The 112933-nt window shown below is 55.8% G+C and carries 113 protein-coding genes and 3 pseudogenes (2 of these 116 only partly in view); 64 read left to right on the top strand and 52 right to left on the bottom strand.

What is annotated here, in order from left to right:
• Positions 1-525, bottom strand: the 5' portion of a protein-coding gene (locus tag N5098_RS13165) for a DUF7093 family protein (protein ID WP_267638338.1). The gene continues 300 nt to the left of window position 1, outside the view; the window shows 525 of its 825 coding nt (coding positions 1-525); the start codon lies at positions 523-525; its stop codon lies beyond the left edge, outside the window.
• Positions 526-613: 88 nt separating this feature from the next.
• Here N5098_RS13165 and N5098_RS13160 point away from each other — a divergent pair, with 88 nt between their 5' ends.
• From N5098_RS13160 to N5098_RS13150, 3 genes are all read left to right on the top strand, one after another.
• Positions 614-910 (top strand): DUF6432 family protein, encoded by a 297-nt coding sequence (locus N5098_RS13160; protein WP_267638337.1) that lies wholly within the window; start codon positions 614-616, stop codon positions 908-910.
• Positions 911-981: 71 nt separating this feature from the next.
• Positions 982-1359, top strand: a complete 378-nt coding sequence (locus N5098_RS13155; protein ID WP_267638336.1) for a nascent polypeptide-associated complex protein — start codon at positions 982-984, stop codon at positions 1357-1359.
• Positions 1356-2111 carry a methyltransferase domain-containing protein gene (locus N5098_RS13150; protein WP_267638335.1) on the top strand — a complete coding sequence of 252 codons (756 nt, stop codon included), beginning with the start codon at positions 1356-1358 and terminating at the stop codon, positions 2109-2111. The genes N5098_RS13155 and N5098_RS13150 overlap by 4 nt, the downstream gene beginning before the upstream one ends.
• Before the next feature lie 14 nt (positions 2112-2125).
• Here the strand turns inward: N5098_RS13150 and N5098_RS13145 are convergent, their stop codons facing one another.
• The 4 genes and pseudogenes from N5098_RS13145 to N5098_RS13130 form a co-directional block, all read right to left on the bottom strand.
• Entirely contained in the window at positions 2126-3499 is a 1374-nt protein-coding gene (locus tag N5098_RS13145) for a bifunctional metallophosphatase/5'-nucleotidase (RefSeq protein ID WP_267638334.1), read from the bottom strand.
• 60 nt (positions 3500-3559) lie between these two features.
• Positions 3560-4180, bottom strand: a complete 621-nt coding sequence (locus N5098_RS13140) for a DUF6517 family protein (RefSeq protein WP_267638333.1) — start codon at positions 4178-4180, stop codon at positions 3560-3562.
• Between the two features lie 3 nt (positions 4181-4183).
• Positions 4184-4504 (bottom strand): transcription factor S, encoded by a 321-nt coding sequence (locus tag N5098_RS13135; RefSeq protein WP_267638332.1) that lies wholly within the window; start codon positions 4502-4504, stop codon positions 4184-4186.
• 57 nt (positions 4505-4561) lie between these two features.
• Positions 4562-5248, bottom strand: a pseudogene (locus tag N5098_RS13130) (IS6 family transposase).
• A 103-nt stretch (positions 5249-5351) separates the two neighbouring features.
• Here N5098_RS13130 and N5098_RS13125 point away from each other — a divergent pair.
• Entirely contained in the window at positions 5352-7181 is a 1830-nt protein-coding gene (locus tag N5098_RS13125; protein ID WP_267638331.1) for a S9 family peptidase, read from the top strand.
• A 13-nt stretch (positions 7182-7194) separates the two neighbouring features.
• On the opposite strand, the gene N5098_RS13120 is transcribed toward N5098_RS13125, so the two are convergent.
• Entirely contained in the window at positions 7195-7650 is a 456-nt protein-coding gene (locus N5098_RS13120; protein WP_267638330.1) for a DUF7992 family protein, read from the bottom strand.
• A 218-nt stretch (positions 7651-7868) separates the two neighbouring features.
• On the opposite strand from N5098_RS13120, the gene N5098_RS13115 reads away from it, so the two are divergent.
• On the top strand, positions 7869-9068 hold the full coding sequence (locus N5098_RS13115) for a halocyanin domain-containing protein (protein ID WP_267638329.1): 1200 nt from the start codon (positions 7869-7871) through the stop codon (positions 9066-9068).
• 26 nt (positions 9069-9094) lie between these two features.
• On the opposite strand, the gene ligA is transcribed toward N5098_RS13115, so the two are convergent.
• Complete coding sequence (ligA, locus tag N5098_RS13110; protein WP_267638328.1) at positions 9095-10753, bottom strand: ATP-dependent DNA ligase LigA; 1659 nt, start codon at positions 10751-10753, stop codon at positions 9095-9097.
• 119 nt (positions 10754-10872) lie between these two features.
• On the opposite strand from ligA, the gene N5098_RS13105 reads away from it, so the two are divergent.
• A complete protein-coding gene (locus tag N5098_RS13105) occupies positions 10873-11280 on the top strand; it encodes a universal stress protein (RefSeq protein WP_267638327.1) in 408 nt (135 codons plus the stop codon).
• 68 nt (positions 11281-11348) lie between these two features.
• On the opposite strand, the gene N5098_RS13100 is transcribed toward N5098_RS13105, so the two are convergent.
• Entirely contained in the window at positions 11349-12443 is a 1095-nt protein-coding gene (locus tag N5098_RS13100) for a mechanosensitive ion channel family protein (RefSeq protein ID WP_382231090.1), read from the bottom strand.
• Between the two features lie 57 nt (positions 12444-12500).
• Between N5098_RS13100 and N5098_RS13095 the strand changes: the two genes are divergently transcribed.
• Positions 12501-12752, top strand: coding sequence for a DUF8149 family protein (locus N5098_RS13095; protein ID WP_267638326.1), 252 nt, complete (start codon positions 12501-12503; stop codon positions 12750-12752).
• A gap of 3 nt (positions 12753-12755) precedes the next feature.
• Here N5098_RS13095 and rtcA read toward each other — a convergent pair whose 3' ends face one another.
• Positions 12756-13769 (bottom strand): RNA 3'-terminal phosphate cyclase, encoded by a 1014-nt coding sequence (gene rtcA, locus N5098_RS13090; protein WP_267638325.1) that lies wholly within the window; start codon positions 13767-13769, stop codon positions 12756-12758.
• A gap of 334 nt (positions 13770-14103) precedes the next feature.
• Here rtcA and purE point away from each other — a divergent pair, with 334 nt between their 5' ends.
• From purE to N5098_RS13060, 6 genes are all read left to right on the top strand, one after another.
• Positions 14104-14748, top strand: a complete 645-nt coding sequence (gene purE, locus N5098_RS13085) for a 5-(carboxyamino)imidazole ribonucleotide mutase (RefSeq protein WP_267638324.1) — start codon at positions 14104-14106, stop codon at positions 14746-14748.
• A 130-nt stretch (positions 14749-14878) separates the two neighbouring features.
• Entirely contained in the window at positions 14879-15283 is a 405-nt protein-coding gene (locus N5098_RS13080; RefSeq protein WP_267638323.1) for an NADH-quinone oxidoreductase subunit A, read from the top strand.
• A 2-nt stretch (positions 15284-15285) separates the two neighbouring features.
• On the top strand, positions 15286-15984 hold the full coding sequence (locus N5098_RS13075) for an NADH-quinone oxidoreductase subunit B (protein ID WP_267638322.1): 699 nt from the start codon (positions 15286-15288) through the stop codon (positions 15982-15984).
• A complete protein-coding gene (locus N5098_RS13070) occupies positions 15981-17657 on the top strand; it encodes an NADH-quinone oxidoreductase subunit D (protein WP_267638321.1) in 1677 nt (558 codons plus the stop codon). The genes N5098_RS13075 and N5098_RS13070 overlap by 4 nt, the downstream gene beginning before the upstream one ends.
• The gene (locus N5098_RS13065; protein ID WP_267638320.1) at positions 17657-18712 is read left to right on the top strand and encodes a complex I subunit 1/NuoH family protein; all 1056 of its coding nucleotides are present in this window, start codon (positions 17657-17659) and stop codon (positions 18710-18712) included. The genes N5098_RS13070 and N5098_RS13065 overlap by 1 nt, the downstream gene beginning before the upstream one ends.
• A 40-nt stretch (positions 18713-18752) precedes the next feature.
• Complete coding sequence (locus tag N5098_RS13060; RefSeq protein ID WP_267638319.1) at positions 18753-19214, top strand: NuoI/complex I 23 kDa subunit family protein; 462 nt, start codon at positions 18753-18755, stop codon at positions 19212-19214.
• A gap of 43 nt (positions 19215-19257) precedes the next feature.
• Here N5098_RS13060 and N5098_RS13055 read toward each other — a convergent pair whose 3' ends face one another.
• Together N5098_RS13055 and N5098_RS13050 are read right to left on the bottom strand one after the other, a co-directional pair.
• The gene (locus tag N5098_RS13055) at positions 19258-19812 is read right to left on the bottom strand and encodes a class I SAM-dependent methyltransferase (protein WP_267638318.1); all 555 of its coding nucleotides are present in this window, start codon (positions 19810-19812) and stop codon (positions 19258-19260) included.
• Between the two features lie 91 nt (positions 19813-19903).
• Positions 19904-20296: a CopG family ribbon-helix-helix protein gene (locus tag N5098_RS13050; RefSeq protein ID WP_267638317.1), complete on the bottom strand. Its 393-nt coding sequence runs from the start codon at positions 20294-20296 to the stop codon at positions 19904-19906.
• Between the two features lie 101 nt (positions 20297-20397).
• Between N5098_RS13050 and N5098_RS13045 the strand changes: the two genes are divergently transcribed.
• Entirely contained in the window at positions 20398-21621 is a 1224-nt protein-coding gene (locus tag N5098_RS13045) for an MFS transporter (protein ID WP_267638316.1), read from the top strand.
• A 132-nt stretch (positions 21622-21753) separates the two neighbouring features.
• Here the strand turns inward: N5098_RS13045 and N5098_RS13040 are convergent, their stop codons facing one another.
• Positions 21754-22080: an antibiotic biosynthesis monooxygenase family protein gene (locus N5098_RS13040; protein ID WP_267638315.1), complete on the bottom strand. Its 327-nt coding sequence runs from the start codon at positions 22078-22080 to the stop codon at positions 21754-21756.
• 95 nt (positions 22081-22175) lie between these two features.
• Between N5098_RS13040 and N5098_RS13035 the strand changes: the two genes are divergently transcribed.
• Positions 22176-23423 (top strand): plastocyanin/azurin family copper-binding protein, encoded by a 1248-nt coding sequence (locus tag N5098_RS13035; RefSeq protein ID WP_267638314.1) that lies wholly within the window; start codon positions 22176-22178, stop codon positions 23421-23423.
• Positions 23424-23736: 313 nt separating this feature from the next.
• On the opposite strand, the gene N5098_RS13030 is transcribed toward N5098_RS13035, so the two are convergent.
• The 3 genes from N5098_RS13030 to N5098_RS13020 all read right to left on the bottom strand — a co-directional run bounded on the left by N5098_RS13030 (position 23737) and on the right by N5098_RS13020 (position 27518).
• The gene (locus N5098_RS13030; RefSeq protein ID WP_267638313.1) at positions 23737-24648 is read right to left on the bottom strand and encodes a serine/threonine-protein kinase RIO2; all 912 of its coding nucleotides are present in this window, start codon (positions 24646-24648) and stop codon (positions 23737-23739) included.
• Positions 24649-24942: 294 nt separating this feature from the next.
• Positions 24943-26325, bottom strand: coding sequence for an alkaline phosphatase family protein (locus N5098_RS13025; RefSeq protein WP_267638312.1), 1383 nt, complete (start codon positions 26323-26325; stop codon positions 24943-24945).
• The gene (locus N5098_RS13020; protein WP_267638311.1) at positions 26322-27518 is read right to left on the bottom strand and encodes an inositol-3-phosphate synthase; all 1197 of its coding nucleotides are present in this window, start codon (positions 27516-27518) and stop codon (positions 26322-26324) included. Before N5098_RS13020 ends, N5098_RS13025 begins: the two co-directional genes overlap by 4 nt.
• 538 nt (positions 27519-28056) lie before the next feature.
• Between N5098_RS13020 and N5098_RS13015 the strand changes: the two genes are divergently transcribed.
• The 5 genes from N5098_RS13015 to N5098_RS12995 all read left to right on the top strand — a co-directional run bounded on the left by N5098_RS13015 (position 28057) and on the right by N5098_RS12995 (position 32039).
• Entirely contained in the window at positions 28057-28836 is a 780-nt protein-coding gene (locus N5098_RS13015; protein ID WP_368408022.1) for a TatD family hydrolase, read from the top strand.
• A gap of 3 nt (positions 28837-28839) precedes the next feature.
• Entirely contained in the window at positions 28840-29673 is an 834-nt protein-coding gene (locus tag N5098_RS13010) for a sugar phosphate isomerase/epimerase family protein (RefSeq protein ID WP_267638309.1), read from the top strand.
• On the top strand, positions 29670-30575 hold the full coding sequence (locus N5098_RS13005; protein ID WP_267638308.1) for a UbiA family prenyltransferase: 906 nt from the start codon (positions 29670-29672) through the stop codon (positions 30573-30575). Before N5098_RS13010 ends, N5098_RS13005 begins: the two co-directional genes overlap by 4 nt.
• 47 nt (positions 30576-30622) lie before the next feature.
• The gene (locus N5098_RS13000; RefSeq protein WP_267638307.1) at positions 30623-31471 is read left to right on the top strand and encodes a sugar phosphate isomerase/epimerase family protein; all 849 of its coding nucleotides are present in this window, start codon (positions 30623-30625) and stop codon (positions 31469-31471) included.
• Positions 31472-31565: 94 nt separating this feature from the next.
• On the top strand, positions 31566-32039 hold the full coding sequence (locus N5098_RS12995) for an Lrp/AsnC family transcriptional regulator (RefSeq protein WP_267638306.1): 474 nt from the start codon (positions 31566-31568) through the stop codon (positions 32037-32039).
• Here the strand turns inward: N5098_RS12995 and N5098_RS12990 are convergent.
• On the bottom strand, positions 32036-33052 hold the full coding sequence (locus N5098_RS12990) for an amidohydrolase family protein (RefSeq protein ID WP_267638305.1): 1017 nt from the start codon (positions 33050-33052) through the stop codon (positions 32036-32038). The two genes, N5098_RS12995 and N5098_RS12990, sit on opposite strands and share 4 nt — an antisense overlap.
• A gap of 256 nt (positions 33053-33308) precedes the next feature.
• Between N5098_RS12990 and N5098_RS12985 the strand changes: the two genes are divergently transcribed.
• From N5098_RS12985 to trmY, 3 genes are all read left to right on the top strand, one after another.
• On the top strand, positions 33309-34796 hold the full coding sequence (locus N5098_RS12985) for a proton-conducting transporter transmembrane domain-containing protein (RefSeq protein WP_267638304.1): 1488 nt from the start codon (positions 33309-33311) through the stop codon (positions 34794-34796).
• Positions 34786-37206 (top strand): DUF2309 domain-containing protein, encoded by a 2421-nt coding sequence (locus tag N5098_RS12980; RefSeq protein WP_267638303.1) that lies wholly within the window; start codon positions 34786-34788, stop codon positions 37204-37206. Before N5098_RS12985 ends, N5098_RS12980 begins: the two co-directional genes overlap by 11 nt.
• A 356-nt stretch (positions 37207-37562) precedes the next feature.
• Positions 37563-38153 carry a tRNA (pseudouridine(54)-N(1))-methyltransferase TrmY gene (trmY, locus tag N5098_RS12975; protein WP_267638302.1) on the top strand — a complete coding sequence of 197 codons (591 nt, stop codon included), beginning with the start codon at positions 37563-37565 and terminating at the stop codon, positions 38151-38153.
• Between the two features lie 16 nt (positions 38154-38169).
• On the opposite strand, the gene N5098_RS12970 is transcribed toward trmY, so the two are convergent.
• Both N5098_RS12970 and thsA read right to left on the bottom strand, forming a co-directional pair.
• On the bottom strand, positions 38170-38811 hold the full coding sequence (locus tag N5098_RS12970) for a uracil-DNA glycosylase family protein (protein ID WP_267638301.1): 642 nt from the start codon (positions 38809-38811) through the stop codon (positions 38170-38172).
• A gap of 185 nt (positions 38812-38996) precedes the next feature.
• Positions 38997-40556 (bottom strand): thermosome subunit alpha, encoded by a 1560-nt coding sequence (gene thsA / locus N5098_RS12965; protein WP_267638509.1) that lies wholly within the window; start codon positions 40554-40556, stop codon positions 38997-38999.
• Between the two features lie 155 nt (positions 40557-40711).
• Between thsA and N5098_RS12960 the strand changes: the two genes are divergently transcribed.
• Positions 40712-41518, top strand: a complete 807-nt coding sequence (locus N5098_RS12960; RefSeq protein ID WP_267638300.1) for an amidohydrolase family protein — start codon at positions 40712-40714, stop codon at positions 41516-41518.
• Between the two features lie 4 nt (positions 41519-41522).
• Here N5098_RS12960 and N5098_RS12955 read toward each other — a convergent pair whose 3' ends face one another.
• On the bottom strand, positions 41523-42425 hold the full coding sequence (locus N5098_RS12955) for a glycosyltransferase family 2 protein (RefSeq protein WP_267638299.1): 903 nt from the start codon (positions 42423-42425) through the stop codon (positions 41523-41525).
• Between the two features lie 177 nt (positions 42426-42602).
• Between N5098_RS12955 and N5098_RS12950 the strand changes: the two genes are divergently transcribed.
• Positions 42603-44060, top strand: a complete 1458-nt coding sequence (locus N5098_RS12950) for a methyl-accepting chemotaxis protein (RefSeq protein ID WP_267638298.1) — start codon at positions 42603-42605, stop codon at positions 44058-44060.
• A gap of 11 nt (positions 44061-44071) precedes the next feature.
• On the opposite strand, the gene hisS is transcribed toward N5098_RS12950, so the two are convergent.
• Positions 44072-45382 (bottom strand): histidine--tRNA ligase, encoded by a 1311-nt coding sequence (gene hisS / locus N5098_RS12945; protein ID WP_267638297.1) that lies wholly within the window; start codon positions 45380-45382, stop codon positions 44072-44074.
• A 113-nt stretch (positions 45383-45495) separates the two neighbouring features.
• Here hisS and N5098_RS12940 point away from each other — a divergent pair, with 113 nt between their 5' ends.
• A complete protein-coding gene (locus N5098_RS12940) occupies positions 45496-45930 on the top strand; it encodes a cytidine/deoxycytidylate deaminase family protein (protein ID WP_267638296.1) in 435 nt (144 codons plus the stop codon).
• Between the two features lie 45 nt (positions 45931-45975).
• Here N5098_RS12940 and N5098_RS12935 read toward each other — a convergent pair whose 3' ends face one another.
• Positions 45976-46569: a DUF7411 family protein gene (locus N5098_RS12935; RefSeq protein ID WP_267638295.1), complete on the bottom strand. Its 594-nt coding sequence runs from the start codon at positions 46567-46569 to the stop codon at positions 45976-45978.
• A 1-nt stretch (position 46570) separates the two neighbouring features.
• Positions 46571-46918, bottom strand: coding sequence for a DNA-binding protein (locus N5098_RS12930; protein ID WP_267638294.1), 348 nt, complete (start codon positions 46916-46918; stop codon positions 46571-46573).
• A gap of 117 nt (positions 46919-47035) precedes the next feature.
• On the opposite strand from N5098_RS12930, the gene N5098_RS12925 reads away from it, so the two are divergent.
• Positions 47036-47518 (top strand): DUF8526 domain-containing protein, encoded by a 483-nt coding sequence (locus N5098_RS12925; RefSeq protein ID WP_267638293.1) that lies wholly within the window; start codon positions 47036-47038, stop codon positions 47516-47518.
• A gap of 1 nt (position 47519) precedes the next feature.
• Here N5098_RS12925 and N5098_RS17705 read toward each other — a convergent pair whose 3' ends face one another.
• Together N5098_RS17705 and N5098_RS12920 are read right to left on the bottom strand one after the other, a co-directional pair.
• Positions 47520-48089, bottom strand: coding sequence for a hypothetical protein (locus tag N5098_RS17705; protein ID WP_438267333.1), 570 nt, complete (start codon positions 48087-48089; stop codon positions 47520-47522).
• A pseudogene (locus N5098_RS12920) lies at positions 48078-48407 on the bottom strand (ArsR/SmtB family transcription factor); the annotation flags it as partial. The gene N5098_RS17705 and the pseudogene N5098_RS12920, both read right to left, overlap by 12 nt.
• Positions 48408-48533: 126 nt before the next feature.
• Between N5098_RS12920 and N5098_RS12915 the strand changes: the two are divergent.
• The 3 genes from N5098_RS12915 to N5098_RS12905 all read left to right on the top strand — a co-directional run bounded on the left by N5098_RS12915 (position 48534) and on the right by N5098_RS12905 (position 50216).
• Positions 48534-48749, top strand: a complete 216-nt coding sequence (locus N5098_RS12915) for a YgaP family membrane protein (protein WP_267638292.1) — start codon at positions 48534-48536, stop codon at positions 48747-48749.
• Positions 48750-48893: 144 nt separating this feature from the next.
• Positions 48894-49268, top strand: a complete 375-nt coding sequence (locus N5098_RS12910) for a DUF5802 family protein (protein WP_267638291.1) — start codon at positions 48894-48896, stop codon at positions 49266-49268.
• A gap of 54 nt (positions 49269-49322) precedes the next feature.
• A complete protein-coding gene (locus N5098_RS12905; RefSeq protein ID WP_267638508.1) occupies positions 49323-50216 on the top strand; it encodes a Vms1/Ankzf1 family peptidyl-tRNA hydrolase in 894 nt (297 codons plus the stop codon).
• Positions 50217-50238: 22 nt separating this feature from the next.
• Here N5098_RS12905 and N5098_RS12900 read toward each other — a convergent pair whose 3' ends face one another.
• Positions 50239-50772 carry an Rrf2 family transcriptional regulator gene (locus tag N5098_RS12900; protein WP_267638290.1) on the bottom strand — a complete coding sequence of 178 codons (534 nt, stop codon included), beginning with the start codon at positions 50770-50772 and terminating at the stop codon, positions 50239-50241.
• A gap of 130 nt (positions 50773-50902) precedes the next feature.
• Here N5098_RS12900 and rocF point away from each other — a divergent pair, with 130 nt between their 5' ends.
• Entirely contained in the window at positions 50903-51817 is a 915-nt protein-coding gene (rocF, locus tag N5098_RS12895) for an arginase (protein WP_267638289.1), read from the top strand.
• Positions 51818-51819: 2 nt separating this feature from the next.
• Here the strand turns inward: rocF and N5098_RS12890 are convergent, their stop codons facing one another.
• Complete coding sequence (locus tag N5098_RS12890) at positions 51820-52125, bottom strand: DUF7312 domain-containing protein (protein WP_267638288.1); 306 nt, start codon at positions 52123-52125, stop codon at positions 51820-51822.
• A 38-nt stretch (positions 52126-52163) separates the two neighbouring features.
• Positions 52164-54278, bottom strand: coding sequence for a methionine--tRNA ligase (gene metG / locus N5098_RS12885; RefSeq protein ID WP_267638287.1), 2115 nt, complete (start codon positions 54276-54278; stop codon positions 52164-52166).
• Positions 54279-54392: 114 nt separating this feature from the next.
• On the opposite strand from metG, the gene N5098_RS12880 reads away from it, so the two are divergent.
• Together N5098_RS12880 and N5098_RS12875 are read left to right on the top strand one after the other, a co-directional pair.
• The gene (locus N5098_RS12880) at positions 54393-54929 is read left to right on the top strand and encodes a hypothetical protein (protein WP_267638286.1); all 537 of its coding nucleotides are present in this window, start codon (positions 54393-54395) and stop codon (positions 54927-54929) included.
• A gap of 137 nt (positions 54930-55066) precedes the next feature.
• Positions 55067-55771, top strand: a complete 705-nt coding sequence (locus N5098_RS12875; RefSeq protein ID WP_267638285.1) for an HAD family hydrolase — start codon at positions 55067-55069, stop codon at positions 55769-55771.
• Between the two features lie 6 nt (positions 55772-55777).
• On the opposite strand, the gene N5098_RS12870 is transcribed toward N5098_RS12875, so the two are convergent.
• From N5098_RS12870 to N5098_RS12800, 15 genes are all read right to left on the bottom strand, one after another.
• Positions 55778-56524 (bottom strand): metallophosphoesterase family protein, encoded by a 747-nt coding sequence (locus N5098_RS12870; protein WP_267638284.1) that lies wholly within the window; start codon positions 56522-56524, stop codon positions 55778-55780.
• A gap of 52 nt (positions 56525-56576) precedes the next feature.
• The gene (gene mfnA, locus N5098_RS12865; RefSeq protein WP_267638283.1) at positions 56577-57650 is read right to left on the bottom strand and encodes a tyrosine decarboxylase MfnA; all 1074 of its coding nucleotides are present in this window, start codon (positions 57648-57650) and stop codon (positions 56577-56579) included.
• 66 nt (positions 57651-57716) lie between these two features.
• Entirely contained in the window at positions 57717-60005 is a 2289-nt protein-coding gene (gene ppsA / locus N5098_RS12860; protein ID WP_267638282.1) for a phosphoenolpyruvate synthase, read from the bottom strand.
• Positions 60006-60099: 94 nt separating this feature from the next.
• Entirely contained in the window at positions 60100-60990 is an 891-nt protein-coding gene (locus N5098_RS12855; RefSeq protein WP_267638281.1) for a PhzF family phenazine biosynthesis protein, read from the bottom strand.
• Between the two features lie 112 nt (positions 60991-61102).
• Positions 61103-62194 (bottom strand): class III poly(R)-hydroxyalkanoic acid synthase subunit PhaC, encoded by a 1092-nt coding sequence (gene phaC / locus N5098_RS12850; protein ID WP_267638280.1) that lies wholly within the window; start codon positions 62192-62194, stop codon positions 61103-61105.
• Positions 62195-62370: 176 nt separating this feature from the next.
• Positions 62371-63075: an adenosylcobinamide amidohydrolase gene (locus tag N5098_RS12845; RefSeq protein ID WP_267638279.1), complete on the bottom strand. Its 705-nt coding sequence runs from the start codon at positions 63073-63075 to the stop codon at positions 62371-62373.
• Positions 63068-64075 carry an aminotransferase class I/II-fold pyridoxal phosphate-dependent enzyme gene (locus N5098_RS12840; RefSeq protein ID WP_267638278.1) on the bottom strand — a complete coding sequence of 336 codons (1008 nt, stop codon included), beginning with the start codon at positions 64073-64075 and terminating at the stop codon, positions 63068-63070. Before N5098_RS12840 ends, N5098_RS12845 begins: the two co-directional genes overlap by 8 nt.
• On the bottom strand, positions 64065-65054 hold the full coding sequence (cobT, locus tag N5098_RS12835) for a nicotinate mononucleotide-dependent phosphoribosyltransferase CobT (RefSeq protein WP_267638277.1): 990 nt from the start codon (positions 65052-65054) through the stop codon (positions 64065-64067). Before cobT ends, N5098_RS12840 begins: the two co-directional genes overlap by 11 nt.
• Positions 65051-65593: an NTP transferase domain-containing protein gene (locus N5098_RS12830; protein ID WP_267638276.1), complete on the bottom strand. Its 543-nt coding sequence runs from the start codon at positions 65591-65593 to the stop codon at positions 65051-65053. Before N5098_RS12830 ends, cobT begins: the two co-directional genes overlap by 4 nt.
• Positions 65593-66336: an adenosylcobinamide-GDP ribazoletransferase gene (gene cobS, locus N5098_RS12825; protein ID WP_267638275.1), complete on the bottom strand. Its 744-nt coding sequence runs from the start codon at positions 66334-66336 to the stop codon at positions 65593-65595. The genes N5098_RS12830 and cobS overlap by 1 nt, the downstream gene beginning before the upstream one ends.
• The gene (gene cbiB / locus N5098_RS12820; RefSeq protein WP_267638274.1) at positions 66330-67259 is read right to left on the bottom strand and encodes an adenosylcobinamide-phosphate synthase CbiB; all 930 of its coding nucleotides are present in this window, start codon (positions 67257-67259) and stop codon (positions 66330-66332) included. Before cbiB ends, cobS begins: the two co-directional genes overlap by 7 nt.
• Before the next feature lie 5 nt (positions 67260-67264).
• Positions 67265-67927 carry an HAD family hydrolase gene (locus tag N5098_RS12815; RefSeq protein WP_267638273.1) on the bottom strand — a complete coding sequence of 221 codons (663 nt, stop codon included), beginning with the start codon at positions 67925-67927 and terminating at the stop codon, positions 67265-67267.
• A complete protein-coding gene (locus tag N5098_RS12810) occupies positions 67924-69432 on the bottom strand; it encodes a cobyric acid synthase (protein ID WP_267638272.1) in 1509 nt (502 codons plus the stop codon). Before N5098_RS12810 ends, N5098_RS12815 begins: the two co-directional genes overlap by 4 nt.
• 4 nt (positions 69433-69436) lie before the next feature.
• Positions 69437-70111 carry a cob(I)yrinic acid a,c-diamide adenosyltransferase gene (locus N5098_RS12805; protein WP_267638271.1) on the bottom strand — a complete coding sequence of 225 codons (675 nt, stop codon included), beginning with the start codon at positions 70109-70111 and terminating at the stop codon, positions 69437-69439.
• Positions 70095-70856, bottom strand: a complete 762-nt coding sequence (locus N5098_RS12800; protein ID WP_267638270.1) for a cobalt-precorrin-7 (C(5))-methyltransferase — start codon at positions 70854-70856, stop codon at positions 70095-70097. The genes N5098_RS12805 and N5098_RS12800 overlap by 17 nt, the downstream gene beginning before the upstream one ends.
• A 97-nt stretch (positions 70857-70953) precedes the next feature.
• Here N5098_RS12800 and N5098_RS12795 point away from each other — a divergent pair, with 97 nt between their 5' ends.
• Both N5098_RS12795 and N5098_RS12790 read left to right on the top strand, forming a co-directional pair.
• Positions 70954-72150 (top strand): PGF-CTERM-anchored ABC transporter substrate-binding protein, encoded by a 1197-nt coding sequence (locus N5098_RS12795; protein WP_267638269.1) that lies wholly within the window; start codon positions 70954-70956, stop codon positions 72148-72150.
• A 4-nt stretch (positions 72151-72154) separates the two neighbouring features.
• Positions 72155-73063: an ABC transporter substrate-binding protein gene (locus N5098_RS12790; RefSeq protein ID WP_267638268.1), complete on the top strand. Its 909-nt coding sequence runs from the start codon at positions 72155-72157 to the stop codon at positions 73061-73063.
• 12 nt (positions 73064-73075) lie between these two features.
• On the opposite strand, the gene hisH is transcribed toward N5098_RS12790, so the two are convergent.
• Positions 73076-73720 (bottom strand): imidazole glycerol phosphate synthase subunit HisH, encoded by a 645-nt coding sequence (gene hisH, locus N5098_RS12785; protein ID WP_267638267.1) that lies wholly within the window; start codon positions 73718-73720, stop codon positions 73076-73078.
• A gap of 103 nt (positions 73721-73823) precedes the next feature.
• Between hisH and N5098_RS12780 the strand changes: the two genes are divergently transcribed.
• Positions 73824-75149, top strand: a complete 1326-nt coding sequence (locus N5098_RS12780; RefSeq protein WP_267638266.1) for an ATP-binding protein — start codon at positions 73824-73826, stop codon at positions 75147-75149.
• 12 nt (positions 75150-75161) lie between these two features.
• Here the strand turns inward: N5098_RS12780 and N5098_RS12775 are convergent, their stop codons facing one another.
• Entirely contained in the window at positions 75162-75809 is a 648-nt protein-coding gene (locus tag N5098_RS12775; protein ID WP_267638265.1) for a DUF192 domain-containing protein, read from the bottom strand.
• Between the two features lie 208 nt (positions 75810-76017).
• Here N5098_RS12775 and N5098_RS12770 point away from each other — a divergent pair, with 208 nt between their 5' ends.
• The 14 genes from N5098_RS12770 to N5098_RS12705 all read left to right on the top strand — a co-directional run bounded on the left by N5098_RS12770 (position 76018) and on the right by N5098_RS12705 (position 93628).
• Entirely contained in the window at positions 76018-76305 is a 288-nt protein-coding gene (locus tag N5098_RS12770; RefSeq protein WP_267638264.1) for a DUF7518 family protein, read from the top strand.
• Between the two features lie 27 nt (positions 76306-76332).
• A complete protein-coding gene (smc, locus tag N5098_RS12765) occupies positions 76333-79905 on the top strand; it encodes a chromosome segregation protein SMC (protein WP_267638263.1) in 3573 nt (1190 codons plus the stop codon).
• A gap of 20 nt (positions 79906-79925) precedes the next feature.
• Complete coding sequence (locus tag N5098_RS12760; RefSeq protein WP_267638262.1) at positions 79926-80864, top strand: segregation/condensation protein A; 939 nt, start codon at positions 79926-79928, stop codon at positions 80862-80864.
• A gap of 73 nt (positions 80865-80937) precedes the next feature.
• Positions 80938-81732 carry a hypothetical protein gene (locus N5098_RS12755; RefSeq protein ID WP_267638261.1) on the top strand — a complete coding sequence of 265 codons (795 nt, stop codon included), beginning with the start codon at positions 80938-80940 and terminating at the stop codon, positions 81730-81732.
• 198 nt (positions 81733-81930) lie between these two features.
• Positions 81931-83871, top strand: coding sequence for a threonine--tRNA ligase (thrS, locus tag N5098_RS12750; RefSeq protein WP_267638260.1), 1941 nt, complete (start codon positions 81931-81933; stop codon positions 83869-83871).
• Between the two features lie 71 nt (positions 83872-83942).
• On the top strand, positions 83943-84674 hold the full coding sequence (locus tag N5098_RS12745) for an ABC transporter ATP-binding protein (protein ID WP_267638259.1): 732 nt from the start codon (positions 83943-83945) through the stop codon (positions 84672-84674).
• Positions 84671-86089, top strand: coding sequence for a hypothetical protein (locus N5098_RS12740; protein WP_267638258.1), 1419 nt, complete (start codon positions 84671-84673; stop codon positions 86087-86089). Before N5098_RS12745 ends, N5098_RS12740 begins: the two co-directional genes overlap by 4 nt.
• A gap of 48 nt (positions 86090-86137) precedes the next feature.
• Entirely contained in the window at positions 86138-86920 is a 783-nt protein-coding gene (locus N5098_RS12735; RefSeq protein WP_303651931.1) for an HAD-IIA family hydrolase, read from the top strand.
• A 68-nt stretch (positions 86921-86988) separates the two neighbouring features.
• A complete protein-coding gene (locus tag N5098_RS12730) occupies positions 86989-87402 on the top strand; it encodes an SHOCT domain-containing protein (RefSeq protein ID WP_267638257.1) in 414 nt (137 codons plus the stop codon).
• A gap of 84 nt (positions 87403-87486) precedes the next feature.
• Positions 87487-88656 (top strand): acyl-CoA dehydrogenase family protein, encoded by a 1170-nt coding sequence (locus N5098_RS12725; RefSeq protein ID WP_267638256.1) that lies wholly within the window; start codon positions 87487-87489, stop codon positions 88654-88656.
• A 237-nt stretch (positions 88657-88893) separates the two neighbouring features.
• Complete coding sequence (locus N5098_RS12720; RefSeq protein WP_267638255.1) at positions 88894-90099, top strand: CaiB/BaiF CoA transferase family protein; 1206 nt, start codon at positions 88894-88896, stop codon at positions 90097-90099.
• Between the two features lie 70 nt (positions 90100-90169).
• The gene (locus N5098_RS12715; RefSeq protein WP_267638254.1) at positions 90170-91108 is read left to right on the top strand and encodes a 1,4-dihydroxy-2-naphthoate polyprenyltransferase; all 939 of its coding nucleotides are present in this window, start codon (positions 90170-90172) and stop codon (positions 91106-91108) included.
• On the top strand, positions 91108-92130 hold the full coding sequence (gene menC, locus N5098_RS12710) for an o-succinylbenzoate synthase (protein ID WP_267638253.1): 1023 nt from the start codon (positions 91108-91110) through the stop codon (positions 92128-92130). Before N5098_RS12715 ends, menC begins: the two co-directional genes overlap by 1 nt.
• Before the next feature lies 1 nt (position 92131).
• Complete coding sequence (locus tag N5098_RS12705; protein WP_267638252.1) at positions 92132-93628, top strand: class I adenylate-forming enzyme family protein; 1497 nt, start codon at positions 92132-92134, stop codon at positions 93626-93628.
• Positions 93629-93637: 9 nt separating this feature from the next.
• On the opposite strand, the gene N5098_RS12700 is transcribed toward N5098_RS12705, so the two are convergent.
• Positions 93638-94339, bottom strand: a complete 702-nt coding sequence (locus tag N5098_RS12700; RefSeq protein WP_267638251.1) for a 6-hydroxymethylpterin diphosphokinase MptE-like protein — start codon at positions 94337-94339, stop codon at positions 93638-93640.
• Positions 94340-94628: 289 nt separating this feature from the next.
• Between N5098_RS12700 and N5098_RS12695 the strand changes: the two genes are divergently transcribed.
• Together N5098_RS12695 and N5098_RS12690 are read left to right on the top strand one after the other, a co-directional pair.
• Positions 94629-95393 (top strand): RNA methyltransferase, encoded by a 765-nt coding sequence (locus tag N5098_RS12695; RefSeq protein ID WP_267638250.1) that lies wholly within the window; start codon positions 94629-94631, stop codon positions 95391-95393.
• 95 nt (positions 95394-95488) lie between these two features.
• Positions 95489-95923 (top strand): hypothetical protein, encoded by a 435-nt coding sequence (locus N5098_RS12690; RefSeq protein WP_267638249.1) that lies wholly within the window; start codon positions 95489-95491, stop codon positions 95921-95923.
• Positions 95924-95927: 4 nt separating this feature from the next.
• Here the strand turns inward: N5098_RS12690 and gatE are convergent, their stop codons facing one another.
• Positions 95928-97796: a Glu-tRNA(Gln) amidotransferase subunit GatE gene (gene gatE, locus N5098_RS12685; RefSeq protein ID WP_267638248.1), complete on the bottom strand. Its 1869-nt coding sequence runs from the start codon at positions 97794-97796 to the stop codon at positions 95928-95930.
• Positions 97797-98037: 241 nt separating this feature from the next.
• Between gatE and N5098_RS12680 the strand changes: the two genes are divergently transcribed.
• Positions 98038-98514 (top strand): hypothetical protein, encoded by a 477-nt coding sequence (locus N5098_RS12680; protein ID WP_267638247.1) that lies wholly within the window; start codon positions 98038-98040, stop codon positions 98512-98514.
• Positions 98515-98519: 5 nt separating this feature from the next.
• Here N5098_RS12680 and N5098_RS12675 read toward each other — a convergent pair whose 3' ends face one another.
• Positions 98520-99578 (bottom strand): NAD(P)-dependent glycerol-1-phosphate dehydrogenase, encoded by a 1059-nt coding sequence (locus N5098_RS12675; protein WP_267638246.1) that lies wholly within the window; start codon positions 99576-99578, stop codon positions 98520-98522.
• A 108-nt stretch (positions 99579-99686) separates the two neighbouring features.
• Between N5098_RS12675 and N5098_RS12670 the strand changes: the two genes are divergently transcribed.
• The 5 genes from N5098_RS12670 (at position 99687) to N5098_RS12650 (ending at position 105245) form a co-directional block, all read left to right on the top strand.
• Positions 99687-100112: a universal stress protein gene (locus tag N5098_RS12670; protein ID WP_267638245.1), complete on the top strand. Its 426-nt coding sequence runs from the start codon at positions 99687-99689 to the stop codon at positions 100110-100112.
• 85 nt (positions 100113-100197) lie between these two features.
• Positions 100198-101802, top strand: coding sequence for a bifunctional N(6)-L-threonylcarbamoyladenine synthase/serine/threonine protein kinase (locus tag N5098_RS12665; protein WP_267638506.1), 1605 nt, complete (start codon positions 100198-100200; stop codon positions 101800-101802).
• A gap of 83 nt (positions 101803-101885) precedes the next feature.
• Positions 101886-104240, top strand: coding sequence for a DUF2298 domain-containing protein (locus N5098_RS12660; RefSeq protein WP_267638244.1), 2355 nt, complete (start codon positions 101886-101888; stop codon positions 104238-104240).
• A gap of 38 nt (positions 104241-104278) precedes the next feature.
• On the top strand, positions 104279-104560 hold the full coding sequence (locus N5098_RS12655) for a DUF5808 domain-containing protein (protein ID WP_267638243.1): 282 nt from the start codon (positions 104279-104281) through the stop codon (positions 104558-104560).
• Between the two features lie 37 nt (positions 104561-104597).
• Positions 104598-105245, top strand: a complete 648-nt coding sequence (locus N5098_RS12650; RefSeq protein WP_267638242.1) for a non-canonical purine NTP pyrophosphatase — start codon at positions 104598-104600, stop codon at positions 105243-105245.
• A gap of 1 nt (position 105246) precedes the next feature.
• On the opposite strand, the pseudogene N5098_RS12645 reads toward N5098_RS12650, so the two are convergent.
• A pseudogene (locus tag N5098_RS12645) lies at positions 105247-105714 on the bottom strand (DUF7384 family protein); the annotation flags it as partial.
• A 383-nt stretch (positions 105715-106097) separates the two neighbouring features.
• Positions 106098-106766: a potassium channel family protein gene (locus tag N5098_RS12640; RefSeq protein WP_267638240.1), complete on the bottom strand. Its 669-nt coding sequence runs from the start codon at positions 106764-106766 to the stop codon at positions 106098-106100.
• A gap of 137 nt (positions 106767-106903) precedes the next feature.
• On the opposite strand from N5098_RS12640, the gene N5098_RS12635 reads away from it, so the two are divergent.
• The 4 genes from N5098_RS12635 (at position 106904) to N5098_RS12620 (ending at position 108686) form a co-directional block, all read left to right on the top strand.
• The gene (locus N5098_RS12635) at positions 106904-107104 is read left to right on the top strand and encodes a hypothetical protein (RefSeq protein ID WP_267638239.1); all 201 of its coding nucleotides are present in this window, start codon (positions 106904-106906) and stop codon (positions 107102-107104) included.
• Positions 107105-107172: 68 nt separating this feature from the next.
• Entirely contained in the window at positions 107173-108021 is an 849-nt protein-coding gene (gene panB, locus N5098_RS12630; RefSeq protein ID WP_267638238.1) for a 3-methyl-2-oxobutanoate hydroxymethyltransferase, read from the top strand.
• 57 nt (positions 108022-108078) lie between these two features.
• Entirely contained in the window at positions 108079-108282 is a 204-nt protein-coding gene (gene samp2, locus N5098_RS12625; RefSeq protein ID WP_267638237.1) for a ubiquitin-like small modifier protein SAMP2, read from the top strand.
• A gap of 8 nt (positions 108283-108290) precedes the next feature.
• Positions 108291-108686 (top strand): GNAT family N-acetyltransferase, encoded by a 396-nt coding sequence (locus N5098_RS12620; protein ID WP_267638236.1) that lies wholly within the window; start codon positions 108291-108293, stop codon positions 108684-108686.
• A gap of 27 nt (positions 108687-108713) precedes the next feature.
• Here the strand turns inward: N5098_RS12620 and N5098_RS12615 are convergent, their stop codons facing one another.
• The 3 genes from N5098_RS12615 to N5098_RS12610 all read right to left on the bottom strand — a co-directional run bounded on the left by N5098_RS12615 (position 108714) and on the right by N5098_RS12610 (position 111416).
• Positions 108714-110135, bottom strand: a complete 1422-nt coding sequence (locus tag N5098_RS12615; RefSeq protein WP_267638235.1) for a phosphoglucomutase/phosphomannomutase family protein — start codon at positions 110133-110135, stop codon at positions 108714-108716.
• A gap of 85 nt (positions 110136-110220) precedes the next feature.
• Positions 110221-110370 carry a DUF7563 family protein gene (locus N5098_RS17700; RefSeq protein ID WP_438267331.1) on the bottom strand — a complete coding sequence of 50 codons (150 nt, stop codon included), beginning with the start codon at positions 110368-110370 and terminating at the stop codon, positions 110221-110223.
• Between the two features lie 230 nt (positions 110371-110600).
• Positions 110601-111416 carry a DUF8155 domain-containing protein gene (locus N5098_RS12610; protein WP_267638234.1) on the bottom strand — a complete coding sequence of 272 codons (816 nt, stop codon included), beginning with the start codon at positions 111414-111416 and terminating at the stop codon, positions 110601-110603.
• A gap of 427 nt (positions 111417-111843) precedes the next feature.
• On the opposite strand from N5098_RS12610, the gene N5098_RS12605 reads away from it, so the two are divergent.
• Together N5098_RS12605 and N5098_RS12600 are read left to right on the top strand one after the other, a co-directional pair.
• A complete protein-coding gene (locus N5098_RS12605; protein ID WP_267638233.1) occupies positions 111844-112830 on the top strand; it encodes a PLP-dependent cysteine synthase family protein in 987 nt (328 codons plus the stop codon).
• 32 nt (positions 112831-112862) lie between these two features.
• A protein-coding gene (locus tag N5098_RS12600) for a cystathionine gamma-synthase (RefSeq protein ID WP_267638232.1) crosses the window boundary here: on the top strand, positions 112863-112933 show its 5' end (the start). The gene runs 1129 nt beyond the window's last position; the window shows 71 of its 1200 coding nt (coding positions 1-71); its start codon is at positions 112863-112865; its stop codon lies off the right edge, out of view.

Below are 112933 nucleotides of genomic sequence, written 5' to 3'. Positions count from 1 at the left end.
ATCCTCGTCACTGTTGTGGTCTTCTGTCGATTCTTCGGGCCAATCTGTGTCATCCTCGTCACTGTTGTCGTCTCCTGTCGACTCTTCGGGCCATTCACCCGGCTCACGATCTTCGTCGTCCTCGTCATCACTCTCCTGTTCAAGAATTACTGCATCGTCCTCTTCGGGGTCAATCTCTTCTGAGACTGTCGCTCCCGTTCCCTGAGTGTGTTGAGTAGTATCACCCGTGTCGGTAACTGTCGATTCCTGTCCTGTCTCAGATGGAGACGATGGTGACGCGACATCACTGTTGGCAGTCGGCTCTGGCGATTCGTTATCGTCTTCGATATCGGTACCGACGATATCAGCAGCTGTCTCCAGTGTCGTCACTTCTTTGTTCTCCGAGACAACTCGTGTCTCTTCACACCGTTTGCAGCTTTCTGTCTCTCTGACAGTAATAATGACCTCGTTTCCGTCTTCCTGGCGCTCGCGCTCAACCTCGGAGTCGGCATACTTGTGACCGAAAATGGAGCACTTGTAACTCATTGCCATGAGTTCCCAGCTATGACACATAAGCGTACTGTTTGCCCCAACCGCTCAAAGTATAAGGGCTGTCCTTCCCTACAATAGACTAATGACAGTTAAGCCGGAGTATCGCGACCGCGATGACACTGATGTCGCAGTGTTGGGGACCCTGTCTGACCGGCCTGAGGAAGGGATGACGATATTCGAGCTCAGGGCTGAAGTCGATGCGAACATTGATACTATCGAGACATCACTCGCCCGTCTAAAGCGTGACAATCTCATCGAGGTGAACAAAGAACGTGGACAGACTGTTATTCTTCCACAGTCTCATGTAGTCACCAACGGCACCGACCCCACGGAAGACGATGATGTGGCCGACCGAATCCGCGACTGGTTCCCTTTCTGAGGTGACAAACGGGTGCTCTGGCAAAATCGTGCAACGTAGCGTTTTTGACTCCAAGGCGAGAAGTCCAGCGTATGTTTGGAGGCGGAGGCGGTCTCGACCCGAGTAAGATGCAACAGATGATGAAACAGATGGGTATCGACATCGATGAACTCGATGCTGAGGAGGTTATCATTCGAACCTCTGACGAAGAACTCGTGTTCAGCGATGCTGACGTCCAGCGTATGGATGCTCAGGGACAGGAAACGTACAATATCGTCGGCGAACCGGAGCGCCGTGACCCCGGCTCGACTACTGTGAGTGATGACGGTGCTGACGATAGTAATGATGGCATCCCACAGGACGACATCGAACTCGTTGCCGAGCGGGCTGGCGCGAGTGAGGATGCAGCTCGTGAGGCACTGGAAGCGACAGACGGCGACCTCGCTGCTGCTGTCACTCAGCTAAAGTGAGCGTAGCGTACCTGTTCGTCCGCGAGGACCGAGAGTATCTTCTCTCGCCCGGCGAACGTCTGGAGTCGGATCTGGGAATCCTCGAAGTGCCCGAGGATGTCTCGCCGGGTGATACTGTCGAGACACATCTAGGGACAGCCTTTAGAGTCCGCAAACTCCGTGGTCCGGACCTGTTCAACCACTTCGAACGTACTGGCGCGCCGATGATGCCCCGTGACCTGGGACTTATTATCGGGCACACCGGTATCGCCGGGGGCGACCACGTGCTCGATGCGGGAACTGGGACAGGTGTCCTCTCGGCGTCGATGGCGCGTGCTGGGGCGACAGTCACGACGTATGAAGTTAATTCTGAGTTTGCCGATGTCGCCCGGGAGAACATGGAACTGGCTGGTGTACGTGACAGCGTTGACGTACGGACCGGTGACGTTACCGAAGAGTTGACTGAGTTGCGTGCAAGTGAATCGACTGACGACACCGGAAAGTTCGATGTTGTAACATTAGATACGGCTGATGCACCGACTGTCGTTGCCAACGCTTCGGGCTTACTCGTTGACGGCGGATTTATTGCAGTGTACTCCCCGTTCATCGAAGACACACGCGAGACAGTCGAAGCCGCTCGTGAGGAAGAGCTCGAAGATATCCGAACGTTCGAGACAATACAGCGGCGGATGGATTTCGATGACCGTGGTTCCCGGCCGTCGACAGCCGGTGTCGGCCACACCGGCTATCTGACGTTCGCCCGGAAGCAGTAACTACTGTTTTGAGGTCACTCAGCCGCTGTTGTCAGTCGCGGACGCTCTACCCGTCGCTCGGAGCTCCCGTCGAATCCGACTTCTCGTGCAAACTCCACGATTGCGTCCCGTGCGACGCCCTGTCGCTTAACCACGTCACCCTCGTCAAACGCGTCGTTGACATGGTCCGTCTCAATGAGATAATCGTCCACTGCAAGAGTGTACGTCTGTTCTGAATCGAGCGGCTCACCGCCGACTGTGACCTGCCGTATCTCTCCGCTTTTGTCGTCCCAGATGAGTCGCGCGCCGCTGACGTGCGTGCAGTGGCTCTCCGGATACCCATCATCGTGATAGCCAAAGGGCACAGCAAAGAACGCATCTCGGAGCCGGTGCCCGGGGAGTTCGACTACTGCCAGGTCGTCGTCGTAGGGTGCGAGCCCAACGATATCAGCGACGGTTATCTCTCCTACAAGCGGGTCACCGGAACGGATGCCGCCAGGTGGACTGAGTGCCACGTCGGCACCAGCTTTCCACCGAAGTGCATCGGTGACAAGGTTTCCCAGCCGACTCCCGGCGGTCGTCGCGGCTTCCTCGGTTCGCGGGATTGGTGTCTCGACAGTCGTAACAACTTCGTCGAGTCCGTGCTCGGCACGTTTTGCTTGCAACGTCTCGACAATCTCTTGGTCGACATGGCCGTCGTCAACCTGATGGATAGCCGTCGAGGTGGTCTTATCAAGAACGACTTCAGCGATGTACCGTCCGGCACGACCCGGCCGGACGACGGCTGTCCCAGCAATAACCGACTCGTAAACATCGTGAACATGGCCGCCGAAGATGGCGTCGACATTGGTCTCTTTAGCGATTTGCTCGTCAATACGGCCACAGTGGGAGGTAACAACCACGAAATCAGCGCCGTTCTCTCGGAGTTGCTTGGCCTCTTTTTGGATATGTGAGACAGGATCCTCGAACTCAACGTCTGTTGCGGCTGGATTCATCACTGCTGTTTTGGGATGGGCGACGCCGACGATACCAATACGGTCAGAGCCGGCGTCGACAAGTGTTCTTGGTTGGGTCACGTCACTGGCGAAGCGGCCGCCGTTTTGCTTGGCGTTCGCACAGAGCCACTGCTGGGGCGCGGCCCCGGCTAGCTCACGGGCAGTCTCCGAGCCGAAATCGAAGTCGTGGTTTCCAAACGTGTCGACATCAGGCTGGATTGCCTCGAATACGGGCAGCGAGACTCGACCATTTGTCGCGAGCGAAAGTGCACCGGGTGCAGTGTTGTCACCGCTCCCGATGACAACGGTCTCCTCGTCTGAGAGGGCAGCGAGTGTCCCCACGAGTGCTCCACACTGCTGTGGCTCGTCAAGTGCAGTCTCCATATCCGAATAGTGTAGAAGACGAACAGTCATGTTCGAAACACAGTTGAGCAGCGTGAATCAAGCTAACGAAATTTACACAGCTGTGTCACACTAGTTGACAGCCCGAAGCAACCGGAAGAACTCATCACGGTACGACTCACTCGAACGAGTGAGCGTGTTGTCAGTAGTCTCAAGCGACAGCGATTTCGCCAGACTCGTTTGTGGGTGGCCGCCGGTAACAATTGTTGTTGCCGTTCTGGTTGTCCAGAACGCGACCCAGCAAGCAAGTGGAACTGTGTGGTTGAGGTCTGCCATCTCGATAGCTGCGTCGTATCTCGTTACAGTTGCGCGGTTACCGCCTCCGCCACGCATTCGCTGGCTCCCGTCGCGGCTGATGTCGACTACCCCTCGCTCCCGCAGCCGTTCTGTAAACGTTGACTGGGACTCTGTCCGGAGCATCGGCGCGACCATCGTTGGCGAGACGCCCGGCGGGAGCGGTGGCTGGAAGGTGAGCCGTGTCCCAGCGAAAAACCGGGGAGATATCTCGGTACTATGGCCCGTGACCTCGGCGAGCGCATCTCTAGTCGCTTCGTCCTCATACTGGGCTGTCGCAGTCCGAACCTCTATTGTCGGCAACGAAAACACGGTCTGGACAGTCGTTTCGGTCGCTACCCATCCCCCTGATTCGAGCATCTCTCTTGGCATCGATGGGGGAGATGGGTCAGTTGCCACAGCTTAGTGGTCGTCTTCCCGCCACTTGTGCTCACACTCGGTACAGACGAAAAACCGTGTTTCGCTCTCATCTGCGGCACGAATTTGTTGCATATACCAGTACGCTTTATCATTATCACACTTGGGGCACTGCGCGTTCGTTGTCGGGCGACCCTGGTCTTCGGCGTCACTAATGTCGACGATTTCGCTCTCTTGTTGTCCGGTCGTTGTTACCATTTGTTCTTCGGCTTCCTCGTCGCGACCTTTCTCGTAGCCACAGCTGCCACAGACCCATACACCGTCTTCAGTCTTCATCATCGAACCACATTCGTCACAGAATTCCATGTCAACGAGTATGTCCGTGCGCCAAGTTAAACTACTGGATTCGGCAGGCGGTAGTGTTTAGTTAGTAGCATTGTGCCAGCGGGCGAAGGTTTGTAACCACGTTTCAGCGGTCCCCAGCTCGACATGACCGAAACAGTTTGAAAATGACGGATTCGTCGTTTTACCTCTGTAAAAACACGTTCGACGCTCTTCCGATTTCAATGGCGTTCGTATCTGAAATCGAGCTCGTGTCGTTGCAGTGTTGTTTGGAGCCAGTCTGCATCATCGACGAGAAACACGGCGTTTGCAAGACGTGTCTTGCGAGCCCACGAGAACTGCGAGTAGTTCTCGGGACGTCGTCAACGTCGTGTTTTTCGCGGAGTTCTCGGAGAAAGGTTTCGGTTAATCCGGTTGTGTACGTAGAAAAGAGACGGATCTGGAGAAAGACGTTTGTCTCGGGATCGGCGGCAGCAGACAGCCAGTACTGCTGGTCATTGATGCGAATCACGCTCTCGTCGAGCGCAACCTAATTCGGAGATGGACCGGTGTCTGGCTGTAGATCGGCTTTTGAGCCCAATTGTGAACAGTCGTACGTGCTTGGTCGAGACCAATTATTTAAAGAATAAGAACAGTATTCGAAAGCGACAGTCCAGCAAGAGGCAACTAAATGCTGACCTTCATCAGCAATCGCGGTGTCGCTTCGGGTTCAATAACGGCTAACTCGATCTGGCCGAGAATACCGCTGAGGCTAGCGTTTTCGGGCATAGAAACTCAGAAAACGCGACGCCGTACTCTGTAATCCGGATCTGAACACCGCCAAGCAGGCCGACCCACAGATTCAACAGGCCTGCCCCCCCAGTCGGCGACCGTGACTGACGTACGACACTACCTGAGTGCGCGCCGGACAGTCTCTCCGACCTGCGGACCGGATGGCCGGCTGGCGTTTCTGTCTGATATCACGGGAACGACCCAGGTCTGGACGGTCGACGGCCCGCGCCAGTGGCCCGAGCAACGGACTTTCTACGACGAACGCGTCTCGTTCGTCTCGTGGTCCCCTGCGGGCGACAGAATTGCCTTCGGGAAGGACAGCGGTGCGGACGAACACGATCAGCTGTTCGCCCTCGACCCCAAGACCGGCGACATCGAACAGCTGACTGAGCGCCCCGACGCCATCCACGCCTGGGGCGGCTGGGGTCCCAATGGAGACCGCATCGCGTTCGCGGCCAACCGCCGTGAGCAATCGAACTTCGACGTCTACGTGATAGACCTCACCGACGGTGAGGTTTCGCTCGTCTCCGAGGGAGATGGCTGGCTCGATGTCACTGGCTGGAGCCCGTCCGGGGACCGCCTGCTCGTTCGCGATTCTCATTCGAGTTCCGACGAAGACCTCTCTGTCGTTGACGTAGAAACTGGCGAACAACGGCACGTCACGCCACATGATGGCGACGTGCGCTATCGAAATCCCACGTTCGGACCGGACGGTGAAGCAATCTACTGTGCCAGCGATGCCAACGCTGACACGAAAGAACTGTTGCGTATCGACCTCGGTACCCTCGACGAGGAGACTGTCGAATCCGGTGACGAGTGGAGCATCGAGCAGTTCGAACTCGACACAGACACCCGCCGCATCGCTCTGACACGAAACGTCGACGGCTACGCCGACTGTCACGTCGGTCGGCTCGCCGCGGCGACGGAAGTTGCGACAACGAGTGTTGATATTCCTCCCGGCGACTTCGACGATGGGGTCGTTCACGTGCTGACGTTTGGCCCCGACGGAACTCGACTCGCTCTCATCGTCTCGTCGACCGACCTGAATCATTCTCTCTTCGTCGTCGAACCAGGTAACGTCGACGACTACGGCGTTCCGAGGACGGAGCGGTGGACGACGCCATCGACCGGAGGGCTTCGGCTGTCCGAACTCGCCACGCCCGACCTCGTCCGCTACGAATCCTTCGACGGACAGGAGATACCCGCCTACGTCACCCTCCCCGAGCGTGCAGAACCGGGCAAGACTGCACCGGTCATCGTCGACATCCACGGCGGTCCCCACCATCAGCGCCGCCCGTGGTTTCGCCCGATTCGACAGTACTTCCTCGACCAGGGGTACGCGGTCTTCGAACCGAACGTCCGTGGGTCCTCTGGCTACGGTCGCGAGTACGCCGCGCTGGACGATGTGGAAAACCGGATGGACTCCGTGCGAGACATCCGTGCTGGGGTGGAGTGGCTCGCCGACCACCCTGCTATCGACGCCGACGCGGCTGTCGCCTACGGCCGCTCATACGGCGGGTTCATGGTACTGTCAGCAATCACTGAATACCCCGACCTCTGGACTGCCGCTGTCGATTTCGTCGGTATCGCAAACTGGGTAACGTTCCTCGAAAACACCGGCGACTGGCGGCGCTCACACCGAGAGGCCGAGTACGGCTCACTCACCGAGGACCGCGAGTTACTCGAAGAAATTAGCCCAATTCACTCTGTCGAGGAGATAGAGTGTCCACTGTTTATCCAGCACGGGGAAAACGACCCCCGCGTCCCGGTCGACGAAGCGCGACAGATTGCCTCGGCGCTGGAAGCTCGTGACGTTCCTGTAGAGACCTGTTTCTTCGAGGATGAAGGTCACCACACGACGAAACTCGAAAACCGAATCGAACAGTTCGAACGTATCGGTTCGTTCCTCGACGAACACGTAGACCCCTGACGCCCGGCGGAGGTCAGAAATCCGGCAGGTCATCAGGCGCGTCGTAGTCACCCTCCCAGTCGATATACTCGTCTTTGAGCACGTCACAAACAACCTGTCCGAGCTCTGTGATGCCGGCGTTAATACCTGAAACAGTCCCCCAGGAATCGATGTCTGGGTGGTACTCGCGTTCTTTCCAGTCTTCGGGAATTCCTGGCGCGTGGTAGCCGACGCGCTCAGCGAACGAATCCCAGAAGAAGTCGAACTGCTGTATCATCTCTAAATCCATGATAATCTGAAACCCCTTTTCGCTGAGGTCTGCGTCCTTAGACCATTGGGCGAATGCTTCTTCCCATGCGCCCTCCCTGAGAAACTCCTCTAACTCATTGCGTCGATAATCTGTCTCACCGACAATTTCGGCGTCCTCGTACTCGTTTGGATCGACTTCCTCTAGCTCGGGAGGGTCGGGGGTTTCGACGTGCAGTCCCATATTTGGTTGTTGACGGCCACGAGGATAAGTCTGTCAGATGGTAACTGCAATTAATTGGGGCTGGGAAAGCGAGTGATTCCGGCTACCGGTCAGGTGTCAACCGCCCCTCGACGTCGATGAAATATAGGTGGTCTGGGAGCCTCATGCTACTGTTCGACAGTAAAACGCTCGTTTATCTCTTCGATGATTTTATCATCTACTCTTGAATAGACAGAAATATGAAAAGACGCGACGTACTGCGCTGGACCGGCATGGCCAGTGCCCTGGCAGTTGCAGGATGTATCTCTGATGACGACGGGACTGACGACACGAGCGGAGAGGGCGATGGGTCCACACCGACAGCCGAACCGACTTCGACACCTGAACCGACTTCGACACCTGAACCGACTTCGACAACTGAATCGAGCGACGATGAGGGAACTGGTGAAGAAGAGTCTGGAGGGGAAAACGGCGCTTCCGGAGAGTTCGATTACACTGACCCAGTCGAGACTGTCAAGGCCTTCGTCACTGCCTGGCAGGACGGGAATATCGAGACGATGAATTTCCTCGCTGCCGAAGACGGCAACTTCGGACAGGTGCAGGAGGCTGATGTCGAGGAGGTTAGCTCACAGGCACCGACCATCGAGGAGGTGGAAACTGTCGACGAGGGAGAAGAATCCGCCTCGGTCGAGGCGCTGTTAGTGCTTCCGGACGCTGAGGTACCCCGTTCTGGTACGTTCGAACTTGTCGCTGTCGACGGCGAGTGGCGCATCCATGACCTCCTGCCGACCGGACAGAAAATCGCTCCGTCTGTCAACTTCGATCCAGACGTGGACGACGGAACCATGACCCTCACACACACCGATGGCGACGCCGTGCCCGCAGACGAACTGTTCGTCCGTGGTAAGGGACTCGACCGGACCGGTGTGTGGTACGAACTCTCCGACGAACTCGGAGAGAACGATGACGTGAAGGCTGGTCACAGCCTCACAATCGCTGTCGAAAACGAGTACACCGTCAGCGTCGTCTGGGATAACGGCGAGTACTCGGCCACACTCTCGTCTGCAGGCGGTGCCAGCGCCAGCGAGTCAGCGGGTGAGTCTCCTGTCGAAAACTATCTCGCAGACGCCAACAACTACGACGGGACAGTCGAGGATTTCACCGGTCAGGACTCCGTCACTATCGAGACCGGTGTCGACGAACCAGACTACGCGTACGACCCGCCAGCTATCCGTATCGACCAGGGCACCGAAGTGACCTGGCAGTGGGTCGGTGGCGGTGCACATTCCGTGACCCACGAGGACGGCGAGTTCGACAGCGAAATCCTCGACAGCGAGGGAGCTGAGTTCAGTCACACGTTCGACGAGAGCGGGACGTATCTCTACTACTGTAAGCCACACAAGGCCCTCGGCATGAAAGGCGCTGTCGTCGTCGAATAAAACTGTTTTCTCGACTTTTCAATGGGCTACGCTTCGGCCAGCCGTTCGAGCCGTTCGAGCGAATCGGCATCGGCCGGTGATTTGTCCTCACGGACTCCCAGAAAACGCGGAAACCGAAGCGCGTAGCCTGCGGAGTACGTCGGCGACTCCTGGATTTCCTCGTATCCAACCTCGAAGACGACAGCCGGCTCGATGTCCACGTCGGCACCGTCCTCGGTCAGGATGTACTCGGTCAGCCGCTCGGTCAAGGAATCGAGTTCCTCGTCAGTGATTCCGGTGGCGACCTTGCCCACGGTCGCGTACCCGTCGCCGTCCCGAACGGAGAGTTCGAAGCTCCCGAGCAGGTTCGCACGGCGGCCCTCGCCCCACTCGGCTCCGGTTACCACGCAGTCGATGGTCTCCACGTCGGGTTTCCGTTTCAACCAGTTCTGGCCACGGTTGCCTGGCGTGTACCCGGATTCGGGATTTTTGAGCATGATTCCTTCGTGGCCGGCTTCCAGCGACTCGGCCTCGATGTCGGCAATCTTGTCGGGGTCGTCGGTCGTCCAGAGCTGTGAGACTTCGATGTGGTCGCTTGGGTCAACGACCGCTGTCAGGCGGTCGTGGCGGTCCACAAGCGGCTCATCGAGCAGATCGTCCCCGTCAGCGTGGAAGCAATCGAAGGCGTGAAAGCGCACCTCGACGTTCTCACGTGCTCGGGCGACGTCGTGCTTCCGGCGAAACCGCCGCAACACCTCCTGGAACGGACGCGGGTCGCCGTCCTCGCCGATGGCGACGACCTCCCCGTCGAGAATCGCGGGTGCCTGGAGACTCGCGTCGATACCCGAAACGACCTCTGGGAGCGGGTTGGTTACGTCCTCCATGTTCCGGGAATAGAGTGAGACTGTGTCGCCGTCGTAGTGTGCCTGGACGCGTGCTCCGTCGTACTTCCGCTCGACGGCAACGGTATCCCAATCCTGAACGGCGTCGGTTACCGCCCCACTCTGGGCGAGCATCGCTTGTACTGGCCGCCCGATTTCTAACTGGATGGTTCCGAGTCCGTCTTCGCCGTCGCTGCGGGCGACTTCTGCGACCAGTCCGTAGTCATTCGATACTTGGAGTGCAGACTCGACAGCGTCAACCGGAACGTCGAACGCACTGGCGATAGCATCCCTGATGGCCCCCTCCCCGACGCCGATGCGCATCTCCGAGAGAACAAGCCTGACGAGATACCGGGCCTCCTCCGGTTCAGCGCGGTTGAACAGGTCGAAGAGAATGTCCCGTTTGGTTTCCTGGCTCCCCTCGCCTGTCGCGCCAGCCAGCGTTTCGAGACTGTCGCGTACCTCGTTTACCGTGAGCGTCTCAGGCCCACCCCCGCCGAACGCCCCCAGTCCCTGCTGACCTCCGAGGTCGTAGCTCTCTGCCACCTGCCCAATGTCTCCCTCGCTAGCGACACGCTCCTCGACGTCGCTCGCTGTGACGTTGTGGCCTGCGGCACGGGCGAGTGCCTCGTAGCACAGTCTGGGACCGACGTCAAGTTTGGTAGATTCGTGAGCCGGGAAAACCCGCCCCAGCAGAAACCGGACGACGACGGAGAGTTCATCCTCAGCCTCGGCGAGCAACTCGGCGACACGTTCACATCGTTCGATATCCGCGTCGATAGACTCGATAGTTCCGACGTGGTCAGCGAATACGACGAACTCCATGAATCGTGTTGGTGAGCGGGTCGAAAAAATACCGGTGGTCGCCCCTCGGGATGTGGGGATATCACAGGCCGAAAGCAGAGTGGAAACGCTCAGGTGTGCCCAAGACAAACGACTTCCAAATGAAACAGGTCGTGGTTCCAGTCAGATATCCCCTGACCGACCACTCTCGTGCGACGCTCGCCGAAGCAATTGAGGTTGCCAAGAGCGAGGATGCCTCCCTAACGGTTCTCCACGTTAACCTCTATCAGCAAAACCGACAGGTGACACGCCGAGACCTCAAAACAAGCGTCGAGGCCGAGTTTGGCGTGCTTCCAAACGTACGGTATACCATCCGAAGCGGACTGCTTGTCGAGGAATCAATTCTCGAAGAGATTGCAGCCGACGAGGCTGATATCGTCGTCATCGGCAAAAAACAGGCGAGCAGATGGCGCAAGATGATACGACGGCTCGCTGATGACCCTGATATCGAGCAGTTCCTCCGTGGCAAACTGGACTGTCAGCTTATTACTGTCACGCCAAACGCCTAATTGGTGCTTCTCTGCTGAGTTCTTGTCGGAGTATCCTCGACGGGGTACCCATCCGATATAGCCCTCTTTTAGTTATCCGAGAGTTCCTCGTTGGAATGAGAGGAATCGCCGCGGATGTCCCGTTTGGTCTCGCTTGCATTCATCCCGGCAGCGTTATCTACCGAAAACTGGACCTCGCCGCTGGTGTCGTCAAAGATAATCTGTGAGTGTGGGTAGGCGATTTCGATGTCTTCGCCGTCGAATGCCTCCCAGATATTTGTTCGCACCTCGGAGCTGAGTGCTTGGATTCGGTATGGCTCTTGTGTCCAATAGCGAAGACGGAGTTTGATACCACTATCGGCGAAGTCGTTGATAAGACAGTCTGGAGCCGCAGGATACCGTGCGCCGCCGATACGGATGCCCGGCCCACCTGAGATAACACCATCGACGGCTCTTGCACTCCGCTCAATTTTATCACGTGCTTTGGCGAGCTCACTCTCGTACGTTATTAGCACGTCGAGCCGGAGCCGAACGCGGGTATCCTCCGCTGAATAGTTAGTGACATCTCGTGAGCGCATTTCGCCGTTTGGCACGACCAGAAACGTGTTATCAAGGGTAAATATCTTGGTATATCTAAGCGTAATATCTTCGACGAAGCCGCGTCTATTCTCTGCATCGAACGCTATCATATCGCCAATTTCGTAGGGTTGGTCGGCAAGCAAAAAGACGCCGCTGACGATGCTGCCGACAATCGGAGCGAGAATCACACCGACGACTGCTGAGAAGACAGTGACCGACAGCGCGATGCTTCCAAGATCAAGTCCAAATATGCGGAGAATAGTCAGCAGCGCAAAAATATAGACACCACTCCGGATCGCCCCGAGTGCAACCCGAGTCAGGCTCGGGCGCTCAAAGTACTGCGCAATCCGGCGACCAATCAAGTTAACAATGACCTGGGCGACACCCCACGCGAGGACAAGGACAAGGATAGCGGAGACGACTTCGAGACTCCAGATTGGGACACCATCGGGGACAATACCTGGTGGGAACACACCTGCCATAGAACTCCGGTAGAATTCGGTCCAAGAATCGGGGACAATACCTAGTCGGAACACACCTGTCTTGTTACCGATTGCAGTGTCGTTTGCCTGCGTGAGCAGGCTAGTCCCCAGGACCGAGTACATGTTCACCACTCTCCCGGTCACGAAAAAAGCGTTGTGACCTGTCTGTTGTTAGATATCATGCAAGAAACGTGGCGTTCAAGGGGGATGGTGAGCTATCCACCGCACATGACCGAATCCGATAGCGAACTGACGGTGCCAATTCTCTGTGAGGACTGTGGAACCGAGACGCAACTTCGACTCTCCGAGGTGGCCGAAACAGTTGAAGGGCACAATAACAAACAACATGATGGCAAAGAGGTAGCACAGGTTGATCCCGCTATCGCCGACGAACTGGCCAACCTTGTTGCCGAGGACCTCGATTTGTTGTAACTGTCATTGGTCGTTCCTGATACGTACCCGTCCTGTTTCACTCGTTACTGACAGGTCGAACCCGAACGTCTCTAACAGTGCCAAACTTGTCTCGATGTGGGCTGTCTGCTCTGGCACTGTAAGTTCCCCACCACCAAGAGCAAGGAAGACCAGCAGTTGGTCGCCAAGGTAACGGTCGACAGCGGCCGACCCTTCGTTGAAAGCAACTGCGTTGGAGACAGCTTCGGTCGCTACTGACCCCGCAGACGTTTCTGGCTCGCCAAGCGCAGCAAAGCCTGCCCTGCTGTTTTCGTAGCGAAGCTCGATTGTCAGAGCTGAGCCGGTTGAATCGGCTGCAGTCGACAGTATTTCTTTGTCCAGAATGTCAATACCAGCAGCCTCAAGTTGCTTTGTTGTGGCTCCGGCTTGTCGTCGAGCAACGTCGTCCGCTTCGAGGTCCAGTGACGCTTGTGAGTAGAGGCGAGCACCCTGCAACGCTCCGCGCTCTCCAAGCGAGAGCGGCGATAACGACGAGGGATTAATCGTGAGTGTCGCCATGCCACCACCAGCTGGGTAGAAGCCGGTTCTGTGGCGCTCGACCGAAGCAGCAATGCCTGCCTCCCGACACAGTGGGAGCTTGACTCTCTGGTACGCAGACAACGGTGGCGACCACTTGACAGCAGTGCCACCGCTGACTGTTAGCGAGAGTGACTCTTCGAGTGCAATGGCAAGCGGAAGCACAGTGTCGAAAATTAGTGTAACACTCCCTGCTGTTCCCACAGCAGCCTCGAACTCACCGCCCTCTGGGGTTGCTGGTCGAAAGACAATCTCATCAGAGCCACGTTCCACACCGTCAACGGTTGCATCACAGATATCAGCCAACACCTCAATCGCAGTCAGATGCTGGGGCTTGAGGCCGGTTTCTGGGCGTGAGCCACGGATATTGGTTACTGTAACAGACCGGTCTGTAACCGCCGCAAGCGAGAGACTCGACCGAAGAAGTTGGCCACCGCCTGCATCGCCGTCGACTTCAAGCATAATGTACCGTCTGTGTGCCCCCATAAAATCAGTACCGAGTGACCGTAACCACAGTATCGATGCGCTACCTCCGTTCGTGGTATGGAACCTTTTGACGTAACGTTTCGCGAGGGAAAAACGAGCTGGACACTCCGGCACTGTCGAACAAAAGGCTTCAGTAGCAAACACTCTCTTTTCACCCGGTTTCTCCTCCGTTTAACTTGGATTCCCCATGTTTGTGCGAAACACAGCTATCTACGACGGAGGCTGTTGACATGGGTGTTCTGCCCACTCAACGTAGACTCTCTTGAGAGGGATGGCAACGCTTAGGGCGGGTGCGGACCCACTCCTCGATATGAACTCTGATCCGTTAGCGAACCTTCAGGACCGACTCCAGAAGGAAGCGTCTGCCGATAACTCACCCGCTGAAACCCCTGAAGTGGGGATAATTATGGGGTCAGATTCCGACCTCGACGTAATGATGGGCTCGGAAACGGGGCGGCCTGGGGCATACGACGCCCTGACTGACCTAGGATTTGCCGAACAGACCGACTACGACGACCCGCCGGAGGCCCGATTCACCTTCGAGACGTACGTCGTCTCGGCTCACCGGACGCCGGAGCTCATGTACACCTACGCCGAGACGGCCGAAGACCGCGGACTGGATGTCATTATTGCCGGGGCCGGTGGCAAGAGTGCAGACCTGCCAAACATGACCGCCTCGATTGCCTATCCCTTACCGGTTATTGGTGTTCCAGTTCAGGAGAAATCAGTCGCGTCGGTTATTGGGATGCCACAGGGCGCGCCACTCGTCGCTGTCGACGCCGGGAAGTCGTTTAATGCGGCACTTTCGGCCGTGCAGATGCTTTCGCGCCAGCACGAGGAACTCCGTAATGCTCTTGAAGAGTACCACGACGGGCTCCAGGAGTCAGTTGCACATGTTTCCGAGGACCTGCACTCGATGGGCGTAGAATCATTCAACGACCGACAAGACGAATAGCCCGGTATCTGTGCGCCACAGTCTCCCAGCGACACACATTGCTGAACCATGCCGAACAAGGCAGGATAGAGGCGTCACACGAACAATCAACCCTTATATGCTCAGGATTCGAACCAAACGATGACTAGCAATGAGTGACTGGATAGCCATCGGGGCACTCGCGTTTGTCGCGATACTCATCCCGCTGACGATGATGTTTGTATCGTGGCTGCTACGCCCGAGTGTTCCCGAACAGGGAAAGCGCGCTACCTACGAGAGTGGGGAGGTTCCCGTGGGAAGCAGCCGGGCCATTAAATTCAACATACAATACTATATGGTCGCACTGCTGTTCGTCGTCTTCGACGTCGAGACGGTGTTTATCATCCCGTGGACCGTCATCTACGAGGAGGCCGTTGGTGAACTTGGTTTCGTTGAGGCCTTTGCACCGATGGCACTGTTTATCGGGATTCTCCTTTTCGGTCTCGCGTGGGCGTGGCGAAACGGTGCAGTGAGCTGGGTCCGCAGTCCGCGGGCCAACAGCCAGCGGGTGGACTAACCATGAGCAAAGAACAGGAACTACACGACACGCTGGAACAGGCACAGACTACACAGGAAGCTCGTATGGGGTCAGCCACCGACGAGCGGTTTAATTCGCGGCTCCGGCAGGCGTTCGGGTCAAGCCCGTTTATTCTCACCAAACTCGATAAGTTCATGAACTGGGTGAGGGGCAATTCGATGTTCATTCTCCTCTTTGGAATCGCCTGCTGTAGCATCGAAATGATGCACACCTATGCCGCAAAGCACGACCTCGACCGCTTCGGTGCAGGTGTGCCCCGAGCATCACCCCGCCAAGCCGATGTTATTATCGTCCCCGGAACGATTGTTTCCAAGTTTGGACCGCGTCTCAAGCGGGTCTACGACCAGATGCCGGAACCCAAGTTCGTCGTCTCCATGGGGTCGTGTACCGTCTCCGGCGGACCGTTCCAAGAAGGGTACAACGTCATCAAAGGCGCAGAAGAGATTATTCCGTGTGATATCCACGTTCCGGGCTGTCCGCCTCGTCCCGAAGCACTTGTTTATGGTGTTCTCAAGCTCCAAGAGCAGATTCGGAACGGTGAGAGTGCGCCCGTAACGGTCAAACCCTACGAACTCGAACAGTTCGGTGACTTGGAACCCGACGAACTCGTCAAGGAGTTGGCCACCGAAATCAACGAGGATGACCTCGTCATGCGCTACAACTGGGTTGACTCGCCATGAGCCTAGAACAACCACAACGCCCCGACGTTGGCGTCACTCCCGATGGGGAACTCAACTACGACGAGTTGGCCGAGTTGCTCGATGGGCACGTTATCGACCGCGAGCAACACGAAAACGCCGAAGGGTTCGTCATCCGGCCTGACGAGGTGTCCACGGTTCTCCAGACGCTCAAACAGGAGGCTGGCTTTGACCATCTCTCGCTGGTTACGTCACAGGAGTATCAGGACCGATACGAGTCGATTTATCACCTCAAAAAGTACAAGGACCCGACACAAGAACTGTCACTTGTCGTCCCAACGACCCGTGACGACCCTGTTAGCCAAAGCGCTGCATCGGTGTTTGATACGGCAGACTGGCACGAACGGGAGGCCTACGACCTCGTTGGAATCGAGTACGAGGACCACCCGGACCTGCGTCGGATTCTCCTGCCAGAAACGTGGCAAGGTCATCCCCTCTCGAAGGATTATAACCAGGACCAGCCACAGATTGTTCCGCTCCGAGAACACGCCGACCCGATGGAACACCGGACAGAAGTGCCCGAGGAACAGGACACGATGTTCATTAACATTGGGCCACACCATCCGGCAACCCACGGTGTCTTGCACCTCAAGACCGTACTTGACGGTGAACAGGTCGTCGATGTGGACCCAGATGTCGGGTATCTACACCGCTGTGAGGAGCAGATGTGTCAGCAGTCGACCTACCGTCACCAGATTATGCCCTACCCAGACAGGTGGGACTACATCTCGGCAGGAATGCTCAACGAATGGTCGTACGCACGCGCTGCCGAGGACCTCGCAGATGTTGACGTTCCTGACTACGCCCAGATTATCCGGACGATGTCTGCGGAGATGAGCCGAATTGCCGCTCACCTACTTGCTGTGGGGACCTTCGCACTCGACATCTACGGCGACTTCACGGCGATTTTCATGTACGCCATCACCGACCGCGAGAAGGTCCAAAACCTGTTGGAAGACCTCTCGGGGCAGCGGTTGATGTTCAACTACTTCCGGCTTGGCGGGGTCGCCTGGGACCTGCCGGAACCGCGTGCAGAGTTCTTCGAGAACGTCCGGAGCTTCTGTGAGTACATCCCAGAACGCCTCGAAGAGTATCACAATCTGCTCACGAGCAACGAGCTGTTCCAGAGCCGAGTTATTGACACGGGAGTTCTCCCGACCGATGTGGCCAAGGATTACGGTGCAACAGGACCAGTCGCTCGTGGTTCAGGTGTCGATTATGACCTCCGACGCGACGACCCCTACGGCTACTACGATGAACTAGAGTTCGATGTCATCACTGATGATGGCTGTGATAACTTCTCACGTGCGTACGTCCGTCTTGAGGAGATGCGCCAGTCTGCGCGTATTATCGAGCAGTGTGTCGACTTGCTCGAAGACTGGCCCGAAGACGAACGTGATATTCAGGCGAATGTCCCACGAACCCTCAAACCAGAACCGGATACTGAAGTCTACCGTGCTGTCGAGGGGGCAAAAGGCGAGCTTGGTATCTACATTCGGTCCGACGGCACCGACAAGCCCGCTCGGTTCAAGATACGAAGCCCCTCGTACTGCAACCTTCAGACGCTCGAAGTGATGGCTGAGGGTGAATACGTGCCAGATATGGTCGCCGCACTTGGAAGCCTCGATATCGTACTTGGGGAGGTAGACCGGTAATGACACTGCTCCCTCAAAAGATTGCCGACGTGATTGGTATCGACAGCGTCTTTGTCGATATCTTCGCGGCTATCATTGGTGCTGGCCTCGTTGGGACGCTTATCCTTATTCAGTCTGCACTCGCTGGCCCATGGGCAAAACGAAAGATTACCGCGGCATTTACTGACCGGATTTCAGTCAACAAATTCGGCCCGCTTGGTGTTGGAATCATCATTCCTGACGCAGTCAGGCTTATCTCCAAAGAACTCATCGTCCCCGAAGGCGTCGACCGACCGGCGTGGGATATCGCTCCAATTATTCTCGCGTCATCTGCGTTGCTCGGGTTTGCTGTCATCCCGATGGGAAGCCTTGGGCCGGTCAACTTCCAGCTTGCTGACCCCGAAGTTGGACTTGTGTTCGTCTTTGCTGTTGCCTCCATTGCATCGATTGCACTCGTTATGGCGGGCTATGCGTCGAACAACAAGTATTCGTTCCTTGGTGGGCTTCGTGCGGTGGCACAGAACTTGGCGTACGAGATTCCGCTCATTGTTGTCGGTATCTCGGTAGTCCTCTTTTCTGGGTCCTTACGGACCAGTGAGATTGTCGCTGCACAGCAGGAGACGCTCTTTGAACTTGGACCGTTAGCGATTCCGTCATGGTTCGCTATCCTCAATCCGTTCGCGTTCTTCCTGTTTCTTGTCGCAAATATGGCCGAAGTCGGGCGAAATCCGTTCGACATTCCCGAAGCCCCGACGGAGATCGTCGCGGGCCACCAGACGGAGTATTCGTCGGTTTATTTCGTCTTGCTCTATCTCGGTGAGTTCGTTCACATCTTCCTTGGCGGTGCTATCGTAGCGACCGTCTTCCTTGGTGGGCCAGCTGGACCTGTCTTGCCGGGGCTGGTGTGGTTCCTCATCAAGATTTGGGCGATGTTCCTGTTGACCCAGTGGCTCCGTTCGGCGGTGCCCCGGGTCCGTATTGACCAACTTATTGAGATTGGTTGGAAAGGACTGCTCGTATTGGCGTTTTTCAACCTGTTCCTGACTGCCGGTCTTGTCGGGGTGTTTGCCGCATGAATCGTACCACAACCACAAGCAACAATCGAGGTGAGACACGATGCTAGGAATCCTCAAAGGCATGGCAACGACGATGAAACACGCGCTTGACGGCGAAACATTCACTGTGAAGTACCCAGAAGAGGAGCCAGAGGTTTCTCCCCGGTTCCGTGGCGTTCACAAGTTCAGTCAAGAACGTTGTATCTGGTGTCGTCAGTGCGAAAATGTGTGTCCAAACGACACGATACAGATTGTGATGGATGACAAGCGCAACGGCGAACAGTACAACCTCCATATCGGGCAGTGTATTTACTGCCGGCTGTGTGAGGAAGTCTGCCCGGTTGACGCTATTCTCTTGACCCAGAACTTCGAGTTTGTCGGCGACACCAAAGACGAACTCGCCTACAACAAAGAACAACTCAAGAACGTTCCGTGGTACAAGGATATTGACCCATTGGAATCACGTGAACCAGACCGGAGTGCATGGGTTGGTGAAGGCGACGGCGAAGTCGACTATCAGTAATTCGCGTCTGGTCACTCCTGTTTTCGTCGTTGTTAGCTGACAGTTACTTTCGCCCTCGGCAGACAAACGTCTCGCTCCGGCTCACAGCATGGTCAACGCTGAACCCTGCTTCAGTGAGTGCAGAGACAGCGTGACTGAGGCTGTGGCGTTCGCCACTCGGTGGACCAGCTTCACCCGGACCATTCACACTCCAATCAACAGTTACGAGCTGCCCGCCCGGCTTAAGTACACGAGCGAGTTCAGCCATACTCTCGGTACCGGAGAATTCGTGGTAGGTCATCGTCGAAAACGCTGCATCTAGTGTCTCGTCTTCCAGTGGAAGGTCTTCGATGGAGGCGTTTACCGGCTTTACGTTTGCTGGCCGCCCCTTCTGTTCGTAATACTCGTGCATCTCAGACTGGACATCGACTGCGTAGACCAGTTCTACGTGAGGAGCGACAATATCAGTATAGAATCCCGTTCCGCTGCCGAGGTCGGCGACTGTTGTTGCCTCGTGTGGAGCGACGAGCGTGAGTAGCTCTTCGCGTGAACACCACTGATATCGGTCTGTGTCTTCGAGGCGGTCGGCACTGTCCGCATCAAACGTGTGAAATCCCATATCCAGTTAACGTGGGGCTGGTGTAAAGTCTCTCCGGCAGTCTTGATAGTCGCTTGTGTTAAAACGTGATACCACACTGTCGGATTGTTGATCACGAGACGGGCAAGAGGAACATCACGTTTACCCGCCCGACAGCGTCGAAATCCCGCAGCTGGTACACCAGTTCTCGAATCCGTTTTGCGGGTCCTGTACAGAAGACTGTCTCCAGACACCAGTCTCCGTGATGCATGTGCTGTGTCGTCCCGATTACGTCCTCAAAGGTATGTTGGACCGTATGTAGCTCCTCAATAACAAGCGTATGCTCGTAATCGAAGGCAACCGCTGCGACGGTTTCGCCCTCGATTTCCTCTAGTCGGTTGTGGCGCTCGATGTACTCTTGCATTGCTTCACGGACGGCTCGGGACCGCGATTCGAGCCCTTCCTCGTTCCAGGTCTCGTCGAACGAGTCGAGTACTTCTTGGGGGACGTTGAGGCTTGTTCGCATACGTCCTCTTGGATGGCGGGGAACTTAGGACTCCGTTATTACGATATCGCGCACCCGAAATAAGAGAACGCAGTTAAGGGGTCGTCTGCGAGTTGGAGGTGATGGCTGTCTCTCGCTGGCTCCAGTCAGCGCCTAGCCCGGTTCTCCGGTACTATCTCTATAAATCGACGAAGGCTGTCGAGTTTTACCGGCCAATAATGTATCTCTTCTTTCTGGCACAAGGCCTAACATTCACACAGATTGCTGTCCTCGAAGTGCTCTACAACGTGACGACGCTGGTTGGAGAAATACCGACGGGCTATATTGGGGACCGTATCGGCCGTCGGAACAGTCTCCTCATTGGGACAGTCTTGATTTCTCTCACACTGTTTGGGATCGGTCTCGCGGAGTCTTTTCCGATGTTAGCAGTACTCTATATCTGCTGGTCTGCGGGCTATAATTTCCGATCAGGGAGCGAGGATGCTTGGCTGTACGATACGTTAACCGATGATCTCTCCGAAGACGAGTTCGCCAGTGTCCGTGGCCGAGGAGAGGCCGCATCGCTTGCTGTCGGTGCTGGTGCTGCAATTACTGGCGGATATCTTGGAAGTCTTAATCTCTCGTACCCATGGTTTGTCGCCGCTGTTGTCACAGGAATTGGAGCGCTTGTGTTGGGGACGATGGACGAACCAGCGACGTACAAAGAAAGTGATACCGAGCAGCTACGCTTCGAGAAGACTGTTGTTATCGTTCGAGATGCACTGTCACAACGAAATATACGCGCATTTATTCTGTACTACTATGTCCTGTACGCTGCTGTTGCGTATCTGGTCTTTGTGTTTCTCCAGCCAATTTTTGAGACAGTTGTTGTCGATGCCGGCATTTCGCCCGACCGTATTGAGTCTCTGCTCGGGTGGTTCTATGCGGCGTACAGCCTTGTTGGCTCCGTGATGAGTTACTTTACTGGCGCTATCAAGACGCATCTGGGTATCCAGACGTGGTTTCTTGTCTTGCCGTTCGTTTTGGGCGGGGCACTTGTTGGGATGTACTTTGTCCCGCTCTTAGCTCTCCCGACATTCCTTGTCGCTCGCGGACTGTCAGATGTCACTCGGTCGTTTGCCGGTCAGTACGTTAACGCTCGGATTGGCTCGCTGGGTCGTGCAACGGTGTTGAGCGCGATGGCAATGGTCAGCGGACTTGCTGTTATCCCGTTTCAACTCGGCAGCGGCGTCATCTCAGATTATGTCTCCCCGCTGTTTGCCTTGGCCGTCTCTGGTGTTGCACTTGTCGCTGGCTCAATAGTAATTTTTCTCTGGGAAACTCCGGTTGTAGAAACCGACGATTAACGAAAGCTGTTACGGCACAGTCTCTATTCTACCATCAAAAAGCCGGGACAATCATACCGATGGGAGCCACACGTGGGTGTAGCGGCGAATATGCCGCGTACGTGGTATGAGTTTACCCGGTCTACAGTTGGCTTACTCTGCTGTTGGTATCACTTCAGTCGACTCTCGTTCGAACGCTACTTCGTGGATTTCGAGTTCCGGATGAGCGTTCATCATGTCAGAGAGGCTGTCGCCTTCATGTGCCTCCGCGAAGTCTTCACTGTTTACCCATGCGTCAAAATCGTCGCGCGACCGCCAGAACGTCAGTGAGACATGCGTATCAGCTTTCTCCGGTGTCAGAACCTTGAATCCACGAAACCCTTCATGCTCGGTAAGATGATCACTGGTCTCTTTGAACTGTTCGACAAACGCAGCACTGTGCTCGTCGTCGACATCGAATCTGTTAGCAACTACAATCATGCCGCGTTTGGGATAACACGCTACCTGTGGTTATATTTTTTGGCGGGCCTAAAACAAAATTCTTAACAGGGTTTGATTTTTAGGCATACCTAAATATGGATGGTGATGAGAGAGGCGTGTCTCGAAGTACCAATAGCACACGACGTACATTCCTTGCCAGTGGCACCATTGCGATGGCCGCGATAGCTGGTTGTCTCAGTAATTCTGATGAGGGTGACCAGGAGACGGTTGAGCCAACACAGACGGCAACCGCAACTGAGACGCCCAAACAGACCGAAAAAAGCGATGACTCCACTGAAACACCTGCGAAAGAAACGCCTAAAATTCCTGAGGAGTCGATTATCGAGCAGTTCAATGCACTCGGATTCGAGGCCGGGGCCGACTACGAGTCGGGCCAGTACGGCGTTATTCTCTACTCTACAAGCGAGTACAGCACAGTCAAGACAGAAATTGACGACTTGCGAGGTAACTTTTCTGGATACGACTCCCACAAGATGACTGTGGTAAAAGAACACGAGGAGTTAGCAGCAATTGCGACTGTCTGGAGTGCCAAAGACACAGCAAACACTGCAAAAGGCTATTTCGCGGAGGTCGATGGTGTATTCGATATGGTTGCTGGCCCACTCACTGATGGAGACACTGACGATGATAACAGCGGTATCCCAACAGCAACTATCACAGAACATCTCGATACATTGGGTTTCACCGCGGGTGAAGACTACAAGCCCAAACAGTACGGTGTTATTGTTTACTCTGACTCTCCTGTCGACGAGATAGAAGCTGAGGCTGAGGGGTTCCGGGGTGATGTTGAGCGGTATGACTCCCACGTCAAAACGACCGTCACACAGCGCAACGAGTGGACTGCTGTGGTCAGTTTCTGGACAACGGCGGAGGCAGCCGATATCGCTGAAGGATTTCTCGTCGGCTTTCCCGGCGTCAGCGTCGTCGTGACAGGTCCCCTCGATGGCAGTGAGTCGACACAGCGGGAGACGGACACCGGAGTCGAGGCTTTCCTCTCGGATATCCCGAACTACGACGACGATATCGTTTCGCTAGACGGAGAGCCCGTACTTACAGGCGATGCAACTGAAATTGGCGTCGACGGAACGTTTGTCTTCGAGCCACCGGCAGTTCGCATCGAGGCAGGGACAACAGTCGAGTGGGAATGGGTTGGCGGGGAGGTCCCACACTCGGTTACGCACGTCGATGAGGCATTCGACAGCGGTGTCCTCGTCGGAGATGGGAAGACATGGAGCTATACCTTCGAAAATCCGGGTGTATACAAGTACTGCTGCACTCCCCACCAGTCCCAAAATCAAAAAGGAGTTGTCTTTGTTGAGTGAGTGTCTCCTACGGTACGTCTTGGTCCCTGTTTGATTATCTTCTTTCTCTGAAGAAACTGATTGTTCGTCGGTTACTTTTCTACAGGCACCCCCAGAGCGAATCACTGCCCAAGTACTTTTCAATGCCCATGGGCACGTCGGTTCTGAATTAAGCCACTCGTTTACTACGAGCATTGGCCACGAACTCTCATTTGATATAGCAATATATGATATATCATGGGTACGTCGCTCTACTGGTCACTACTCAGAAAACACCTGTACAGGGTATGGGCTTTTTAAAACGGAGCGGAACAACAGAGTATAACCGTACACCTCAGCTTTCGAGATAGTCGGTCACGTCGTCGAACATCCCATCGATGATAGCTGCGGTAATCGCACTGGTGTCGGCATCATCAATTTGTCCGGGATGTTTGCGTTGGAAGTAGCCAACAATATTTTCGACATCTCGTTCGAGCAACTCGTCGCTGTGTTCGTGAGTCGTCGGGACAGCCTGTGGCCAGTCGAACAGCGTGACTCCGTCAGTATCGATGAACAGATTGTACTCACTCATGTCCGCGTGTACGTACCCCTCTTGGTAGGCAGTCGCCATCTCCGAGAGGACCAGTCCAAGCACTGGGATGACTTGCTTGGGTTCGAGCTTTGTTCGCTCGAGCTCGACGCCGTCGAGCCGTTCCATGATGATTGCGTGCCTGTTGTGGTCGATTGGTTGTGGAACTGAAACCGCGGGGTACAATGCTTCGAGTGCCTCATGTTCTCGCTCGGCTGCTTTGCGTGCCGTGTACATCCAAGAGACGTGCTCCCGGTCAGACGTATACTCTCGTTCGCGGTTGACTTCGCGGAAATCAGTGTACCCTTCGCGGTGGAATTTGAGAGCGAACGGTCGATATGATTCCACCTCGTACACGTCACTCTCTTTTCCAACGCCGAGGGACGATCCCATCCCGTCGATGGTCTCTCGCTCGGCGAAGGTGTGCAACGCGAGGGCGTCGTACCCCTCGAACGTGAGGCGGAATCCCTCGTACTGAATTGTTTTGCGCTCAATTAACTCTCGGCGCTCACAGCGGTCGAGGCGGTAGTCCACATCTTCAACAGTCAGTCTGGAAAATTCCGGCAGCTTCTCCCGGTTGACGTACTCCGAGAACCGCATCCCGTGCTCGACCCCGGACAGCAGGTAAAAATCCTCAGGCTCGAGTTCGGCCATCTCCTCTGCAACGTTGCGAACCATCCTACCCGCTGTTATCGCCGGACTTGTTTAAGACCAGCGCGTCGAGATTAATACACTAATATATCGTATGTTGCTATATACAACGCTCTTTGTGTGTCGGCGATTGGTGTTGTTATCGCAGTAGCTAATTTGCTGGGAACGTGGCTCTCGGCCGACTCTGGAACGCAACTTGAGTTCGTCGTCGAACTCACGCATTGTTGAGAACGTCTGTCACCCTTCTCAGAACGTAGCGACACCGGTAACTGTGTTCTACCGGTCCGAAATAACGGACATGTACTCCGAATAGGTGGCCAACTATTCAAGAATAGAGTTCCCCTCGAACGTCATCGAGAGGTCACTCGTGATACCGAGTAGGTCCGCAATCGTGGGAGCAACTGTCTGTGCGTCTATCTCATCGAACTCCACGGTAGGCGCCGCAGGCCCACCGATCCCGTAGAAGCCGGGAGCGTCGACGCGCCCGTGTGACCCGCTGATCTTCGTCGCGTCGAGAGAGATAAGTCCATCGTCACCGAAAAAGAGCGCACACGGATCGTATCCGGGCTTTTCGTGGATGTCCATATCTCTCGCGTAGTAGGGGGCATCCGCGTCGTCGGCCCACCAGTAGTACTGGAACCACGCATCTTGCTCTGGAACGAGGACTAGATCTCCGCTGTTAGGATGGGAAACCCCGTATGACTCCTTTGCTGTGTCAGTGACGACTGTTTCAACCCCGTCGAGAGCCCCAAGCACGTCGCGGGCGTTTCCCGTCACGTCGTCATCGGTATAGACGTGTGCCACTTGGTGATCGACCATAGCGAACGCAGCTGAGCCAGGAATATCGACCACTTCTCCGCCTTCACGTCCCTTTTCAATAGACAACAGACCAGCTTCTCGGAGCGCACGGTTGGGAAATACTGGCGTGTCAACAGCATGAAACCCATACTCGCTGACGACGTTTACTGCCGTTTCGTCCCATCGATGACTGTCGCGAAGCCACTCAAGGAACTCCCCGACGAGTTCGTCAATAACGCCAACAGCGTCTTGCATCTCCGAGGAATCCGGGCCATGGCGCTGTGCATCGTAGTCGAGGTGGGGGAGATAAACCCAAAGTAAATCCGGGTCGTGTCGTGTAATCGACTCGCGTGCGGCAGAGAGTATCCACTCGCTGCTTTGCTCGTTCGCTGTTGGTCCCCAGTAGTTATGCAGCGGGAAGTGGCCATATTCTTCTTCTAGGGTCTCATAGAACCCGTCCGGGTTCGTCCAACAGTCCATCTCAAGGAGATTATTGTTCTCGTCCTCGATTGGGGATGGTGTCACTGCAACGTCAGCGGCTGTCCCAATAAGATGCTGGAAGAATAGCGCGCCCGTTGTCAGGCCTGTGTCGCTACTCGCTGCGTCCCAGAGACGGGTTCGGTCAGCGCGGTCGCGCTCCCAGAATGCAACGCTGTCATCAGTCCGGTTGTACTCTCCGTTAGAAACATCACCGTGTGTCGCCGGTGACTGTCCTGTCGCAAGTGTCGTTTGTGAAGAAAGCGTAACTGCAGGAAACGGAGGGGTAAGCGGAGCTGTCGGGTGGCCTTCAAGGAAAGCTGCGATATTTGGTGCCAGTCCTGCATCGATGTGCTTGGTTTCGAGCCCAACCACGTCGAGGACAATTATACGCTGTGCTGTCTCTGTTTGAGGGCGTTGGTCTGTCATGTCTCAGGTAGGTATGTGTGTGCGTACTCCCGCAGTTGCTCGAACTGTTGGGAGAGGTCATGTGTTTCATACGCCATCGGTGATTTGAAAAACGAAGCAAGCTGTGGTTGCACCCCAGATTCGCCGTTTGCATCTGCGTGTGCAACGAGCCGAACGAGGTCAAGAACCAGCGGTGCAGCAAGGGCTGAATCAGAGCCTTCCCATGTGAACTGGAGTTTCATCTCCGTTCCGAGGAAGCCCTTGAAGTGGATATGGTCCCATGCAGTCTTGCGGTCTCCGAGTGACGGTGTGTAATCGATACGAACCCGGCTCTGTGTCTCGTAGCCAAGAATCTCTTCGAGGAGTCCGTCTTTACTCTTGACTTTGCCTGCTTTGTTCGCTTCGTCATCCAGAACGAGCCCGTCTGTGTTGCCGAGAATATTGTGTCCTTCCCACGAGAGGACACGGAGGTTTCGGCCTGCGAACATCGGTGCAAGCGCAGACTTTACCAGTGTCTCTCCCGTTTTGGCATCTTGTCCCATGTGAGGGACGTCGTTGCGCCTCGCGACCTCACGTACTCCGCCGAGATCACTTCCCGTGCTGGGTGTGAAGTTGATGTACGGGTGTCCCTCACTGACTGCCGCATATGCATAAAGGACACTGGCTGGAAGTGCTCGGTCATCATTCTCGATTGCAGCTTCGAGTTCGTCGGCTGTCGCGTAGGCATCGGTGTTTTCCAGCGGGGGCTCCGTTGATGCGACATTGAGAACAACAAGACGGTCGAGATCATGTTCCGCGACAAACGATTCGTAATCATCTCGAATTGCCGAGACAAGGTCGGGAACGGTCTGGTTGACGGCAGCGTTCCCCTCTGCGATGTCACCAACGACCTGCCCGCAGTTGATTGCTGTTCCCGTCTTGATACGACTGTCGACGGCTTCAACGTCGCTTCTGACAGCCTCGATTGTCGACTGTGGTGGGACACCGCCAGATGCGGATGCTGCCTCTGCTGTTTCGACGATACTCTGTGACCTAATATCGTGCCCAGCAAAAACGAGGTCGTCGACCTCTGGCAGCGCAAGGTCTGACAGCGGCTCACGCGCAGTGACCATCCCTGTCGTCTCTGTAATGCCACTGGCGACTGCCTTCGCACCGACGATAGAAACTGCTGCCACGTTTCCTCTCGCGCCAATCAGCCACACACCTGTCTTCATACGTCGAAATTATGGCTGTACAGTATTATATTGTGCGGCTCAGTTATCTGCCTAGAAACGGCTACTGTCGCCCTTTTAGACGCTAAATTCTCCCTACAGTCAGTTGCCGGTACGTTTGCTTTCGCCTGCATAGTTGAAAAAACTAAAGAATAGTTTATATCAACTGAATAGAACTGAGAGATTACCAGCTCAGGTTTGTGTCGGATTGGCGACGGGAGAGTTGGTCGTTGCACTCACTGAAATCCAGTGTGCTGTCGAGAACTGTCTCCTCGGGGTGGCGCCATTCATTCTCACAGCTCAAACAGCGCCACACTTCATACGGCCGTTGGTCGTCAGGATTCCGTCGCTCTGATTCAATTGGTTCGTCACAGTGAGGGCAGGTTTCGGGCACAGGCGGAGGTGAGCCCTCTGATAGGATATATCTACTTCTCTTGTCCAAAGGCGTCAACGAAACTGAACAGTCCACCAAAGAAAGAGAGTATTAATATCTGCTCTACAAATGACAGCATGCATGTCGATTCCAATTATTGACCCGCACATGCACATGGTCTCCCGCTCGACAAGCGACTACGACCGAGCACGACTGTCGGGGATCGAGTGCTGTATCGAACCCGCATTTTGGAGTGGAACAGACAAACAACACGCGGAGTCGTTCTTTGACTATTTCGAACAAATAATCGACTTCGAAACGAAGCGTGCCGAGAGGGCTGCTGGTATCGACCACTACGTGACGATTGCGCTGGAACCGAAAGAAGCGAACTACCCAGAGATGGCCGAACGCGTGATGGACCGTATCCCGGAGTATCTCGACCGCGATAACGTCGTCGGCGTCGGCGAAATCGGTCTTGACCAGGGCACGGAAGCCGAAGAAAAAGCGTTCCGTCGTCAGTTGCAGATGGCCGAGGAGCGCGAACTGCCAGTAATCGTTCACACGCCACACACAAACAAACCAGAGGGTACAGAGCGCTTGGTTGAACTCATTCAGGACGAAGACGTTACCGAGGAACGAATCGTCATCGACCACAACACCGAGAACACAGTCGATATTTCATTGCAGACTGACTGCTGGGTCGGATTCACACTGTATCCTGGCAAAATTGACGACGAGACGACTATCGACCTGCTAGAAGAGTACGGCACTGATAAGATGTTGCTCAACAGCGCAGCAGACTGGGACCCGTCGGACCCACTTGCCGTCCCAAAAGCTCGCGACAAGATGCTCGATAGGGGCTGGGACCGCGACACCGTCCGCAAAGTCGTCTTCGACAACCCACGAGAGTTTTTCAGCCAGTCTCCGAACTTCGAGTACGAACTGTGAGCCATGGATTTTGGATTCTCAACTAACGCGTTCCGGCAGTACGACCTCGAAGCAGCAATAGCGGCTCTTGGCGAGGTGGGGTACGACGGCGTCGAGATACTGCTCGATTCTCCACACCTGTATCCGCCAGACACAACGGAAGCAGATATCGAACGCGTCCGCGATGCCCTCGACGACGCAGGCCTAGAAATCAGTAACGGGAACGCGTTTATGCTCACTGCTATCGAGGACTTCCACCATCCATCGTTTATCGAGGAAGATGAGTCCTACCGGCAGCGCCGTATCGACTACACGATTCGTGCGCTGGAAGTCGCGGATACACTTGAGATGAGTCATATCTCTATCGAACCAGGTGGACCGATTCCGGACGGCCGGTCACGAGAGTGGGCACTCGACACCTTCGAGACTGGACTCGATGACGTTCTCGAAACGGCTGAGGAGGTTGGCGTCGACGTGATGGTCGAACCCGAACCCGATCTGCTGATAGAGACAGCAAACGAGTTTCTCGAACTTGCAGACCGGTTTGACTCGCCACGGCTAAAATGCAACTTCGATGCGGGTCACTTCTTCTGTGTTGGTGAGGACCCGGCGGCACTCGTTGAAAAACTCTCGTCGTACACCACCCATTATCATCTTGAAGACATCCCCCAAAACAGGGACCACGAACATACACAACTCGGTGATGGCGGGATGGACATTCAAGCCTTTCTCGAAGCGGTCGAAGCCGACGGATATGATGGGTTTGTTACTATCGAGCTATACCCCTACGAGGAGACTGCCCAGCAGACGGCCCAGCAGGCGATGGCATACCTTTCTGAACACGGCTGGACAGAATGAGAATCGTCCGGACGGTTACTTCGTACGCGAGGCTTGTTCGAGCTCCGAACCTCTTTACTGCGCCGCCTGATGTCTTGCTTGGTGGTGCACTTGTTGCGGGGGCTGGGACTGACATCGATGGCGGAGTGCTGGCCGTGCTTGCTTTTGGCTCGATATGCCTCTACGCTGCGGGGACGACCCTGAATGATTATTTCGACGTTGCTGAAGATACACGAGAACGTCCTGGGCGTCCGATTCCGGCTGGTGACATTTCACAACCCAGCGCGTTCGCGTTCGGTCTCGTGTTGTTAGTCGGTGGTATTGCCATTTCAGCAGTGGCCGGCGGTCGCTGGTCTGGAGGTATCGCAGGTGGACTTGCTGTCTGCATACTGCTCTATGACGGTGTGTTCAAAGGTGGTGCAGTTGGCTTTCTGTTTATGGGCGGGGCACGGGGTTTAAACGTCCTTCTTGGCGTCTCACTGGCTGGCCCCGTAGTCGACCAACCGGCTGCAACGTTGGCCGTCCCAGCGGTTGTACTTACTTACATTGCCGCCGTCACGTATCTGGCCGAGGGTGAAACCGGCGGCGGTAACCCCAAAGCCATTGGCATCGCAAGCGGGGCCGTTGTGCTTGCATCACTCGCGGTTGTGTGGCGTGTGGGTGCAAAACCGCCGTCAACCGCTGGAATCATACTTTCACTCACGCTTGCGTTTGGATTTTTGCTCTGGACGGGCAGGGCGCTTCGCCGAGCGTATGTGACTCTACAACCCAGCGTTATCGGCTCAGCTATCGGAACCTGTGTGCTTGCACAGGTTGTTCTTGACGCTGCATTCGCAGCTACGGTAACTCCTTTGTGGGGATTTGCCGTTCTCTGTTTCCTGCTCCCGGCGGTCGGACTCGCTACGTTGTTCGATATCTCCTAAAGGGCACGGAGAAGAAGTTGTTTTACGCTGGAAGAAGACGCTCACATATGGTTAAACTCGCTTTTTCGACGAACGCATACACTCGATTTTCACTCCCGGCGGCAGTTGAGCGCATCGCAGACGTTGGGTATGACGGTGTTGAAATTCTCGCTGACGACCCGCATGCGTTCTTCCCGGAGTTTGGGCACAAAGACCGGAAAGCAGTTGTCGACCATCTCGAAGAGACGGGACTTGAGGTTTCGAACATAAACGCGAACACAGCAACTGGGTACTACGACGACGCTCCGCCATCTGCGTTTTTCGAGCCGAGTCTCTGTACCGCAAATGAGGATGACCGCCGTTGGCGAATCGAGTACACAAAAGATGCTATTGACCTCGCAAAACAGGTCGGTGCTCCAGCAGTAAGCGTTACGACTGGCCAGTCTCTCCCCGGAAACCCGCCTGAACAGGCCCGTGACATCCTTGTTGATTCGCTCCACAAAATCCTCGACGACGCCGAACCGAAAGGTATCGATATCGGTATCGAGTTTGAGCCAGAGTTACTCGTCGAATCTACCGGCGAGGTCCTTGACCTGATTGATGATATCGGTCGCGACTCGCTTGGCATCAATTTGGACCTCGGGCACGCTGCTGTCTACGGTGAGTCATTGCCGGAGACGATTTCACGAACTGACGGATATATCACCGGAATTCATCTTGAAGACATTGTTGGTGGACGCCGTGGCAAGCATTATCATCGAATCCCTGGGGAAGGAGATCTCGATTTCGAGGCCATATTCGACAGTCTCGAACAGATTGGGTACGATGGATTCGCAACACTTGAGCTGTACACGTATCCCGGTGAACCAACTCGTGCGGCCCGGGAGGCTCTCGATTACCTGAATTCGACCCGATAATCACGTGACACCGGAGAGAGCTGTAGGCCATACCGTTTCCCCAGTTGTTGACCAACGTACAACAATAAAGTAGCTCTGTTGCCCAGACATATGTATGAGCGAGGCCTCCATTGATGACGTGGACCGAGCAATCCTCTACGCCCTCCAAGAGGATGCCAGAGACATGTCTTCCGGTGATATCGCCGAACGAACCGGAACCTCCGACAGCACAGTCCGCAAGCGGATTCAACGGCTCGAATCTGCCGGTGTAATCAAGGGGTATAGTGCTGAGGTCAATTATCAACAGTCCGGCTATCCGCTTCGAATGCTCCTCTTTTGTACTGCATCAATCCCAAGACGTGGCGAGATAATCGACGAAATCCTCGATATCGACGGTGTCGTCTCGGTACAAGAGTTGGTCACCGGCGAGCAGAACCTTCTCGTAACAGCAGTCGGGGAATCCGACGACGATATCACACCAGTTGCACAGGAACTGCTCGAAATGGAGTTAACTGTCGCCGATGAAGTCCTTGTCAGAAGCCACGAGACGACACCGTTTGGCGAACTTAACTCAACAGACGACGTTTAGAACACTACGCGGTCGACATCGCGTGCTGTTGCTCGCCGGACAACTGCTTCCACCGGGTCGACTGACCCAGCCAGATTGTCAGAACCGCCGTTAAGCACAGTGAGTGCGGCCCGCTTGCCCGGAACAATTGTCCCACAGTCCAGTCCAGCAATCTCAGCACCGGCTGTTGTTGCCATCCGGAGCACTTCTCGGGCTGTCACGTCGAACGTTTTGGCGGTATATGCCATCTCACGAAACAGAGAGGGTTGGTTCAACATCACGTTATCTGTCCCCAGTGCGACTGTTGTGTGTTCGAGTAGCTCCGGTATCGGGGGGCGGCCAACGTCGAGAACGGCATTCGCTCGTGGGCAGACAGCAATCGGAACTGACTGGTCGGAAACCCTGTCGAGATGCTCCTGTTTGGCATGTACCATGTGGACGAGCAGGTCTGGCTCCAAGTCAAGAGCTGGATGAATATCTGTCGCGTCGGGCTCCCCAGCGTGGATAGCGAACGGAGCACCACGTTCTTTGCAAGCGGCTCGTTCCTCGCTAAACGTATCATCATTTGCGCCGCTGGCTCCGTAGCCGTCGGCGATATCGAGTACTGAGAGTTCATCGCTACCAAAAATGAATGGCTCGATAGCAAGCGGCTCGGCGGCTTCTCGAAGCGCACTGGCACCCGACTCACCAAACTCGCGGAAATCAAGCGTCGAGACTGTGCCGGTCTGTTGCATAAATCGCAGGGTCTGTCGCATCGCCGTCACGAGTTCTGTCCGGTCTGCACCGGTTAGCTTTCGATGTTTCAGGCTGTTTGGCGGTACGACCGCTTCCTCAAGCGAGAGCCCGACTGCGGCTTCTTTGGCAACCGAGTCACCAAGGTGTGTGTGCGCATTCACGAACGCAGGCAGAATTATGTTTGCTGAGTCCGTCTCTGTTTCCTCGATTGCGTCGATGTGTCCGTCCTCCACCACCACCCGGCCGCTGATTGGCTCGAATGAGTCACCCACCAGAACGGTTCCCTCTAGTTGCTCCATACTGATATCCGGGTTCCTGCGACGAAATGTCTTTATATCTTTTAGATTCTGTGCTTGCCAATCGTGTTGTTGACGAAGAAATTGCGTGGTAATTAGTAACACGTTCTTGTAAATCGGTATAGGTAACAGTTTGGTAATATAGATAGATTTAATACGCAGTCTGTTCGTAATAGATAGTACTGATGACTCATTACAGGGGCTTCGAGAAACCAAAGCATCCGGTTTCTCTTCTAGCTAGCCGGGGACGGACGGACATATGAGTGGAGATACAGGAATGCAAACGATTGGCCAAATGCCAACCCCAACCGACGAAAGCGGTCGACTGCCGGCGGTTTTGACAGGTCTTGTCTGGACGTTGTGGGTTGTGTGTATTGGCATAGCTGGCGTGCAGCTTTGGCAGGACACTTCTTGGACACTGACAGAGTTGGTTGCTGTCGATGGGTTGACGACTGTGATGTGGGTGACGGTTACGTTTTTCAGTGGAATCATCCACAGCTACTCCCAACGGTACATGGCTGGTAGTGAGACAATCAATCGGTTTTTCGTTCGGGTGTTCGCGTTCACGCTTGTCGTGATGATGCTAGTTGCCACAAACAACTTCGTACTCTTCGGGGCTGTCTGGCTTGTGATGGGGCTTATAATGGCCGAACTCATCGGACACGCCGACGGCTGGAAACAAGCACAGGCCGCAGCCTCCGTTGCGCGTAAGGCCTTTCTCGCAAGCACCACGTTTCTGGGGGTCGCACTCCTAACGCTATGGTTAGAGACGGGTGCCACGACTGTCTCAGGCATCTCGCCGGCAATTTCGAACGCCTCCACACCGACTGTCCTGATCGCAACAGGAGGGTTGTTACTCGCAGCAATGATTCAATCGGCGCTTGTCCCGTTTCACACGTGGCTCCTTTCGTCGATGACAGCACCGACACCGGCCTCGGCACTGATGCACGCCGGTTTCGTCAACGCTGGTGGTGTCCTGCTGGTGCGGTTTGCACCTGTCGTCACCGTCGAACCCGCATTTATGCTTGTTGTCGTGCTTGTCGGGGCGGCGAGCGCGCTCTTTGGTAAACTCTTAAAGGCTGTCCAGACGGACGTGAAAGGCGAACTTGGCTGTTCAACAGTTGGACAGATGGGATTTATGATTATGCAAGCTGGCTTGGGCTTTTTCGCCGCTGCCCTTACACATCTCATCTTGCATGGCTTTTACAAGGCCTATCAGTTCCTCTCTACTGGTGGACAGGTCGCTCACGAGAGTCCCGGACAGTCCACAGAATCGGTGTCGATGGGTCTAGTCGACGCTGTTGTGATTGGTGTCACCGGCCTCGCCGGTGGCGGGTTGTTTGCGCTCCTCACCGGAAAAGGAACAAAGTTTGACACTGGTATCTTGCTCACACTGCTTGTTGTTTTGACCGTCTTGCATGCTGCGCGCGACATTGCTGGACACGCTTCCCTTCCAACCCCTGTCCGGTACGGTGCCGTCCCCCTCATTGCGTTGCCGGCTATTGTGCTGTACGCAGCAGCCTACGGTGCGGTGACTGAACTGATAGCCGGGCTTCCCGCCGTTGGCTCCCCTGCGGAGCTGACGGTCATTCACGGGCTGGTTACTGTCACGTTCGTTCTCGCATATGTGGTAATTGAAACCGGCGTCTACAAGCGGAGTCATCGGTTGTACGTCACCCTTATAAACGCGAGCGAGCCCCCCACAGAGGCCTTGTTAACTTCGACGGAGGAGTACAATGAGTACTGAATCTTCAATCCACGCAAGTATCGAGAGCACAGCAGAGTCGGTCGGCGCGGTCTGGCCGTTGCATTCGTTTGTGACGGCCAACCCGCTTGCGGGCTTTGAGGACCAGCCGTTTCACGAGGCAGTTGAAGACGCCCAACAGCTTCTCGGTGGTGACGGCTACCCGAGTGTTGAGGTATTCCGTCGCGCAGTTGGGACTGGACGGATTGATAGGGACGTGTTACAAAACGAACTGACCACACACGGGTACAATATCGACCCGGAAACTGCACTCGACCGTATGGCCGACACAGAAACTGACAGGCCGACAGAATCTGTGACGACGATGGACCGTGTGGACGCAGTGTTGACGAAGTGGCTTGCAGCCTTTCTCGACCAGGGACAGGCAAAGTGGTCGATGCCAAACCGCGAGCAGGGTTTTTACGCGGCGTTCCGGGCCGTCGCAGCACACGATAGTGAGATTCCAGCTGGTGTCAAGGAAATCCCCGACAAACCCATCGAAGCTATCCAGCACTGTCTTGACGAGTATGCTTTTGGCCGGTGGAACGATATCTTCGAGTATCACCTCACAGCCCTTCCGGGTTGGACGGGATTTATCAAGCAACGTGCTTCCAAGAATGATGCGTGGCAGTCTAGCTATCCAATTACGCTGCACGGGTATCTTGCAGCCCGGCTAACGCTCGTACACTGTTTTGATGCCCCCGTCGTCCCTTCAAACGCGTCAGAACATGATGAGTCGTGGGCAGCTCCGGATGGTGCTTTGCCACTTCCAGAGGTCTGGCTAACTGCCTGGGAGGCAAGCTATCGGAATGAGCTAGTCGGCTCACTCACCAACCGCTCTGAGGCGCTCGCTGAGCAGTCCAAAACCGAGCGCCCGGATGCACAGTTCGTCTTCTGTATCGACACGCGGTCAGAGATAATTCGCCGGCATATCGAGGCCACAGGCAACTACGAGACACACGGGTATGCCGGGTTTTTCGGTATCCCGATGCGCTACGATGGGTACGGGTCGGATGTGACAGTGGATGCGTGTCCGCCGATTCTTGACGCCACACATCACATTGCTGACCAGCCTACGGAGCAGGAAGCAGGCAACAAAGACGAATACGACCGCTGGCAATCGGCGCTTGGGGCTGGTAAAGCCACAATCCGTCGGCTTGAATCTAACGCTGCTACCGCGTTCAGCTTCGTCGAAAGCACTGGCATTGGGTACGGGGCTGGGCTGGCCGCTCGGACACTTCTTCCCGGACGCGTCTATGACCTGCTGGACCGGACAGACGAGACAGTCCCTGATGACGATGAGTTCTGTGAGCCGTCTGTTGACCACGACCCGGACGCTACACACAACCTTCCCAGTGGACTCACGCTTGAACAGAAAGTCGACTATGCGGCAACAGCTTTCGACCTCATGGGCTGGGAACAGTTCGCGCGCGTTGTCGTCTTCGCTGGCCATGCAAGTCAGACTGCGAACAACCCGTTCGATTCAAGTCTTGACTGCGGTGCCTGTGCCGGTAATCCCGGTGGGCCAAGCGCTCGTGTCCTTGCAACTATCGCAAACGAGGACGCCGTCAAGGCACAACTTCGGGAACGTGGCTTCGATATTCCCGACGACACTGTCTTTATCGCCGGTGAACACAACACGACCACTGACGAGGTCGAACTGTACACCGGCGATGTGCCAGAATCACACCAGACAGATATCGACCAACTTCGTACAGACCTTGGGACTGCTCGGGCCGGTGCCGCAAGTGAACGTGCCGGTGACATGGGTGCCAAAACGGAGTCGGGCGTCCGCGAAACCGAGCGTCGGGCAGCAGATTGGGCGGAGACACGCCCGGAGTGGGGGCTGGCAGGGAACGCCGGGTTCGTTATTGGGCCGCGTGAACTGACTGATGGCGTAGACCTCGATGGTCGCTCGTTCCTCCACTCCTATGACTGGCGTACCGATTCGGAGGGCGACGCGCTTGAAGCGATTCTGACTGGTCCGATGGTTGTTACACAGTGGATTAACACCCAGTACTACTTTGCCACAATCGACAACGCAACCTACGGGAGTGGGTCGAAAGTAACTCACAATCCTGTCGGCAACATCGGCGTCTATCAAGGCAACGGCGGCGACCTGATGAGTGGTCTTCCGCTTCAGTCGCTCATGAGTGCGGATAACGAACTGTATCACCAGCCGTTGCGTCTCTCGACAGTAATCCATGCACCAGTCAAACTCATCAACCAGATTCTTTCCGAAAACCAGCAGTTACAGGAGTTACTGGACAACAACTGGCTGTCACTCACTGCCATCGACCCACAGCAAGACCACCGAGCATTCCACTACGAAAGTGATCTCGAATGGACGCAACTGGAGACACAGACTACCACCCCTGACCCGACAGCGACGCCGTCTGCTTGCTCTGACTGAGACAGCGCCTGCGCTGTGGCCGTCGTCGGGTAGCTCCACGAGTTGGGTGGCTGTCTGTGTCAGGTCATCCGGTACGACCGACTCAAAACGGACAATCGGTCGAGTTGCTCAAGAACATGGGACACCTGCGGTCATCGCTGCTGGGTAGACAAATATCGTGGTGTTGGCATACAAGAGAGGTACAGCATCCCCAAATAGTGGCTATGCGAGAGCGGTTTCTCTCTGTTGGGCGGGCTTCGAACGCGTCGGCGACAAGACTTGCCTCGTAGGCGATCTTCTCGGTTTCTTCGAGTAATACGTTTCTCGGGGCGTGACACTTCGACACAGCTAAAGGGCCGTTTCAACCAGTAGAGGATATGCGCCAGTTTATCATTGTCGGGCAGGACGCACCGACGACAGAGGAATTCTCGCTTGACGCGTTGACCGGAGCAGGTCGGATGGACCTACTTGCACGCTGCGTCACGGCGTCGTTCCTGCTCTCACACGGTATCCGCGAGGATGTCCGAACCCATCTTGTACTCGCCGACGAGTTCACCGTCGAGTTTGAGGGGAGCAAACTCCGACAGCTTAACCCCGATGAACGCTCGACGGCGGCGTTGATACAAACTGCCCTCGCTGAGCGCGAGGAAGCTATTGGACACATGGCGGTCGAAACATCACCGGGAGTCTCTATCTCGCGGCTCGGCTTCAAGGCCGTTCTTGAGAAGGCGGCTGAGGGGCGAACAGTCTGCCGTCTACACGAGAACGGCCAGCCGGCCACTACGGCGGAACCGCCGGATGACCCTGTCTTCGTCCTCTCGAATCATCAGGAGCTACAGCCCCAGTACGTGGACACACTGACTGATGTGAGCGACAACTCGATTTCGCTGGGGCCGGAGCCACTTCACGCCGACCACGCGATTACGGTGGCACACAACTGGCTCGATACGAGTGGCTTTGTCGAGTGAGCGACAGTGCAGGAAGTTACCTGACAAGGTACGGGTCACTGCCCGGAATAAACCGGCCAAGGTCGGTAATCTGGTGGTAGTCGGCATCATCGAGTCTCTCGAAACGGTCGACAAGCCGGTCGGCGTCAGCATCGTTCCAGTTTGCCGGGTCTTTGATTGGAATGACGAGCCAACCTGAGCCACGCTGTTCGCTGGCGTGGAGTGCGTCCATCTCCGGTTGGTCCTCTGGAACGTTTGCCGTATACGATTCTAGTACGTGTGCAGTTGCCCGCGACCCGACTGGCAACAGAACGTGGGCAGTGATTGCTCGGAGCTCGGCATCAAAAAACGGCTCCATCCGACTGTAGGAGTCTGACGTTGGCCCCTCTGGCCCGGGGTCACACATGTGTAGGTACGAGAGGAAGGTCCGATAACAAGCCAACTGTCCCGACGCTGTATCAGCGCTCTGAAGCAGGTCAGCACGCACCAGCGCCTCGAAGAACTCTTCGGACCACGGGGTACCGGTGAAAGGGACGCCAGTCTCGGTTCCTCCGTGAACGCCGGGATGGTCGCCGATAACGTGAAAATCGGCGTTCACGTCCCCGTATCCGGGCACTGCCTGGTCACAGGGTGGTGAAAGTCCAAACGGATTTCGCTCGGTATCAGCAACGTACTCCACGAACAGTCAGGTGTTCGAAAGGGGCTGACAATAAGATTGCGAAGCGAGGCTGCAATCATCGCTGGTTGGCCCATCCTCACGATACTGGCACGCCACAGTAACAGACCACTGTTTGAGATTTCGATACTCTCTGCTCGCACTGGGTACCGCTCAAAAGAAATTGGGTACAGAGCGTCGGCGAGTCGTTACTCCGAGGCGATGACGTCGTCGATGCGAACAATCATCGTCGCGGCTTCGGTCGCACTCTGGACGGCCTCGCGTTTGACGGCGGCGGGGTCGAGAATGCCGTACTCGGCGGGGTCGGCGATGACGCCGGTTTCGTCAGCGGCGATAATGCCAGAGAAGTTGTCTGCCTCGTGTTCACTACGGAGGTCGACAAGTGCGTCGATTGGGTCCATTCCGGTGTTCTCGGCGAGCGTGCGTGGGAGCACGTCAAGTGCGTCGGCGAATGCCTCGGCGGCGAGTTGCTGGCGACCTTCAATGCCAGCGGCACCTTCACGGACATAGTTTGCGACTGCAATCTCGGTTGCGCCGGCACCGTAGACGACGCCACCCTCTTCGAGCGCAGCGATGACGACATCGAGTGAGTCCGACAGCGCGCGTTCAAGTTCGTCGACAACGTGGTCGGTGCCACCGCGAGCAAAGACCGTCACGGCCTCTGCGGCAGCGCCGCCCTCGATGAATGCCAACTCGTCGTCGCCGAATTTCTCGACGCTGACGGTTTCGGCGTGGCCGAAGTCCTCAGTTTCGAGAGTGTCGACGGAGCCAACGCGTGCTGCGCCGGTTGCGGCCGAAACGGAGGAAACATCGCTGGAGCTGATGTCGTCGAACGTGAGAACATTCTCGTCGGCGAGGTACGCAACAACTTGGTCATCAACATCGCCGGTGACGAAGACAACGTCAGCGCCAGTCGCGACGATTTCCTCGGCGTAGGAACGAAGCTGGTCGGATTCGGCCTCGATAGCGTCGTTGAGCTGGTCGACGTTAGAGACTTGATACTCCGCGTCGATGTTGCTCTCCTGAATTTCGAGGTCGTCGTCGATAACTGCGATATCGGCATCCTCAACGGAGTGTGGCATCGCTTGACTGGAGCGCTCTTCGTCGACGATAACGCCCTCGACAAGCTCGGTCGCGCTCGATGCGGAGCCGACCTGACTGTGAATCGTCACGTTGTCGCGGTCGATACCGCCCTCGGTCTGGACGTAATCAATAGTGTCGACGACAGTCTGGGCAAGGTCCTCGGCGGTGACGCCGCCGGTTCCCTTGCCGGTCATGCTCGACTCGGCAACCTTGACAAGCTGGTCCTCGTCAAGGTCGTCATCGATAATTTCGTTTTCGATTGCTTCCTGTGCGAGCGCGGCTGCCTCGTGATACCCTTCGACGATTGTTGTAGGATGAACGTCGTCCTCGAGCAGCGTCTCTGCCTGCTTGAGAAGTTCGCCCGAAAGAATGGAAGCCGTCGTCGTTCCGTCGCCAACTTCTTCTTCTTGTGTCTCGGCGACTTCAACGAGCATCTGGGCTGCGGGTTGCTCGATATCCATTTCGTCGAGGATAGTGGCACCGTCGTTCGTAATAACGACGTCACCATCATCGGAAACGAGCATTTTGTCCATCCCGCGTGGACCCAGTGTGGTTCGTACAGATTCGCTTACTGCCTTCCCCGCTGCAATATTCGACGACTGTGCGTCGTCGCCGCGGGTTCGCTCCGTATCTTCGCTCAGAATAAACATCGGCTGTCCGCCCATGCGTCGCTGTCCAGACTGTGACATTGTGTATTACCTCGGTTAAAAGGTCGTTTGCAGTTCTACATAAATCTTATCACTCGATGAGGGTACGGTATCTGATGGCACGGTGCTGCAGGCGGCGAGAATTAAGTACCCCCAGCCGTTACGACCGATAGATGCTGGAGTTGGAGCATGGGTTTCGGATTGTTGACGTTCATGTCGAGTTGGAACCAAACGAAAGCAAGCGACCTCGGGGTATAGGTGATCCGGAGCAAATCGAGCGTGAGATGCATCAGGCGGGCATCGTCGAGTCACTTGTAATCCCGGATACGCGTGAGGGGAACTATCTCCGGGCAAACAACGCTGTGGCGCGTGTCGCTGTTGACCGGCCGTTCATCGCGTTTGCACGCATCAACGGCGTCCGAGAACCAGGGACGGGAACTGGTTCTCGCCTCCGGAATGTTGCGCGGTCCCGCGGCGACGATCACACCTCACCTGAAGAGATTAAACAGTACGCATACGAAGAACGTTTCGAGGGGTTTGCGCTCAACCCCGTCGCGGACGGCCTTCCAGATGCGGCAGTGCTCGAAGCTCTCGAAGCAGTCGACCGGCCCGTCATCACCTACGGAGGTCGTGGTTTTCCCCCAGAAACCATCGCAGAGACGCTTTTGACCTACGACTTCCCGCTCATTATTGCACACAGCGGTGGATATCCACTAGATGAGGAACTGACAAACCAGACTATCGACCTGTTAGATCGGTACGAGTCTTGTTACGTCGATACGAGCTTCGTCAGGTACCGCGACCCACTCGAACGAGCAGTTATGGAGCACCCTGATAGAGTTTTCTTTGGCAGCGGTGCGCCCGCTTCCCACCCGAACGTCGCAGTCATGGAAATCCTGACACTCGACGTTCCAGAGGATGCAATGCGGAAGGTCTTCTGGAAAAATACGTCACGAGTTATCGAACCACTCGCGCCTTAGGCACTCAGCGCCAGTCGTAGATAGTCACTACCCGGTCACCACGCGTCGACCGACCGCTCGGATTTCGCCGCGCGCTCCGGTCGCGCCGGCGTGCACCAAGTCCCGCTTTCAGACCGCCCCCAATATTCGTCAGGACGTTTTTGCCTGTCCGGAGCCACTCTGATGGTCGCGTGTCGCCGTTTCCAATTGCCCGCAGTTCGGTATAACAATCAGTGGCCGCATGCGCCAACAATCGACGAACGACAGTCGGACGGAGATTGTAGTTTTTCACGAGACGGTAGGCAAGCGACCGATATTTTGAGCTCCAATTGGTTGTCCGCTCCCCGCCGTCGGTCCCAATTTCTCGTTTGAGACGCATTCTGTCGTCCCAATCAACACGGTATGACTGGCCAGCGATCCGGTGTGCCATATCACGTGACCCACCGGTTTCGAGATACTCATCGAAGCCGTCAAACTCATCGAGGACAGCACGCATGAACGCGACGTTTCCGGGGTTAAAATACGTGACTTCTCGGCCTGCAATAGTTCGTGACTCTGGCTCTCTCATCTCAGCCTCACCGTTTGCCTGTGCAGTTGTTGGCCCAGTGACAGCATCGGCTGTTGAAAGACCGTCCTCAATTGCTTCTCTCCACGTGGGTGTTACAGTCGCTGCTTGGTCGACAAATGCGATGCAGTCTCCCGTCGCATAATCGATTCCTGCGTTTCGCGCCACGGTAACTTGCCGGTCCGCAAGTTCCACAAGCACGTCTACGTCGTCTCGGTCCTGAATCATACCTGTTGTCCCATCTGAAGACGGACCGTTGACCACGATACGCTCGGCATCGGGCGCGTGCTCGGTGAGTGAATCCAGACAGCCCGCAAGCTGATCACGGGCGTTGAGTGTCGGGACTACTACCGAGACCTCCATACCACTCTGTAATGCAGTGGGGTATTTAATTACCGCGGGCTTGGAACGAGTTTCTCCGGTGAGCTGGTATTATCGGTCCCCAAACGAGCCGTTCGAAAACACTCGCGCCCTCTTCCATTTTTAATATTGATAATAGACGGGGAGTTTTTAATCCAAGGTGTGAGAACACGTAGCCTGATGAGCGAGGCAGTAACACAGACCACAACGGACGGGTTTGGCGTCGAATCAGTTCTGAACATGATTGATCTTCCGTCGTTTATTCTTGACACAGACGGGAAAGTTATCGCACAAGATACGCAGACAATCGAACTGCTCGGGGTTGATTTCAGGGAACTGGATAATGAGGAGCTGGGTTCTATGCTCTACGAGGACGAGGCGCGAAAAACGCTTGCCGAGCGTGTTATCGAAGCGCCCTATACTGCTCATGAACACAATGCTGGAGTCGGTATTGCTGATGAAGAGTATGCACTACTCAGTGCTGACTCGACGAACGTCTACGAGGATAATTCAACGTTCCAGGGCCGCGATATCTGGTTTATCGCTGCACCTATCTTCGAGAACAACGAATTAGCTGGTGTTATAGAAATCATACAGGACATTTCGGACTCCGCTCGCCACCAGCAAGAACTGGAACAGCTGTTCGACGCAGTCATCGACACGATGGCGGAGTTCCAGCAAGGGAACCTCGATGCAGAGGTTGACTTCGATACTGAGGACACTCTGCTTGACGACAAACTTTTGCGTATTATTGAAGGCGTCGAGACGATGGGTACACAAGTCGAAGCACTCATTGAAGAGGTCCGACTTGACGTTGCCGAGCTCGACCATACAGCCGATGAGGTCGCTGACTTCGCACAGGAAATAAATGCCCTAACTGCCGAACAGGTCAACGATATCGAGCAAATATCGGCAGAAGTCAGCAATCTAAGCGCGACTGTCGAGGAAATTGCTTCAACAGCCCAAGAGGTCGAACAAACAAGTACACGTGCCGAAGAGCTTGCCACCGCTGGCAGCGAGTCAGCCCAAGACGCGGTCGAAACCATCGAAACAGTCGGCGAGTCGGCACACAATGTTGCTAGTGATGTTGACACACTCAAACAGCGCGTGGCAGAAATTGACGAGGTTGTCGAGGTTATCAACAGTATTGCCGAGCAAACGAATATGCTGGCGCTGAATGCCTCTATTGAGGCCGCTCGTGCCGGTGAAGCCGGTGAAGGGTTCGCTGTTGTCGCTGATGAGGTCAAATCCCTTGCAGAGGAGTCCCAAGAACACGCAAACGATATCGAGGAGATGGTAGCAAACATCCGCTCTGAAACAGACCAGACCGTCTCCAACTTGGAGGAGACCACCGAACGTGTCGACCACGGCGTCAAGCAGGTACAAGATGCAATGGCTCGATTCGATGACATTGTCAGTGCAGTCTCGGAGACCGCAGACGGCATTACACAAGTCGCCGACGCCACTGACGACCAGGCTGCCAGCACTGAAAAAATAGCAAATATGGTCGACCAGACTGTAAAAAAGGCCGACACCGTTTCTGGGTCAGTCGACGATATTGTCGACAGTACTGATAATCAGGCCGAAATGGTATCAGACATCAATCACACTGTCTCGGAGCTAACGAGTTCCAGATAGAGACTGGTCTGTTAGCTAGACTGGAAGTCGTCAATAGTGGGCCGTGCGTAATCACCGGGGAATGCATCGATCGAGACCTGATACTGGTCGCCACTGTCCATCTCCTTGAGTGTCACCTCGTCGTTTTCGAGGTCTTGTTCGCCGACGATGACAACCGTCTCGGCGTTGATAGCGTCGGCGTAGTCGAGTTGTGCACCGAAACTGCGCCCGGACACGTCAGCTTCGACGACATGGCCCCGCTCACGAAGTTGGCGTGCGATACGGGCGGCAACCGAACGCGTCTCCCCAACCTGCAAAACGTAGTAGTCAGTAGCGAGTTCTTCGGCGGGCCAGACGCCCGCACGTTGGAGCAACAGAGGGAGTGTCGAGTTCATCACACCCGGCGCAACACCGACAGCCGGCATCGCCGGTCCGCCGTAGGATTCGATGAGATTGTCGTATCGGCCGCCACCGAAGATTGCTCGTGATATCTCGCCTTCGGCGTCGAAACACTCGAAGACAACACCGGTGTAGTAGTCCAGACCGCGAGCAGTCTCAAGGGACACTTCACAGTACTCACGTACGCCAAAGTCCTCGGCTGCAGCGAGCACCGCTTGGAGGTTCTCGACAGCAGGTTCGACACGTTCGGTAAACGCGACAAGCTCGTTTAGGTCGTCGTTGCCAGCCGACAGCAGGTCGACGAACGTTTCGGCCTGCTCTTCGCTCAGTCCGGCGTCGACGAGTAGACGAATATACTCGTCATATTCGACTTTCTCGGACTTATCGACTGCCCGTATTGCCTCACGCACGTTAACGTCACCATCGAAGGCCTGCAGCAATTCTATGAGGATATCTCGGTGAGAGACACGAAACTCGAAGTCTTCACCAGTGAGTCCGAGGCCGGTCAGAATGTTCGCCCCGAATGCGAGAATCTCTGCGTCAGCAGCGGGGTCCGACGAGCCAAAGATGTCGACGTTGGTCTGGTTGAACTCACGGAAGCGACCTTGTTGAGGCTCTTCATACCGCCAGAAGGCGCGCGTCGAGAACCATTTGATTGGCTTGGTCAACTCTTGGCCGCGAGCGGCGACCATCCGCGCGACTGTTGGCGTCAACTCCGGCGTGAGCGAGACGTGTCGTCCCCCTTTATCCTCGAACGCGTAGAGTTCCTCGACAATTTCCTCGCCGCTTTTGTCGATATACATCTCTGCTGGCTCCATCGCAGGTGTTTCAATCTCTCGGAAGCCGTACCCTCGGGCGGTGTCTTCTATTGTATTAATGACCTCACGATAAGCTGTCATTTCTTCGGGGTATATATCTGAAAACCCCTTGATTCCGTCGTACATACTCCGCAGTTTGGGGACCGCGCGCTTGAAACCACCGTCTCAGAGTGTGGGTTATCTCGTTGCCTAAATCCCACACCCACAAGACCCATGCTCGTCGCACCAACCATCCAGCTATGGAGACAACACAACTCACTTCCAACGACGAGAACCTTATTGACCAGATTACTAAAACAAATGAAGCGACCGTCGATCTGGACTTTTTCGATGGGGCACATATTGTTGCCGCAGGCATTCGAATGACCGACGGAAGTGTGTATGAAGGCGTGAGCCTGCCGACAGCCGTCGGGCGAGCCTCATCTTGTGGTGAGCCTGTGGCGATAGGCTCAGCAATCGCTGACGGGTACAGTCACGACGACATTGTTACTTGTGCCGCAGTTTCTTATCCAATGCCGGCTCACGACGAAGACGAAACGCGCATAATTCCGCCGTGTGGGACGTGTAGAGAGATGCTCGTCGACTATAACGAAGAGATGCGCGTCATCGTTCCTGTCGAGGGCGAAAATAGAGTTGTAGAAGCTGATGAGTTGCTCCCGACACGGACGTGGTGACAACCAACGAAACGGTCGTCGAATACCTTGTCACGATACCGGACGCTATTTTTGCCGGCCACGGACGCGTGATTGGGTATGTTCGGGAAACAAGTCTTCGACGCGGTTGTCGCTGTACTCCGCAGCAATAAGCGTCCGAACTTCAGCCTCGTAATCGCCTTTTGGAATCTCCGGTGAGGGACCTGTCTCAGTCCGGAGCTTGGCTTCGACCATCGAATCAATGGCCTTGCGTCCAATGCCGGCGAGTGGGGCGAGATAGGACACATCGTATCTGTCTTCGACGCTCTGGGCGAGTGGCCGCGAGATTGTCGGCACCCGGTCGTCTCGACGAGTGCCATCCGCAACCGCATCGAACGCTAGGTCTGCAACATGTTCAACTGCGTGTTCGTGGATTGTCTGAATCCCGTTACGCGGGTAGCCGTCGTCAACAATTTGTTCGGCAGCCGCTGTTGCCACCCCACTGTCAAGGTCGACACGCTGTGTTTCGAACCCGACACTACTGCCGGCCTCCTGTGCGTGTTCGTAATCGTTGGTCACACCGAACGTACAACAGAGCAGCGTTACGTTACCGAACGGCTCCAGTAGGAGTGCAGCTAGTGTCGAGTCTTTTCCGCCGCTATAGAGGACGCCGACATCCATTCTATCGGCGTTTGATATCGAAGCTCTTGGAGTCAGGCGTAAGTTCTTTTAGAATAGCCTTCATTTTCTCTTCGTCAATTTTCCCTTGAACCCGACCGCTTTGAGCCAGCGCAATAACTTGCTGTTCGACCTGCTCACCGACTTGGGGCTTGGACATCTTAACGGTATTAAGACGCTTGCGTGCGCCATCAGTCAAGTTCTTTCGCAGAATGGCTTTCTTCTGGGCCTCTTGTTGTTGACGCTGTTGCTCGATTGCTTCTTCGTCTGGTTCTCCAGACTGTTCTTTGAGCTGTTCTTTTTTCTTCTCTCGAATTCGTTCGAGTTCGTCTTCACTAGGTTCGCCGCTCATAGATGTCTATTGGCAAGTGATTGGGAAAACGATTACGAACCGGCAAACCAGCGACCCAGATTCTTGGGTCAGAAACGGAGCCAAAGAACAAAACCATCCGAGGACCTAGGCCTGTTTATGAGTGAACGCCAGACGCAGAAAACCGACGATGTCGACTTGAACGTCGATGTCGACGTTGGGATTGATGAATCCAGCCCACCGGAAGAAAATACATCGGGTGGACTCGCTCGCTCACTGTATGGCCGCACGCTTGGGCGGGTACTTTCTAGTCGAGGTCTCGTCGTTGCCACGGTTTTAAGCGTCGTCTTCTCGGCACTGTTCAGTCTGATTCCGTTTCTTGGCTTGCTTGGGAGTCTGCTCGGCCTCGGTGGCGCTGGCTTTGCGTACGGTGCCGGTAGTAGCGAGAGTCGATATCTTGAGCTCTTGCTTGCCGGGGGCGCAGTCGGCGGTGGCTCGGCACTGCTTGGAAACCTGCTGGTGATTACGTTTGGGTCAACCGTATTGCTCGGTCTTGGGTTACTTGGTGGTGCGGGCGCGGCTGTTGTGGGCCACTACTTTGGTCGTGACTTCCGTCGTGGACTGACCCGCGACATTAACTGAGTTACGTGTCCAGATGCCACTCGTGACCGTCTCTGTATACGACCCCATCGGTGGTTAACTCCTCCAAGACTTCTTCGACAACGGAAACCGGCGCATCGAGTTTTCGACCAAGCGTTTCTGACTCTTTCGGGCCGTCTGCCAGTGCCAACAGCAGCTCTGAGATAAGGCGTGGGTCGCCATTTCCGACAGCCTCACCAAGCGCATCTCGCAACTCCATTATCTGACCTTGCGTCCAGCGCTGAGCAAGTGAGAGTTCCCGTTCCAGTTGTTTGAGGTCATTGAGTCGCAACGCGAGTTCGACGACTGTCTGGTTTGACCCGGAGAGAAGTCGCTCCGGCTCGGCTCCGTATCCCAGCTGCTGTCCGCCATTCGTTGCATTCCGACGAGACTCTTCGGCGTCGCGTTTTTGCTCTCTCTCGGCAAGCTGATTGCTTTGTTCCTCATCGTTGTTTCCGTTGACCGATTGTGTGGCCGCTTGTATCGCTTCTCGGAGTGTCTGTGTCTTGTCAGACTGCTTTGATCGACAGTCTTCGTCTGCCTCGTTGGACGGAATCTCTGCATCAAGGTCGATACTCAGACGGCGACAGGATGTCAGGTCAAGTCGTGTACTCGATGGGTAGGCACTCTTTGTGCCAAACTCGTATGGCGACACCGTTACCTCAAGACGGACATGCCGGTTGATAGAGAAGTATTTTCGTCGTCTGTCGTCTGTTCGGCTGTGAACTAATCCCGCTTCTTCGAGCTTCTGAAGGTGGTCAATAACGGCTTTCGGACTCACGCCGAGGAACTCACTTATTTCTGTCACATAACACGGCTTTCTGGCCAGCAACTGTAGAATACGGCGGCGATTTTCGTTGCCAAGTATATCGAGAAATTCCGCGGAGTCCATCTGTCGGTGATACGGCAGTCCTCAATAAAAACCTGTGGCTGTACTGCCGGACAGCAATGGGCATGAAACACCCGTTTCTCTCTTTTCGAGGAAAGTTTATAATCATTAATAATGTATTATGCACTGATGAAAAAGAATGTCGGTGGAATCGACCGAACGGGACGTATCGTGCTTGGAGTACTCGGCCTGACAGCGGGGGCAGCGATTGTCGGTGATGTACTGGAAGTCGGGCTCGCAGTTGGTGGGGTGGCTGTCCTATTTGGGCTCATTATGCTATTTACTGGAACAACACAAAAATGCCCGATAAACGAGGCAGCAGGAGTCGATACGACCGAAAACTAACCTGTCTCAAAACACGTGCTTTTATACATTGGTGTGTCGCGGACTCGCTACAAATCCACCCGACGGGAGGCCCTGATATAACTTCGTAATAAATGTTCGGCAAACATCTTTTATATACGCGCATGTTATGTGTGACCGTACCGCATGTTTGAACAGTTTTCAAGCGGCTATTACTTGGGCCGTTTGTACGTCGAGCCGAGTAGCGATGAGACAGCGAAAATGTGCCGTGAGCAACACGAACACGTAAACGAACAGCTTTATGCTGACGATGAGGGAATTGCACGACTCGATGTGCCCCTTGTGATGAAAATTGGTTCGACACACTTTGCCGTAGAAGGCAGCGACGGGGTGCCCGCAGATACACTCGCTGTGCCAGAGGGCCTGCTGGACAGGCAGACGGTCAAGAACCCACCGACGTGGAGCGAAGTGTTGTTGGCAAAGGCCGAGCACGCGTCCCGGCTACTTGGCATGGCGACTGTCGGGCACGACCAGCAGTCCGAGGGTGGAGCGTATCAGTAGTTGACGCTCAAGATGTCGCGGCCTTTTTACGCACGGGCGTTGCCGTGTGAGGTGATGCTCGACGACCTGCTGGGTCGGACAAAACTCAAAGAGCGTATCGAGAACCTTGAGGCTGAGCGCGACTCGCTCGAACAGCAACTCTCGGCCGAACAACGACGGCGCACAGAGGCAGCCACAGAGAAACAGGAGGCACAGCGTCAGGTCAACGCGCTTGAAGACCGAGTCACACAGCTCGAAGATCAGGTTGACCGCCTCCAATCTGACGAGGTAACGCTCTCTATCCGTCGGAAAACCACGCTTGCAGGTTCCCGTCTTGACGAAGTACTCTCGCGACTCTCGTCGTTCCAGACGGAACCTGAAGGCGCGCTCTCGGCGTACGTCGAGGACGGCCATAACCTCCCTGCCAAAGTGCAGGATGCGTTGGGAGACCGTGCCGCACTTGTCTCACGGGCGAGTCCATGCGTTGTGTTCGTGGACGACGCTGGTCTTGTCTCGGCCTGTCTTCGACCGCCAGTTGCGCCGGAGCCGTTTTCGGAGTGGGGGACAGAGTTTCGTTTCGACCGCGAGTGGTTTCAGCCACGTGGCCGCTACACGCTCGCGCTTGTCCGCTCTGACCTGTTCGCGATGGGGACGTACGAAAAAGACCAGCGGACAGCGTTTCACGGGTTCGATAGCGAGCTTAAGAGTCAACACTCGAAAGGTGGGTTCTCACAGGCGCGGTTTGAACGACTCCGCGATGAGCAAATAGAGAATCATCTCGACCGATGCCGGACAGCACTGGCCGAGCGAGAGACAGACCGGCTGTTTATCGTCGGCGAACGGTCAGTTCTTGGAGCCGTCGCAGATTTAGCCGACAAGACAGCAACGGTTGACGCGACTGGCAAGCCAGAGCAAGCACTCAACTCTGCGTGGGACGCGTTTTGGACTGTGCAGTTTCGCATCCTGTAGGCCTGTCGCCTGCACGGTGTGGTTACTTTTTTGTCGCTCCGATTGGTGCTTCCATATCCTCGATTGTCAACACAAGTGCGTTGTCGGTATCGTCGATACCGTCGACCTTGCCGACAATTTGGAGTTGGGACAGTGGTGTTGGCCCGACTGTCACGTCATCACCTTCACTGAAGTCGGTGAGTGAGCCCTGAAGCGTAATGTTGGCACGGCATTTCTCGGGGTGGTGGACGCTCGTCAGGTCTATCTCCGCGACGTTTGCTTTCTCGACTTGCTCTCCATTATGAGCCAGCGGTACATCTGCTGCTTGGTCCATATCCTGGATATCGAGGGCTTTGTATGCCGTCGATGTTGGCTTATACCCGCCTTTTGGCCCAGGTACGCCTTCGACAAGTTGGAGCGCCTTTAGGCTCTGCATCTGGTTGCGAACGGTTCCAGCGTTGCGGTCAACCTGCTCGGCGATTTCTTCCCCCTTCACAGCTTGCTCGGCTTCCCTATAGAGGTTAACGAGTTCCTGCAGAATCGTTTGCTGACTGGACGTCAACTCGATAGATGACATGCTGAAAAATTCGTCAGTTTCGTCCTTAAACCCGGCGGTCTGATAAAAACCGCCCATCACTCTACAGCAGTAGTTTGCTGTCTCGACGGTCAAGCGAATCCCTTTTTTTGGTTCCGCGTCAGTCGCCAGTATGGACAGGACAGTTGAAATTCTTGGGGTCCCGATGGACCTCGGAGCTGATAGACGGGGTGTAGATATGGGACCGTCAGCTATTCGATACGGGGGACTCAGCGATGAACTTGACGCAATCGACCAAGCGACAGCCGATAGTGGCGATGTCACAGTGCCACGGCCCGAATCGGGTGACCCTGATGCTGGGGACACTCTCGGTGGGAAAGCAAAGTACCTCGACGAAACCCGGACAGTCTGTAAACGCGTTGCCGAACGTGTGAGAAAAGCCCACGAGGCCGGACGGTTCCCGCTGGTACTCGGTGGCGACCACTCTATTGCAATTGGAACAGCCAACGGGAGTACTCGTGACCAGTCGACAGGTATTATCTGGTTCGACGCACACGCTGACCTCAACACGCCTGAGACCACGCCAAGTGGCAACATCCACGGGATGCCACTCGGAGCAATTCTCGGCCGTGGCCCGTTCGACGGCAAAGAGTGGGCGCACTGCCCCAACGTCGACCCTTCGAACGTGGCGATGGTCGGCCTCCGAAGCGTCGACGAAGGTGAACAGAAGTACATCCAAGACAGTGCAATTCACGCGTACTCGATGTCAGATATCGACGAGCACGGTATTACAACAGTAACACAGAACGCACTCGATGCGGTGCTCGATGATATCGACCAGTTGTATGTCAGCTTCGACATGGACTTTCTTGACCCAGATGAAGCTCCGGGTGTCGGAACACCCGTCCGGGGTGGGATTTCTTACCGTGAAGGCCACGCTGCTCTGGAACTGGTTTACAGAGAGGCCGCAGAGATTCTCTGTGCGCTCGATATGGTTGAAGTGAACCCGATTCTCGACAGGCAAAACCGCACCGCAGAACTCGCCTGTGAACTCGCTGCGAGCGCGCTTGGCAAACGAATTCTCTGAAATTACAAGCCCAACAGCGCGCCGACGACTAGTCCGAGAATCAGGAGTATGCCAACGACGACAAAGAACGCATTCTCGCGGTCGATACTGCCCGGTTCGAGTGGCTGGTGTGTCTCTAATGTCCCGGCGACGTTGCTATTTGGCTTGCCGTTTTCGGTGTCGGTCGCTGGCAAGTCGTCGAGCGAAAACCGCCACTCGTCTTCCTGTTCATCTTCTGCCAGCGTTCCGGAGGCAGACTGTGGTGGACCGTCATCATCGGACCGTTCTCCGTTCCCTGGCGTATCTGGCTCGTCACTACCGGTTCCCATCGGGTCCAGATAATCCCTCAGGGGACAAAACCGCAACGCTACCGAATGCGTGTGCCAAGCGGGGCGTCCTCGTGGGTTGTCAGCAGGTCGGCCTCGTCGCCTGCTGCGAGGACCATTCCGTTGGATTCGAAGCCAAAGAGTTCAGCTTGCTCCATGTTTGCGAGCAAAACGACACGTGTCTCGGGCAATGTTTCAACATCGTGGAGCTGTTTAAGACCGGCAACAACCTGCCGTGTTTCGACGCCGATATCGACTTCGAGCCTGACGAGTTCGTCGGCGTCCTCGATTGGCTCTGCGTCGACAATCTCACCGACGCGCATATCGATTCCTTTGAACTGTTCGAAGCTGATACGGTCGTCCTCGATGGGGTCAATCTCAGTCATCTGTGTTTCCTCGTCGTCAGAGTCGTCGTCCTCATCTTTGCTCGTCTTCTCGATACGTTCACGAAGCTGCTGATTCAGGTCTTCGATTGTCTCGTCTTCGACTTGGTTGAACAGTTCGCTCGGGTCACCGAACTCGTCGGATGGTGTCGCGAGCGCTTCCTCTAGCCCAACTGCTGTGACGTCGCCATCTTCACCGAGCTGGTCCCAGAGAGCAGACGCCTTCTCTGGCATAATCGGCTGCATGAGAACGGCACAGGCCTTGGTCAACTGGACACAGTCACGGATAACAACAGCTGCCGCCTCGGGGTCATCGCTGATGAGGTTCCATGGCTCGTTGCGCTGGATGTATTCATTGCCAAAGTCCGCAAGATCGATGGCAACTTCGCCGACCGTCCGCACATCAGACTCATTAACAGCCGTCTGGAAGGTCTCGATTGCGTCCTCGATGCGTTCTTGGACCTCTGTGCTGGGGTCGACATCTGGGGTTCCGTCGTAGTTGCGGTTGGCAAAGAGCAGCCCACGGTAACAGAAGTTGCCCAGATTGCCGACGAGTTCGCCGTTGACCCGTTCGGCAAAGCGGTCCCACGAAAAGTCGATGTCCGACTCGACGCCCGACCCCGTGGTGAGATAGTACCGCAGCAGGTCCGGGTGGAAGCCAGTATCGAGGTACTCTTTCGCCCAGATAGCTCGGTTTCGCGAGGTCGATAGCGACTTGCCGTCGATGCCGACGAATCCTGTTGCGATGACTGACCGCGGTTCGTTGTACCCCGCACCGCGGAGCATCGCTGGCCAGTAGACGCAGTGGTGCTGGATAATGTCTGTTCCGATGACGTGGATAATCTCACCGTTGTCGTCGCTCCATTCCACGTCCCACTCGGTATCTGGGTGTGTCTCGCCGTCGAGTTTCCAGACCTCCTCCCAGTCGAAGACATCTGTTCCGACCTGTTCGGAGTACTGTTTGGTTGCAGAGACGTACTCGATAGGGGCGTCAACCCAGACATAAAGCACGAGATCCTCGCGGTCGTCACCGGGATAATCAACCCCCCAGTCCATATCTCGCGTGATACAGAGGTCCTGTAACTCGCCTTCAATCCACTCGCGGGGCTGGTTGCTGGCTTTCTCTGTTCCTTCGAGTCGGTCGATGAACTCCTGCAGATACTCTTGGAAATCAGAAAGACGGAGGAATTTGTGTGGCTGTTTCCGGTACTCTGCCGGGTTGCCAGTTCTGACACTCACTGGGTCCTCGATTTCGCCCGGTTCGAGATGTCGCTGACAGCCTTCATCACACTCGTCGCCGCGGGCTTTCTCCCCGCAGTGTGGGCAGGTTCCCTCGACGAATCGGTCTGGCAGCGCCTCGTCTGCTTCCGCATCCCACGCGACCTCGATTTCTTTCTCGACGATGTACTCCTCGTCCAACCACGTCTGGACAAACTCCTGTGTTGTCTCCGTGTTTGTTTCGTCGTGCGTGTGTCCGTAGTGGTCAAATTCGACGTTGAACTCGGGGAATGTCTCCTCGTATTGCTCGTGGTATTCGAGTGCCAACTCCTCGGGGTTACGCCCTTGTTTTGCGGCATTGACTGCGATAGGCGTCCCATGCATGTCGGACCCGCAGACGAATGCGGTCTGTTGGCCGATGCGGCGGAGTCCGCGAGCGTACACATCCCCGGTTACATACCCAAGCAGGTGGCCAACGTGAAGGTCACCGTTCGCGTACGGTAACCCCACTGTCACCACTGCTGGCTGTTCCGTGGGTAGTTCCTCGTGGCTCATACCCAAACGTGTGTGATGCGGTGTAAAAAGAAAGCCGGTTCTGGAAATGGGCAACTGTTGCCTCAATCACAGGTAACAATTCTTTTTCCCTTGCATCTTCTCCGTTTAACTGCTATGGAAGACCCACTGACGAAGCGACGACGGTTCCTACAAAGTGCCGCTGTAAGCGGTACTGCCCTTCTTGCTGGCTGTTCAGGTATTTTGGACTCTGAAGAATCTGCTGACGACAAAGCACCGGAAGCAGCCACACAAAGTTCTCAGTCAGACGAAGACGGCGGCTCTAACGAAGACGGCGGCTCCGACGAAGACAACGGTATCGTCCCCGGTGAAGGAGATACTCGAAGTATTGGGATTGTCAGCGAACCGGACCAACAAGCAGTTAAAAAACTGCGACAGCAAGTGCAGGCTGGTGAACTCAGCCAGTCAGAAGCTATCCAGCGCCAACAAGAACTGATTCAGGAGGCACTCACTGCACTCAAAGAAGCTCTCCAATCGCAAACCGATATCGAAGTGAACGAAGAGTATGGCCAAATTGGTGCAATGAAGATTACCGGTGATCCATACGAGCTTATCGATTCGCTCACCTCGGCAAAGGCGTCAGCTCTCGTTTCGCCGGAGCAACTGCAGTCCCCGCAGCAACCCACTGGATGAGAACCTCCAGGCCGTCAACGGCGCGATTTTCTCGCTAAAGGAACTCAGTTTGTGCTCTTCGAGGATTTTCCCTCGATTCATAGCCAGAGAACTTTTTGCCGAGTCATTTTTGTTCCGACTGTTCATACGCTGTCTCAATGTCACACTCTGAGGAGAAGATACTAGCTGCTGTCGAGGCTGTTGTTTTCGATATTGACGGGACGCTCTGTGAGTACGAGCGGTCGACCGCCACCCTCCTGCCGCTCGCTTTTGACCGTGCTGGCGTCGAACCGTTCTTTTCGTCTCAAGAGTACGTCGAGCGGTACGAAACATTCCTTGAGGACAGTGACGATGTCGATGACCACCGCGAGGCCTGCTTCACCGATATCGCACAGGAGAAAGGCCGAGACCCTGAAACTGCTCGGGCCGTTGCCCGTGCGTACGCAGCAGAACGCGACCACACGAGAATCGGCTGGCTCGACGGCGCACAGGAACTTCTCGACAATCTCACTGGGGAGTACCGGCTTGCCGCCGTCACGAACGGTGGCCCGGGCATGCAATCACAGAAACTCGAAACACTGGGCATCGACTGCTTTGAGACGGTCGTCCATGCAGGCTACGACACGGCGGCAAAGCCGGACCCAGAACCCTTCGAGACAGCGCTGTCGGCTGTCAATACCGACCCCGAACAGGCAATTTACGTTGGTAACAGCCTCCAAGCCGACGTTGTCGGTGCACACAATGCTGGCATCAGTGCTGCTTGGATTGCCAACGGTGAGACAACGGACCCAACACCGACTCCGGAGTACGTTCTTGAATCACCCGGTGACTTGCTCGATATGCTCTGTGTTTCCTCCCAGTGAGCACGCTCACTTGAGTTGGAGTGTTCGTTGATGAGTATCCTCGACGAACAGGTCGGCAGTCAGCCTGTCCTCGAAATCGAGCAATGCCCACGTGCCGGTGACGGGACGGTCTTCGGTTTCCTTGCTGACGGCGTTAACCGAAAGGTGAGGGACGCCTCGGTATCGAAGCGCTGTCGTCTGGTGGATATGTCCGCTGACTGTCGCGCGGGCCGCCGGACAGACTGTGTCGAGTACCGCCTGCTGGTTTCGGAGGAATGCCCGTGCCGGTGCGTCTGAGAACCAGGGATTGTTCCGTAGCGAAAACGGGGCGATAGGATGGTGAACTAAGACGACTGGCTCCGAATCCATCGTCGTTGCTACCCATTCACGCTGACTTTCATCAACTTCTCCGAGTACTCGGTGATCGCCCATCTGAGAATCGAGATAGACAAAAGTGGTGTCGTCGATAGTTAGCTGTCCGTAAAACGTCTCTTGACCAACGATCTCACCGATTTCGGCCCGTGTGAGGTTGACCGTATCGTGGTTTCCAAGCAGGTAGGTGACCTGAAACGGAGCCAGCAACTCAGCAACCAGTTCGACGTGTTCTTTGTCGGTGTCTGGGTCGTCGCTGTCCTGAATGAGGTCTCCCAAAACGAATACGTGGTCGGGATTATGATGCGACAACGTCTCATAGATAGTCAAAAGACTGTCGGCCACCTCAGACCGATACTCTGTCCGCATGTGTATGTCGGTGAGAATCCCAACCGTTGTCACATCTGTCGATGAGGGCGGTTGCGTATAGGTATTTTTGCTTTTATCATGACCGTCAGAACCAGTCGAGGTCAGCAACGAACGACCGGAGCATCGACCGCGTTACATGAGGCATACAGACGATACGCAGTTCGCCGCTACCGGTTTTGGACACGCGCCAGCCGCGGTCACGGAGTTCGTCTGTCATTGGCACTGATAGATCAGCTGTCACAAGCGGGAGTTCCGGGCCAAACACATCGTGGCCCCGAGCTTCGAGTTGCTCTGCGAGCCACGCGGCGTTATCCATCGATATCTCGTATTGCTCGCGGTAGCCACCAGGCCAGAGTGCCTCCATCGCCGCAACGGAGCTTGCAACACCAGCGCCGCTCCGGGTGCCGGTGAGCGTTATCTGAGATGTCGTTTCCAGATATGGCGTGTCGATAGCGAGTGGATCGAATATCTCTGCTGAGCGGGCGAGCAAGCCCCCCGCTGGGACCGCAGCCTGCCCGACTTTATGCGGGTCGATAGTCAGCGTGTCGATATCGGCCTGTTCGAACTGCCAGTCTTTATCGGTGAACGGGAGATAGAACCCGCCCCAGGCGGCGTCAACGTGACACAGCGCGTCGGCGTCGTTCGCCAACTCGGCAATTTCGGGAATTGGGTCGACCACGCCGTACTCCGTCGAGCCAGCGACGCCAACCAGTGCTACAGTGTCTCTATCGACGAGTTCGTTCATCGCGCCGACGTTCGCACGGTGGTTTTTCATCGGTGCTGTCCGGAGTTCGACATCCAGAAGCTCTGCTGCCTTTCGGAAACTAAAATGTGCGCTCTTGGGCGCGACAACGTTTGGATTGTTCGTCTCAGCGCGGTTCCGGGCAATTCGAACCGCCTGAATGTTGGCTTCTGTGCCGCCGCTAGTGATGTATCCTGCCGGGTCTGATAGCCCGGTTATGGCCCCGAGAAGCTCGATAGCCCGCCCTTCTAGGTCGGCAACCGTCTGGTAGGTTCCGGGGTCGCCAGGGTTTGTGGCGAGGAAACGCTCGGCGGCCTCGCGGGCCACCGGGTGTGGTTCGGTACACATCGATGTGAGGACGCGGTCAAAATCCTGTGGTTGCATCCCCTCGATACCCGCCTGCTGTACCTTCTGCATAGACAGTTTTTGGAGAGGAAATGGTTTAGCTTCTGTGGTCTCCCCAGCAGAGAGACGCCAGCAACGCTACCGAACGGACTCAAGCAACAGGCGCTGCTCGACCCGCTTGACCTCGTGTTGCACGTCGCGGACAGCGTCGATATTTGCACTGATCGAGGTGACCCCTTCTTCGACGAGATAGCGAACCATCTCGGGGTCTGAGCCAGCTTGCCCACAGATGCTCGTACTCACATTGTGCTCACGACAGACATCAATCGTGTCGGAGATGAGGTCGAGCACCGCCGGATGCATCGCCTCGTACCGGTCTGCGACGCGCTCGTTGTTGCGGTCGATAGCGAGCGTGTACTGGACAAGGTCATTTGTCCCAAAGCTGACGAAGTCGACACCAGATTTGGCAATCGCATCAGCAGAGAGTGCAGCTGCTGGCGTCTCTATCATCGCGCCCCAGGTCCGTTTGTTCGTGTCGATACCTACGTCTTTCATCATGCGCTTTGCCCGGTGAATGTCTTCTGCGTCGTTGATTAGCGGGAGCATGATCTCGACGTTGTCGTAGCCCAACTCGTACAGCTTTCGGAACGCATCGAGCTCGTGACGGAACGCCTCGGGCTTGTCGAGACTGCGCCGAATGCCCCGATACCCCAGCATTGGATTGTGCTCGACAGGTTCATCCTCACCACCTTCGAGCTGGCGGAACTCATCGGTCGGTGCGTCGAGGGTCCGAACACGGACTGGGCGCGGATAAAACTCGTCTGCGACGGTCCGAACCCCTTCGACGAGTGCTTCGATATACTCGCCTTTGCTGTTATCGGCGATGAATTTCTCGGGTGTCTTGTCGAGCGAGAGTATCACGTGTTCGATACGGAGCAGCCCGACACCATCGGCTCCAGTGGCCGCTGCACGCTCGGCTGCAGAGGGAATTGAGACATTCACTTTCACCTCGGTCGCGGTCATCGGCTTGACCGGTGTATCGGGGCGCACCTGTTCGACGGCATCCTCGTCATCTGCTTTTGTCTCGGTGTTTCCGCCTGCTGTGATGGTCCCTTTATCGCCGTCGATAGTTACCAGTTGCCCATCTGTCAGCTCTTCGGTGCCGGTTTCAGTCCCGACGACGGCCGGAACACCAAGCTCCCGTGAGACAATTGCTGCATGAGAGGTTGTTCCACCCTCGTTAGTGACGATGCCTGCCCCTCGCTTCATCGCCGGCACCATATCGGGTGTGGTCATCTCGGTAACGATAATATCGCCCTCCTCTACCTTGTCGAGTTGGTCGAGCTTGGTGACAAGACGGACTTCTCCGGATGCTTGGCCGGGTGTCGCGCCAAGCCCGGATAAGATAAGCTCACTGTCCTCGCTGCCCCCAGCGAGACCAGTTCCGGTTCCCTCATCGGAGGCACTTCCCTGTGTTGGCTCTTCTGCTTCGTCTATCGTGGTAATTGGCCTTGACTGGAGCAAATACACATCACCGTCGTGAACTGCCCACTCCACGTCCTGAGGTTGGCCGTAGTATTCCTCAATCATTTCACCAGTTTCACGAAGCTCTGTGAGCTCAGCCTCAGAGAGGACCCGCTCGCTTTGCTTGTCATCTGGGACCTCGCGCTCGACAGTCTCGCCGGTTTCGGCATCTCGGACGTGCATTACCTTCTTTTCGGCGATCGTCTTCGCCTTTAGATCTCCTGTCGACCGCTCGATAACGTAGTTATCGGGCGTGACAGCTCCTGAGACAACAGCTTCGCCAAGACCCCACGCAGCCTCGATTGTGATTTCTGGTGCACCAGTCGAGGGGTTACTTGTGAACATAACGCCACTTTTGTCGGCGTCGACCATCTCTTGGATGACGACAGCAATATCGACTTTGTGGTGATTAAACCCCTGTTCTTGACGATAGTACAGTGCTCGGTGCGTAAACAGCGATGCCCAACATTCACGGACGCGGTCGACGACACTTTCGCGGGTAATGTTGAGGAACGTCTCTTGTTGGCCTGCAAAGGACGCACCTTCTAGGTCTTCGAGCGTCGCCGATGACCGCACAGCAACCGAGGCATCCTCGCCGACTGTGTCAAAAGCGTCGAGGATTTCCTCGCGAAGCGAGTCGGGCATTGGTGTTTCGGTAATAAGCTCTTGGGCCTCTTTTGCGGCCGTTGCGAGGTCCGGGTCGTCAGCCCCCACGCCGACGATGTCGAACAGTTCTTCGTCGATACCAGTTTCTTCGATAAACGCACGATACGTCTCGGTCGGGACAACGAATGCCGGTGGTACAGGCAAGTCAGCAGCCCACATCTCGCCAAGCGAGGCAGCTTTGCCACCAACCGTATCGAGGTCATCGCCCCCGATATCGTCCAGCCAGAGTACAGCCATAGCGTATGTGATGCAACTTCAAGCACGATAAAGAAGCTTCTGGACTGTCCAAGCCAGGCCCGGACTGTTCTCTTTTCGAGTGAGATACTCCCGCTTAGAGCTCGATAATATCACTGCCGTCATTCGGTTCTGGGACCGAAACTGTCGTCTCCGACACCGTCAGTCCACGGCCCCCAACATGTGAACTAGTGTCGAGCGTGGTCTCAATGGTCCCCGGCCGGTCACGGAAGTACCCACACTCAACCCGGAGTGTCTCGATATCACCGTCGAAGGCATTGTGCTTCCCAAGATACTGGCCACATCCAGCGACTGCAACCCCACTTGTGGCTCGCTCGCACGCATGTGTTGCCGGGTCGAAGAGACGAACTTGCACATCTGATCGCCGGCCAAGCGTATCGAAGGTAAATGCACACACCCTCGTACTCCCTGTCTCTGAGAGCACGGCCGCCAGTGTTTCCCGGTCTGGCGAGCAGGCACCGAGGTCATCAATGAACCCGACGGGGACAAATAGTGTCCCGCCGAACCGCTTCGCTCGTGCGACAGGTAACTCCTCAGTGACGTTCGACAGTGCCTCGACTGTCACGTCCAACGCAGGGGCGACTCTGTCAAGAGAAACCGATACGGGTTCGATACGCTGGTCCGGTATTTCAACACGAACATCTCGCGAGCCATCATACCCTACGGGATACTCGGTCTCTTTGCCATCGCTGCTGATTACCGTTATCGCTGTCTCATCGTCTCTCTTGTTGTGCTCTGCTAGTGCTGTCCAGCCCGCGACAGCACCCGCAACGAAGCCATGTGTCCCCTCGTGCTCTACGTACCGCACGCCGTCGTCGCTGAGTGAAACAGCGCCATCGGCTCCGAACTCGTCGGCAATCGAACGAAGCTGTGACTGGGTTGTGTCGTCGAGAACGACCGGCACAGGGACACCCGCCAGTGGCTCGTCGGCGAATGCATCGACCAGCAGTAGTTGTTTTTTCTCCATACATCGTTCTCTCCCCGTGTGTTCAAGAATCCTATCCTCTCGGTGATTGGTTCAGTTGTTTGTTGTAATAGTACACGTCAAAAGATGGCTGCATGTCCGAGTACCGTGCTACTTATTCGGTATGCTTTGGGACACTGCGCTGGCCAAGCCACGAACAGACCTCCGGCCAGAGCTCACTGTGTGCACGCCCGGAAACAGAAATTCCAATATGGCCTGCAGGGAACTCGACGATGTGTTCGTCGTCCGTAGCGACAACATTGTTGAGAACTGTGCTTGACTCGGGTGGAACGATATGGTCTTGTGTTCCGACAATCTGGAGAAGTGGAACCGTTAGCTCACTTGGCGTCACTGTCTCGCCGCCGAGCGATATCTCTCCTTCGATGAGCCGGTTATTCCGGTAGACATCATCGACAAACTCTCTGAACACGCGCCCGGCAACGTCGACGCCGTCCCACGTCCAGCGCTCCATCCGGGCAAACATTTCGACGAAGTCTTCATCTTCGATGTTCTCAAAAAACCGGATATATTTCGAGAGGAGGTTCTCGACAGGCTCCATCAGCGCGAACTGGCTTGCAAGTAGCTCTGCAGGGACATTTCCGTAGGTCTCGGTGACGGTCTTTGGGTCATAGAAGCGGGCCCAGCGTTCGAGCAACCCACCTGTCTCGTCGAAGACAACTGGCGTCGCCATAGCTGAAAGTGTTCGGACGTTGTCCGAAAAAAGTGATGCGTACATGATAGCGAGGCTTCCACCCATACAGTAGCCCAACAGATGAACGGACTCGACGCCTGCTCGGTCACAGATGGTCGCTACACAGTTATCGATATATCGGCAGACGTAGTCTTCGAGGCCGAGCGCCGTATCGAGGCGTGATGGCTCACCCCAATCGATGAGGTACACCTCGAAGCCGGCCTCGAGCAACGCTTTGATGACACTCCGGTCTGGTTGTAAATCAAGGATATAGGGTCGATTAACCAGTGCATAGACAAGACAGATTGGTGTCGCAAATCGCTGCTCATCCGGCTCGTATCGGTGAACTTCGAGCTTGTTTTCCTCGTAAATAATTTCGCTGGATGTCTGGCCGACCGCGGACGTCATCATTGTCATCATCCGCTCGGGTGTAACTGTTCCGCGTTCGATTGCCCTCACACCGAGGTGTGCGAGATGACGCTGGATATATGGTGACGGTGGCTCCTCCCAGCTCACGAGCGACACCTCCGAAAAAGCCAATTTGAGCTATCTCCTAGCCGCTGGGCGAACACTTTTTGTTTGAAGCAACTCTCGCCCGACCTGTTCATAACCGTGGTTCGTCGACCCGGTTTGTAGTAGTGTGGTATTCGAGATATCATCATCTCTCGGGCGATTAAGCTGTCTTGATACACTCACACAGTGAACACATCGGGCATAACTGTTGTCTGCACGCCGTATTCGGCGTCTTCGAGTGTCGCTGGATACTCGCTATTGGGGTAGCGAGAGCCAAGGCTTGCAAGCAGTGCATCTCGTGTACATGCCCTGGCTGCGGCACCAACCGGAGTTGCTGTTCCGGAATATTGGGCCGGCTGTCCGTTGGGGTCACAGCCGACAATAACAGCATCAGTTGTCGTGCCGGGAAACCCAGTTTCGGCGAGCAGCGTTGCAGTCTTTGCCTCGACAACGACTGCGAGTAAGTTGGCAAGTGCGCCGTCGCCAAGCGCTCGCTCGCTTCCTACAATGAGATTGACTGTCCCACCGTCAGTGTCTGGCTCTTTGGTTGCATCGCTCTGTGATGACGCCGGTGGTTCGGATGGCAACACACCCGGGTTAGATACACCGGCCGTCGCGTACACTGTCACCGGACCGTACCGTGCACCTCGTGCGTGGCTAAGGTTGACACCAGTTAGCAGTGTTGGCCCCTCACGGTAGAACCCTGCTCGTTCTTGGCGCTCTCTCACGTAGCTGTCGAGGTCTTGCCGGTCCCATCCTTCGGGAACGGAGATATTGTACGCTGTGGCTCCCTGTTGTGTTCCACCTTGCCAGCCACTCGAAAGCCAGAGGGTTGATGGCCGACAGACTTGGAGTACCCCTTCACAGACTTCCGTTTCAAACATCGCGTAACACCGTCAGTAAGCGGTCATTCTCCGCTGGCAGACGAACAGCGATGCGGATATGCGAGTTTAGACCCCTGAATGTCCTGGCGTCACGGACTGCGATACCTCTCTCACGTGTGGCCGTGAGCACCGAATCGACGTTCCCCTCTCCCACGTCGAGCAACAGAAACGGGGCCTCGGAGGGAGATACATCGAACGTCTCGGAAAGCGCTTCGGTGAGTCGCTCACGTTCTTCTCGAACACGCGTTCTTGTCCGTTCGATGAACGACGATTGTTTCAGACAGTAGGTTCCGACAGACAGTGCAGGTGCGCCAAGGTTCCAGGGTCGACGCGTCGCTGCCATCTTTGCTATTGTCTGGTTGTCCCCAGCGGCAAACCCTGCTCGGATGCCCGGTAGTCCAAACATCTTTGTCAGTGACCGAGCGACGATGACTCCATCTACCCCGGCAAGCGACGGCCGGTCGGTAAAGTCAAGGAACGCCTCGTCGACGAGTAGCGTCGTTTCGGCCGCCCGGCAGCGCCTCGCAAACGCTTTGAGCTGGCCCGCGCTGTAGGCATGGCCTGTTGGATTGTTTGGGTGACAGATAATTGCCATCGCATGTGGTGTGGGGTCACGCTCTACGATGTTTTGCTGGTCGACAATCGTCGGCGTTGCACCTTGGAGTGTCACTTCTCGAGCGTACTCACCGAAACTCGGTGCCGGCACCAAGACAGAATCATCTGGCTCAACAGTCACCTCAATGGCAAGTCGTATCGCAGCTAATCCACCGGGCGTTGGGACAATCGAATCGGCATCGCAACCGATGTAATCGCTTGCAGCCTCACAGAATGCCGTCGGTGGCTCCGGTGGATAGGACCGTGCCGCTTCGAGTGCTGAGTTGTAGATGTCCCTGACACCGGACGGCATTTCGGGGTTTGTATTTGCGCTAAAATCCAATTCTACCGCTTCCTCGCCGCCGTGGGGCACACGACCGACGGTTGCTGTGCTATCAGGGTCCATCGGTTACAGCCTCGTATCGCCGTACAATCTGTTGTCGTAGCTCTTTGTCCGAAACGCCGTTCCGGTCGGCCAGTGCCAGCGCGCCCCCCATTCCGACACCCTCTTTTGCTTCCCCACGACAGAACCCAGTCAATGCGTCGTGAGAGGACTGGTCGAATCCGGGGTCAGTCACTGTTAGGTCGAACGCTAATTCGTCGCTGGCCTGGTGTAACTCTGGCGTATCGTCCGCTACGAATACCGTTGTCGCTACCCTCAGCTCATCCTGAACGCCGAAGTGACGAGCGAGCGCTCCAGCAGTCACCATCTGGGTCCCGCCGGCCAACATCACATCGATTCCTCTCTCATTTGCGCCGACAGTCAACCCCAGCACTGCAGGGAGAACTGGATCGCCCATCAGCGTAATTGCTTTGAGTGGCTCTCCCGCGAGTGCACCCGCCTCAATACTGCTTGCCTCCAGCCCAGCATTGACTAGCTCCTGTTTACGCTCTATTGGGTTCTCAGGCAGCGAGGACGAGACGTTGTAGGGCTCGCCTAGTGCGGTCAGTACGCCGAGTGCTGTTGTCGTTCCGCCGGGAATGCTCTCTCCGATAATGAGTTCTTCATCGTTCAACGCTCGACCGACTGCTCTCGCTCGTTCGAACCGTTCGGTCGCGTCCGGTACCGGCTTGTTACTGCGGATATCGGCACCAGGTTTGTCACCCACTGTGACTGTTGGTGTCGCTGATTCAGTCACCAGTCCCGATTCGACGGCGACAGTGTCGAACGAGACGAGCTCTCGAACTGCGCGGGTGATGAGTGCTGGTGTCGGACACCCGGTTGGGCTCACTGGCATCTGCGGGGCAAACACCGGCTTTCCGTACTCAACAATCTCCAAGTCAGCAGCAGGCGTGTGGTAGGTCGCTTCCGGGACAGCCCCAGCAGCGCTAATACCCTCAATCGTCGCTGTCTCTGTCGACCCAACAACCACGGCAAATTTCATATAAGATCCTCGGCTAGCTGTACGTCTTCCGGTCGGTTCACGTTGACTGCAAGTCGGATGTTGTGTGTCATATATGTTGTCTCCGTGCCGTCACCGACGATATTCAATCCAGTCGGTGCAAGTTCTCTCTCTTCGCGGTCGACTGTTAAGTCGAGGCTCGCTCCCAGTTGGCGCTTGACTACTGCTGGTGTGTAGACACCGAGTGCACCTCCGCTGTGGCTGTCGAGAACAGTATCGATTATCTTTCCGGTAACCAGCGGGAGGTCTGCAACAACTGTCAGAACTGGTAACTCCAGCGTATCGAGAACGACCGTGAGGTCTTCTACGTAGCCGTCTCCAGGTGTATCGATACGGGTAACAGGGCTCGATTTGAGTGATTCCGCCGTATGCGGTACATGTGGGGAGACTGCGGCGTAGACGGCGTCGACGTCACTCTCACCGAGAGCAGACAGAACGCGCTTGACCATGGGGACACCACCGATTTCGACGAGGGGTTTCTCGGTATCGCTCTTGAGCCGGCAACCCTTTCCACCACACATCACAACTGCGTCCACGCCATCACCCCCGCATGAAGCGAAACGAGACGCACTATTTCGTTCCCTGCACCCAATATATCCCCGTTGATACCGCCGAGGTGTTGCCGAGCCCACCAGCGGAGAACAACCACCGCTGTCAGACCCGCGGCGAATGCGACTGCTGCGGTTGGATGGGGCCACGTTAGTACAACAACAGGAAAGGCCACAACGACTGGCCCAACCAGTGTCCGTGGGGTCGCCGATTCGGTCATCGCGGATGCTAACCCCTCGTGTATTGCAGTCCCAGTACAAACCAGCGTTGCCATCCCGAATTTTGCCGTCACCTCTGCTGTGATAATGAGTGCAACTGCTGTCCAGGGGTCGGTTGCGAGTGGCAAAACAGCGAGTATCAGCGTGACCACCGAGATGACGATAGCGGCCGTGCCACCGACGCCAAGCGTTGTATCCTTCAGGACAGCCCGCCGTTCATCAGCCGAGCCATGAACGACGAGTGCGTCCCCAAGGTCAGCTAAACCATCCAGATGCGTAATTCCCGTGAGGAGATACAGCCAGACGACAAACAGCGCGGCGTTTGTCGTATTTGGAGCTGGAACCACCAGTGCAACGGCCGCTACAAACCCGATCAAATATCCGGCTAGTGGCAGACTAGTTGGCGATGCTCTGAACGCTTCCCAAGCCTGTTTATCGCGACCAACCGGGACGCGGGTGAGAAAGCCAACTGCACCACGAAGCGCCGATATCACCATGGAACGACCCCCATCGGGACACTAACCGCGACGCCTGTGAGAATGAACGTAAAGACACCAGTCACTCCAACAATGCGAACACAACGCCTCGCCTCCGCGACAGACGGAAGGTCGCCGTCTGGGTTCAGCGTGTAGGCACCTGGTTTGTCGAGTTGTATGCGTCCCACAGTCGCAATCGTTGCCATCGGCCACCCCGAATTCGGTGACGACGGCTCCGTGACCCACTTGCGTGCTGCCCAAAGAGACCGTGGATTCAGTGAAACCACAGCAAGCAAAAGCGCCGTAACTCGGGCCGGTACCCACAACAGCAGGTCGTCAAGCCGTGCGCTCGCTTTCCCAACTGGCTTCGAGCGGTAACCAAGCATTGAATCCATCGTGTTGACTGCTTTGAGTGCTGTTGCCGCTGCGATGCCGACCACAACTGACAGCTGTGCGCCGATACCGAACGCAAAAAGCGGTCCGACTAGCCCGTCTGCCAGGTTCTCTGCGGCGCTTTCGACGGCTGCGCTCCGAAGCTTTCTGGGCGACAGTCCGTCAGTCTCTCTGCCGACCAGGGCACGAACCGCGGTTTTCGCCTGTGATACGTCTGACTCTGTGAGGCCGATGACCCCTGTAGCAGCCCCAAACAGCATCCGCAGACTGACAGTACTGAACAGCGCGACTCCGGCCACACAAACACCCACAACCGGCTGGATACTGAATGCGACCGCGGTGAGACTACCGACGACAGCTGCGGCTGTCAGCGGCAAGACGAGCGCGAGGACTATTCCCGTGGTTACGGGATACGTCCAGTTACGATCGCAGTGGCCAACAACACGTCCAAACAGCGCGACTGGATGGAACCCGCGTGGAAACTCCGACACCAGTATGTCAAACACCAGTGCAAGTGCGACAACGCCAGTAGCAGGTGGAACCACCGCCATCGGTATTAACAGTCGCCTCCGTCCTGAGTTATAAAATCCGGGACATCTGTGAGCGGAACCTCATTAACGAGAACGGCCGTTGCACCTGTCTTACTCGCGCCACCGTCGGTCTCGGGGTCGTCACCGATATGAACAAGTGCCGACAACGGCACGTCAAGATGTGCCGTAATCGCTTCGAACGCTCGCGGGTCAGGCTTTCGCCAGCCACAGTCCACACTTGTCACGACGACATCGAACTGCTCGGAATCGAGTGCTGATTTGGCCAGCGAGCGTTCAACAAGCCCTGGCACGCTGCAATTTGAGAGGATTCCGACTGGGCCGTGTTTAGCTGTTGCTTCGACTGTGCTTACTGCCCCGCTACGGGTCTGTACGGTCGCATCGAAAGCAGCCAGTACAGCGTCCTGAACAGTACTCGACTGCGGTGAAGGAACGTCGACTGACCGATTTTCAAGTACTGCTCGAACATGGATAGGGAGCGGTACCTCCTCGTACCGGGCAGCGTCAACCTGTGGTGTTCTGTAGGCCTCGTTCCAATCCTGTGGAACGGAAACACCACGGGCTGACAACTCCCGGGCGATACGCGGTGCAGGGTTAGCTGTGCGGTCAACATCAATGAGTGTCCCAAAGCAGTCGAAACTCGTCCCTTGAACTGGGGCACTTCGTGTCATCTGCTCGCCTCCATGTCGGTGACAGCCTCCGGAAAAACAGTCTCAAACCACTCCTGCTCGATTTCTGTGACGAGGTCTCGGGCCCTATCGTAGGGTGAGTGGTGAGTACTGGGGTGTGTCGACCGGTCGACACCTGCCTGGTTCGCAACGGTCTCGACGAATGCTGACCGGACGTTCCGGTTCTCGAACAGTCCGTGCAGGTACGTCCCAAGAACGCTTCCGTGCACGGCACTCTGTTCACCCAGTGGCTGTGAAATCGTCGACAGTGGCTCGCTTTGACCCATATGTATCTCGTATCCCGTGACGGACCCAGTTGCGCCGTTGATAGGCCCTGTTCCGTCGACTGAGACAGTTGCCTCCTGTACCCGTTTTTCCCGCTGAAAGCGCGTTTTGACGGGGAGTAGTCCGAACCCAGACACAGTGTCGCGGTCTACTGTCGACTCGATGCCCGCGTTGGTGATTTGCTCACCGAGCATCTGATACCCGCCACAGATGCCGACGATTGGTCCAGAAAATGAGGCAACTGCCTCGCCGACGCCCGCCTCTCGCAGCGCCAGCAGGTCGTCAACCGTGTTCTTTGTTCCTGGCAGCACAAGCGCATCCACAGCTCCGAACTCCGCCTCTACTGGAAGATACGTCACCTGAACGCCGGGGACACGGGCAAGCGGTTCGAAGTCGGTGAAATTTGAGATATGGGGCAACCGAACGACACCGACCGTTACCGTCTCTGTTTGGCTGTCTTCTCCCACTGTTTTGCGGTTCCCTTCGGCTGGCAGAGAGACGCTATCCTCAGCGGGCAGACCGGGGTCGTCGTAGGGGAGTACGCCGACAACGGGGACGCCCGTTTTGGCTTCGAGTTCGTCGATGCCCGGATCGAGCAAGTCGGGATCGCCTCGGAATTTGGTTATCACGATGCCCTCAACACGACGCCGGATGTCCGCGGGGAGCAGTTCGAGCGTGCCATAGAGACTTGCGAAAGCTCCACCTCTCTCGATGTCGCCCACCAGCAGAATCGATGCATCCGCAAATCGCGCCGTCTCGATGTTGGCCAAGTCCCTGTCGTGAAGGTTAATCTCCGCGATACTGCCGGCACCTTCCGCGAGTATTACGTCGTGGTCCTCGGCGAGGCGGGCGTGAGCGCGTTTGGCAGCCTTCCGGGTGTCGTCCCAATGCGTTTCATAGTACGTTCCGGCCTCATAATGTCCGACTGCCTGGCCATCGATAACGAGTTGACTTTCGCTGTCGCCACGCGGCTTTAGTAGAACTGGGTTGTGGTCTGTTGTGGGTGCTACGTCTGCGGCCCGTGCCTGAACGTACTGTGAGACACCCATCTCTCCCCACGAGCCATTGGGCGTGAGAACGGCCCGTGCATTGTTGCTCATGTTCTGGCCTTTGAATGGGGCGACGTCGACGCCGTGGCTGGCGAGGAGCCGTGCAAGACCGGCGACAACAGTGCTCTTACCGACATGGCTTGCCGTCCCCGCGACGAGCAGCGTGGTAGCCATGCAGTTAGAACTCGGTACCTTTCCGTGCTGGTTGCCCTTGCCCGATGGGGTGTTTCTCTTTGCCAACCTCGGTGACGAGGTCGGCGTGGTCATAAAGGAACTCTGGGCTGTCGTGGCTGCCGGTGAGGACAAGCTCAAGATTAGCGGGCTTTCGTTCGATGAGACCGAGTACGTCCTCGGGGTCGACAAGCCCTCGATTTGCCGCGTACAGGATTTCGTCCAGAATCAGCATATGAACACCGTCTTCCGGGTCGCTGTCAAGCGGGAACGACGATTTCAGGTCGCTCTCAGAAGCTGCGTCGAGTAGCTCTGTGGCCCGCTTTAGGCCAGCCGTCGCTTCCGACTCGTGGTCTTCGTCGCTAGAGTTGTCGAGGCGACCGTGCCATCCGTAATGCCCGGCGTTTTCGTAGGAGATGGCTGGCATTGCTGCGATAGCGTTGTACTCCCCGCGAACGTCTTCTACACTGTCTGCTCCGCCTTTCATGAACTGCAAGAGGTGAACTCGATACCCCTGTCCAGCCGCTCGAAAGCCCATGCCGAGAGCGGCTGTCGTCTTTCCTTTCCCATCTCCCCACCACGCTTGGACAAGACCGAACTCCTCGGGTGTCGATGGTGTAATCTCTCGCTCTTGGACTGCGTTTGGTTCTTCAGATGCCTGTTGGTTATCTTTGTGTTCCATGTGTGTGTTCTCTGTCATTTGTTTTTGTTCGTACGACGAGTATTGACCGGTCGGAATATGATTTTTTGCCATCGGTCGCAGCGAGACCGCCGACTGTCGTCTGCTCGATTGATTCGTCTGGCAGGGTGAGTTCCTCTAAGACTAGCGCAGGCCGGTCCGATTGGACGCCCCGTTCGACCAACCCTGCCGCGATATCTTGGGGCATCCAGTCGTAGGGCCGGACGATGACGATGAGGTGTCGACCATCCGTTGCCGCGTCAGCGAGGCGGTCGAGGTCATCGACAACCTCGCCGCGTCGGTGGAGGCTGGCAAACGTCGCCTGTTCGAGCGGCGTTCGTGCCCGTGAAGCAGCAATTTGCACCGACGAGACGCCTGGAATCACCTTGACAGGGTCGTCGACTGCCTTCTCGACACGACCAAGGAACTGATACCCCGACACGTTGGGGTCACCCCAGAGTACTGCAACACCGCTTGCACCGTCAGCTACCCGGCGGCCAAACTGCGTGAGGACTGCCGTCTGGTCGTCGTAACTACATGCCAGTATTTCGGCACCAGTTAGGTCCTTAATACAGTCGGTAACTGTTTCGAACCCGACGACAACGTCTGCCTGTTCGACCAATGTCATCGCTCTATCGGTCAGAAACGATGTGTCTCCTGGACCGACACCAACTGCATGAACCACGTCGCCCGTGACATCATGCTCCGGCTGACTGTCCGCAATTCGTGCGGGGTTTGGCTCACTCATCTGGCACTAGCTCCCCCTCATCTGTGTCTGAACTAACACGCAGTCAAATAGATTTGAGATAAGTAAATATTTATTGCTTTACTCGCAACGGTTGGGCGTGAAACGAGCAATCAGCATCGTGCTGACGGTCGTATTGGCTGTCGGAATAGTTGGTACCGTGACGGGGGCCGGTATCGCTACCGATACAACGATGGGGCAGGAAGCACCGGAGTGTGAGTTTCCGGTTACACAGACAGACGCCACAGGAACAGAGGTAACCGTCGAAGAAGAACCCGACTCTGTTGTGACACTCAACCCGAGTGCTGCCCAGACGATGTGGGAAATTGGCGCAAAAGAAAAGGTGACAGGCGTGACGAAACATGCCTCGAATCTTGAAGGCGCTGCAAAGCGGCAGAATATCTCGAACGAGGGGCAGACAATTAGTCACGAAATCGTCATCGACATGCAGCCCGATATCGTCCTCGCACCACTGTCGACGGTTACAACAAAAGAAGATGTCAAAACACTCCGTGACGCCGGACTGACTGTCTATGCGTACCCAACCGCCGGCTCTATTGACGAGGTTCGACAGCGAACGCTCGAAACGGGCCAGCTCGTTGGTGCGTGTGAAGGGGCACAGGAAACGGTCGACTGGATGGATGAACAGCTCGAAATTGTCGAAAACGCGGTTGAAAGCAAAGAAAAAACAGACGTACTTTACACGTTCTACGGATACACGACGGGTACTGGAACCCACATTCACGAAATTCTCGAAACTGCTGGCGGGAACAACATTGCAGCTGATGCAGGTATTGAAGGGTACCAGCCGGTAAACGAGGAAATTGTTCTGTCAGAGAACCCGGAGTGGATTGTCCTCAATTCGGATTCGCCCGAGGTGCCCAACGGTGAAGGTTACAACCAGACGGCTGCTGTGAAACAAGACCAGACAGTCATTGTCGATATAACTACACTCAACCGTCCAGCGCCACGAATCATCTACTCGATCACGGAACTTGCACAGACGTTCCACCCCGAGGCGTACGCTGAAGCAGTCGATGCGGCGGAGTCGACGCCGACAGCAACGGAAACGCCACAGAAGACAGCGACACCAGAAACCACGTCGACCGAGGAGCCGAGCACGCCAGAGATGACGGCAACCGACGAGCCGACAGCAACTGACGAGCCAACAGAGACTCCTGTGTCGGATTCGAATAGCGACGATGACGGTTCCGGGTTCGGCATCGCTGTTGCTCTTGGCGCAGTCGTGCTTTCGGTTATGGCACTGGGCACGAGCCGTCTCCGCAGAGGTTCTTGACGGGATGAGAGTTATCTCAACCTCGCCGTCCTCAACCGAAATCCTGTACGCCCTCGGAATTGAGCCGGTGGCAGTCTCACATTCCTGTGATTACCCGCCGGCAGCGACGGACCTCCCGACAATTGACGTGTCTAAAGTGGACGCGGAGGAAAGCGCTGAGAGGCATGAGCAAGTTCGGTCGGCGACCGCTGACGGCCACCTCTACGAGATGGAGACAGCGACTATCGACGCCGTAGAACCCGACCTTATTATCACGCAGGGGGTCTGTGGCGTCTGTGCAGTCGACGAGATACTCGTCGATGAGACGCTGACAGACCTCCAGTCTGACCCCGACGTGCTTGCGTTACAGGCGAGCACACTTGAGGACGTTTTCGACTGCATCCGTGACGTTGGAGCAGCTACTGGTGCTGATACAGAGGCGACAGAGCTAGTTGGGTCACTTCGAGAGCGTATCGAGACTGTAAACCGTCGTCTTCCCGATGAAAGTCGACCCCGGACAGCGGTTTTAGAGTGGTTAGACCCGCTTCGACAGGCTGGGCGTTGGGTCCCCGATGTGGTCGAAGCCGCCGGCGGCGAGTATGGAATCATTGCCTCTGGCGAAGACTCTGTTCCAATCGACTGGGGCCGGCTGTTGGCGCTCGACCCTGCGGTCATCGTTGTCGCTCCCTGTGGGTTCAACCTCGAACGGACACACCGCCAACTGTACGAACTCACGGAGCATCAAGAATGGCACGAGCTACAGGCAGTCAAAGAAGAGCGTGTCTATGCACTTGACGGAAGCGCCTACTTGACACGGTGGACACCACGCCTTGTCGACGCGGTTGAACATCTCGCGGCTGTCTTTCATCCTGAGACGTTTGGCAAGCCGACAGAGTCTGCTGGTGTACAACAGTTACCGACGACCGCGGAGTAAACCAGCCGACTCTCACTCTGTACAGAGGTCGACAAAGTTTCGTAGAATCTGCAGTCCTGTCTCGCCAGATTTCTCAGGATGGAACTGAGTCCCGAAGACGTTCCCACGCTCGTTGGCGATGATGCTTGGGAAATCGACGCCGTAGTCCGTTGTTGCGACGGCAGCGTCCGCATTTTCGGGGTCGGCATAGTATGAGTGAACAAAATACGCGTACTCGCCGTTGACTCCGTCCACAAGTGGGTGGTCGCGCTGGACAGTCAGTGTATTCCAGCCCATCTGCGGTATTTTGACTGTTTCAGGAAAGCGGCGATTTGTTCCCGGAATAAGCCCAAGGCCGCGCGCTTCGCCCTCACCAGCGTACTCCGCTTCCTCGCTAGAGGAGAGTAACATCTGCATCCCAAGGCAGATTCCAAAGAGCGGCGTTCCGGCCTCCGCCTCCTCGACGAGCAGGTCACGGAACGGCCCAGCGTTTTCCATCCCCTCGCTGAACGCCCCAACGCCGGGGAGCACAATGCCATCCGCCGCAGCGATGGCATCCATTTCGTCGGTCACATCGACAGCAGCCCCCGCTCGTTCGAGGCCTCGCGTGACACTCCGGAGATTCCCCAGACCGTAATCGACAACTGCAACCTCGGCTGCGGTCTGTCGCATGCTCATGTTGAGCACTAACGGAGCGACCTGTAAGTGAGTTCGCTTTGCTTTGAGCTCCCAATCCGAAGTTCGATTGACTTATTCCTGCCCACAACCAAGCCATTGAGCAATGACCGATTCGGACTTTGCTGTCGTTGAGTTCATGCTGACGGCGCTTACGTACACTGAAAACCAAGAGTTCGACTCTGACGACCTGCCACCGTCCTACCGAGCACCCTTCTGGAGTGAAGGCTCAATTGAACGACCCCTTTCGGTCACGGTCGACACAGCGTCACAGGCGACCGGTGTCGACCGGCCGTGGGAAGCAGTTTCGGGACTCATGTTTACTGACCACGACAACTTCTCTGGGAGTCTAGAGTTTACCGACCGCTCGATGGCAGCGGAGTGGTATCTCAATCACGCCGAAGAGGCCCAACTTGCCGAGAATCCAGTCCTTGCTGCGGAATATGAAGACGAGCACGACGTGAGCTACGACCTTGCTCGCGACAGCAACCGACCAGCCCGAGCAGACAGAGCGTTCATCGATGCTCTGCTCGACGAGTACTTTGACGAAGACGAAGAAGACGAGATGCTCGACCTCGTCGACGTTCGCGCACCGGAGGAAATCGAGCTATCACTCGACGATATCGTCCTCACGAGCGAACAGGAAGGCGAAATTCAAAAAATCGTTAAGGCCATCGAACACCGGGAGTACCTTGCGAACGTTGGCCTGCGTGAAATCGGAAAACTCCTGTTCGTTGGACCGCCCGGAACGGGAAAAACGTCTGTCGCACGCGCACTCGCCAGTAAACTTGGGCTGCCAAGTGTCGAAGTCAAACTGTCGATGATTACAAGCCAGTATCTCGGGGAGACAGCTAAAAACGTCGAGAAGACATTCGAAGTTGCCAAACGTCTCTCGCCGTGTATCCTGTTCATCGACGAGTTTGATTTCGTGGCCAAGACTCGTGCCAGTGACGAACACGCTGCAATCAAACGCGCAGTTAATACACTGTTAAAAAGCATCGACGAGGTATCGCTCATTCGCGACGAGGTGTTGCTTATTGGGGCAACCAACCACCCAGACCAGCTTGATGCGGCAGCTTGGCGGCGGTTTGACGAGATTGTAAACTTCCCGAAACCCGACTCGCCGATGCGGGCTGATATCCTGCGTATTGTCACCGAAGAGATGGATATTGTCGACTTCGAACCCGACAAGATAGCCGACTTGACACAGGGGCTTACCGGAAGCGACCTTCGGCTCGTGCTTCGTGAAGCTGTTCTCGAAGCATTGACCGAAGAACGGACAACCCTCACACAGCAAGACCTCGTCGATGCGGTCGAGGATTTCGAGGAACGTGACACACTCAAAAATCTCGATATGATTGAAGGAGACCACGACGCCTTGGTCGCAGGTGGAAGCTTCGACAGTGACGGAAGCGACCACAGCCACGATTAAACGGCTAATTGGTCACAGCTGGAAATCGAGAATATCTCCTCTTTCGACGCCGCGTTCTGTTGTCCATTCTTTGTTCACTTCGAGGACATACTGGCCCCGTCCGGGGTACTCTTGTTCGCTTCCATCCTCGTCGGGACCGGGTTTAGGTGCATGATGAATCGTCGTAATCTCGCCCGTAGCATCGGCATAAATAATATCGATGCCAAAATCCATATCCGGCATTATGAACGTCCAGTCATCAACAGAATCGAAGACAAACAACATCCCATAGTTCTCCGGGAGGGTTTCAGTATCGCTGAGGCCAGTCTGCCGAAGAGATGGCGTATCTGCGATAGCGGCACGAACTGAACCCAACCCCTCTCCCCCGGTCGTCTGTACCGAGACTGTTTCCATCTCGTAGTCGGAGAATATCTCTCTGTCGGTCCCTTCTGTCGGCGTTTGCGTGGCTTTCTCAGGTGGTGTTGTCGTATCCGACTCGTTTTCCGTTGGGGTTGGCGTTGGCGTTGATGGGTCCGCTGTCGCCGTCGCCGTCGCCGACGAGGGACTCTCTGTCGGGGACGGGTCCCTAGAGTTAGAGGAGTCGTCGGTCTCGTTTAGGCATCCAGCAAGTCCGACTGACACAACCATCGTAAGTAGGGTCCGTCGCCGGGGGTCGCTCATAGCTCTACTTTCTGTTGGACTCAAATAAAATGTGTTCCCTCGGCTGAACACGTCTGTTTGTGGTCGCCGTTTTGCTTGTATCGAACGTGCCAGTCACAACTATGTTCTACACTGCGAAGCTTTCCAGACAACCCTACAGAGATATGTGTAAGATCGAACATCATTGTCTGACGTATGTTTATATGCGACGGCAGGAACGATGATTAGTATGTGTGGCAACAGAGTCGAGGAACTTGAAGCACGAGTTCAGGAACTTGAGGCCTCGGTCGAAGGGCTGACCGACGAATTGGTCGAATCCAAGGTCCGAATCCGCGAGCTGGAGGGTGCAGTCGACGACCAGCTTGGATTCGTTCCCGAATCGTCAAGCGACGAGACGACAGCAGCCGACCCGCCTCAAACCGAAGAATCGCCGGACACAGGCGAAGCAACTAAAAGCGAGGCATACGACGAGGAAGATAACACGGAGGAGACGGAAGACGATATCATCATCGCGTGAGGCCGTCGTCACTCCGCGAGCATCCCTATGTACATTAAAGAGCTCGTCCTCGATAATTTCAAGAGTTTCGGACAGAAAACCCGAATCCCATTCTACGAGGACTTCACGACTGTAACTGGCCCAAACGGCTCGGGAAAGTCGAACGTCATCGACTCAATTCTGTTCGCGCTTGGCTTAGCCCGAACCTCAGGTATCCGAGCTGAGAAACTCACGGACCTCATTTACAATCCGGGTCACCAAGATGGCGAATCATTTCAGGGACAGCGCGAGGCAAGCGTCGAAGTAATCTTTGACAACTCCGACCGGACACTGGAGCGGTCCCAGGTTATCAACGCTGCTGGCACCGAGGATATTGGCGATGTCGACGAAATTCAGGTCAAACGCCGGGTCAAAGAGACTGAAGAAAACTACTATTCTTATTACTACATCAACGGGCGGTCGGTGAACCTTTCGGATATCCAAGAGTTGCTTGCACAAGCAGGCATCACACCTGAAGGTTACAACGTCGTGATGCAAGGCGACGTAACTGAGATAATCAACATGACGCCCGGAACGCGGCGAGAGATTATCGACGAAATCGCCGGCGTTGCACAATTTGACGAAAAGAAAGACGCCGCCTTCGAGGAACTCGATGTCGTCGAGGACCGAATCGAAGAGGCTGAACTCCGTATTGAAGAAAAAACTGACCGCCTCGACCAACTCGAAGACGAACGCCAGACTGCCCTCCAGTATCAGACTCTCAGAGAAGAGAAAGAAACATACGAGAGCTATCGTAAGGCGGCCGAGCTTGAAACGAAACGCGAGGAGCTTGCCACTGTCGAGGATACTATTACGGAGACAACCGAGACACTCGAAACGCGCCAGTCGACCCTCGACGAGCATCAGGGTGAACTGATGCGACTTGAAAGCGAACTGGACCATCTCAACGGCGAAATTGAGCGCAAAGGCGAAGACGAGCAACTCGCCATCAAGCGCGAGATGGAAGAAATAAAAGGTGATATTGCCCGCCTCGAAGACAAAATCGAGTCACAACAGGCCCGTATTGAAGACGCCGAAAGCGACCGAAAGCAGGCATTTGTCGAGATTGACCGCAAACAAGAAGAACTCGATGAGCTTGAAGGTGATATCCGAGAGCTGAAAGTTGAGAAGTCATCTATTGCCGCTGACGTTCAGGAAAAAGAGCAGTCACTCGACGCAGTCGAGGCTCGTATCGACGACGTTGGCGAGGAGTTCGAGGAAGTCAAAAACGACCTCCAGAGCAAAAAAGAGGAACTAGAGGCAGCAAAAGCAGAGAAAAACGACCTCCAGCGCGAGCAAGATCGGCTGCTCGATGAGGCTCGTCGGCGATCTTCAGAGAAACGCGAAAAGCAAGAGGCAATTGAAGAAGCAACGGCACAGATTCCAAAAATAAAAGCGGATATCGAGGACCTCGAAGTAGAACTCGAAAAAGCAAACGAGAACCACGAGACAATCGGGAAAGTGGTAGACGACTTGCGAATCGAGAAACGAGAGCGGCAAGGCGACCTTGATGATATCGAGGACACACTCAACGCCGCACAACAAGAGTACGCAGAACTCGAAGCCAAGGCGGGACAGTCGGGCGATAGCTCATATGGTCGCGCAGTGACCGCCATTCTAAACGCCGGTGTCGACGGTGTTCACGGAACTGTCGCCCAGCTCGGGAGTGTCTCGAATCAGTACGCAACAGCGTGTGAGACAGCTGCTGGTGGACGACTGGCGAACGTCGTGACTGATGACGACCAGGTGGGCCAACGCTGTATTGAATTTCTTAAATCCCGCAACGCGGGGCGGGCAACGTTCTTGCCTATCACGAAGATGAGTCAACGTTCGTTGCCGTCCCTGCCCGACCACGAGGGTGTCGTTGATTTCGCGTACAATCTCGTTGATTTCGAGCGGGAGTACGCAGGTATCTTCTCGTATGTACTCGGCGACACCCTTGTCGTCGACACCATCGAGACGGCCCGTGAACTGATGGGTAATTTCCGCATTGTCACGCTGGATGGCGACCTCGTCGAGAAGTCGGGGGCGATGACGGGTGGGTCAAAGAAAGGGTCTCGCTACTCGTTTGAGGGGACCGATGGCCAACTCGAACGAGTTGCGGCCCGTATCAACGAACTCGAAGAGAAGCGACAGTCGGTCCGGACAGAGGTTCGTGAACTTGAGGACAGACTCGAAGACGCTCGTGACCGCGAAACTGAGGCTGCCGAGCAGGTTCGAGAAATCGAGTCCGATATCGAGAAACGCGAAAGCGAGGTCGCCGAAACAGAGTCTCGAATCACACGGCTAACTGACGAACTCGACGAAATTGAGACCGACCGTGAGGAGGTCTCGGACAAGATGGATGAGCTCGAAGCGGCAATTGCCGACCAGAACGAAGCTATCGCCATAATCCAGTCAGCTATCGACGAACTGGAGGCCGAGGTGGCAGATTCGGAACTGCCGGAGCTGACGGCAAAAGCGGAATCAATTCGGGAAGAAATCGATGACGCGAACGCTCGTATTGACGACATCGAAAGCGAACTCAACCAGGTAACGCTCGAAAAAGAGTACGCCGAAGAAGCAATCGAGGAACGCAACGAGACAATCGAAGACGCACAGAACCGCAAAGCCGACGCCGAGGCACAAATCGAGACTCTCGAAGCGACAATCACAGACAAGGAAACTGAACTCGACGAAAAGGAAACAGAAGTGGCAGAGCTCGAAGCGGAACTCGCCGAGCTCAAATCCGAGCGAGAATCGCTTCGCAAGGATGTCGACGAGGCACGGACACAACGCGACGAAGCCAAAGAGCGTGTCTCAGAAACTGAGACAGAGCTCACGGAGTTGCGTCAGGACAAAGAGACACTTGACTGGGAGATAACGGAACTCGAAAGCGAGGTCGGAGACTACGATCCCGAGGAGGTCCCCGACCACGACGAAGTCGAAGCAGAGATTGCCCGGCTCGAAGGCGAGATGTCTGCGCTTGAACCAGTCAACATGCTCGCAATTGAGGAGTACGATACGGTCCAAGAGGAACTGTCTGAGCTCCAAGACAAGAAAGCGACGCTCGTCGAAGAGGCCGATGGCATTCGCAACCGCATCGACAAATTCGAAGCGCGCAAAAAAGAGACGTTCATGGAATCTTACACGGCAATCGACGAGCAGTTTCAAACAATCTTCGAACGTCTCTCGGACGGCACCGGACAACTGCACCTCGAAAGTGAGGCTGACCCATTCGAGGGTGGGCTAACAATGAAAGCCCAACCGGGAGATAAGCCGATTCAGCGGCTTAACGCCATGAGTGGCGGTGAGAAATCGTTGACTGCACTTGCATTTATTTTCGCAATCCAGCGTCACAACCCGGCACCGTTCTACGCGCTGGACGAGGTTGATGCATTCCTCGATGCAGCGAACGCAGAACTCGTCGGTGAACTTGTCGATGAACTCGCGGGAGAGGCCCAGTTTGTTGTCGTCTCTCACCGGTCGGCGATGCTCGAACGGTCTGAGCGCGCAATCGGAGTGACGATGCAAGAGAACAATGTCTCTGCAGTGACCGGAATCGACCTCTCAGGCGGGTCGGAGGTACCAGCCGATGATTAACTCGCTATGGGGTGGCAACCGTGACTGATTCAGAGATTCCACTGGACATCACTGGACACGACGAGCGTGACCCGCCCGCTGAGGACTCAACTGAGCTGTTTGATGCCGACGAGACCGACGCGGAGTCGACTGGTACTAAAAGCCCCACCGAAGAGAGTGGAGACAGAGAGCCAGACGACGAAGAAGTCGAACCGGTCGAGGTTCTGGTCCAACTTGCCGAGGACGGAGACATTGACCCTTGGGATATCGATATCGTAGAAGTGACCGACAAATTCCTCGACCGGGTAGACAGGGCTGACCTCGGGTCCTCTGGGCGCGCGCTCTTTTATGCGAGTGTCCTCCTTCGGATGAAAAGTGACGCGATGCTCTCCGATGATGAGGACGACGAGCAGGCTCCCGAGCCATGGGAACAGGCTATGGCTGGTGACGAACCACTGGACGAGCCAGACCCATTCGCCACGCTCGAAGAGGAGATGGACCGACGGCTAGAGCGAAAACGAGCACGCGGGATGCCACAGACGCTCGACGAACTGGTCCGTGACCTCCGCGAGGCAGAACGAGACAACTGGTGGAAAGAGTCCCGTGAGTACGACACTAGCGACTCTCCCGAGCAGTACAACCGCGGCACGCAGGAACTAGATTATCGCTCGGCCGACCAGTTTCGGATGGACGACGAACCGACTGAAGCTGACGTGACTGAAAAGGCACACGGTGAAGAAATCGACGTTATCATCGACGACGTGTACGCCACTGTTCGAGAGCAGTACGATCAGGGTCGAACCGAGGTCCTTTTTCAAGAAGTGGCCGAAGTTGGCGGGTCGCGGGTCGAGACGTACCTCGGCTTGCTCTTTCTCTCACACCGTGGTCAGATTCGCCTCCAGCAAGACGATCTCTTTGGCGATCTTTGGATACAGGACCCCAACGCCACGACGGCTTCCGGCGAGGCGCTCGCAGACTAATATTTAGGACCGCCAGAAGGCACTCTATTCTCACTGCCAACAGGTATATGAGAGTGCTGTTGGAAGATATGGCATGGACCGCCGGTCGTTTCTCGCGGTGGCGAGTACAACAGTTGGCACGGTATCAGCAGGATGTCTTGATGACGATACTGACATCGGGACTGAGCGTGTTGCTGTCGGGAGTGCCGAAAGCAGCGGTGTTACGGTAGACAATGGTAGCATCGTCGAGGCTGACGGTGGCACGCTACGCGTGACTGCGACCCAACTCCGCCGTTCGATTATCGCCCCTCGCCAAAATAATAGAGTGTACGAACCAGAGGACGGCCAGTTTCTTCGGGTGTCTATCTCAGCTAATAGGATACAAAGCGACGACATCGGTTCGAACCTTGTTCTTGAAACCAACGGTGAGACAGCCGTGTCAGGGACGGAAATTCCCACGGCTATCGCGATAACTGAGAATAGCGAAGAGGTTGGGTTGGGGATGCCTATCGGCACGGCTGAATCGGCCAGTGTTCGGTTTACACGAGGAATTAGCCCGAGCTGGCGTGTTCCGGAAGAACTGGTCAGTTCGTTCGATGTTGCCCCCGAGTTCCATCTGACATCGGCAGACATCGGAGAGCAAAACGGAAAGACGAACCTGGAGCTTGCAGTTGAAAACCGAGGGAGTCGCGACGGTATCTTCCGATGTACAACCGCGTCACGTGGCGAGGGAAGACCGGAACCGGTTCGGTTCACTGTCGGAGCCGGAGAAACACTGACAGTCTCAATTAGTAACGAGACCATCTCTGAATGGAGCCCTGATAACTCGTTCATCCATGAGGTTGACGCCAACACGAGGGCCTTTATTGCCGACTCAGACAAATCGTGAGTGGCTGTGGGGCGGAAACAGGACACAGATTTGCGAGCGCAATCTTTTTGACCGGGGACCGGAAAAGGGATGACATGATGGTAGGTGTCCGTTTTACAGGCCCGCTGTGAGCGACACCTGTCAGTTCTGCCGTGGGCCGCCCGACCAGCCACGGCATCAGCACAGCCCCGATACGGTTCTCTCGGGGGAGGTATACAGATGTCACAACAAGCGTCTACCATAACTGTCGTCCTACCAGACGGCTCGGAGCTAGAAGTTGAGCGCGGTGCAACGGTCGAGGATGTCGCCTTCGAAATTGGCCCTGGACTGGGGCAGGATACAATCGCTGGCGTCGTCGACGGCGACCTCGTCGACAAAGCGACTCCGCTGACCGAAGACTGTCGGATTGAGATTGTCACCGAAGATAGCGCTGAGTATCTTGACGTGCTCCGTCATACAGGCGCTCACGTCTTTGCCCAAGCCCTTCACCGACACTATCCCGAGGCAAAGCTTGCTATTGGTCCGTCGACCGACGACGGTTTCTACTACGACATCTCAGGTGTCGACCTCGATGAGGAAGACCTCGACAAAATCGAGGCTGAAATGGTCGACATCGTTGAGGAAGATTACGAGCTAGAACGCGTCGAACGGCCCCATGAGGAGGCTGTCGAGCAGTACGAAGACAACCATTACAAGCAGGGCATTCTGGAAAACGAGGCCAGCGGCGAAGAGACTGTCTCGTTCTACATTCAGGATGACTGGGAAGACCTGTGTGAAGGCCCTCATGTCGACTCGACCGGCGAAATCGGAGCAATAACGCTGCTGGAGATGTCTGCCGCTTACTGGCGTGGCGACGAGGAAAACGACCAACTCACTCGAGTCTACGGGTCGGCGTTTGAAAGCGAGGACGACTTAGAAGCGTTCATTCAGCGTCGCAAGGAGGCCGAGGAGCGCGACCACCGCAAAATCGGCCAAGAGATGGACTTGTTTTCGGTCCCGGACCACTCGCCAGGCTGTGCGCATTATCACCCCAATGGGATGCAGATTCGTCGCGAGCTAGAGGAGTATATCAGAGACAAAAACGAGGAACTTGGCTACGACGAGGTCTGGACGCCCGAGTTGAATAAGGCAAAACTCTGGAAACCGACTGGCCACTACGAGGCATTCAAAGAGGAAGGCGAAATGTTTGCGTGGGACCAAGACGAGACCGAGTATGGTCTCAAGCCGATGAACTGTGCGAACCACGCTCATATCTACTCGGAGGGGCAGTACTCCTATCGTGACCTTCCGGTCCGGTTCTCCGAGTTTGGAACCGTCTATCGTAACGAGCAGTCCGGCGAGTTGTCGGGACTCCTGCGCGTTCGCGGGCTGACCCAAGACGACGGCCACGCGTTTATCCGCCGTGACCAGATTGAAGAAGAAATCACTCAGACACTCAAAATAATTGAAGAGATTTATAGTCTGTTTGACTTCGAAGTTCTGTACAAACTGGAGACCAAAGGCGACAACGCGGTCGGTAGCGACGATATCTGGGACGAAGCAACGCAGGGACTGCGAAACTCGCTTGAATCTATCGGCCTTGACTACGATGTTGAACCCGGCGAGGCAGCGTTTTACGGGCCAAAAATCGGGTTAGACGCACGCGACGCACTTGGGCGTGAGTGGACTATCGGCACGGTGCAACTCGATTTCAACATCCCGGAGCGCCTCGATTTGAGTTACGTCGGCAAAGACAACGAGGACCACCAGCCGGTGATGGTCCACCGAGCGCTGCTTGGCAGTTTCGAGCGGTTCATGGGCGTGATGATAGAGCACTTCGGCGGTGACTTCCCGACGTGGCTTGCGCCCGAGCAGGTCCGTATCCTCCCGGTTTCTGACGACAATATCGGCTACGCCAAGCGACTCAAAAACGCCGACCTCGGCGAGTTCCGAGTCGAAATCGAGGACCGTTCATGGACTGTGGGCAAGAAAATCCAGGCAGCCCACGATGACCGCGTCCCGTACATGATTATCGTTGGCGACGACGAGGAAGATGAGGGAACGGTTTCGGTTCGTGACCGGTTTGAAAACCAACAGAAAGACTTCTCAGTCGACGAGTTTCGGGCCCATCTTGAAGACGAAGTCGGCAACAAACGCATCGAACCGGACTTCCTGCAGTAGGGCCCAGACCGCTATCAATTCTACGAGCTTACGGCCACAGTATAAGTACCCACACGCATAGCTAGAAGGTAATGCCAGCAGTCGAGACGAAGGGCTTGGCGAAGCAGTACGGCAACATATGCGCACTCGACAGCCTCGATCTGGTTGTCGACCGGGGTGAACTGTACGGCCTTCTGGGACCGAACGGATCCGGAAAAACCACCACAATCGAGATTCTCACCGGTCAACGCATCCCAACGTCGGGCTCTGTGTCGGTCCTCGATACCGACCCGGTCGAGAATCCACTCGATGTCCGGCGTTCGGTCGGGATTTTGCCCGAACGGGAAGACCCACCAAGCTTTCTGACGCCACGAGAGTATCTTCAGTTCGTTGGTGACGTGCGCGACATCTCAGATATCGACGCTCGAATCGAAGAGTGGTCGGGAAAGCTCGAATTCCGAGGGATACTCGATACGCTCTCGACAGACCTGTCGGAAGGTGAACGACAGCGAGTCATGCTCGCGCAGGTGTTTATTCACGAACCGGAGCTAGTCTTTATCGACGAGCCGCTTGTCAATCTCGACCCCTTGATGCAAGCGGAGGTCAAAGACATTCTCACGTCGTACTGTGAGGCCGGAAACACGCTCTTTTTATCGACACATTTCATGGAGGTCGCCGAGGACCTCTGTACCCGAGTCGGAATAATCGCTGACGGCGAACTCGTCACTGAGCGGGACCCACAGGCGCTCGAAGAGAATGGATTGTTAGAGACGTTTGCTACCGAGGTTGGAGACAGAGAACCCGTGGAGGCTGGTCGGTCGTGACCAACAGCGGGTTCACAGGCGGTCTGTTCTGGCGGATGCTCATCGAGGAGTTTCGGATGCACACGTCATTGTTTGGGACGCGTCGGTTCGCGGTGTTTCCAGTCTTTATCATGATTGTGGTTACTGGGGCCACGTGGCTCCTCGGCTTGACCGGCACCTCGATGGATACCGTTGTCGCTGGCATCCATCTCGTTGTCTTCTTTTTTGGCCTGCAAGTTGGCACTGCAGGCCTTATCGGCCGAGACGCGATGCGTGATGTTCTCGGGGATATGACGCTGCTCGTCTTTTCTGCTCGCACGCTACCTATCTCGCTTCGCCGACTCCTTTCTATCTTTTTGATTAAGGACCTCGTCTACTATTTCTTGTTCTTTCTGACGCCCATCGTTACTGGCTTCGTTCCGCTGGTGTTTGTTGGTGAGCTGTCGGCGACAAATCTTGCGTTACTTTGGTTGACCGTGACTGGAACGTTTGCGTTCGGGGCGGCGATGAGCCTCACAGTTGCCGGGGTAGCAAGCCGGAGTCGCGGTGCCGTTTTGGCGATTCTAGCAGCGCTTGGTGCTGGGTTTATCGCCGGACCAGTAGAGCTTGTAGCGTACACGCCGTACGGTTCGTATCTTGACCGTTCGATGGCAGCGGTTGCCAACGGGTTTGTGCCGTTGCTCGTTTTACTTGTAGCAGGTCCGCTGGCCTTTGAACCCTCGTCGGACAGGAGCGTCAGACGAATCGAATCCGACCGATTCAAACAACTTCGCTCGCTTGGGGATGGGATGACTGCACGGCCGCTGCTGGAGGTAACACGTTCGAGCGGGTCGGTGTGGAAAGTCGCGTTCTCGCTTGGAATTCTCTTTGCGGTTGCGGCGCTTTTGCTCGACCGTGTCGCAGCAGCTACCTATATCGAACCCTCTGCTGGTATCGGCTTCGGGACGTTGCTCGCCCTCGGGACGTTCACGACGTATAATTGGGTGACACAGTCTGATGACCCGCGAGAGTACCTTCGCTATCCCACTGAGATAGGTGCCGTTTTCCGTGGGAAACGGCGGGCGTTTTTTGCGCTCTCACTTCCGATGGGTGTGGTCTATCTTGCGGTTGCTGGCCTCTGGTATCCCGTCTCTGAACTCCTAATTGGCCTCGTTATCTTTCCGCTTGTTTCAGTTTACGTCTACGGTGTCACGGCCTACCTGACCGGATTCTCGGCCAGTGAGTTGCTGTTCGAGACATCGTTGTTTGCTGCCTACGGTGTCGCCCTTGCAATGGTTGGGACACCATTGCTCGTCACGTCGCTCTCATACAGTACCGCACCGACAACATCGACAGTCACCGCTATTGCGCTCTCAGTTGGGGCGGCAGTTGTCGGGGTTTTGCTTTCGCGTCGCGTTGGTTCACGGTGGCAACGAAAGCTCAGAGCTGAATCCTAACCATCCTGTGACCACTGGTGTTATGCCGCTGTGGTCAACGGGATTGGTATGGACGGCGCAATCATCGACCTCGACGGAACAGTATACCGTGGTGGGACTGTCATTCCGGGCGCACCCGAGGGGGTCAGAACGCTTCGAAATGCGGGCCTCGATACGCTTTTTTTCTCGAACAATCCAGTCCGAGATGGAACGGAATACGCAACTCACCTCTCGGAAATGGGTATTCCAACGGATCCTCACGAAGCGTGCTCCTCGGGCGTCGTGACGACTCAGTATCTTCGAGAGCACCACGCTGACGACGAGATTCTGGTTATCGGCGCGGAGGGACTCCGTGAGCAACTACACGGGGCGAAACTTCATGTAACCGATGACCCAGAAGAGGCGGATATACTGCTTGCCTCGTGGACGCCCCAGTTTGGATACGAAGATCTTCAGCGAGCCCTCGATGCGGTTAACGACGGCGGAACCTTCCTCGGTACTGACCCAGACCGGACGTTCCCTGCGGAAGATGGCCGGCATATCCCGGGGTCAGGTTCGATGATCGGGTCGGTCGCTGCGACGCTGGGGAGAGACCCCGACGCGATTCTGGGAAAACCCTCTGAAACGGCTCAGGAGTTCGCTCTCTCCCGCCTTGATACAACGGCAGAGTCGTGCCTTATTGTTGGTGACAGACTCAACACGGACCTTGCGATGGGTGACCGTGCAGGGATGACGACCGTGCTCACGGAGACAGGAATTGCCAGCACAGCAGACATCGAGACCAGTCCAGTTGACCCTGACTTCGTTATCGACTCGCTTGGAGAGATAGACGATGTACTCGCACAGCTTTGAGCGCGCCGACTCGTTATGTGTACCGAAACCGGTTTGATGCTCTCTCCCACATTACTGCGTACTGATAGATGGCTACTGAGTCCTCATCTGATGAAGAAAGCCCATTAGCCCAAGTTGTCTCCAGTGCTGTAACTGGCCTCACATTAGTTGTCGCGTTTGGGCTGTCTGTTGTCGGCATCGAGTCATTCTGGGTCGTTTTTGTTGTCGGTTTCGGGGGTGTGCTCCCGCTGTCACTTGCCCTCGTCCAGTATTATCAGGAAACGGATGACCAGCCCGAACGTAATGAGCGAAGCACAGAGCGGCCCACCGAAACAGAAGACGCGCTTGATGAACTACGACAGCGCTACGCACGCGGTGAGTTCAGTGACGAAGAGTTCGACCGGCGGGTTGAACGGCTGCTCGAAACCGAATCGGTTCACGACGCCCGGCAGTACGCCGAGCGAACGGAGACACAGCGAGACCGTGAGATAGAAGACGAGTAACTGTCTACTTTTGCTGGCATAACACATTAGAAAACCCGTCACTGAACCTAAAGGCCTAAGAGTGACCGGTCAAATCGTCATATTATGCTCGATTACTTCGACCTGGAATCGAAACTATCCCAGGAAGAGCGCCTGATTCGGGACGAGGCTCGCAAATTCGTCGACGAGCGTGTCCGCCCGGATATTGCGGAACATTACGAAGAGGGGACCTTCCCAAAAGATATCATCACCGAGATGGGAGAAATGGGGTTCTATGCACCAAATCTCGATGGGTACGACCTTCCGAATGTGAGCGAGACAGCGTATGGACTCCTCATGCAAGAACTCGAAGCGTGTGATTCCGGACTTCGGTCGATGGCAAGTGTTCAGGGGGCACTTGTGATGTACCCAATTCACGCCTTCGGATCTGACGCACAGAAAGATGAGTGGCTGCCGAAACTGGGCAGCGGCGAAGCTGTTGGCTGTTTCGGTCTCACAGAACCCGAACACGGGTCAAACCCGTCTGCCATGGAGACCCGCGCCGAAGCCGACGAGGACGGCTATGTTCTCAACGGGTCGAAAACGTGGATTACAAACTCCCCAATCTCGGACGTTGCAGTCGTCTGGGCACGAGATACCTCGGACCCGGACACGCCAGTGCGTGGCTTCCTCGTTGAGACGGACCGTGACGGCGTCACCACCAACAAAATCGACGAAAAGATTTCGCTTCGGGCCTCAATCACCGGCGAGATTGGCCTCAACAACGTCTGGGTGCCCGAAGAGAATATCCTCCCGAATGTGGAGGGCATGAAAGGACCACTCGCCTGTCTCACACAGGCCCGATACGGTATCGCTTGGGGTGCCATTGGTGCCGCACGGGACAGTTTCGAAACAGCACGTGAGTACACGACCGACCGAGACCAGTTTGGCGGTCCAATTGCCCGGTTCCAGATGCAACAAGACAAACTCGCCGAGATGGCCACCCAGATTACCCTTGGGCAACTGCTCGCCTACCGGCTCGCAGAACTCAAAGAAAGCGGCGAGATGCGCCCACAGCACGTCTCGATGGCCAAACGCAACAACGTCCGAATGGCGCGCAACCAATCCCGCATCGCCCGTGAGATGCTCGGCGGAAACGGTATTACACTCGATTACTCGCCAATGCGTCACATGGTCAACATGGAGACTGTCTACACCTACGAGGGCACCCACGACATCCACACGTTGATTATTGGTGAAGACCTGACAGGCATCCCCGCGTACAACCCTGACTAGCTACCCGCTGTTCCGTTTTTGCAGCAAGTTTCACAGATGCGATACTAACGATGTCAAACACCGGCCGCTGCAGTCTCGGAAGGGATAAAAGCGCCTGTGTTTGGACTTTCGTCTGTCTCGAACTTGTATTCGCTGTCACACAGCAATAACGGATGCTCACAGACTGCAGGATGCAGCCGGGATTACACGGTCTCGAATCCACGCCTTTCAAGAGACTGTCGGACGCAAGGAGAGATAATGCAGACAAACGAGGAACCACTTGAGGGAATTACGGTTCTTGACGCCTCGCGCGTTCTCTCGGGACCGTTCTGTACGATGCAGTTGGGAGACCTCGGGGCCGATGTCATCAAGGTAGAACGGCCAGGAACCGGTGACCAGACACGGGGTTGGACGCCACCAACGTACGAAGACTCCGAGGCATCTGCCTACTATCTTAGCATCAACCGAAACAAACGTTCGGTAACGCTCAATCTCGCCAGTGAGGAGGGTCGTCAAATCTTCCGCGATATTGCCAGCGATGCGGACGTACTGGTTGAAAACTTCCGGGTTGGCAAGATGGAAGAATGGGGGCTTGGATACGACGATCTCCGTGAGGAAAACCCTGAACTGGTCTACTGCAAGATTAGCGGCTATGGCGAAAGCGGACCAGACAAACACCGCCCAGCCTACGACCTCATCATGCAAGCTGAGGGCGGCATGATGTCGATAACAGGAGAACCCGATTCTGAACCGGTCCGTGTCGGCGTCGCTATCGCTGATATTGGTGCGGGGATGTACGCTACGCAGGCGATTCTCGCTAGCCTCTTCCGTCGTGAGTTTGCCGATGCTGGTGGCGACAGAATCGAAGTCAGCCTCTTCGATACAATGGTCGCTTGGCAAACCTACATGGCCTCATACTACTTCGCCACGGACGAGCCGCCCGAGCGGATGGGTAGTCGCCACCCAACAATTGCACCGTATCAGGCGTTCCGGACCAAAGATGATTGGGTAGTCGTCGCGTGTGCCTCGGAGCACATCTGGCCACGCTTTTGTGCTGCACTTGACCGTCAGGACCTCATTGAAGACGAGCGATTCGCGACCAACGAACAGCGTGTCAACAACCGCGAGGAGCTAGAAGCACTGCTCAGCGACGAGATTGCGGAGTATACAACTGATGATGCTGTCACGCTACTCCAGGAACACGACGTGCCAGCCACGCCAGTCAACGATATGGCAGATGTCTTCTCACACCAGCAAGTCGAGGCACGGAACATGCGGCGAGCTATCGAGCATCCGGCGACAGGTGAGGTCGAGATGCCCGGAACGCCGATGAACTTCGATGGGATGTCGACCGCGTTTGACAAACATCCACCCCTACTCGGCGAACAGACTGACGAGATCCTCGATGAGTTTGGCTATTCTGAAGCCGATATCGCACAGTTCCACGAGAACGATATCGTATAGAGACCACCGATAACCGTAGTGGCTTTGAGGCTCGCGCACGGATATATAACCAATGACAGCGACCGCTGAAATGTCCCGGCGGGAAGCCTGGCTCACAGCGATGCGCCCCCAGACCCTCCCGGCCGGTGCAGCACCCGTCCTCATGGGAATTGGGCTTGCAGTCGCCGATGGGGTGTTTGCACCCTGGCCTGCGTTTGCGGCCCTCGTTGGCGCACTCCTCATCCAGATTGGAACCAATTTTGCCAACGACTACTACGACGCCATCAATGGTGCCGACACTGCAGATAGAGAGGGGTTTACACGCGTTACTGCTGGCGGGCTTATCGACCCCAGACGCGTTAGGCAAGCCATGGCTGGGACCTATGCCCTCGCACTTGTTGTCGGTGTCTCACTCGTATACGTCGGCGGGCTACCTATCGTTATCGTCGGGCTCTCCAGCATTATCTCCGGGATTCTCTACACTGGCGGTCCATACCCCTACGGCTATTACGGGCTGGGTGATCTCTTTGTGTTCGTCTACTTTGGTCTCATTGCTGTCTCCGGGACCTACTACGTTCAGGCAATCGTTGCACTTGATGCCGGACCACTTCCGCTCTGGGTGCCCGCTGAGACTGTCACTGCGAGTGCTGTTCTCGTGGGTATCGCCGCTGGTGGACTTGCGACGACGATTCTCGTCGTCAACAACATTCGTGACCGAGAAACGGATCAAAAAACAGGGAAACAGACGCTTGCAGTGCTCGTTGGCTACCGCTGGTCACGCGTCGAATATCTGGGGCTGGTCGGGGCTGCTTACGCTGTTCCGGTACTCCTTTGGCGTGGTTTCGGATACACACCAGCAGTCCTCCTCACTGGTATCTCACTCCCACTTGCAGTCCGAGTTGCCCGTACTGTCTGTACCCAGACTGACGGTGAGGCACTCAACCCCGCGCTCGAACGGACAGGGCAGCTATTTGCGATGTATGCCCTCTTGTTCACAACTGGACTGGCCACAAGTGGGGTGACCCTCTGATGGATGTCGAGCCGTTCTCTGTCGAGTTGGCGGACCCACTCGGGACAGCGAGAGGAACTATTCAGCAACGTAACGGGTTCCTCGTAACTGTCGGGTACAACGGTCGCCATGGGGTTGGGGAAGCGACGCCGCTTCCAGGCTGGACTGAATCCTACGAAGAGTGTCGGGAGGCACTCAACCGTGGCGCGAATATCGCGACAGAACTAGACTGGGGCGTTGCCCTCGCAAAACTCGACACGCCGGCTGCTCGTCACGGCCTCTCGCTGGCCTTTGCAGAAGCACGTGCAAGAGCAAGCGATGAACCACTCTACCGCTCGCTGGGTCGTGATGACCTCGTCGAGAGCGTGCCAGTCAACGCGACACTGTCCGGTGATGGAACGCCTAGTGCGGTGGCACACCGGGCACGCGAAGCCGTCAAGACAGGGTTCCAGACGCTCAAACTCAAGGTCGGGACCAACGGTATCGAGGAAGACATTGAGCGGGTACGTGCTATCCGTGATGCGGTAGGTGACGAGATTGCTATTCGTGTTGACGCAAACGGTGCATGGACGCCCGTTGAAGCACGACAGGCGATTGACTCACTTGCTGTCTTGGATGTGGAATACGTCGAACAACCACTGTCGACCGCCGATTTGAGTGCCCACGCTGAGTTACGAGGGTCTGTCGATATCGCGCTCGACGAATCGCTTGTTTCTCATGATATCGAGGACGTTATCGAGTCCGACGCTGCTGATGTCGTCATCATAAAGCCGATGGTGCTTGGTGGGCCTGACAGAGCAGTCGCAGCCGCGTTGCGGGCACAGGAGGCAGGTATCGACCCGGTCATTTCGAACACAATTGACGCGGTTGTTGCGCGGACAGGGGCAGTACACGTTGCGGCACGGATTCCTGATGTCAGGCCGTGTGGTCTTGCAACAGGGGCATTGCTCGAAACCGACCTTGCTTCGGACCCTGCGCCAATCATTGATGGCGAAATTTCGGTGCCACAGGATGCAGGAATTGGCCTTCCGGAGCGGTTGTAACGTGTCCCGATACACGCCAGATAAATGGCCGGCTCGAAGTCCACTTTTCGACCGCTGTGCAGCCACACCGAATAGGGCTGCAGTGATTGCGCCACAAGATACGGAGTGTCTGACCTATGCCGACCTCGCAAAGCAAGTTAGTCACGTCGCAGACGGATTGTGGCAGTTCGCCCAGGAGCATGGGCTTGTGGGTGACCAGCTCCGTGTTGGCTATCTCTTCCAGCCCGGAATCCCGTTTGTCACGACACTGTACGCGCTGTGGGAGGTTGGCTGGACTGCGGTCGGGATACAGCAAACATTAACGGCGGATGAGACTGAAACCCACGCGGCAATTGCGGGGGTAGACATGCTTGTCGTGGGCGCTGGGAGTCAGACGGTTCCGGACGCTATCGATTGTCCGACAGTGACAGCCGATTCGCTCATACAACACACCCCCGCTGCCACGGTTGACCAGCGCCCAGCGCAGTGGGAACGAGACGAAACAGCACTTATTCTGTTCACATCCGGGACGACTGGTCGTCCAAAGGCTGTCCGTCTCACGCTGGGCAATCTCGTCGCAAGCGCGACAGCCTCCGCGTTCCGTTTTGGTCTTGACGCTCGGGACCGCTGGCTGTGCTGTCTCCCTGTCTCTCACATGGGTGGGCTTGCTCCGGCGGTACGGACCGTCTGCTATGGCACTACGTTGGTCCTGCAACCGGAGTTCGACCCGTCAGCGACTGCAACAGTCCTCAATGACCGTCAGATAACACAGGTATCGCTTGTTCCAACCCAGCTCAAGCGACTGCTTGAACATGGCTGGCGACCCAGTACGTCGCTCGATACTGTTCTGTTGGGCGGTGCACCCACAACAGAGGAACTGCTCACCCGGGCAAACGAGGCCGAGGTTCCGGTCTACACCACCTATGGGATGACAGAAACTGCGTCTGGCATTTCAGTTGCTCGGCCGGCACAACAAGAGCGGTATCCGGGTACGGTCGGCCAACCGTTGGTCGGGACTACAGTGACTATTTTGAACGACAGAACACCTGCAGCGCCGGGTGTTGAAGGAGAAATTGTTGTCGATGGGCCGACCGTCACGCCAGGATATCTCGACGAGGCTGCAACTGAGAGCCGGTTCAGCGAGTATGGGTTCCATACCGGCGACCTAGGATATCAAGACGAAGCTGGCCGACTGTGGGTCAATGGGCGCGTAGACGATGTAATCAACACCGGAGGGGAACTCGTCTCCCCTGCTGGGGTCGTCGATGTACTCCTCTCATTGGAGACGGTTGCAGATGCAGCGGTTGTCGGGGTGCCAGACGAAAAGTGGGGGGAACGTGTTTCAGCAATTGTCGTTCCTGCTGAGGGAACTGACACAACCGAGCAGCGCCTTCGCGAGCGGTGTCGGGACAACCTTGCACCTTACAAGGTGCCAAAACTGATTCAGTTCGAAGAGAGGGTACCCCGAACTGCTTCAGGGACCGTCGACAGGGAAGCGGTCCGACGACAACTCGAATAACGCCTTTGTTCACCCGAACGGTGATATATCAATGTCGTCGCGTCGCCCGTCTAGCACGGTAAAGCGCTCATCCCGGCGGTGTTCGAGCCAGTGAAGTAACCGGGCTGCCCACGCCAGCTTCTGGCGCTTCTCTGGACGAACCGTTTTATCATCAAACTCCCAGCCGGGAAAGACAACCTCCGTCGCTCCCAACTGGTCAGCGAGGAAGGCCGCGCGGTCACCGTCTGTGAACCCGCCAAAGTTGCGAACTGTTTCTGTTGGCCGGGCCTGCGTTGTCGGGATGACCGCTGTTGAGTCAAAATCAGGGAAATGTGCTTCTAGTGCCGGGATATTATCGCCGTGAGCATGGACTGCGACTGGAACGCCGTTCGACGTCAACGTTTTTGCTGTTTCCGGAGCGCCATCGAGGTCAGTGACCATGCAATCGACAGCAAACCCTTCCTCTCTCAGGGAGCGAGCGGCGGCAGATGCTGCGACTACGGAACTTGCTTGTTCGACCATGTCGAGATCATCTTTGAGAGACTCGGCACCCCCTGTGACCGCCACCGTCTCGCCTGCAAACTCCAGCGTTGAGAGCGTCTCTTCGACGGAGTTGCCTGTCTCTAAATAGAGGTCTGCCAGCCTATCGCGAGCCTTTTTGTCACCGTTCGGTCCGTATCCGAATGCCTCAAGGACGCGGTCGTAGACCGGTTCCCACGTCTCGAAGTTCATCCGTTAGCAACACCCATTGAATACCCCATCTCCTTTCCCAGTGGTGATGTATCTGTCGCTGGTAGTTTTTTCTCAATATAAACCGGGTTGAGCCGAAGTGGCACAAGACACCCCTGCCCATGTGCCCTTTCGGCCGTCATCCGTCGTTTTATGCTCTTCCGGTATAAGTTTTCTTACCGAATTCCGTTACCACGTTTATTGTTATCGTGCACCATTGATATCGGCAGTTCACGACGAGAAAGTCGGTGTATCAGGGCGTTTTTACTCACTGGTGACCGAGGTACGTGTAATGACCGAACAACCGATTCCGGGCGAGATTACGGTGGCCGTCGTGGACGCGGAGACGCCGGGAAACGTCGGCACAATCGCCCGTGCGATGAAGAACTTTGGCCTGTCGGAGCTTGTATTAGTTGACCCGCCATCACTGGACCCCGACGGTGAAGCGTACGGGTTCGCTGGACGTGCTCGCGAGGATATTCTTCCTAACGCAACCGAAATTACATTCGATTCGTTGGTCGAGAACTATTACACAATCGGCTGTACGGCCACCACGAACGAAGACCCCCAAAGCCACGTCCGATACCCTGCGATGACTCCTGACGAGTTGCCCGACCACCTCTCGGGAGTAGACTCCGATATTGCCATCGTCTTTGGCCGTGAACGTGTCGGACTGGTAAACGACGAACTCGCTCGAATCGATGCGCTGTGTTCTATCCCAGCCAGCGAGGAGTATCCATCTCTCAATCTTGGGCAGGCAGCTACGGTAATCTGTTACGAACTCCGTTCGCTTACTGTCCAGAGCACACAGCACCCTGACAAACTCCATGAACGCGTCGCGGAGTCAGAACTCGAACGGCTACATGACCAGTTTGAATCGTATCTCGTTGCTGTCGACCACCCGAAACCAAAACGGAATAAAGCTGCCCGGATGTTTCGTCGCCTCCTCGGCCGGGCACACCCGACACCTAGGGAAACACGAACGTTACAAGGTCTACTTCGCGAGGGAACCCAACGCAGTGCCCAGTCTGAGCGGACAGGCGAGACAGATAAGTGAGCGTGGCATGTGCCAAGAGATTTGAATGACTACACGTCCGTACCCGGATTTCTTTTTCCATACGATTTAATTATCTTTGCTTATATCCAGAGTATATGGGCCGGTTTTCTCTACACTCAGCACTCAAAGGTGCTCTCGTAGGTGCAGTAATCGTCACAGCGCTTTTTATGATTGACCCGCTCACTGATATCTGGGTTAGTGGTGACGACCTCGATCCACAGGAGGCATCGAAGCTTGTCTGGCCAACCACAGTTGCCGCGGTGGGCGGTCCACTCGTTGGCGGCTTCCCCGCCGGCATTACTGTCGGCCGAATCGACAAGAAACAGTATCACCCCTTTCTGGAGGGAGCGGTCGCAGCATCTGCTGGTCTCTCGCTCGGTATTGTCGTGTGGGCAGGTGTTGGCCTACTCGCCCATGGACTGTCTGTTTCGTTTTCGTCGCTGATTCACGGATTCACCTTTACGGTGTTCGGTGCGCCTCTCGCAGCGCTGATAGGGGGATACACCAGCAAACGAATCGCCTGGGAGTAACCTTTCAGGCTCGTTTCTGAATCTCTTCGCGGAGCACGTCGCTGACAACATCACCGTCTGCTTTTCCGCGCAGTGCCCCCATACATTCACCCATAAGCGCCGAGAACGCGCCCATTCCTTCGGCCTCGATTTGGTCTGTGTGTCGTTCAACGACTTCGACAACAGCCTTGCGGACCTCGTCTTCCCCGGCACTGCCCAGTTCCTCTTGCTCGGCGGCCTCCTCCGCTGAGAGGTCTGGGTTCTCTGCGAGAGCAGTGAGCAGTTCCGGGACCCCTTCCTTGGCGAGTTCACCGTCAGCCAGTACTTCGAACAACTCGTCAAAGTGCCGGTCAGTCAACTTTGAGACGGGCACATCATCACGTCGGAGCTCCGTCACTGTCGATTCAAGTGTCCCTGCTGCGAGTGTCGGGTCGACACCCATTTCGACGGCCCGCTCGAATTGAGCCATCCGTCGACCGTACGCGACCTGTTCGGCAAGCGTTTCGTCGAGACCGAACGCCTCATGATACCGGGTAACCTTCTCAGTGAGGAGTTCCGGTGTCTCAATTTCCGCGGGGTCCGGGTCAACCGGTGGCACGTCGGTCTCGGGGTACATCCGTGCCGCTCCGGGTAGTGGTCGCAGGTACCGCGTCATCCCGTCTTCGTCCGCGTCTCGGGTCTCCTCTGGTACTCTCTCAATAGCGACTTCTGCCCGCTTGGTCACAGCATCAATTGCCAGCGACGCAGTCTCCTCGTCGTCTGCAACCAGCGCGACTGCGTCGTCGGGACCGGCCCCAACCGCAGCAGCGAGTGCTTCGACTTCTTGTTCAGTAATGCCGTAAGCAGGAAGCTCGTCAGTGTGGAAAATCCCACCTGCGCCGTGACGTTTGGCGTGGTCAGCGAACTCGGTGCCGAGCCGTCTGTCGGGAAGTAGCTCTCTGCCGACGAACCCATCGAACTCGAAGAGAGGAACTGCCATCACCGTACCATCACCTGACAGTGCACGTTTGATGACGCTACTATCGGTCCCTTCGAGCACTGCTGATACGTCTTGTGGCTCACCAACGTGTGCGCCATTGGCCTGAAGTGTTTCTGCAATATCGAGGAGTTCGACCTGTCTGCGGGCCTCGTTGCGGACGATATCGTCGATATCATCGAGACTCTGGACACCTTTAATTTCGACTCGCGCTCCATCGGCAATGGAGACGTTTACATCCTGTCGGATGGTTCCGAGGCCGCGTTTGACCTGTCCGGTCGAGCGCAGGTACATCCCGATTTTCTCGGCGGCTTCTCTGGCCTGTGCGGGCGTTCTGATGTCTGGCTTCGTCCCGATTTCGACGAGCGGGATGCCAAGACGGTCGAGGCTGTACCTGACACCGGCGTCGGTCTCCTCGATACGCTGTGCGCTTTCTTCTTCGAGCATGAGGTCCTCGATACCGACCGGGCCGTCGCTTGTCTCAATTTCGCCGTCGACGGCGACCTGCATCGTGCGCTGGAAACCGGAGGTGTTCGAGCCATCGACAACGATTTTTCGCATGACGTGAATTTGGTCGATAACGCTCATGTCCAGAAGCTGTGCAATCTCAAGCGTCGTTGCAAGCGCTTCGCTGTCGACTCGAGACGGTGGCTCGTCATCTTCCTCGACCAGACAAGTCGAGTCATAAGAGAGGTACTCAAACTCGCGGTCGACGCGACTCTCTTCTAACGCCGCCTCGTCGATTTCGCCAAGCTCGCTTTTTGTCGGATGCAGATACCTGGTAAACCGGTGAGTAGATGCTTCAGGCTCCCGTAGCGCTGTTGGACAGGAACAAAACAACTTCGTCTCAGTGTCAAGCTGCTGGTGGATTTCCAACCCCGCAACTAGACCCAGTTTTTCGTAATCGAGTTCACTCATTGTGTGCCTTTGGGACACCAACAGTCAAAAAACGTACTATCGGACAGCGAACTCCGTTGTCGGGCCAGTTGCTTATCTGCAATGGTTCTGTCGGGACACGCCCTGTCATGGGAGCGATACACATTAAGTTGGGGCTATTGATAATTACTAAATACGGGCTGTGTGTGGCATCTTTTGGACCGTCTTTTCGATTTTGAGAGTCTCCCCTTGGCTTTATTGTTCGGTGACTAAACAATCGGGTATGGGAGTGGAAGAGCAGTCCCAAGATACCGTCGAGGCGTATCTGTCTGCTCTCGAAGAGTCATATGGCTCCTTTCCAATCAATCAGACGACAGTGTCGGTTACGTCTACTGAATACCAGAGAGAGCGCGAGCGCGCCGATGTTGGCTGTGTCGACCTCTATACAAAAATCGAAAACGACCAGTCTGAGATATTGCATATCAAAGATGGTACTGAGTTGGCGTTGCCGTCCGCGAGAACGAGCGACGAAACGTTCGAATATAGTGCGGTAAAAAGCGTCGAGGCGGCGACTGGTATCTCCTGTCAGATAGAGCATATCGAACAAGCAACGATTCTTGGAGTCCACGGTGCCGAACCTGACGAGAAAGCAGTGTACCGGCTGGCAGTTATCTTCGTGGGCACCCCCGAATCAGAGACACCAGCTGCTGAGGCTGTCTGGCACACGACGGCGAAGATTCCAGACGTAGTGGCACCCTAACTAAGTTAGAGAACGCCGGTGACAGTTGCGGCCTCATGAGCCGCATCTTGGTTGATACCGTCACCAAGTATCGTATATCGATCCCGGATTTCATGCGCCGTAGTCAGAGCTTCGAGGACGGTTTCGTCGTCAATTCCCAGCTCGTCGGCGGTCGTCGGTGCCCCGATAGTTGCGAGTGCATCCCTGACGTTTCGCCAGTCACCACGTTCACCATCTTGCAGATACGCTGTCAAGACTGACCCGACCCCGACCTGATGACCATGGAGGGCATCGCCCGGCGCCAATCTGTCCAGTTGGTGGGAAAATAGATGTTCTGCCCCGCTCGCTGGCCGCGAGGAGTCGGCAATACTCATCGCGACACCTGAAGAGACAAGCGCCTTGACGACGACCCACGCTGATTCTTCGAGGCCTCGTTTGAGTGAGTCTGCGTTTTCGACGAGCATTTCGGCGGTCATCTGTGAGAGCGCCCCCGCATACTCTGAATACTGGGCGTTTTGCAGTCGGTTTGCCAACTTCCAGTCTCGCACTGCGGTGTAGTTCGAGATAATATCTGCACAGCCTGCGGTGGTAAGTCGCCACGGTGCTTCAGCGAGGACTTCTGTATCTGCAACGACAGCAAGTGGTGGGTCCGCAGCGACGCTGTGACGCGTTCCACCGTCAGGGACCGACCCGCGACCAGAGACAATGCCGTCGTGACTCGCGGCGGTCGGTACAGAAATAAACCCAAGATTTCGGTCTGCCGCAGCCATTTTTGCAATATCGATTGCTTTGCCGCCACCGACTCCGACCAGATATCCCGGTTCGAGGTCGCGTGCGACATCGATGACGCGCTCAATCTCGTCGAAGCTCGCCTGCTCGACGACGACCATCTCCGGTGTTTCACCGAGTGAACCCAGTTCAGCCTTGACACGCTCTCCTGCGACTTCTCTTGGGGTTGGACTTGTGACGACGAGTGGCGCGCCGCTGAGATGTAACTCGGAGATTGCCTCACCCGTCTGGTCGAGGACACCGTGCCCCACGACTACGTTGCGAGGCAACCGAATCCACGTCGACTTCTCGAACATAGTGGCCGTTTCCGGCCTACCCAGTTAAGTACTCAGGGTCCTGTCGCGTACTGATATATCGGTCTCGCCCGGATAGATTGATATGCCTGCGGTATCATAGATGCGTCCATGGTCTTTCTAGTTCCGTACGACGGCTCGCCCGTCTCAGAAGCAGCACTAGACCGCGCGGTCAAACACGGCAAAGCACTCGAACAAGACGTTGTCGCCGTGACGTTTGTTCCCACTGGTTCTGAGTATGCTGAACGCCGCAAATGGATACAGCCACAGGAAGATTTCGCTATTGACTCGGCGCGGGCGGAGCTCAAACGGAAAATCGACGAAATGACTGACGAGGCCGAGCGCAACTATCTCGACTCAGGGGCAACAATAGAGAACGGCGTTGGCGACCATATCCGGCGTGCTGCCCACGAAGTCGAGGCAAGCGCTGTCTACGTCGGCGCGACAACAGAGTCAGAGGAGACGGAGCACCGGACGCCATTCGGTAAAATAACGACAGACGAAACGTACGACCTTCATCTCGTCCGCTCGTACTGAAACGAGCAACTGGTCGTCTCGATACCGAAGTCGTCTTTTCAATCCCCGAGAGAGAAACAGATAGAGAATGGAGACAGCGCGCGACCTGCGGGTACTCGGAATCGAAGGGACGGCATGGGCGGCGAGTGCTGCCCTGTACGACGGGCCAACTGACACGGTCCACATCGAAACGGAAGCCTATCAGCCCGAAAGTGGTGGAATCCACCCCCGAGAAGCCGCCGAACACATGGCTGAGTACCTCCCTAAAGTCGCCGAATCAGTGCTATCAAAGGCACAAGCACAATCAGATGGGAGACCTGTTGATGCAGTCGCGTTCTCCCGCGGGCCGGGTCTGGGACCCTGTCTTCGTCTTGCAGGCACTACCGCTCGCGCAGTTGCACAACGCCTCGATGTTCCGCTTGTCGGAGTTAATCACATGGTGGCACACCTCGAAATCGGTCGCCACCGATCTGGCCTTTCGTCGCCAGTCTGTCTTAACGCTAGCGGTGCAAACGCCCACATTCTGGGCTATCGGACCGGGCGGTACCGTGTGCTAGGAGAGACGATGGATACCGGTGTCGGCAACGCTATCGATAAATTCACGCGCCACGTCGGCTGGTCACATCCCGGTGGGCCAAAAGTCGAACAAGCTGCTACCGACAGCGAGTACGTCGGCCTGCCGTACGTCGTAAAGGGGATGGATTTCTCGTTTTCAGGAATCATGTCCGCCGCGAAGGATGCCGTCGATAACGGGACGCCTGTCGAAGATGTGTGCCATGGGCTTCAGGAAAACATCTTTGCGATGCTTACTGAGGTGTCCGAGCGGGCACTCTCACTCACTGGAAGCGATGAACTCGTCCTCGGTGGCGGTGTCGGGCAAAACCAACGCCTCCAGTCGATGCTCGCCTCGATGTGTGCCCAGCGTGGGGCCGACTTTTTTGTTCCCGGTAACCGATTCTTGCGTGACAACGCCGGGATGATTGCTGTTCTTGGTTCGAAGATGTACGCCGCCGACGACACGGTTGCTATCGACGCGTCAGCTATCGACTCTGAGTTCCGGCCGGATCAGGTCCCTGTGACGTGGCGCGGGGCCAACAAGCAACCGGACACAAACTCTGGGGTTGACAAACAGACTGTCACGGGAGCTGAGGCAACCGTCACCATCAACGATAAGCGAGTCATCAAACAACGGAACCCACGAGAGTACCGTCACCCAGTACTCGACGAACGCCTCAGAGAAGAACGGACACGACAGGAGGCTCGCCTTACGAGTAAAGCGCGCAACGCTGGCGTCCCGACCCCGCTGGTTTTAGATGTCGATGTTGAGGAAACGACGCTCACCTTTCAGCATGTCGGCGACGTTGACCTTCGCGAAGCGCTTTCGGTCGAGCACGTCGAAACAGTCGCCCGCCACCTCGGACGGATTCACGAGGCTGGATTCGTCCACGGCGACCCGACGACACGGAATGTTCGCGTAGAGTGTGACACTGATCGAGGGTGGGTGTTCCTCATCGACTTTGGGCTGGGATACTACACCGAAAACCCAGAAGACCACGCAATGGACCTTCACGTCCTCTCTCAAAGTCTTGCAGGCACAGACGATGATGCTGACAAACTGATGGACGCCGCGGAGGTGGCGTACAGCACAGTCGGAAACGAAACCGTCATCGACCAGTTGCGTGAGATTGAAGCCCGCGGTCGGTATCAGTAACACTGGCTGTTTCTTCCATCGAACGAGTCGGCTCATCAGCTGACAGAAAGAAGATATTTACCCCTGGCCCTCTCCTCCAAACGATGATGGAGTACATTCTCATCCTCCGGTGGGGAGTCATCCTCACCCTTCTGACTCTCATCGGCGCACCGATCTCTGCACTCGTTTTCTCTCCGTTACCTCGTCGTGGCGCGGCGTTTTCGCTTCCTGTGACGCTGGTCTTACTGGCAACATTCACTTTACTCGCCGGGCAGGTTACGTTTGGGCTTCACACCGTCGTTCTGGGGGTTGTTCTCATCACTAGCTTCTCAGGGGCTGCGTACCGACTCGGCAACGTTCCCGATTGGCGAGCAGTTGCTGTGTCGTGTGGTGTGTTCTTTACTGGATTTTTGTTGTTTACGCTGTATATCATTCACACAACGGGCATCACAGCAGCCGGTGGCGAGCAGTTCCTCCACTACGGCCTTACGAACACGCTTGCCGGGAGCGAAAGTCTGCCACCGACGGATTTCTGGTTCGCTGGCGAAGAGTTACGATACTACTACGGTACCCAACTACAGGTTGCGACACTCTCGATGCTGACCGGGACTGAAATTCGATACGGATACTATCTTGGGCTTACCACGTTCTATGCAGTTCTCTTTGTTAGCGCGTACGGACTGGTAGGTGCTGTTGTCGCTTCGCGCGACCGGTCGTACCATCTTGGCGGTGTTCTCGGGGCGTTTTTCGTTGCGCTTGCTGGGAGTTCTGTTACGTTTATTCGCCAACTATTCGGTCGACTTCCCGACGACATCACGACCAGTTACGGAGAGCCAGCCTTCCGCGGACTCATCGAAGAACGTGGTATGTCGATGCAAGAAGCGATTGGTTCACAGGGTGGGGTTGGTGACTGGCTGTGGTTCTACGAGCGGTACGTCGTTGAGGGTGGACTGTACGAATTCCCGCTGTATTCGTTTATCAAATCAGACCTCCACGGTCACACACTCTCAACTGGATACGTCGTGTTCGCGGCTGCGATTGCGTACAGTTATTACTGCACCCCTGCCGAGGAACGTTGGAGGCGTGTTGCTGTTTTGTATGGCGGTCTCGGTACCGTCGCTGGGCTGTTTGGGTTCATGAACACGTGGTCGCTTCCAACTGCAGTCGGCCTTGCCTGGCTCGCACTCGCGGCTGCACCGTCTCACCCAGCATCCATGCTTCCTGACCGACTGGCTGGCTCGCTGAGTCCACTTGCTGATGAGAAATCTACCCAGCTTCGAACGCGAGTTCCTGCCGAGGTGTGGCGTATTACCGTTGCTGCTATCTTAGCGATCCCGGTAGGGGTTATCGGTATCGTGATTGCATCGCCGTTTCTCGTGTTTGGCCATGTTCCAACAAACGAAGGAATTGGGATTCTCCCCCCGCGTACTGCTCTTGGGCCGTTTCTCACGCTATACACTGGTCTCTTGCTTCTCTTTGGTGGCTACTTCGCAGTTCGAACTCCGTCTCTCTTTGAACTGTCACGAGGCCATCTCGGTGTTGCAGGCGTTTTTGTCGTGGGCCTCGGTGTTTTGCTTCCCAGCACATGGGCGGTGACAGCTGTTCTCACCGCGTTTTTGCTCGTCGCATGGTGGCTTGTTCGAACAGAACGTGCCGGCTTTATTGGGGTCTTATTGGTTGCTGGTTTCGGACTGTTGCTTTCACTGGAACTCGTTCACGCAAAGGTATATCCTTTCGAGCGTGTCCGGTGGAATACAACACTCAAAGTCGCAGTTCAGGGGTGGACACTTGCCGGACTTGCTGCTGGGGGTGCAGCCGCAGTTCTCGTTTCACGTGCTATCGAACAGGTACAGACGTTCAGGACGATGCAGACACAGAAAAAAAGCGTCTCCTCGCGTGTAGCACTTGGTCGTGTTGGCCCTGCCCTCCTCGCTCTCGTACTGGTCGTCGGCGTCGTCGCAACCAGTCTCCCATTCGGTATTTTGGCTGTCCACAACAACGTTGGTTACGATGTGTTCTCTCCCTCGGAGGGAACGTTTGACGGGCTGGCAACCCACGACGAGGACAGGGCAGAGGAGATGGAAGGCCTGTACTGGCTTGACGAGCAGGGCAAGCCAACCATCGCCGAGGCACCGGGACGAGATACCTACAACTGGCGGTCTGCTGCCTCAGTGCTGACAGATGCAGTCTCTGTTGTTGGATGGGACCATCAGGTCGGATATCGCGGTGAAGAGGCCTTTGAGGAGCGAGCAGGTGCTATTGAACAGCTCTATGTCGGGTCGCTCGACAACGCCGTTAAGACGCTTAAACGATATGATGTGGAGTATATTTACGTAGGTACTAGTGAGCGCGAAACGTTCTATCGCATCAACGACTTCGACACGGTCGACGGTATCACAATTGCGTTCAAGAACGAGGCCGTGACAATCTACCGTGTGAACCATACGCGCCTTTCGTGATGAAAACCATCTTAATCCCAGCAGTACTACGCAGTACTATGTCAGATCAGCCAACATCCGGCGAGCTGTTTGGAATCCCGTACAACTTCGAGAAGCCAAGCCTCAAACGGCTGCTGTCTGGCTACTGGCAGCCTGATGAGGGGATGCTCGTCGAAAAAGAGTTCGGCGTGGGGTACACATTGAACCTTGCCAACTGGCGGTCCTGGATTGTCCTCGCAGTTGTTGGAGCGCTTCTTTTCCAAGAGGAACGCAACAGCACCGGCGACGATGACGAAGCAACTGAGGAAGACAACGAGCCGGTTGAGGTTGTCGTCGACTAATCGACGCCTATTTTCATTATCTCCTCTGACCGAAGATATGGTCACGTTCGTCACGACGAACCCCGGAAAAGTACAGGAAGCCCGGGAGTATCTCGACGAGCCGGTCGAACAGGTTGAGTTCGATTACGTTGAACCGCAGGCAGTTGATTTGGGAACCGTTGCTGCCTACGGTGCGCGTGCTGCTTACAGACGGCTCGATGAGCCAGTGGTAGTCGATGACTCTGGGCTCACTATCGATGCTTTCGATGGCTTTCCCGGCCCCTACTCATCGTACGTCCAAGAGCGAGTCGGTTTCGAGCGGGTTGCAGACCTCGTCAGCCGAGAAGCCTCACAGAGTGCAGCCTTCCGTGGTGTCCTCGCCTACTGCGACGGCGAGCCGTTCGAAGCGACGCCAGAGCCGGTTAACGACCAGCGCCGTGGACAGGACCTCGCTGCTGACGAGCGTGCGAGTGCGACAACTGATGCACAAGTCGACGAGGCTGACGTGCCGGTGAAACTGTTTGAGGGCGTTGTTCCCGGGAAAATTGTCTCACCACGTGGCGACGGTGGGTTTGGATACGACCCTATCTTTGAGTACGACGGCACAACGTTTGCCGAGATGGATACTGAAGAAAAAAACGCAATTTCTCACCGTGGACGGGCACTGGCGAAGTTTGCTGACTGGCACGCACAGACCAACCGCTAGGTCAGGCTCGCGGGTCCCGGTCGGGTCCCGGATATGCCTCCTCGAACAGACCCTCATACAGTGATTCTGGTTCAAACAGTGTCTGAAACGCGTCCGGTGGGCGGATACTCAGTTCCATATGAGATTGGACAGAGAGATTCATCCCGGTTGCAGTCAGCTCTTCATTAGTGGTCACGAGGTGCCGGGCGTTACCACGGTAGGCAGACGCCAGCGCCGGATGGTCTCCGGGCGGATGTGAGACAGAAACACGCTCTCGCCTGATTTGTTCGTGCCAGTCATCTGCTAGGGTTGTTGTCGTCAGCGCAGCAATGATTTCACGAGTCACCGCAAGGAGTTCGTCGCTGGCAACGAGAACGACCCAGTGGTGGCCTCTCACCTCGTCGAGTACCGCACGCGAGGCGTTGCCAAGAAGCAAGTCCCCAGCAAGAACACCTGTATCAGCGACGACACGGACTCCTTCACCGTGTTCGCTCTCGGTAGTCGGACTCTCGGTCTCCTGTGTCGTCTGTCGCTCAGCATCGCCTGTTTCGGCCTGGCCTCCCGTCCGGCGGGTGACATCGCCCCGCTCTTTGGCAATTGCCGGTTCGGTCACCTCAAATTCGGTGGCCCGATTGAACAGTGCTCCCCAAGACATACTCAGTTTCAGTAGTGGTGGGTAGAAAAACTGCCCGACGTGCCGTCTGCTCGTCACACACCTGTCTGACGGACGTTTATGTACCACAGGAAAGAGATATGAGATGGGCGCGCACCGACGGCCTCACATCCACACCCACAACTCCCATCCTCTGACGGCGCGCCCGAATACTTAATACCCTTTTTGTCGTGACGCGACACACGACGGCTACATCCTGTTCAGGCCGATGCCGATTCACCGCGCAGGGTCGACCGAACATCTTCTAGCCTGTCCGGGTCTGCCATGACTGCGACCGAATCGCCCGGCTTGACACGAACCTGTGGAAGCGGAATCGTCATCGATTCATCTTTGCGACCGTGGGCATAAATCCGGGCATCGCCCGGCAGTTCGATGTCGATAACTCGGTCATCCATGACCGGCGATTCATCCGGAATTGTCACACTTGCAACCGAGAGGCGTTCGGTCAGGTCAGCGATGACGGTGAAGTCGCCACCAAGCAGTGCAGTTTTCGCGCCTGCTGCGCCGAGACGCTCAGGGTAAATAACCTCGTCGACGCTGTCTGTGTACCGTTCGTAGAGCTGTTCGCTGAAGTCCTCGTTGACCCGTAACACTGTCCGGCAGTCGTGGGCATCTCCGATGACACAGGCTGAAAAGTTGGTGTTGATATCACCGGTCAACGCACCGAGACCGTCGGCCTCTTCGAGACCTGCCTCCCGTAATACCGATTCGTCGCCACCGCTCCCTTCGATGGCGTCAAATCCTTCCTCTTTGGCTCGCTTGATACGGTCCCGGCTGTAATCGACGACGACGACGTCGTGACCTTCGCTTTGCAGTGTCCTAGCATTTCGCATGCCGACACGACCGAAGCCAACGATGATAAACCTCATACAGCCTCGTACGATGGCCGGGATAAAAACACTATGGCCGCCACGAACGAATCCTCGTCCCAACTTTTTTATTTGATTGTCTATCGAGTCAGCCCAAATCGGGGGACTGAAACCGCCAGCGTCACAACCTGTGGTCGATGACACATATTCCAGCACCGGACCGCATCGATCTGGCGGCACTCACGATTGTTGTCGGGTTGCTGGTTGCTGCATACGTTATCTACCCAGCACAACTCCTACAGGTGTCCGTGTGGTTTACAATAATTATGTTGTTCATCTGTTGGTCCGGCTACTTTGTTTACAGGCTGGCTTTCGGCGAGGCTCAGTTCTGGGAGTGAACAGCTCTGACGGATCGTTGCCCGCCCGATGCGATGTTTTACAATCACACCCATCGAACTGGCCGCGTATGCAAGACAGAATGTCTGTTCGCGACATCTGGGAGACATACGAGAACGATGAGGCGTTAACGATGCTGACGGCGTATGATGCGCCGATTGCTGAACAGGTCGATTTGGGGGGCGTCGATATGATTCTTGTCGGCGACTCAGCCGCTGACAATCATCTTGGCCACGACGATACGCTTCCACTAACGATGGAGGAAGCGCTGTCGAATACCGCGGCTGTCGACCGTGCCGTCGACAATGCTATGGTCATTGGTGATATGCCGTTTCTCTCTTATGGCGCATCCATGGAGGAGTCGGTCGAAAACGCCGGACGATTTATGAAGGAAGCAGGTGCTGATGCAGTCAAACTCGAAACGGCACCGCATGGCGAGACGACAATCGAGATTATTGACCGATTAACAGAGCTCGGTATCCCGACGATGGGCCACATCGGTCTTACACCACAGCGGATGCATCAAATAGGGGGGCCATACATTCAGGGGCGAGGACAGACGAGCTCTGCGGCAGTCGATGAACTCGTCGAGACTGCGGAACGTCTCGAATCCGCGGGCGTCTTTACTATCGTGCTCGAAACTGTGACCGAGGAGGTCGGCAAACGTGTTACCGATGCAGTAGACGTGCCGACAATCGGTATCGGTGCCGGTCGGTATGTTGACGGGCAGGTACTCGTTATTACAGATATGCTCGGGCTTGGCGGCGAGGCATTTAAACTCTCGAAGCAGTACGCTGACCTCGACAGCGAAATCCGCAATGCAGTCGGTGACTACGTTGCGGAGGTAAAAAACGGCGAGTTCCCGGCAGAAGAAAACACGTACGACCCGCTGGATGACGAGCCCGCATCCGACAAGTAGCTCTGTCGGCGCCGAACAACGACACGCTCAACAGGATAGGGTCACCTACACACCGATATGGGAATCACAGTCGAACTGGTCGGTGAGGGGAGCCACGAGGTTGACGCTGAAACAGGACAATACAGCGACTTGCTCTCGCCGTTCGACGTGAGTAAACACGAGGTTTCTATTCTTGTTGATGGCCGGCCGGTGCCCGAAGACGAGACGATTGACAACACTGTCGACCACGTAAGAGTCATCCGCCTCATCAAGGGCGGATAACCGTTGCAATGCACGTGAGAACTGCGACAACTGATGACGTTCCCGCCCTCCGAAACGTGTTGGACGGCGGACTGTTGGCGCTCAATTCGATACCCCTGACAGCAGCTGTCAAGACGGATTCGGTGCTTGTCGCTGTTCGTGACGGTGATATGTCGCCTGTTTTGGGTGTCGTCGTTCTCGACGGCTCAGAAATCGCCGCTATTGCTGTCCGTCAGCGACGACGGGGTCAGGGTATCGGGACCGCACTCATTGAAGCAGCCAGCCAGCGCCACGACACTCTTCAGGCAGATTTTCATCGCCGTGTTCGACCATTCTGGGAATCCCTCGGATTCAGTATCACCCCCACTGATGAGGAAGACCGATTTTACGGACACGTAGAGACAACAGACACCGTATTCGAGTAACTCGCGTCGCTAGCTTTGCAGGTTCGGCTACGAGAGGTGGTTTTCAGCATTCGACCCGACAAATGACTCTCCAGCATCGAGAAGTGTATCCAGCCGACTCTCAGATTTTGCCTCTGCATAAATCCGTAGCTTTGGTTCTGTTCCTGATGGACGGACAAGAATCCATGTCCCATCCTCGAGCTCTATTTTCATCCCATCAACTGTCGTGATATCTTCGACCGGGACCTCTGCGATTGTCTCGGGGTTGCTCTCAGTAAGGCTGGCGAGTACTGTAGCTTTCTGCTCGTTGGGACAATCGAGGCTCCGTCTTCCCTGGTGGATTTCACCGTACTTCTCGAACAGTTCGTCGATGCGCGTATCTAAGGGCTGTTCAACATGTGCGGCTGCGGCAACAAGGGCAACCAGTACGCCGTCTTTGTTCTGCAGGTGGGCGCTGATGCCGTATCCGCCACTCTCTTCACCGCCTGCCAGCGCATCGTGTCTGTCCATTGCTTCAGCAACCCACTTGAAACCAACAGCGGTTTGATGGACGGCTTGGTCGTGAGCATCGGCAATACGGTCGACAAGGCTACTCGTCGACACTGTTCTGACCACATCGCCATCTGTGTGTTCAAGCAAGAAGTCATAGAGCAGTGCAAGGACGAGGTTCGGGTCGACAAATCCACGTTCGGGCGTAACAATGCCAACGCGGTCGGAATCTCCGTCGTTGACAAAGCCAATATCAGCCTTGCCGTTTCGGACAGCTTCGATAAGGGCGGTAGCATTTTCTGCTGTGGGCTCAGGGGCGGTTCCACCGAAATCAGGCTCTTGGCTGCAACGGCGACTGGTGACCCTTGCACCGGCTCGGCTGAGGACTTCGTTCGTGACACCACGACCGCTTCCGTGCATCGCATCGTAGGCGATTGTCAGCCCGTCGAGCGACGGGGTGATGCCAAGTTGTGACCGAAGAAAGTCCGAAACGTGTTCGATGTAGGGCGTCAAAAAGTCTGTTTCACGGATTTTGCTGTTTCGTTCGTTGGTTTTCGGAGTGGCAAGGCGTCGTTCGAGTTCATCTGTCACGGTAGGCAGGGCTGGCGAACCAGTACCGGGAACGAATTTGACGCCGTTGTATGCCGGCGGGTTGTGTGAGGCCGTAATGACGAGGCCGCCTGCATACTCTCCCTGTTCGACAGACCAGGCAAGCGCCGGGGTTGGACAGTCTCGGTCCGAAATAACGACTTCACGGCCGTTTGCAGCCAATACCTCTCCAAGCTCATCGGCGAACTTCGGAGAGTGCTCGCGTGCATCGTATCCGATAGCGACCGGTCCCGTACAGTCTTGACTGTCGAGGTACGAAGCTACGGCTTGTGCAACCATTTTGACACGGTCGGTAGTAAATAGCGAGAGCGGAGCGCGCCAACCGTCTGTTCCAAACTCTATCGGTTCTCGCGTCCCTGGGTTTCGTCCCATATGGGTACCACTTACCGGGGGTACTAAAAACCCTGCTCGGGTCGGGGCGAACAGTCAGGTCCAAGGGGTCCGCGGGGTCGATGCGTCACACTTCGTGGGCACGCCGTCTGGCCGCCTCTGCGATACCCGCATTCGCGGAGCAGCTAGGGCAAGCACGGATATGTCCGTGCTCGTCGGCGAAAACGCGAGCGAAGCGGTCTGATACGTGTGCACCACAGTGATTACATTCTGGCATTCGTCTAACAACCGGCCTCGTACTGCCGGCAATATACCATACGAGAGGACCATAAATACAGGTAGTGCCTAACAAGTTTGGTATATTCTGGGAAGTCCGCTGACATAAAAACGTGGCTTGGATACCATGTTATTAATAAAAGTACAGCGACGCTCGCAAAAATAGACGCAATGTAGTAGTCTGTCCCAGTAATCAAAAGATCTGCCCAATCATGCGAGGTTGCCGGACGCTCAGCTTCCGGGCACAACTGTGACCGAGATATCGTCACCAAGTTCGAAGTCAACAGCTTCGCCAACAATTTTGATACCGAACTCGTCGCGACTGCAATACAACGCGAGACCAGTCACTGGCTGCCCGTTTGCGTTGACAGTGCAGTCCGTCCAGTCTACATCTCGATTTGAAACAGGTCCAACTTCTCTTCCTGCAACAACTGCCCGGTCACCGTTTCCTAGTAGTCCTCCGCCGTCATAATGTGGAAACCCTCCGTCGAGAACACCACCATCGCTTCCAAGACCAACGAACGTATCGCCGGGACTTGGATGTCGTGGCGCATCAAGCCGTGCCCACGTTTTTCCCGTCTCGACGACAGTTCCGGTCCCATCCCAGTCAAGCGGTGTAACAGAGAGCTCTAGCGAGAGCGGCAGTGACCCTGCTGCACGATATGGGTTAGTATCGTCGTCACGGAAGCCAAGGTGAATGTGGTTTGGGACCCAAGGCGCGAAGAATCCAGCACGGACCAGTGAGCCAAGCGAATCCCCTTGTTCGATACGGTCCCCAGCTTCAACTGCCGGGTCGATATGTAGCATCCGAGCGACGTGTTCGCCCGTGTCTACAACGATGAGATGGTCGTGTGTGGCGGCATACGATTTTGACGGCGCTTTGACTGTCCGTGTGTCCAGTACTTCTCCGCTAACTGGTGACGGGGCTGTCCCCGGTGTGGGATAGAGGTCGACTGCACAACCGGTATCGTGTGCGACGTACGGCGAGTTGTACAGCGTGAACCGCCGGTACTGAAAAAGCATGTCGCTGTCGAGCGTGACAGTCATTGTTGTGCTATTGGGCGAATGGTAAAAATGCTCGTCGGTGTCTCTTTACACACCCGGTCTCTACTGGCTTGGCTTGGCAGTTGTATAATTGTTACAGTATCCAGTAGGCACAACTAAAGGCGCTATCTTTCGATGTGGGGTCTCGGACCGGAAACGACAGCATGCACTGTCGTATTGAGACACTGTACTGGGGTTTTGTTCGACGTTTTCTATAGCGGTGAATGGTATATAGCCGACAGCCAATTTACACCCGATGCGCTGACCAGACGGTAAGCATTACCCTTGATACAGACACTTGGCGACCGACCAGTAATCATAAATCGTCATCCAGATAAAAGCAGGAATAGACAGTTCTAAACCCACGGATTTATCAGTATGTATTGATGGGAATCCGGAAAACCTGGCAAACACGTCGTTGGAGAGAGCTATGACGACGAACAGAGAGCAACTCGAGTCTGTTCTGGAGACTGTCGGCGAGACACCACTCGTTAAGGTACAGGCAAGCCCGGACAACGTCCCAATTTACGCCAAACTCGAATCGTTCAATCCGGGTGCAAGCATTAAGGACCGTCTCGGTGTCTATCTGGTCGAACAACACCTCGAACGCGGTAATATCGAGCCAGGCGGGACTATTATCGAGCCGACTGCCGGGAATACTGGCATCGGTATCGCGCTGGCGGCGACACAGTTTGACGTGCAAGCGATGTTTGTTGTCCCCGAAAACTTCAGTGTCGAGAAACAGACGCTGATGCGTGCTCTCGGTGCCGAGGTTGTTAATACACCCACCGAAGACGGAATGAAACGCGCCATTGAGCACGCAAACGAGTTGGCCGAGGAACTCGATAACGCGATCGTTCCACAGCAGTTCAGCTCAGAGCTGAACGTCGAAGCCCACAAGGCGACAACTGGTCCGGAAATCTGGGACGAACTCGATGGCAAGGTCGGCGCAATTGTGGCGGGCTGTGGCACCGCAGGGACGCTGATGGGCATTACTCAGTATATCCGTGAGCAACAACCTGCTGTCCACGTCGCGGCCGTCGAGCCAGAAGGGTCGCTGTTTGCAAACACCAAAGGAAAAGATGTCGAACACGAGGAGTACACTATCGAAGGAATCGGAACCTCCAACCTAGCAACAAACGAGCTATTTGAGCCCGATTTGGTCGACGAAGTACAACAGGTAAGCGACAAAGACGCACAAGCAGAGCTTAAACGATTGGCAAGCGAAGAAGGGCAACTCGTCGGGTCGAGTGCCGGTGCTGCAAGTGTCGTCGCACAAGATGTTGCAGACCGAATCGAGTCAGGCAAACTCGACGTGCCACACGAGACAGTTGTCACCGTCTTTCCGGATTCGAGTGAGCGATATCTCTCGAAGGGAATTTACGACAACTACGAAGAGTGGGTCGACGATTCCTGAACAACGCTGCCAAGCTGACAGACATACAATCCATGACACAACGACAACCCGAAGAGACAGCCGAAGAATCGGACGAACTCAGCCGGCGGTTCGAAACAGACAC

It is taken from the genome of Halovenus rubra, assembly GCF_026586665.1.
GTDB classification, from domain to species: domain Archaea; phylum Halobacteriota; class Halobacteria; order Halobacteriales; family Haloarculaceae; genus Halovenus; species Halovenus rubra.
Note: the sequence above shows the minus strand (reverse complement) of the source record. Positions and strands in the feature narration are given on the sequence as shown.

Excerpts from the sequence above, each read along its gene's own strand:
- N5098_RS12615 (WP_267638235.1), bottom strand. The coding sequence starts at position 110,135 with ATGGGACGAAACCCAGGGACGCGAGAACCGATAGAGTTTGGAACAGAC.
- N5098_RS13155 (WP_267638336.1), top strand. The coding sequence starts at position 982 with ATGTTTGGAGGCGGAGGCGGTCTCGACCCGAGTAAGATGCAACAGATG.
- N5098_RS13105 (WP_267638327.1), top strand. The coding sequence starts at position 10,873 with ATGAAACAGGTCGTGGTTCCAGTCAGATATCCCCTGACCGACCACTCT.
- N5098_RS12950 (WP_267638298.1), top strand. The coding sequence starts at position 42,603 with ATGAGCGAGGCAGTAACACAGACCACAACGGACGGGTTTGGCGTCGAA.
- N5098_RS12855 (WP_267638281.1), bottom strand. The coding sequence starts at position 60,990 with ATGGAGAAAAAACAACTACTGCTGGTCGATGCATTCGCCGACGAGCCA.
- N5098_RS12880 (WP_267638286.1), top strand. The coding sequence starts at position 54,393 with ATGGAAGACCCACTGACGAAGCGACGACGGTTCCTACAAAGTGCCGCT.
- N5098_RS12770 (WP_267638264.1), top strand. The coding sequence starts at position 76,018 with ATGTGTGGCAACAGAGTCGAGGAACTTGAAGCACGAGTTCAGGAACTT.
- N5098_RS12660 (WP_267638244.1), top strand. The coding sequence starts at position 101,886 with ATGATGGAGTACATTCTCATCCTCCGGTGGGGAGTCATCCTCACCCTT.
- N5098_RS12940 (WP_267638296.1), top strand. The coding sequence starts at position 45,496 with ATGGAGACAACACAACTCACTTCCAACGACGAGAACCTTATTGACCAG.
- N5098_RS12680 (WP_267638247.1), top strand. The coding sequence starts at position 98,038 with ATGGGAGTGGAAGAGCAGTCCCAAGATACCGTCGAGGCGTATCTGTCT.
- N5098_RS12845 (WP_267638279.1), bottom strand. The coding sequence starts at position 63,075 with ATGTTTGAAACGGAAGTCTGTGAAGGGGTACTCCAAGTCTGTCGGCCA.
- N5098_RS12650 (WP_267638242.1), top strand. The coding sequence starts at position 104,598 with ATGGTCACGTTCGTCACGACGAACCCCGGAAAAGTACAGGAAGCCCGG.
- N5098_RS12755 (WP_267638261.1), top strand. The coding sequence starts at position 80,938 with ATGGACCGCCGGTCGTTTCTCGCGGTGGCGAGTACAACAGTTGGCACG.
- N5098_RS13015 (WP_368408022.1), top strand. The coding sequence starts at position 28,057 with ATGCACATGGTCTCCCGCTCGACAAGCGACTACGACCGAGCACGACTG.
- N5098_RS13030 (WP_267638313.1), bottom strand. The coding sequence starts at position 24,648 with ATGGTTCGCAACGTTGCAGAGGAGATGGCCGAACTCGAGCCTGAGGAT.
- N5098_RS12955 (WP_267638299.1), bottom strand. The coding sequence starts at position 42,425 with ATGGAGGTCTCGGTAGTAGTCCCGACACTCAACGCCCGTGATCAGCTT.
- N5098_RS13010 (WP_267638309.1), top strand. The coding sequence starts at position 28,840 with ATGGATTTTGGATTCTCAACTAACGCGTTCCGGCAGTACGACCTCGAA.
- N5098_RS12875 (WP_267638285.1), top strand. The coding sequence starts at position 55,067 with ATGTCACACTCTGAGGAGAAGATACTAGCTGCTGTCGAGGCTGTTGTT.
- N5098_RS13070 (WP_267638321.1), top strand. The coding sequence starts at position 15,981 with ATGAGCCTAGAACAACCACAACGCCCCGACGTTGGCGTCACTCCCGAT.
- N5098_RS13135 (WP_267638332.1), bottom strand. The coding sequence starts at position 4,504 with ATGGAATTCTGTGACGAATGTGGTTCGATGATGAAGACTGAAGACGGT.
- N5098_RS12715 (WP_267638254.1), top strand. The coding sequence starts at position 90,170 with ATGTCCCGGCGGGAAGCCTGGCTCACAGCGATGCGCCCCCAGACCCTC.
- N5098_RS12655 (WP_267638243.1), top strand. The coding sequence starts at position 104,279 with ATGTCAGATCAGCCAACATCCGGCGAGCTGTTTGGAATCCCGTACAAC.
- N5098_RS13000 (WP_267638307.1), top strand. The coding sequence starts at position 30,623 with ATGGTTAAACTCGCTTTTTCGACGAACGCATACACTCGATTTTCACTC.
- N5098_RS13120 (WP_267638330.1), bottom strand. The coding sequence starts at position 7,650 with ATGGGACTGCACGTCGAAACCCCCGACCCTCCCGAGCTAGAGGAAGTC.
- N5098_RS12690 (WP_267638249.1), top strand. The coding sequence starts at position 95,489 with ATGGGCCGGTTTTCTCTACACTCAGCACTCAAAGGTGCTCTCGTAGGT.
- N5098_RS12915 (WP_267638292.1), top strand. The coding sequence starts at position 48,534 with ATGAAAAAGAATGTCGGTGGAATCGACCGAACGGGACGTATCGTGCTT.
- cobT (WP_267638277.1), bottom strand. The coding sequence starts at position 65,054 with ATGAAATTTGCCGTGGTTGTTGGGTCGACAGAGACAGCGACGATTGAG.
- samp2 (WP_267638237.1), top strand. The coding sequence starts at position 108,079 with ATGGGAATCACAGTCGAACTGGTCGGTGAGGGGAGCCACGAGGTTGAC.
- N5098_RS13100 (WP_382231090.1), bottom strand. The coding sequence starts at position 12,443 with ATGTACTCGGTCCTGGGGACTAGCCTGCTCACGCAGGCAAACGACACT.
- N5098_RS12635 (WP_267638239.1), top strand. The coding sequence starts at position 106,904 with ATGACACATATTCCAGCACCGGACCGCATCGATCTGGCGGCACTCACG.
- N5098_RS12930 (WP_267638294.1), bottom strand. The coding sequence starts at position 46,918 with ATGAGCGGCGAACCTAGTGAAGACGAACTCGAACGAATTCGAGAGAAG.
- N5098_RS12730 (WP_267638257.1), top strand. The coding sequence starts at position 86,989 with ATGGCTACTGAGTCCTCATCTGATGAAGAAAGCCCATTAGCCCAAGTT.
- N5098_RS12890 (WP_267638288.1), bottom strand. The coding sequence starts at position 52,125 with ATGGGAACCGGTAGTGACGAGCCAGATACGCCAGGGAACGGAGAACGG.
- thsA (WP_267638509.1), bottom strand. The coding sequence starts at position 40,556 with ATGGGCGGACAGCCGATGTTTATTCTGAGCGAAGATACGGAGCGAACC.
- N5098_RS12700 (WP_267638251.1), bottom strand. The coding sequence starts at position 94,339 with ATGAACTTCGAGACGTGGGAACCGGTCTACGACCGCGTCCTTGAGGCA.
- N5098_RS12670 (WP_267638245.1), top strand. The coding sequence starts at position 99,687 with ATGGTCTTTCTAGTTCCGTACGACGGCTCGCCCGTCTCAGAAGCAGCA.
- N5098_RS13025 (WP_267638312.1), bottom strand. The coding sequence starts at position 26,325 with ATGACAGACCAACGCCCTCAAACAGAGACAGCACAGCGTATAATTGTC.
- N5098_RS12720 (WP_267638255.1), top strand. The coding sequence starts at position 88,894 with ATGCAGACAAACGAGGAACCACTTGAGGGAATTACGGTTCTTGACGCC.
- N5098_RS12815 (WP_267638273.1), bottom strand. The coding sequence starts at position 67,927 with ATGACACGAAGTGCCCCAGTTCAAGGGACGAGTTTCGACTGCTTTGGG.
- N5098_RS12780 (WP_267638266.1), top strand. The coding sequence starts at position 73,824 with ATGACCGATTCGGACTTTGCTGTCGTTGAGTTCATGCTGACGGCGCTT.
- N5098_RS13005 (WP_267638308.1), top strand. The coding sequence starts at position 29,670 with ATGAGAATCGTCCGGACGGTTACTTCGTACGCGAGGCTTGTTCGAGCT.
- thrS (WP_267638260.1), top strand. The coding sequence starts at position 81,931 with ATGTCACAACAAGCGTCTACCATAACTGTCGTCCTACCAGACGGCTCG.
- N5098_RS17700 (WP_438267331.1), bottom strand. The coding sequence starts at position 110,370 with ATGCCAGAATGTAATCACTGTGGTGCACACGTATCAGACCGCTTCGCT.
- metG (WP_267638287.1), bottom strand. The coding sequence starts at position 54,278 with ATGAGCCACGAGGAACTACCCACGGAACAGCCAGCAGTGGTGACAGTG.
- N5098_RS13055 (WP_267638318.1), bottom strand. The coding sequence starts at position 19,812 with ATGGGATTTCACACGTTTGATGCGGACAGTGCCGACCGCCTCGAAGAC.
- N5098_RS12840 (WP_267638278.1), bottom strand. The coding sequence starts at position 64,075 with ATGGACCCTGATAGCACAGCAACCGTCGGTCGTGTGCCCCACGGCGGC.
- N5098_RS12605 (WP_267638233.1), top strand. The coding sequence starts at position 111,844 with ATGACGACGAACAGAGAGCAACTCGAGTCTGTTCTGGAGACTGTCGGC.
- panB (WP_267638238.1), top strand. The coding sequence starts at position 107,173 with ATGCAAGACAGAATGTCTGTTCGCGACATCTGGGAGACATACGAGAAC.
- N5098_RS13040 (WP_267638315.1), bottom strand. The coding sequence starts at position 22,080 with ATGATTGTAGTTGCTAACAGATTCGATGTCGACGACGAGCACAGTGCT.
- smc (WP_267638263.1), top strand. The coding sequence starts at position 76,333 with ATGTACATTAAAGAGCTCGTCCTCGATAATTTCAAGAGTTTCGGACAG.
- N5098_RS13080 (WP_267638323.1), top strand. The coding sequence starts at position 14,879 with ATGAGTGACTGGATAGCCATCGGGGCACTCGCGTTTGTCGCGATACTC.
- N5098_RS12995 (WP_267638306.1), top strand. The coding sequence starts at position 31,566 with ATGAGCGAGGCCTCCATTGATGACGTGGACCGAGCAATCCTCTACGCC.
- N5098_RS12980 (WP_267638303.1), top strand. The coding sequence starts at position 34,786 with ATGAGTACTGAATCTTCAATCCACGCAAGTATCGAGAGCACAGCAGAG.
- N5098_RS12775 (WP_267638265.1), bottom strand. The coding sequence starts at position 75,809 with ATGAGCGACCCCCGGCGACGGACCCTACTTACGATGGTTGTGTCAGTC.
- N5098_RS13045 (WP_267638316.1), top strand. The coding sequence starts at position 20,398 with ATGGCTGTCTCTCGCTGGCTCCAGTCAGCGCCTAGCCCGGTTCTCCGG.
- N5098_RS13050 (WP_267638317.1), bottom strand. The coding sequence starts at position 20,296 with ATGCGAACAAGCCTCAACGTCCCCCAAGAAGTACTCGACTCGTTCGAC.
- N5098_RS12800 (WP_267638270.1), bottom strand. The coding sequence starts at position 70,856 with ATGAGTGAGCCAAACCCCGCACGAATTGCGGACAGTCAGCCGGAGCAT.
- N5098_RS12725 (WP_267638256.1), top strand. The coding sequence starts at position 87,487 with ATGCTCGATTACTTCGACCTGGAATCGAAACTATCCCAGGAAGAGCGC.
- N5098_RS13160 (WP_267638337.1), top strand. The coding sequence starts at position 614 with ATGACAGTTAAGCCGGAGTATCGCGACCGCGATGACACTGATGTCGCA.
- menC (WP_267638253.1), top strand. The coding sequence starts at position 91,108 with ATGGATGTCGAGCCGTTCTCTGTCGAGTTGGCGGACCCACTCGGGACA.
- trmY (WP_267638302.1), top strand. The coding sequence starts at position 37,563 with ATGCGCCAGTTTATCATTGTCGGGCAGGACGCACCGACGACAGAGGAA.
- N5098_RS12810 (WP_267638272.1), bottom strand. The coding sequence starts at position 69,432 with ATGGCTACCACGCTGCTCGTCGCGGGGACGGCAAGCCATGTCGGTAAG.
- N5098_RS12910 (WP_267638291.1), top strand. The coding sequence starts at position 48,894 with ATGTTTGAACAGTTTTCAAGCGGCTATTACTTGGGCCGTTTGTACGTC.
- rtcA (WP_267638325.1), bottom strand. The coding sequence starts at position 13,769 with ATGCTTGAAGTCGACGGCGATGCAGGCGGTGGCCAACTTCTTCGGTCG.
- cobS (WP_267638275.1), bottom strand. The coding sequence starts at position 66,336 with ATGGTGATATCGGCGCTTCGTGGTGCAGTTGGCTTTCTCACCCGCGTC.
- N5098_RS13020 (WP_267638311.1), bottom strand. The coding sequence starts at position 27,518 with ATGAAGACAGGTGTGTGGCTGATTGGCGCGAGAGGAAACGTGGCAGCA.
- N5098_RS12960 (WP_267638300.1), top strand. The coding sequence starts at position 40,712 with ATGCTGGAGTTGGAGCATGGGTTTCGGATTGTTGACGTTCATGTCGAG.
- N5098_RS13115 (WP_267638329.1), top strand. The coding sequence starts at position 7,869 with ATGAAAAGACGCGACGTACTGCGCTGGACCGGCATGGCCAGTGCCCTG.
- N5098_RS12640 (WP_267638240.1), bottom strand. The coding sequence starts at position 106,766 with ATGAGGTTTATCATCGTTGGCTTCGGTCGTGTCGGCATGCGAAATGCT.
- N5098_RS12935 (WP_267638295.1), bottom strand. The coding sequence starts at position 46,569 with ATGGATGTCGGCGTCCTCTATAGCGGCGGAAAAGACTCGACACTAGCT.
- N5098_RS13060 (WP_267638319.1), top strand. The coding sequence starts at position 18,753 with ATGCTAGGAATCCTCAAAGGCATGGCAACGACGATGAAACACGCGCTT.
- N5098_RS12790 (WP_267638268.1), top strand. The coding sequence starts at position 72,155 with ATGAGAGTTATCTCAACCTCGCCGTCCTCAACCGAAATCCTGTACGCC.
- N5098_RS12990 (WP_267638305.1), bottom strand. The coding sequence starts at position 33,052 with ATGGAGCAACTAGAGGGAACCGTTCTGGTGGGTGACTCATTCGAGCCA.
- ligA (WP_267638328.1), bottom strand. The coding sequence starts at position 10,753 with ATGGAGTTCGTCGTATTCGCTGACCACGTCGGAACTATCGAGTCTATC.
- N5098_RS13145 (WP_267638334.1), bottom strand. The coding sequence starts at position 3,499 with ATGACTGTTCGTCTTCTACACTATTCGGATATGGAGACTGCACTTGAC.
- N5098_RS12985 (WP_267638304.1), top strand. The coding sequence starts at position 33,309 with ATGAGTGGAGATACAGGAATGCAAACGATTGGCCAAATGCCAACCCCA.
- hisS (WP_267638297.1), bottom strand. The coding sequence starts at position 45,382 with ATGTACGACGGAATCAAGGGGTTTTCAGATATATACCCCGAAGAAATG.
- N5098_RS12805 (WP_267638271.1), bottom strand. The coding sequence starts at position 70,111 with ATGGAACACAAAGATAACCAACAGGCATCTGAAGAACCAAACGCAGTC.
- purE (WP_267638324.1), top strand. The coding sequence starts at position 14,104 with ATGAACTCTGATCCGTTAGCGAACCTTCAGGACCGACTCCAGAAGGAA.
- mfnA (WP_267638283.1), bottom strand. The coding sequence starts at position 57,650 with ATGCAGAAGGTACAGCAGGCGGGTATCGAGGGGATGCAACCACAGGAT.
- N5098_RS13065 (WP_267638320.1), top strand. The coding sequence starts at position 17,657 with ATGACACTGCTCCCTCAAAAGATTGCCGACGTGATTGGTATCGACAGC.
- rocF (WP_267638289.1), top strand. The coding sequence starts at position 50,903 with ATGGACAGGACAGTTGAAATTCTTGGGGTCCCGATGGACCTCGGAGCT.
- N5098_RS12675 (WP_267638246.1), bottom strand. The coding sequence starts at position 99,578 with ATGTTCGAGAAGTCGACGTGGATTCGGTTGCCTCGCAACGTAGTCGTG.
- N5098_RS12735 (WP_303651931.1), top strand. The coding sequence starts at position 86,138 with ATGGACGGCGCAATCATCGACCTCGACGGAACAGTATACCGTGGTGGG.
- N5098_RS13035 (WP_267638314.1), top strand. The coding sequence starts at position 22,176 with ATGGATGGTGATGAGAGAGGCGTGTCTCGAAGTACCAATAGCACACGA.
- N5098_RS13095 (WP_267638326.1), top strand. The coding sequence starts at position 12,501 with ATGCAAGAAACGTGGCGTTCAAGGGGGATGGTGAGCTATCCACCGCAC.
- N5098_RS12745 (WP_267638259.1), top strand. The coding sequence starts at position 83,943 with ATGCCAGCAGTCGAGACGAAGGGCTTGGCGAAGCAGTACGGCAACATA.
- N5098_RS12610 (WP_267638234.1), bottom strand. The coding sequence starts at position 111,416 with ATGACTGTCACGCTCGACAGCGACATGCTTTTTCAGTACCGGCGGTTC.
- N5098_RS12905 (WP_267638508.1), top strand. The coding sequence starts at position 49,323 with ATGCTCGACGACCTGCTGGGTCGGACAAAACTCAAAGAGCGTATCGAG.
- cbiB (WP_267638274.1), bottom strand. The coding sequence starts at position 67,259 with ATGGCGGTGGTTCCACCTGCTACTGGCGTTGTCGCACTTGCACTGGTG.
- N5098_RS12925 (WP_267638293.1), top strand. The coding sequence starts at position 47,036 with ATGAGTGAACGCCAGACGCAGAAAACCGACGATGTCGACTTGAACGTC.
- N5098_RS13075 (WP_267638322.1), top strand. The coding sequence starts at position 15,286 with ATGAGCAAAGAACAGGAACTACACGACACGCTGGAACAGGCACAGACT.
- hisH (WP_267638267.1), bottom strand. The coding sequence starts at position 73,720 with ATGAGCATGCGACAGACCGCAGCCGAGGTTGCAGTTGTCGATTACGGT.
- N5098_RS12900 (WP_267638290.1), bottom strand. The coding sequence starts at position 50,772 with ATGTCATCTATCGAGTTGACGTCCAGTCAGCAAACGATTCTGCAGGAA.
- gatE (WP_267638248.1), bottom strand. The coding sequence starts at position 97,796 with ATGAGTGAACTCGATTACGAAAAACTGGGTCTAGTTGCGGGGTTGGAA.
- N5098_RS12620 (WP_267638236.1), top strand. The coding sequence starts at position 108,291 with ATGCACGTGAGAACTGCGACAACTGATGACGTTCCCGCCCTCCGAAAC.
- N5098_RS12695 (WP_267638250.1), top strand. The coding sequence starts at position 94,629 with ATGACCGAACAACCGATTCCGGGCGAGATTACGGTGGCCGTCGTGGAC.
- ppsA (WP_267638282.1), bottom strand. The coding sequence starts at position 60,005 with ATGGCTGTACTCTGGCTGGACGATATCGGGGGCGATGACCTCGATACG.
- N5098_RS12830 (WP_267638276.1), bottom strand. The coding sequence starts at position 65,593 with ATGTGTGGTGGAAAGGGTTGCCGGCTCAAGAGCGATACCGAGAAACCC.